This is a genomic window from Leucobacter manosquensis (assembly GCF_018304845.1).
GTDB classification, from domain to species: Bacteria; Actinomycetota; Actinomycetes; order Actinomycetales; family Microbacteriaceae; genus Leucobacter; species Leucobacter alluvii.
Genome location: NZ_JAFEVO010000001.1, coordinates 2,444,232 through 2,535,970, shown reverse-complemented (window position 1 = coordinate 2,535,970; position 91,739 = coordinate 2,444,232). Strand labels below are relative to the sequence as shown.

At 67.2% G+C, this 91,739-nt stretch carries 81 protein-coding genes, 1 tRNA gene and 2 pseudogenes (1 of these 84 only partly in view); 30 read left to right on the top strand and 54 right to left on the bottom strand.

Features of this window, described 5'->3' with window-relative positions; all coding sequences use genetic code 11:
* The 15 genes from JSQ98_RS11810 to JSQ98_RS11740 all read right to left on the bottom strand — a co-directional run.
* Positions 1 to 5,082 (bottom strand): invasin domain 3-containing protein (locus JSQ98_RS11810; RefSeq protein WP_211649851.1); only part of this gene is annotated, 5,082 nt, incomplete at its 3' end.
* Positions 5,083 to 5,239: 157 nt separating this feature from the next.
* On the bottom strand, positions 5,240 to 5,770 hold the full coding sequence (locus JSQ98_RS11805) for a hypothetical protein (RefSeq protein ID WP_211649850.1): 531 nt from the start codon (positions 5,768 to 5,770) through the stop codon (positions 5,240 to 5,242).
* Positions 5,771 to 6,338: 568 nt separating this feature from the next.
* On the bottom strand, positions 6,339 to 7,133 hold the full coding sequence (locus JSQ98_RS11800; protein WP_346728785.1) for an alpha/beta fold hydrolase: 795 nt from the start codon (positions 7,131 to 7,133) through the stop codon (positions 6,339 to 6,341).
* A 150-nt stretch (positions 7,134 to 7,283) separates the two neighbouring features.
* The gene (gene bsh, locus JSQ98_RS11795; RefSeq protein ID WP_211649848.1) at positions 7,284 to 8,258 is read right to left on the bottom strand and encodes a choloylglycine hydrolase; all 975 of its coding nucleotides are present in this window, start codon (positions 8,256 to 8,258) and stop codon (positions 7,284 to 7,286) included.
* 94 nt (positions 8,259 to 8,352) lie between these two features.
* Positions 8,353 to 9,237 carry an AraC family transcriptional regulator gene (locus JSQ98_RS11790; protein ID WP_211649846.1) on the bottom strand — a complete coding sequence of 295 codons (885 nt, stop codon included), beginning with the start codon at positions 9,235 to 9,237 and terminating at the stop codon, positions 8,353 to 8,355.
* 275 nt (positions 9,238 to 9,512) lie between these two features.
* Positions 9,513 to 10,481, bottom strand: coding sequence for a class 1b ribonucleoside-diphosphate reductase subunit beta (nrdF, locus tag JSQ98_RS11785; protein WP_010155851.1), 969 nt, complete (start codon positions 10,479 to 10,481; stop codon positions 9,513 to 9,515).
* A gap of 53 nt (positions 10,482 to 10,534) precedes the next feature.
* On the bottom strand, positions 10,535 to 12,676 hold the full coding sequence (gene nrdE / locus JSQ98_RS11780) for a class 1b ribonucleoside-diphosphate reductase subunit alpha (RefSeq protein ID WP_211650525.1): 2,142 nt from the start codon (positions 12,674 to 12,676) through the stop codon (positions 10,535 to 10,537).
* 26 nt (positions 12,677 to 12,702) lie between these two features.
* A complete protein-coding gene (gene nrdI, locus JSQ98_RS11775; protein WP_090146214.1) occupies positions 12,703 to 13,104 on the bottom strand; it encodes a class Ib ribonucleoside-diphosphate reductase assembly flavoprotein NrdI in 402 nt (133 codons plus the stop codon).
* Positions 13,105 to 13,181: 77 nt separating this feature from the next.
* On the bottom strand, positions 13,182 to 13,415 hold the full coding sequence (nrdH, locus tag JSQ98_RS11770) for a glutaredoxin-like protein NrdH (protein WP_090146211.1): 234 nt from the start codon (positions 13,413 to 13,415) through the stop codon (positions 13,182 to 13,184).
* Positions 13,416 to 13,677: 262 nt separating this feature from the next.
* Positions 13,678 to 14,082, bottom strand: a complete 405-nt coding sequence (locus tag JSQ98_RS11765; protein ID WP_211649844.1) for a hypothetical protein — start codon at positions 14,080 to 14,082, stop codon at positions 13,678 to 13,680.
* Between the two features lie 140 nt (positions 14,083 to 14,222).
* Positions 14,223 to 15,125: a PfkB family carbohydrate kinase gene (locus JSQ98_RS11760; protein ID WP_211649842.1), complete on the bottom strand. Its 903-nt coding sequence runs from the start codon at positions 15,123 to 15,125 to the stop codon at positions 14,223 to 14,225.
* A 47-nt stretch (positions 15,126 to 15,172) separates the two neighbouring features.
* The gene (locus tag JSQ98_RS11755) at positions 15,173 to 15,631 is read right to left on the bottom strand and encodes a 23S rRNA (pseudouridine(1915)-N(3))-methyltransferase RlmH (RefSeq protein WP_200330460.1); all 459 of its coding nucleotides are present in this window, start codon (positions 15,629 to 15,631) and stop codon (positions 15,173 to 15,175) included.
* A complete protein-coding gene (locus JSQ98_RS11750; RefSeq protein WP_176698257.1) occupies positions 15,628 to 16,851 on the bottom strand; it encodes an aminotransferase class I/II-fold pyridoxal phosphate-dependent enzyme in 1,224 nt (407 codons plus the stop codon). Before JSQ98_RS11750 ends, JSQ98_RS11755 begins: the two co-directional genes overlap by 4 nt.
* A 174-nt stretch (positions 16,852 to 17,025) precedes the next feature.
* Positions 17,026 to 18,372 (bottom strand): APC family permease, encoded by a 1,347-nt coding sequence (locus JSQ98_RS11745; RefSeq protein ID WP_211649841.1) that lies wholly within the window; start codon positions 18,370 to 18,372, stop codon positions 17,026 to 17,028.
* Positions 18,369 to 19,226 carry a carbon-nitrogen hydrolase family protein gene (locus JSQ98_RS11740; RefSeq protein WP_211649840.1) on the bottom strand — a complete coding sequence of 286 codons (858 nt, stop codon included), beginning with the start codon at positions 19,224 to 19,226 and terminating at the stop codon, positions 18,369 to 18,371. Before JSQ98_RS11740 ends, JSQ98_RS11745 begins: the two co-directional genes overlap by 4 nt.
* An 88-nt stretch (positions 19,227 to 19,314) precedes the next feature.
* On the opposite strand from JSQ98_RS11740, the gene JSQ98_RS11735 reads away from it, so the two are divergent.
* Positions 19,315 to 19,929, top strand: a complete 615-nt coding sequence (locus tag JSQ98_RS11735) for a TetR/AcrR family transcriptional regulator (protein ID WP_211649839.1) — start codon at positions 19,315 to 19,317, stop codon at positions 19,927 to 19,929.
* Between the two features lie 186 nt (positions 19,930 to 20,115).
* Here the strand turns inward: JSQ98_RS11735 and JSQ98_RS11730 are convergent, their stop codons facing one another.
* Positions 20,116 to 21,984 (bottom strand): ABC transporter ATP-binding protein, encoded by a 1,869-nt coding sequence (locus tag JSQ98_RS11730; RefSeq protein ID WP_211650523.1) that lies wholly within the window; start codon positions 21,982 to 21,984, stop codon positions 20,116 to 20,118.
* A gap of 318 nt (positions 21,985 to 22,302) precedes the next feature.
* On the opposite strand from JSQ98_RS11730, the gene mvk reads away from it, so the two are divergent.
* Genes mvk through JSQ98_RS11700 form a run of 6 tightly spaced genes read left to right on the top strand, consistent with a single transcriptional unit; the run spans position 22,303 to position 28,883 of the window.
* On the top strand, positions 22,303 to 23,367 hold the full coding sequence (mvk, locus tag JSQ98_RS11725) for a mevalonate kinase (RefSeq protein WP_211649838.1): 1,065 nt from the start codon (positions 22,303 to 22,305) through the stop codon (positions 23,365 to 23,367).
* Positions 23,364 to 24,380, top strand: a complete 1,017-nt coding sequence (gene mvaD, locus JSQ98_RS11720; protein ID WP_211649837.1) for a diphosphomevalonate decarboxylase — start codon at positions 23,364 to 23,366, stop codon at positions 24,378 to 24,380. The genes mvk and mvaD overlap by 4 nt, the downstream gene beginning before the upstream one ends.
* Positions 24,377 to 25,471, top strand: a complete 1,095-nt coding sequence (locus JSQ98_RS11715) for a phosphomevalonate kinase (protein WP_211649836.1) — start codon at positions 24,377 to 24,379, stop codon at positions 25,469 to 25,471. The genes mvaD and JSQ98_RS11715 overlap by 4 nt, the downstream gene beginning before the upstream one ends.
* Positions 25,461 to 26,633 (top strand): type 2 isopentenyl-diphosphate Delta-isomerase, encoded by a 1,173-nt coding sequence (gene fni / locus JSQ98_RS11710; RefSeq protein WP_200330476.1) that lies wholly within the window; start codon positions 25,461 to 25,463, stop codon positions 26,631 to 26,633. Before JSQ98_RS11715 ends, fni begins: the two co-directional genes overlap by 11 nt.
* A 40-nt stretch (positions 26,634 to 26,673) precedes the next feature.
* On the top strand, positions 26,674 to 27,741 hold the full coding sequence (locus tag JSQ98_RS11705) for a hydroxymethylglutaryl-CoA reductase (RefSeq protein WP_090146187.1): 1,068 nt from the start codon (positions 26,674 to 26,676) through the stop codon (positions 27,739 to 27,741).
* The gene (locus JSQ98_RS11700) at positions 27,738 to 28,883 is read left to right on the top strand and encodes a hydroxymethylglutaryl-CoA synthase (protein WP_211649835.1); all 1,146 of its coding nucleotides are present in this window, start codon (positions 27,738 to 27,740) and stop codon (positions 28,881 to 28,883) included. Before JSQ98_RS11705 ends, JSQ98_RS11700 begins: the two co-directional genes overlap by 4 nt.
* Positions 28,884 to 28,987: 104 nt before the next feature.
* On the opposite strand, the gene JSQ98_RS11695 is transcribed toward JSQ98_RS11700, so the two are convergent.
* The 5 genes from JSQ98_RS11695 to JSQ98_RS11675 form a co-directional block, all read right to left on the bottom strand.
* On the bottom strand, positions 28,988 to 29,407 hold the full coding sequence (locus tag JSQ98_RS11695) for an organic hydroperoxide resistance protein (protein ID WP_090146175.1): 420 nt from the start codon (positions 29,405 to 29,407) through the stop codon (positions 28,988 to 28,990).
* A gap of 89 nt (positions 29,408 to 29,496) precedes the next feature.
* The gene (locus tag JSQ98_RS11690; protein ID WP_200330480.1) at positions 29,497 to 30,960 is read right to left on the bottom strand and encodes a sodium:solute symporter family protein; all 1,464 of its coding nucleotides are present in this window, start codon (positions 30,958 to 30,960) and stop codon (positions 29,497 to 29,499) included.
* Positions 30,957 to 31,226 (bottom strand): hypothetical protein, encoded by a 270-nt coding sequence (locus JSQ98_RS11685; protein ID WP_141653189.1) that lies wholly within the window; start codon positions 31,224 to 31,226, stop codon positions 30,957 to 30,959. Before JSQ98_RS11685 ends, JSQ98_RS11690 begins: the two co-directional genes overlap by 4 nt.
* Positions 31,227 to 31,261: 35 nt before the next feature.
* On the bottom strand, positions 31,262 to 32,689 hold the full coding sequence (locus JSQ98_RS11680) for an amidase family protein (protein ID WP_211649833.1): 1,428 nt from the start codon (positions 32,687 to 32,689) through the stop codon (positions 31,262 to 31,264).
* Positions 32,690 to 32,790: 101 nt separating this feature from the next.
* Positions 32,791 to 33,738 carry an AsnC family transcriptional regulator gene (locus JSQ98_RS11675; RefSeq protein ID WP_090146167.1) on the bottom strand — a complete coding sequence of 316 codons (948 nt, stop codon included), beginning with the start codon at positions 33,736 to 33,738 and terminating at the stop codon, positions 32,791 to 32,793.
* Positions 33,739 to 33,884: 146 nt separating this feature from the next.
* On the opposite strand from JSQ98_RS11675, the gene JSQ98_RS11670 reads away from it, so the two are divergent.
* Entirely contained in the window at positions 33,885 to 34,103 is a 219-nt protein-coding gene (locus tag JSQ98_RS11670; protein ID WP_090146165.1) for a hypothetical protein, read from the top strand.
* Between the two features lie 86 nt (positions 34,104 to 34,189).
* A tRNA-Met gene (locus JSQ98_RS11665) sits at positions 34,190 to 34,263 on the top strand.
* A gap of 98 nt (positions 34,264 to 34,361) precedes the next feature.
* Here JSQ98_RS11665 and JSQ98_RS11660 read toward each other — a convergent pair.
* The 7 genes from JSQ98_RS11660 to JSQ98_RS11630 form a co-directional block, all read right to left on the bottom strand.
* On the bottom strand, positions 34,362 to 34,937 hold the full coding sequence (locus tag JSQ98_RS11660) for a dihydrofolate reductase family protein (protein ID WP_211649831.1): 576 nt from the start codon (positions 34,935 to 34,937) through the stop codon (positions 34,362 to 34,364).
* Between the two features lie 112 nt (positions 34,938 to 35,049).
* Positions 35,050 to 35,487, bottom strand: a complete 438-nt coding sequence (gene pcaC, locus JSQ98_RS11655; protein WP_211649829.1) for a 4-carboxymuconolactone decarboxylase — start codon at positions 35,485 to 35,487, stop codon at positions 35,050 to 35,052.
* Positions 35,484 to 36,284: an alpha/beta fold hydrolase gene (locus JSQ98_RS11650; RefSeq protein WP_211649827.1), complete on the bottom strand. Its 801-nt coding sequence runs from the start codon at positions 36,282 to 36,284 to the stop codon at positions 35,484 to 35,486. Before JSQ98_RS11650 ends, pcaC begins: the two co-directional genes overlap by 4 nt.
* Positions 36,281 to 37,759, bottom strand: coding sequence for a lyase family protein (locus JSQ98_RS11645; protein ID WP_249290820.1), 1,479 nt, complete (start codon positions 37,757 to 37,759; stop codon positions 36,281 to 36,283). Before JSQ98_RS11645 ends, JSQ98_RS11650 begins: the two co-directional genes overlap by 4 nt.
* Positions 37,749 to 38,339 carry a protocatechuate 3,4-dioxygenase subunit alpha gene (gene pcaG, locus JSQ98_RS11640; RefSeq protein ID WP_211649826.1) on the bottom strand — a complete coding sequence of 197 codons (591 nt, stop codon included), beginning with the start codon at positions 38,337 to 38,339 and terminating at the stop codon, positions 37,749 to 37,751. Before pcaG ends, JSQ98_RS11645 begins: the two co-directional genes overlap by 11 nt.
* Positions 38,339 to 39,157 carry a protocatechuate 3,4-dioxygenase subunit beta gene (gene pcaH, locus JSQ98_RS11635; protein WP_211649825.1) on the bottom strand — a complete coding sequence of 273 codons (819 nt, stop codon included), beginning with the start codon at positions 39,155 to 39,157 and terminating at the stop codon, positions 38,339 to 38,341. The genes pcaG and pcaH overlap by 1 nt, the downstream gene beginning before the upstream one ends.
* Positions 39,158 to 39,244: 87 nt before the next feature.
* Entirely contained in the window at positions 39,245 to 40,009 is a 765-nt protein-coding gene (locus tag JSQ98_RS11630) for an IclR family transcriptional regulator (protein WP_211649824.1), read from the bottom strand.
* A gap of 209 nt (positions 40,010 to 40,218) precedes the next feature.
* Between JSQ98_RS11630 and JSQ98_RS11625 the strand changes: the two genes are divergently transcribed.
* The 4 genes from JSQ98_RS11625 (at position 40,219) to JSQ98_RS11610 (ending at position 46,293) form a co-directional block, all read left to right on the top strand.
* Positions 40,219 to 41,397 carry a 4-hydroxybenzoate 3-monooxygenase gene (locus tag JSQ98_RS11625; protein ID WP_211649823.1) on the top strand — a complete coding sequence of 393 codons (1,179 nt, stop codon included), beginning with the start codon at positions 40,219 to 40,221 and terminating at the stop codon, positions 41,395 to 41,397.
* Positions 41,398 to 41,499: 102 nt separating this feature from the next.
* Positions 41,500 to 42,567, top strand: a complete 1,068-nt coding sequence (locus tag JSQ98_RS11620) for a 3-oxoacyl-ACP synthase III (RefSeq protein ID WP_090146151.1) — start codon at positions 41,500 to 41,502, stop codon at positions 42,565 to 42,567.
* Positions 42,564 to 45,293, top strand: coding sequence for an alpha/beta fold hydrolase (locus JSQ98_RS11615; RefSeq protein ID WP_211649822.1), 2,730 nt, complete (start codon positions 42,564 to 42,566; stop codon positions 45,291 to 45,293). Before JSQ98_RS11620 ends, JSQ98_RS11615 begins: the two co-directional genes overlap by 4 nt.
* Before the next feature lie 31 nt (positions 45,294 to 45,324).
* Positions 45,325 to 46,293, top strand: coding sequence for an NAD-dependent epimerase/dehydratase family protein (locus JSQ98_RS11610; RefSeq protein ID WP_211649821.1), 969 nt, complete (start codon positions 45,325 to 45,327; stop codon positions 46,291 to 46,293).
* Positions 46,294 to 46,382: 89 nt separating this feature from the next.
* On the opposite strand, the pseudogene JSQ98_RS11605 reads toward JSQ98_RS11610, so the two are convergent.
* From JSQ98_RS11605 to JSQ98_RS11570, 8 genes and pseudogenes are all read right to left on the bottom strand, one after another.
* Positions 46,383 to 46,616, bottom strand: a pseudogene (locus JSQ98_RS11605) (thiamine-binding protein); the annotation flags it as partial.
* A gap of 153 nt (positions 46,617 to 46,769) precedes the next feature.
* A complete protein-coding gene (locus JSQ98_RS11600; RefSeq protein ID WP_211649819.1) occupies positions 46,770 to 47,285 on the bottom strand; it encodes a hypothetical protein in 516 nt (171 codons plus the stop codon).
* A gap of 246 nt (positions 47,286 to 47,531) precedes the next feature.
* Positions 47,532 to 48,830: a DUF1254 domain-containing protein gene (locus JSQ98_RS11595; RefSeq protein ID WP_211649817.1), complete on the bottom strand. Its 1,299-nt coding sequence runs from the start codon at positions 48,828 to 48,830 to the stop codon at positions 47,532 to 47,534.
* 44 nt (positions 48,831 to 48,874) lie between these two features.
* A complete protein-coding gene (locus tag JSQ98_RS11590; RefSeq protein ID WP_211649816.1) occupies positions 48,875 to 49,546 on the bottom strand; it encodes a GAP family protein in 672 nt (223 codons plus the stop codon).
* 36 nt (positions 49,547 to 49,582) lie between these two features.
* Positions 49,583 to 49,810, bottom strand: coding sequence for an SHOCT domain-containing protein (locus JSQ98_RS11585; protein WP_346728784.1), 228 nt, complete (start codon positions 49,808 to 49,810; stop codon positions 49,583 to 49,585).
* Between the two features lie 83 nt (positions 49,811 to 49,893).
* Positions 49,894 to 50,388 carry a DUF6325 family protein gene (locus tag JSQ98_RS11580; RefSeq protein ID WP_211649815.1) on the bottom strand — a complete coding sequence of 165 codons (495 nt, stop codon included), beginning with the start codon at positions 50,386 to 50,388 and terminating at the stop codon, positions 49,894 to 49,896.
* A complete protein-coding gene (locus JSQ98_RS11575) occupies positions 50,385 to 51,332 on the bottom strand; it encodes a DUF1214 domain-containing protein (RefSeq protein ID WP_249290819.1) in 948 nt (315 codons plus the stop codon). The genes JSQ98_RS11580 and JSQ98_RS11575 overlap by 4 nt, the downstream gene beginning before the upstream one ends.
* A gap of 83 nt (positions 51,333 to 51,415) precedes the next feature.
* On the bottom strand, positions 51,416 to 54,019 hold the full coding sequence (locus JSQ98_RS11570) for a helix-turn-helix transcriptional regulator (RefSeq protein ID WP_211649814.1): 2,604 nt from the start codon (positions 54,017 to 54,019) through the stop codon (positions 51,416 to 51,418).
* A 299-nt stretch (positions 54,020 to 54,318) separates the two neighbouring features.
* On the opposite strand from JSQ98_RS11570, the pseudogene JSQ98_RS15530 reads away from it, so the two are divergent.
* The 4 genes and pseudogenes from JSQ98_RS15530 to JSQ98_RS11555 all read left to right on the top strand — a co-directional run.
* A pseudogene (locus tag JSQ98_RS15530) lies at positions 54,319 to 54,621 on the top strand (SulP family inorganic anion transporter); the annotation flags it as partial.
* A 104-nt stretch (positions 54,622 to 54,725) separates the two neighbouring features.
* Entirely contained in the window at positions 54,726 to 54,998 is a 273-nt protein-coding gene (locus JSQ98_RS15120; RefSeq protein WP_249290817.1) for a hypothetical protein, read from the top strand.
* Positions 54,999 to 55,120: 122 nt separating this feature from the next.
* A complete protein-coding gene (locus JSQ98_RS15115; RefSeq protein ID WP_249290816.1) occupies positions 55,121 to 55,552 on the top strand; it encodes a hypothetical protein in 432 nt (143 codons plus the stop codon).
* A 93-nt stretch (positions 55,553 to 55,645) separates the two neighbouring features.
* Positions 55,646 to 56,038, top strand: coding sequence for an SHOCT domain-containing protein (locus tag JSQ98_RS11555; RefSeq protein WP_346728783.1), 393 nt, complete (start codon positions 55,646 to 55,648; stop codon positions 56,036 to 56,038).
* A gap of 321 nt (positions 56,039 to 56,359) precedes the next feature.
* Here the strand turns inward: JSQ98_RS11555 and JSQ98_RS11550 are convergent, their stop codons facing one another.
* The 5 genes from JSQ98_RS11550 to JSQ98_RS11530 form a co-directional block, all read right to left on the bottom strand.
* Complete coding sequence (locus JSQ98_RS11550) at positions 56,360 to 56,656, bottom strand: MTH1187 family thiamine-binding protein (protein WP_211649811.1); 297 nt, start codon at positions 56,654 to 56,656, stop codon at positions 56,360 to 56,362.
* Between the two features lie 44 nt (positions 56,657 to 56,700).
* The gene (locus JSQ98_RS11545) at positions 56,701 to 58,233 is read right to left on the bottom strand and encodes a DHA2 family efflux MFS transporter permease subunit (protein ID WP_346728782.1); all 1,533 of its coding nucleotides are present in this window, start codon (positions 58,231 to 58,233) and stop codon (positions 56,701 to 56,703) included.
* A 31-nt stretch (positions 58,234 to 58,264) separates the two neighbouring features.
* Positions 58,265 to 58,666, bottom strand: a complete 402-nt coding sequence (locus tag JSQ98_RS11540) for a cytidine deaminase (RefSeq protein WP_200330511.1) — start codon at positions 58,664 to 58,666, stop codon at positions 58,265 to 58,267.
* Between the two features lie 118 nt (positions 58,667 to 58,784).
* A complete protein-coding gene (locus tag JSQ98_RS11535) occupies positions 58,785 to 59,924 on the bottom strand; it encodes an ABC transporter permease (RefSeq protein WP_200330513.1) in 1,140 nt (379 codons plus the stop codon).
* A complete protein-coding gene (locus JSQ98_RS11530) occupies positions 59,921 to 60,826 on the bottom strand; it encodes an ABC transporter ATP-binding protein (protein ID WP_090146091.1) in 906 nt (301 codons plus the stop codon). The genes JSQ98_RS11535 and JSQ98_RS11530 overlap by 4 nt, the downstream gene beginning before the upstream one ends.
* A 148-nt stretch (positions 60,827 to 60,974) precedes the next feature.
* Here JSQ98_RS11530 and JSQ98_RS11525 point away from each other — a divergent pair, with 148 nt between their 5' ends.
* Both JSQ98_RS11525 and JSQ98_RS11520 read left to right on the top strand, forming a co-directional pair.
* On the top strand, positions 60,975 to 62,273 hold the full coding sequence (locus JSQ98_RS11525; protein WP_211649810.1) for a sensor histidine kinase: 1,299 nt from the start codon (positions 60,975 to 60,977) through the stop codon (positions 62,271 to 62,273).
* 27 nt (positions 62,274 to 62,300) lie between these two features.
* A complete protein-coding gene (locus JSQ98_RS11520; protein WP_211649809.1) occupies positions 62,301 to 63,029 on the top strand; it encodes a response regulator in 729 nt (242 codons plus the stop codon).
* Between the two features lie 206 nt (positions 63,030 to 63,235).
* Here JSQ98_RS11520 and JSQ98_RS11515 read toward each other — a convergent pair whose 3' ends face one another.
* Positions 63,236 to 64,249 carry a LacI family DNA-binding transcriptional regulator gene (locus tag JSQ98_RS11515; RefSeq protein ID WP_211649807.1) on the bottom strand — a complete coding sequence of 338 codons (1,014 nt, stop codon included), beginning with the start codon at positions 64,247 to 64,249 and terminating at the stop codon, positions 63,236 to 63,238.
* A 231-nt stretch (positions 64,250 to 64,480) separates the two neighbouring features.
* Here JSQ98_RS11515 and JSQ98_RS11510 point away from each other — a divergent pair, with 231 nt between their 5' ends.
* The 7 genes from JSQ98_RS11510 (at position 64,481) to JSQ98_RS11480 (ending at position 72,185) form a co-directional block, all read left to right on the top strand.
* Positions 64,481 to 66,010 carry a sugar ABC transporter ATP-binding protein gene (locus JSQ98_RS11510; protein ID WP_211649806.1) on the top strand — a complete coding sequence of 510 codons (1,530 nt, stop codon included), beginning with the start codon at positions 64,481 to 64,483 and terminating at the stop codon, positions 66,008 to 66,010.
* Positions 66,007 to 67,038, top strand: coding sequence for an ABC transporter permease (locus JSQ98_RS11505; protein WP_090146081.1), 1,032 nt, complete (start codon positions 66,007 to 66,009; stop codon positions 67,036 to 67,038). The genes JSQ98_RS11510 and JSQ98_RS11505 overlap by 4 nt, the downstream gene beginning before the upstream one ends.
* Positions 67,035 to 68,105, top strand: a complete 1,071-nt coding sequence (locus JSQ98_RS11500; protein ID WP_090146079.1) for an ABC transporter permease — start codon at positions 67,035 to 67,037, stop codon at positions 68,103 to 68,105. The genes JSQ98_RS11505 and JSQ98_RS11500 overlap by 4 nt, the downstream gene beginning before the upstream one ends.
* An 87-nt stretch (positions 68,106 to 68,192) precedes the next feature.
* Positions 68,193 to 69,236 carry a rhamnose ABC transporter substrate-binding protein gene (gene rhaS, locus JSQ98_RS11495; RefSeq protein WP_200330525.1) on the top strand — a complete coding sequence of 348 codons (1,044 nt, stop codon included), beginning with the start codon at positions 68,193 to 68,195 and terminating at the stop codon, positions 69,234 to 69,236.
* Between the two features lie 122 nt (positions 69,237 to 69,358).
* Positions 69,359 to 69,712, top strand: coding sequence for an L-rhamnose mutarotase (locus JSQ98_RS11490; RefSeq protein ID WP_090146074.1), 354 nt, complete (start codon positions 69,359 to 69,361; stop codon positions 69,710 to 69,712).
* 28 nt (positions 69,713 to 69,740) lie between these two features.
* A complete protein-coding gene (gene rhaI / locus JSQ98_RS11485) occupies positions 69,741 to 70,910 on the top strand; it encodes an L-rhamnose isomerase (protein WP_090146072.1) in 1,170 nt (389 codons plus the stop codon).
* A 273-nt stretch (positions 70,911 to 71,183) separates the two neighbouring features.
* Positions 71,184 to 72,185 carry a LacI family DNA-binding transcriptional regulator gene (locus JSQ98_RS11480; RefSeq protein WP_090146070.1) on the top strand — a complete coding sequence of 334 codons (1,002 nt, stop codon included), beginning with the start codon at positions 71,184 to 71,186 and terminating at the stop codon, positions 72,183 to 72,185.
* 77 nt (positions 72,186 to 72,262) lie between these two features.
* On the opposite strand, the gene JSQ98_RS11475 is transcribed toward JSQ98_RS11480, so the two are convergent.
* The 12 genes from JSQ98_RS11475 to JSQ98_RS11420 form a co-directional block, all read right to left on the bottom strand.
* Positions 72,263 to 73,249: a sugar ABC transporter substrate-binding protein gene (locus JSQ98_RS11475; RefSeq protein ID WP_090146067.1), complete on the bottom strand. Its 987-nt coding sequence runs from the start codon at positions 73,247 to 73,249 to the stop codon at positions 72,263 to 72,265.
* Positions 73,246 to 74,301, bottom strand: a complete 1,056-nt coding sequence (locus JSQ98_RS11470; RefSeq protein WP_211649805.1) for an ABC transporter permease — start codon at positions 74,299 to 74,301, stop codon at positions 73,246 to 73,248. Before JSQ98_RS11470 ends, JSQ98_RS11475 begins: the two co-directional genes overlap by 4 nt.
* A complete protein-coding gene (locus JSQ98_RS11465) occupies positions 74,298 to 75,305 on the bottom strand; it encodes an ABC transporter permease (protein ID WP_090146063.1) in 1,008 nt (335 codons plus the stop codon). Before JSQ98_RS11465 ends, JSQ98_RS11470 begins: the two co-directional genes overlap by 4 nt.
* Positions 75,302 to 76,795 carry a sugar ABC transporter ATP-binding protein gene (locus JSQ98_RS11460; RefSeq protein WP_200330531.1) on the bottom strand — a complete coding sequence of 498 codons (1,494 nt, stop codon included), beginning with the start codon at positions 76,793 to 76,795 and terminating at the stop codon, positions 75,302 to 75,304. The genes JSQ98_RS11465 and JSQ98_RS11460 overlap by 4 nt, the downstream gene beginning before the upstream one ends.
* Positions 76,792 to 77,802 carry an aldose 1-epimerase family protein gene (locus JSQ98_RS11455; RefSeq protein WP_346728781.1) on the bottom strand — a complete coding sequence of 337 codons (1,011 nt, stop codon included), beginning with the start codon at positions 77,800 to 77,802 and terminating at the stop codon, positions 76,792 to 76,794. The genes JSQ98_RS11460 and JSQ98_RS11455 overlap by 4 nt, the downstream gene beginning before the upstream one ends.
* Positions 77,803 to 77,846: 44 nt before the next feature.
* On the bottom strand, positions 77,847 to 79,100 hold the full coding sequence (locus JSQ98_RS11450) for a cupin domain-containing protein (protein ID WP_211649803.1): 1,254 nt from the start codon (positions 79,098 to 79,100) through the stop codon (positions 77,847 to 77,849).
* Between the two features lie 514 nt (positions 79,101 to 79,614).
* Entirely contained in the window at positions 79,615 to 81,042 is a 1,428-nt protein-coding gene (locus tag JSQ98_RS11445; RefSeq protein ID WP_211649802.1) for a xylulokinase, read from the bottom strand.
* Between the two features lie 68 nt (positions 81,043 to 81,110).
* Positions 81,111 to 82,217, bottom strand: coding sequence for an NAD(P)-dependent oxidoreductase (locus JSQ98_RS11440; RefSeq protein ID WP_211649801.1), 1,107 nt, complete (start codon positions 82,215 to 82,217; stop codon positions 81,111 to 81,113).
* A 98-nt stretch (positions 82,218 to 82,315) separates the two neighbouring features.
* Positions 82,316 to 83,290: a sugar ABC transporter substrate-binding protein gene (locus JSQ98_RS11435; RefSeq protein ID WP_211649800.1), complete on the bottom strand. Its 975-nt coding sequence runs from the start codon at positions 83,288 to 83,290 to the stop codon at positions 82,316 to 82,318.
* 37 nt (positions 83,291 to 83,327) lie between these two features.
* Positions 83,328 to 84,350 carry an ABC transporter permease gene (locus tag JSQ98_RS11430; protein WP_200330541.1) on the bottom strand — a complete coding sequence of 341 codons (1,023 nt, stop codon included), beginning with the start codon at positions 84,348 to 84,350 and terminating at the stop codon, positions 83,328 to 83,330.
* Positions 84,347 to 85,873, bottom strand: a complete 1,527-nt coding sequence (locus JSQ98_RS11425; protein ID WP_211649798.1) for a sugar ABC transporter ATP-binding protein — start codon at positions 85,871 to 85,873, stop codon at positions 84,347 to 84,349. The genes JSQ98_RS11430 and JSQ98_RS11425 overlap by 4 nt, the downstream gene beginning before the upstream one ends.
* A gap of 144 nt (positions 85,874 to 86,017) precedes the next feature.
* Positions 86,018 to 86,767 (bottom strand): DeoR/GlpR family DNA-binding transcription regulator, encoded by a 750-nt coding sequence (locus JSQ98_RS11420; RefSeq protein ID WP_211649797.1) that lies wholly within the window; start codon positions 86,765 to 86,767, stop codon positions 86,018 to 86,020.
* Positions 86,768 to 86,810: 43 nt separating this feature from the next.
* Here JSQ98_RS11420 and JSQ98_RS11415 point away from each other — a divergent pair, with 43 nt between their 5' ends.
* The 4 genes from JSQ98_RS11415 to JSQ98_RS11400 all read left to right on the top strand — a co-directional run.
* A complete protein-coding gene (locus JSQ98_RS11415; RefSeq protein ID WP_211649796.1) occupies positions 86,811 to 87,572 on the top strand; it encodes a DeoR/GlpR family DNA-binding transcription regulator in 762 nt (253 codons plus the stop codon).
* A gap of 76 nt (positions 87,573 to 87,648) precedes the next feature.
* On the top strand, positions 87,649 to 89,685 hold the full coding sequence (locus JSQ98_RS11410; RefSeq protein WP_211649795.1) for a bifunctional aldolase/short-chain dehydrogenase: 2,037 nt from the start codon (positions 87,649 to 87,651) through the stop codon (positions 89,683 to 89,685).
* On the top strand, positions 89,682 to 91,175 hold the full coding sequence (locus JSQ98_RS11405) for a rhamnulokinase (protein ID WP_211649794.1): 1,494 nt from the start codon (positions 89,682 to 89,684) through the stop codon (positions 91,173 to 91,175). The genes JSQ98_RS11410 and JSQ98_RS11405 overlap by 4 nt, the downstream gene beginning before the upstream one ends.
* Positions 91,176 to 91,184: 9 nt before the next feature.
* Positions 91,185 to 91,739: the 5' end (the start) of an alpha-hydroxy acid oxidase gene (locus JSQ98_RS11400; RefSeq protein ID WP_211649793.1), read on the top strand. Its footprint extends 711 nt past the window's final position; 555 of the gene's 1,266 nt are visible here — the first part of the coding sequence; its start codon is at positions 91,185 to 91,187; its stop codon lies beyond the right edge, outside the window.

The window sequence follows — 91,739 nt, the reverse complement described above, 5'->3', positions numbered from 1 at the left end:
CTCGTCAGCCACGGTCTCGCACACCGTTTCACCGGTCTCCGGATCACGGATCTCGACACCAGCACCCGGCTCGGTTTCACCCGTGACCGTGTCCTTATCGACAACCACACTCGGAGCATCCGGAGCGGTCGTGTCGACCGTCACCGGGGTCTCAGCGGACTCGTTCCCGGACTGATCAACAGCAACCACCACGTAATCGCCATCCGTCACCGGACCGCACGGGTAGTTACCGTTCTCGTCAGCCACGGTCTCGCACACCGTTTCACCGGTCTCGGGATCACGGATCTCGACACCAGCACCCGGCTCAGCAGAACCAGTCACCTTGTCACCCTCAGCAACCGCAGTCGGCGCCTCAGGAGCCGTGACGTCGATGATCTCAACGACCGTACTCTTGGTACCCTTCTCGCCGTTGACCACGAAGGTCAGCGTTGCGATACCGATATCAGCCGAAGTGCCAGTCAATGAAGCAACATACTGACCGTTTCCAGCAGCAGTCACCTCTGTCAGGATGCCGAGGTTGGTTGCGATCTCAACATCATCGCTTCCCGAATCAAGCATGTTGCCGTACTGGTCCATCAGCTGAACAGTGATCAATGACGCATCCCCGGAGTCACCATTGATCGGCGACTTCGAAGCGACGATGGTCGACTGCGATGCGTCAGCAGTTCCAGCGGTGAAGACGATCTGTTTCGACTCACCGATCTGAGCGCCGACGACCGAGGCCGAAATATCGTAGAATCCGGCGATCGTAGACGTCAGCTCCAACGTCGCCACACCATTCGCATTGGAAACGGACGACAGCATCGTGGGCACCGAGGATCCGTTAATCCCAGCGGGAACCGTGAACGTCACGGTCTCGCCAGCAACAGGGTTCCCATTTGCATCAGCGATAGCAGCCTCGGCGGTAAAGATCGAGCCGGCGACCTGGCTAGCCTCCGGGGTGATCTTCCACGATGACTGATCTGCAACGGCATCGCTATTTCCGAATGTAACGCTCGCGGGCGAGCCCGTGATTTCCGAGTTACTTCCGATGTATGCCGAGACCTGATACACCGCGGCCCGTGTCGCGGTCATCTTCAGCACGGCGATGCCGTGCTCGTTGGTCTCCACCGAGACCTCGTCAGCGGACGTTTGACCATTGATACCGGCAGGCAACGCGAAGACCACGTCAACGCCTGCACCGACTGCGTTGCCGAAGGTATCGCGTACTTGTGCAGAAGCGACGTGAGTCGACGTGCTGTCAGCTGGCACGATTCCTTCCGTGACGGTCAGTTCCGAAGAGGAAGCGTCCGCATCAGCAGCGACGAAACCAATGTCTTTGGCGCCTGTTTCGCGTGAGCCACCGACTGGATTGCCCGCAACAGTCGCGTGCACCGTGTAGGTGCCTGCCAGCGTTGCAGTCAGAGTGAAGGATGCCGATCCATCAGCACTCGACGTTGCCGACAGCCCCTCGTTCCCATCGTTGACAGCAGCCGGGTACGACAGCGCAATGTCCGCGCCCTCCACCGCGTTGCCGAACGCGTCTCGAGCAATCACGGTGGCTGTGAAGCTCTTGCCTGCAGCCAGTGGCGACTCGGGAGCGATCGACCACTCCGACGCTGAAGCGTCAACTGTGCCTGCGACGAACGACACGCTTGCGGGAGAACCCGGAAGCTCGCCCGCCCGCACTTCTGCAGCGATCTCGTATGAGCCCGCCGTAGTCGAGACAACCTTCAGAGCTGCCTTTCCTGAAGCATCAGCGGCGATCACGATCTCTCCGGTCTCGCCGGACACCCACGCGCCTGATTCCACCCCCGCGTATGCGACACCAGCAGGAAGCACGAACGTGACTTCCTCACCGGCCACGGGATTCTGGAACTCATCCCGCAGCAGCGCCGAAGCAACGTGCGCATCCTTCTCATCAGCGACCCGGTTGCCCGACGACACCGTGAACGATGAGTCACCCTCAGCGATCGAAGCGCCTCCTGCGGTGAAGACGATGTTTTTCGTCGCACCGATCTGAGAACCTCCGACGGAAGCTGCAATTTCGTACGAATCCGCAATCGTCGAGGTCAGTTGGACGGAAGCAACCCCGTCGGCGTCCGACACAGCGGACACCGTTGTTGCTTCAGAGGCTCCGTTCACCCCGGCAGGGATCGCGAACGACACCGCCACTCCTTCACCCACGCTATTGCCATGGGCATCCGTAAGCGTCGCGGTTGCTGTGAAGGTTGCGCCGACCGCCTGAGAGGTCTCCGGCGAGATGGCCCACGTGGACCTCGACGCGTCTGCGACACCGGCGGTGAACTTCGCATCAAGCGGCCCTCCGACCTGCACAGCGCGACCGCCATCCTGTACGAATGCTTCAAGGGTGTATGTCCCCTTGACCTCCCTCGTGATTCGGGCGGTGTAGGTGCCATCACCGTTGTCGGTGACAACAGAAACATCAACCGGTGCATTCGCATCCTGAGGAGCAATCGTCACCGTTTTGCCCGACAAGGGCAGGCCTGAACCAGCGCCGATGATCGAAACGTTCGCGGTGACTTCCGACCCTCCATCTGCTGCCGCAGTATCGGGGTCGAGTTCAAAGGACGACGCTTCGATATTCACGGCTTCCGAGTACTCGAGTACCAGACGCACGTCGGCACCCAGCGGAACCGAGGATCCGGGGATCGTGATCTTCCCGTCCGCGAACTCCGCGTCCGTGATCTGGTCTCCCGTTACCGAATCAACCACTCGGGCTCCGGAGAGCAGCGCTCCAGCGGGAGAGTCACCGGCAGTCACCACAACATCATTGGACACCGTCGACACCGCGTGCACACCCGACTCAGCGGCGAACCCGCCTTCTGCAGGAACGTTGACCGCAACAGCAGTCGTAGACGGTGCAACCGTCGTCACGTTTGACATCGTGTACGAATAGTCACCAGGGACAGAGCTTTCCACGCCAACACGAGCAATCGCGTTGACGGTCTGCACGTCATGATCCTCAACCTCTCCCGACGTCACCCAAGGCGTCGAAGACGCATTGCCGAGAATACCCGCGTACTCACCGTCGCTGTTATCCGGCTTCAGGATTTCCGCAAGGGAACTGTCGACGCGAACGGTGGAGAACCCGTTCGCACGACCTGCCGTGTACTGGAGCTCGGCCGCGGAGCCGCTCGCTGACATCCGCTCTCCGAAGGCTGAGCGCGGCGAGGCAGTGGCACTCGCCTGCGGCGTGGTCGACCAAGCGCTCACCTTCGCGTTCTCCGCCTGAGCACCCTGGCTGTTCACACGCAGCGAGTAGTCCTTGCCCTGCGCGAGCAACTGCCCGTTCAAGAGACGTGCTTCAGCGTTCAGCTTCAAGAACACACCATCGTCGCTCGAGTGCGAATTGTCGGTCGCGCCGACCAGGTAGGAACCGTTGACCTCACCGATTCGGAGGTCGTTCGCAGCATCGCCCTCAATGGTGACGTGCTGGGGACCGTTTCCATTATTCGCGTTCGAATTCAGCAGACTGTTTCGAGAAAGGTCAGCGGTGGAGCCACCGAACTCGACAACGAAATCCGCGTGATAGGCCACTGCGGCATTGTTGCCGGAGATCTTCACCAGGTCAGCCGTAGATGCGAGATCAATGGTCGTCTCACCAATCGTGCCTAGCGGCTCGTTCACGCCGAAGTTGGAGTCGGTATTCAGAACTGAGATCTCGTTCGTTCCGTCGTTGAACTCCGTAGAAGCATCGATCGATACGACTTCTCCGTTTTTGACCTGATCTCCGGTCGTCATCTGGGGTTGCACGACTCGCGCATAACCGACGCCGTTCGACCAGTTCAACAAGCCCTTATACGAGCCATCCGCTTCGGTCGTCTGATAGCCGACAAGTTTAGCCGTGCCATCTTCCTGGTCGCGGTAGATCGCGACCGTTTGACCGGGTAGTCCGTTGCCAGCAGTGTCAGTTACGACGCCCTCGAACGCAATCGCGCCCTCGGTACCCGCTCCGTCGTAGTCGACTCGCAGTTGCGTTTTCGTAGGGCCGCTGTTCTGAATACCGTACGGGAAGCCCTCGACACGCTGTACCGAATGCGCGAGCGGATCGATCGACGGAAGGTACTGACCGAGATTCGCAAACTGCTCGGATGTGACGATAGCCCGCCCGTCCTCAAACGCGAGCCCCGACTGGTAAGCGCCGATGTCGGTATCCGCAACGGGGGCGCCGGCCCTGTACGTGAGTGGCTTCTCGGCTGTTCCCGTGGAGACCAGAGAGATCCTCCCGGTGTTCTGGTCGACGCGGTACAGGTGCAACGCCCCGATTCTGCCCGACACGCCACTCACGACGTACACGTTGCCCGCCGCGTCCAAGATCATGTCGGTAACCGCGATGCCGGTGTAGCTCATGTTGCCTGCGGCCGTGAAGGTTCGGAAAGCGTTGTCTTCGAGTGTCAGGGGATCCCCGTCAGGGCCCGGCGAGTAGACCAGGTACGAAGTCGTCGGAGTTGGAGCACAGGTGTTCATGATGACGAGCTCGTTCGTGACCGGGTTCACCTCGATGCCGCAGGAAACGGAGTTGACACCGAAAACCTCTGTCGGCCAAGGAATCTCTACCCAGTAGGATTTCCCCTTCTCGCCCGTTCCGAGGTCGTTCGCCGGAGCCCATTTCACGGCAGCAGAGTTCATGTTGCCGAAGTTGCTGATGAAGTCGGGGTTCGTTGAGGCACTCGGACGCGATACTGCGTTGACGAAGTTTCCGCCTCCGTCCGTCTGCAACCAAAGCCCGTCGAGCCCCTTGTTGTTCGCATTCGCAGAAACACCGAGAAGCGAGGCACGGTCGTAGGAGCCGTCGAGCTTCGTAAGTGTGATCGGTTCGGAGGGAGTCGCCTTCGTGCCGATGATGGCGGCGCCGAGACCGCTCAGAGTGGAGGGTCCCCAGGCCGGGTTCTTCCCCTCGGAGTTGTTGACCTGAGCCGTCGAATACACGCCTCCGGCTTGGAGGTCCGCGTCAGCCGGCCAATACAGCGCGCCTGCTTCTGTGCCGTGCTGTTGGGCAGCACCCGCTGCTTGTGCGGGGGTTCCCGGAAGGAACGTCGTAGTCGTGAAAACAGACACTGTCGCGACCAAGGTAGCCATCACGAAAGCTATCGCACGGGATTTCCGGTGCGATTTCTTCTTTCGAGATACTTCACCCCCTGGGCGAGGAAAAGTGCCTAAATATCGATCTTTCATTTTGTTCCTTCCATCTGGGTAATGACAACGGCCTACTACCCCAGCCGCCGCTCGAAACGAGCTAGCGTTGGGCGATCTGGTACTTGACGCGGTAACCGGCATCTTCGGAGTGGCTGAATGACATGCGCACGGCGAGCTCTTCGTTACTGAGCGATACGACGGATCCGATCGCTCCCGATCCAGTGCGGCCCTCGATGCGGAAGCCCGCCTCCTGCAGGTCGGTGACCGCCTGCTGCTGCGCCTCCGCGCTCGCGACCTGCACGGTAACGGACATGAGGTTGCCGTCGGGATCATTGGCGGCAACTCGTTCGCCGTCGGCGATGGGTAGCTGCTGACTGGTTGGAAAACCTTCGGGAAGCGCGACATCACTCGCCTTATTGATGCTGATCAACAGCAGGCCGGCAATGACTGCGATGACGATCGCTGCTGCAGCAGACCACAGGCCGAGTAAGAGCTTGCGCTTCTTGTGCACGACTGCTTCATCAGTCGCCCCATGATCTGGCGCAATTACGATATGTTCTGCCGCGCCAGTAACTCTCGGCCCCTGATCTCTCAGGACTTGCTCCGGTAATTCTTCGATTTTTTCGTTCACCCTGACCCCCTCGTGTGTTGCGCGCGCTCGGCAGGCCAGAGCGCACAGCTGTTTTCAGAATCAGCAACTACTCAATACGTGCACGCGAGGGGGATCGAGTGTATGCGGAACTTGCATAAGGAAGATCCGCAACTTTGAGTACCGGAGGATCAGTCCGGCAGTGCTCTTTCACGAAATTGCAACACGGGCACGAGTGCACTCCGCGCGAACGATTCCCGAGAATTTCGCAGATTTAACGGTCTTCGATCACAGTTGTTGGTCGGTTTCCAGAGCGGAGCTCTTCGAGGCCCGACTCCTCGTCGCCGCGTGTCAATCCTGGAGGTGCGATCGTGCGTACTTGGCGCTCTCGTACACCACGCGTTCTTCGAACCACATCGGCGCGTTCGCGTACCCGCTGCCGAGTTTGATGCGCGAGAAACGGACCTGGTTCCATTCGACCCGTCTAGCGCACGGTGTGCGTCCGGGCGCTGACGACGTGAGGAGCATACGAAACACCGCACCGCGTCGAGCTCTGCGGATTTGCGGGCGGCTGGCGACGTCAGGTTACCGGTCGGCCTTGCCGCTGGGGTTACACCGTGCTGCGGAGGAAGTCGATGCCGATCCGTTTGAAATCTCGCGCGCCTGGCGCGTTGAAATGGTGGCGCCCCTGGATCTCCACGAACGAGCCGTTCGGCAGCTGCGCGGCGAGCTGCTTCGAGTCGTCGAAGATGCGATCCTCGGTGCCGGTCGCGACGAGCACGGGCTGCTGCGGCGGACGCCCCATGTCGGGATTCTCGTCGCCGAACCGCATACCGCCTGCGAGGGCGATGAGCGCTCCGAGATCGTTCTCGGGCACGCGCTCGGCGAGCCTGACGTAGTTCTGCGTGGCCTGGTCCGTGACGGGCGTGCCGTGCTCGAGGTAGGCGTTCGCCTGCGCGAGGTCCAAGCGGCCGAGCGGGCGCCCGTCGGGAATGCCGCCCAGCACGGCTCGCTCGATCCGGTCCCCGAGGTCGACCGCCACGTGCCAGCCGACGCGCGCGCCCAGCGAGTACCCGAGGTAGAGCACCGGGTCGATCATGTACGTGTCGAGGATCGCCTCGACGTCAGAGACCAGGAGCGGCATCTGGTAGTTGCGCGGCTCGACCGGCTTCTCGCTCATGCCATGCCCGCGCTGATCGATGCCGAGCACGCGGAATCCCTCGCGCAGCAGCCCGCCGACCCAGCCCGTGCTCACCCAGTTGTCGCGGCAGCTCGACGCGAAGCCGTGCACAGCCAGCACTACGGGAGCGTCGTCGTCGCCCCAGGTATAGGTGGCGAGGCGGAACCCCTCTTCCGACATCACATACACGGGCTCTGGCATCTCGGGAATCAGCGGGATCGACACCCCTCTATTGTGGCGGGTGCGCCCATCAGGGCTCTTCAGGGCGGGCTCGACGCCTCCGAGCCGCCGCCGTATGCCGTCGATCCGCGATCTACAAGCCCCGCGCCTGGCCCTGCGTGTTGCAGACCGCGGATCCCATGCAGAACGCGACTGTCAGTTCTGCCGAAGAATTTGCTGCTCGTGGATCAATGGGTAATCGATGAGCGCTCGCCCGTCGAGGTCTTCTCGATGCATGTCCACCGCTGTGATCCGACTGTTCTCGTATGTCGTGTAGTAATAGACGCCGGTGTCGGTGTTGCAGCAGGAGGAGTAGATGGTGATCTCGAACTCGTCTGGAGAAACTTCAACGCACCCGCGCTGCTGGGCGACGGATCCGAGGATCTGGAAGAACTGACTGATCGATTCCGACTCCGTTTCCCCGGACACCGAGTTCAGCTTCGTGAACGCGGCTTTGACGAATCGCGACGCGGACGACAGATCGCCGGGCAGGCCGATCGCGCCCATTCCCCGACTGTAGACATCGAACTCCAGCTCATCTGAGAAGTGCGTCTCCGGCGGGTGCTTGGAGAGGTGCATGAAGTTGTTCAAGTTGAACATCTGCATGTCGAACGGAGGATTGTTGGTGAGCACCCCGACCGGGTTGTCGTACACCCTCAGCCCTTCCGCGACGCTCTCCACAGTGATCGATTCGGTCCGATCAGAGATGATCCAGTGCAGCGGCGACAACGGGAAGGTCTCGTTGAACGAGATGTCGACGAGGTTCATCGTTTCGAGCGCCGACTTCACCTCACCCACGGTTTCGAACTGCCCCAGAATCCACGGGATGAACTCGAACGGAGTGATGTTGGTCCGACCCGGCGCCTCGGGGTGGTAGACCGCGTTCCCCGGGAAGTTGAGACCTGCCATGCTGAGGCCCTGTTCGTTCGTCGCGTCGTAGTACAGGGGGTACCCGTCGGCGATCGTCGCCATCCCGATCATGGCGTGATGGGTCACCAACGACTCTGATCTGCGGAATGCGAACGGGAAATTGCGCGGCGTCACGGTGACCGTCTCGTTGTACGAGAACTCCAGGTCGAGGTTGCGACCGAAGTAGTGGTCCCGCGTGGTGTAATTCGCCCCTGTGCACATGCCGTCCTCCAATGTGAGCCCGCCCGTTCCGCGTGGTGCGGACAGCCTACGTCCGCGAACTCCGTTGCGCCACGGGGTCGATGCTCGCGAGGTTTCACTCGACGTAGTCGGATGCCGCACGCTCGATCGGCATCCACAGTTCCGTGGTCGCGGTGCTGAAGTCCTCTGCGCGATCGACGACCGCGACGATCGAGGGCCCCTCTCGCAGCCGCCACGGGTTCGATGGGAACCAGTCCGTCGCCGACGCCGCGTAGCTCTCCTGCAGCGCGGCTGGGTACGGGCCTGTCGCTCGGAAGACGACCCAAGTCCCGGCGGGAGCCTCGATCACATCAAGGTCGTCGGGCGCATCGGTCGCATTCTCGACTGCGACGCCGTGCATGTACGTGAGCTCACTGCCCTCCTCGAAGTCGGGGCTGACGTCCGCACTGATCTGCAGCAATCCCCCGGGCTCGCAGTTGCTGAGCGCTTTGAGGCGTTCATGCTCCCCATCGGGCATGGATGCAATGTGCTGCTGAATGTGGGGGTTCGCGCCGTCGTGGATGAGCGGGACGCGTGCGGTGTGGCCGACGAGTCGAAACGCAGGTCGTTCAGCGAGGCGAGTGTGCATAGTGGTGTTCCCTTCGACGGTCAGGCGCAGCCGCAGCTGAGGTTGCGCGCGAAGGGGACCGCCATGCTGCCGCACGTGAGCGGCGCTCACGCCGTGCACCGCGCGGAACGCCCGGTTGAACGCTTCAGTGGAGCTGTAGCCGTATCGCACCGCCACGTCCAACATGCCCGTCTGCTCGATCACTTCCGTCGCGGCCACCGTCATGCGACGCCGACGCACATACTCGGAGAGCGGCAGCCCGGCGAGCGACGAGAACATGCGCCGCAAGTGATACTCGGTCGTTCCCAGCGCGCTTGCGAGCTCCGCCACGTCGAGGTCGTCCGTGAGGTGCGACTCGACGTGATCGATCAGCGCATTGAGTTCGGTGATCATGGCGACCCCCTTCCAGAACGAGTCTGCCGAACCGCGGCAGGACGCATCCGATAATCCCGGTCCGATGCGATCCTACGACGCGCGATTTCTCACCGCAGGACGCTCATGCGCCGTGCTCCGTGCGCCGTGCGCCGTGCAGGTCCGCGAGGAGCGAATGAACCACTCCGCTCTACTGCGGACGCACGGAATAACCCCGCTGAAGCGCGAGAAAAGGCCCCTGACCCGCGAAGAATCGCCGGTCAGGGGCCTTTCCGCGGCGCTCGGCCGGAACCGCCTTAGAAGTCCCAGTCCTCGTCTTCGGTGGCGACGGCCTTGCCGATGACGTACGACGAGCCCGAGCCGCTGAAGAAGTCATGGTTCTCGTCGGCGTTGGGCGAGAGCGACGAGAGGATGGCCGGGTTGACGTCGGTCATCTCCTTCGGGAACATCGGCTCGTATCCGAGGTTCATCAGCGCCTTGTTGGCGTTGTAGTGGAGGAACTTCTTGACGTCCTCGGTCAGGCCGACGGGGTCGTAGAGGTCGGCCGTGTATTTGACCTCGTTCTCGTAGAGCTCGTACATGAGCGAGAACGTGTAGTCCTTGAGCTCCTGGCGGCGCTCCTCGGTCTCGTTCTCGAGGCCCTTCTGGAACTTGTAGCCGATGTAGTACCCGTGCACGGCCTCGTCGCGGATGATGAGGCGGATCAGGTCTGCCGTGTTGGTGAGCTTGGCGTGGCTCGACCAGTACATCGGCAGGTAGAAGCCGGAGTAGAAGAGGAAGGACTCGAGCAGCGTCGAGGCGACCTTGCGCTTCAGCGGATCGTCACCCTCGTAATAGTCGGTGATGATCTGCGCCTTCTTCTGCAGATTCGGGTTCTCCATCGACCAGCGGAACGCGTCGTCGATCTCCTGCGTGGAGCAGAGCGTCGAGAAGATCGACGAGTAGCTCTTCGCATGCACCGACTCCATGAACGCGATGTTCGTGTAGACGGCCTCCTCGTGAGGGGTGATCGCGTCGGGGATCAGCGACACGGCGCCGACCGTGCCCTGGATGGTGTCGAGCAGCGTGAGGCCCGTGAACACCCGCATGGTGAGCAGCTGCTCCTGCGGGGTCAGGGTCGCCCACGACTGCACGTCGTTCGACAGCGGCACCTTCTCGGGCAACCAGAAGTTGTTGACCAGACGGTTCCAGACCTCGAGGTCTTTGTCGTCTTGGATCCGGTTCCAGTTGATCGCCTGCACGGCGTGGCCCAGCTTGAAGTTCATCGGGTTCTCTCTACTCCGGTGGATTCTCGATACCTATGCGCGGGTCGGGCGCATCACAGCATGCAGCTGACGCACTCCGACATGTCCGTGCCCTCGAGCGCGAGCTGCCGCAGACGGATGTAGTAGATCGTCTTGATGCCCTTGCGCCATGCGTAGATCTGCGCCTTGTTGATGTCGCGCGTCGACGCCGTGTCCTTGAAGAACAGCGTGAGCGACAGGCCCTGATCGACGTGCTGCGTGGCCGCGGCGTAGGTGTCGATGATCTTCTCCGGGCCGATCTCGTACGCGTCGGTGTAGTACTCGAGGTTCTCGTTCGTCATGAACGGAGCCGGGTAGTACACGCGCCCGAGCTTGCCTTCCTTGCGGATCTCGATCTTCGACGCGATCGGGTGGATCGAGCTCGTCGAGTTGTTGATGTACGAGATCGAGCCGGTCGGCGGCACGGCCTGCAGGTTCTGGTTGTAGATGCCGTGCTGCATCACGCTGGCCTTGAGCTCGAGCCAGTCCGCCTGGTTCGGGATCACGATGCCCGCCTGCTCGAACAGCTCGGCGACGCGCGCCGTCGCCGGCGCCCACTCCTGCTCGGTGTACTTGTCGAAGAACTCGCCCGACGCGTACTGCGAGTCCTCGAAACCACCGAAGACGCTCTTACGTTCGATCGCGATGCGGTTCGAGGCCTGCAGCGCGTGGAACAGCACGGTGTAGAAGTAGATGTTCGTGAAGTCGATGCCCTCTTCTGAGCCGTAGTGCACGTGCTCACGAGCGAGGTAGCCGTGCAGGTTCATCTGGCCGAGGCCGATGGCGTGCGACTGATCGTTGCCGTCCTCGATCGAGCGCACGGAGGAGATGTGGCTCTGATCGCTGACCGAGGTGAGGGCGCGGATCGCGAGTTCGACGGTGCCGCCGAGGTTGCCGCCGTCCATCGCCGCGGCGATGTTCATCGAGCCGAGGTTGCAGGAGATGTCCTTGCCGATGTCGCCGTAGCTCAGGTCCTCGTTGTACGTGGTCGGCGTGTTGACCTGGAGGATCTCGGAGCACAGGTTCGACATGTTGATGCGGCCCTTGATGGGGTTCGCACGGTTCACGGTGTCTTCGAACACGATGTAGGGGTAGCCCGACTCGAACTGCAGCTCGGCGATCGTCTGGAAGAAGTGGCGCGCGTTGATCTTCGTCTTCTTGATGCGCGCGTCGTCGACCATCTCGGAGTACTTCTCGGAGATCGAGATGTCGCCGAAGGGCACGCCGTAGACGCGCTCGACGTCGTACGGCGAGAACAGGTACATGTCCTCGCCCTTCTTGGCGAGTTCGAACGTGATGTCGGGGATCACGACGCCGAGCGACAGCGTCTTGATGCGGATCTTCTCGTCGGCGTTCTCGCGCTTCGTGTCGAGGAAGCGCATGATGTCGGGGTGGTGCGCCGACAGGTAGACGGCGCCGGCGCCCTGACGCGCGCCGAGCTGGTTGGCGTAGCTGAAGCTGTCTTCGAGCAGCTTCATCACGGGGATGATGCCGGAGGACTGGTTCTCGATCTTCTTGATCGGCGCCCCGGTCTCGCGAATGTTCGAGAGCAGGAGCGCGACGCCGCCGCCGCGCTTCGAGAGCTGCAGCGACGAGTTGATGCCGCGCGAGATCGACTCCATGTTGTCTTCGATGCGGAGCAGGAAGCAGGAGACGAGCTCGCCGCGCTGCGCCTTGCCGAGGTTCAGGAAGGTGGGCGTCGCCGGCTGGAATCGGCCCGACACGATCTCCCGCACGAGTCCCCGGGCGAGTTCGCGGTCGCCCTCGGCGAGGCCGAGCGCCGACATGACGACGCGGTCCTCGAAGCGCTCGAGGTAGCGCTTGCCGTCGAACGTCTTCAGCGCATAGGAGGTGAAGAACTTGAAGGCGCCGAGGAACGTCGGGAAGCGGAACTTCATCGCGTACGCTTCGTTCGTCAGCTCTTCGATGAACGGCACGCCGTACTGCTCGATCAGTGCCGACTCGTAGTAGTCGTTGTCGATCAGGTAGCGCATGCGCTCTTCGAAGTTGTGGAAGAACACCATGTTCTGGTTGACGTGCTGCAAGAAGTACTGACGCGCAGCCTCTCGGTCGCGGTCGAACTGAATGTTCCCGTCGGCGTCGTAGAGGTTGAGCATCGCGTTCAGCGCGTGATAATCCATGTCGCTGATCTTCGACGATTCGAGTCCGGGCTCCATCACCGCAGGTGCCGTGTCAGCCGTTGTTACTGTCGAGACCAAAACTGTTCCAATCCTTCTTGGACGGCGATGACGTCGTCCGGCGTTCCAAAGAGTTCAAATCGGTAGAGGAAGGGCACTTGGCACTTCCTGGCGACGATGTCGCCGGCGATTCCGTAGGCCTCACCGAAGTTGGTGTTGCCCGCGGCGATCACCCCGCGCAGGTGCTTGCGGTTCTCCTCGACGTTGAGGAACTTGATGACCTGCTTCGGCACGGCCCGTGTTTCCGGGCCGCCTCCGTATGTGGGGAGCAGCAGTACGTAGGGCTCGGTCGCCCGGAGCGGCTCGTCGCCCGCGCGTACCGGGATCCGCTCGGCCGGACGGCCGAGCTTCTCAACGAACCGGTGCGTGTTGCCGGAGACGCTGGAGAAGTAGACGAGATCCGCCATGCGCTCCTCCTTCTTCCAGCGCCGAAAATACTGAATGGGGCGAGAACCATGCGTGTTCCCGCCCCGTCCCATCAGCCTTACGCGAGGCGACCCGCGAGCTCCGAGATCTTGTCGGGGCGGAAGCCCGACCAGTGCTCGTCGTCGGTCACCACGACGGGAGCCTGCAGGTAGCCGAGCTCCTTCACCGCTTCGAGCGCCGTTTCGTCTTGTGAGAGATCGAGAATGTCGTACTCGATGCCCTTGCTGTCGAGCGCCCGGTAGGTCGCCGTGCACTGTACGCACGACGGCTTGGTGTATACGGTGATCGCCATGTCACGCCCTTCGGTAAAAATCTCTTCCGCCCCGTCCGAGGCACTACATCTAGTGAACCACACCGGGGCCGACCACAACATGATGTAGTTACACCAATGTAGTTTTGCACCGACTTTTCCCGGATCCGGGAGCCGGATTGGGGAGAACTTTCGGCGCGTTTTCGCACTTCTCCCTCACTTATCCACAACGTCGCCGGCCCCAAAAAATTCCACTTTCCACACACGTCCCGGCGTGTCGGGCGAGGCGTCGAATGAGCACCCCTCAACTCACCGAAACAGGCCACAGCAGCTCCCTTCCATCGGCCTGAAACCAGCGCAGCACGAGCAGCGCATCGGGAGCGCCGGAGGCGACCTCGGCCCGTGAGCCGCGCAGCACTACGCGCAGCCGCTCACCGGGCAGCACGGTGCGCGGCAGCGACAGGCCCAGCAACCCGTCGCCCGCGAGGGAGAAGCGGACCGCATCCAGAGCCATCGCGCTCGTGTTCTCCACTTCGATCACCCCGCTCGCCGACCGCTGAGCCACCCGCCAGGGAACGACGACCGCACCCTGCGAGGCCTCCTGCGCCGACACCGCAGCGCCGACCGCCGCGCGCGGGACCACGGCCGCGACGGCAGGGGCCGCGGCCGAACGCGGTTGCAGCCGGGCTGAGAGGCGGAAGGGGATCATGTGTCGATGATCGCGGAACCCACCGACATTCATGGGGAGCGCCAACAGTCATGTGGAGCGCCTCTGCTCGCGCGGTGACGGCCCGTCACTGACATCAGCACGAAGGCGACTCACCCCGGGCCACCCCGTCTGACCCTGGCTCACTCCGCCAGATACTCCTCCAACGCCAGAAGCGCCGGCTGCGAGCGCTCATCGGCGACCGCAGCGGCCCCGACCGCGCAAGCTGCGGCGAGCGCCGCGTCCTCCGGCACACCACTGATGAGCGCCGCTACGAGCGCGGCGCAGAACGCGTCACCCGCGCCCACGGTGCTGCGCACCGCCACTGCCCGCGACGAGGCACGCGCCACGACGACGCCGTCGCGCAGTAGCTTCGCGCCATCGGCCCCAAGACTGACGGCCACGAGCGGGCCGGCGGCGCGAGCGTCGCCGCCCGCGGCCTCACGACCGGCACCCGAAGCACCGCCCGCCCGGTCCCCGTGCAGGGCCGGGATCGCCGCGAACTCGGTCTCGTTCACGATCACGAGATCCGCGCGCTGCAGCACCTCTGCCGGCAGCTCAGCCGCAGGGGCCGCGTTGACCGCGAAGAAGCCCGTGCAGGCGCGAGCCGCATCGACGACGACGGACATCGGCACCTCGAGCTGCACGAGCACCGCCTCACCGGGGGCGAACGCGTCGGCCGGCACCGACACCGCCGCGTTCGCCCCGGGGCACACGCTGATCTGATTCTCCCCGGCGGCGTCGATGCCGATCAGCGCCACGCCGGTCGGCTCGCTCGCCGTGCGCACCCCCGACGCTTCCACCCCGGCATCGACGAGCGCGGCGCGCACCAGCGCCCCATCCGGGTCGTCGCCCACCGCGCCGATCATCCGAGTCGTGATGCCGAGCGCTGCGGCGGCGATCGCCTGATTCGCGCCCTTGCCGCCCGGCAATCGCGAGAAGGTTCCCCCGCCCACCGTCTCCCCGGGGCGCGGCAGCGTCTCCGTGCGAGCGATGAGATCGATGTTGATGCTGCCGACGACGGCGAGGCGGGGCGAACGCGGCATTGCGGACCTTCCTGGAGAGCGGAGAACTGCGGGCGATCCGGATCGCATCACACGTGATGGTACGAGCGGTTCGCCGATATCTCCTGCGAACGATACAACTGCTCGACGAGCATGAGGCGCACGAGCTGGTGCGGGAAGACGAGCTGAGACAGGCTCCACACGAAGTCGGCGCGCGACCGCACCCGGTCATCCACGCCGTACGCGCCGCCGATGATCACCGTGACCGTTTTGCCCGAATCGAACGCCCCCTGCAAGGTGCGCGCGAGCGACGGAGAGTCGACGTTGCGGCCGCGTTCGTCGAGCAGCACGACGAACGCGTCGCGATCCAGCTTGCCGAGCAGCCGGTCGGACTCCTCGGCCCGGGCCGCATCACCCTCCCGCGACGAATGCGGCAGCAGCTGCCACGCCGCGTCGAACGGCTTGCGCAGCCGCTTCTCGTACCGGCCGATGCCGTCGGACACCCAGCTCTCGTGCTTCTTGCCGACGGCGAGGATTCTGACGCTCACGCCCGCCGCGTCTCGAGATACTCGCCGATGCGCCCGATCGCCTCGGTGAGCACCGGAATCGCCGGCAGGGTCACGAAGCGCAGGTGATCCGGCGTGGGCAGATTGAACCCTCGGCCGTTCGTCACCAGCACATGGGTCGCCCGCAGCACGTCGATGACGAACCGCTGATCGTCGACGATCGGATACACCTCGGGGTCGAGCCGCGGGAAGAGATACATCGCCCCTCCGGGCAGCTCGCAGCTGACACCGGGAATCTCGGTGAGCAGTCGGTGCGCGGTGTCGCGCTGATCGCGGAGGCGCCCTCCCGGAGCGCAGAGCTCGGCGATGCCCGACCAGTTCGAGGCGGGCGAGAGCGCCACGGGGATCGCATGCTGCGCGGGGACGTTCGCGCACATGCGCATGTTCGCGAGCAGCTGCAGGCCTTCGAGGAAGTCTCGGGCGCGATCGCGGTCGCCGGAGATCGCGAGCCATCCCGCCCGGTAGCCCGCGACGCGCTGCGCCTTCGAGAGGCCGCTGAAGGTGAGGCAGAGCGTGTCGCGCACGTGCAGCGCGGCGTGCTCGTGCTCCACCCCGTCGTACAGGATGCGCTCGTAGATCTCGTCGGCCATCAGCACGATGCCGTGCCGCTCGGCGAGCGCTGCGAACCCGCGCACCAGCTCGGCCGAGTACACCGCGCCCGTCGGATTGTTCGGGTTGATGAGCACGATGCCCTTCGTCGCGGGCGTGACGAGGCGCTCGATCGCTGCGAGATCGGGCATCCACCCGTTCGACTCGTCGCAGGGGTAGTGCACCGCGAGGCCGCCCGACAGGGTGACCTGCGCCGTCCACAACGGATAGTCGGGCGACGGGACCAGGATCTCGTCGCCCTCATCGACGAGCGCCTGCACGACCAGCGAGATCATCTCGCTCACCCCGTTGCCGATGAACACGTCGTCGGGGGTGATGCCCGGGACGCCCTCCTCCGAGTAGTACCGCGCGACGGCCTCGCGCGCCGGCAGGATGCCCCGCGAATCGCTGTATCCCTGCGCCTCCGAGAGGGCCTCCTGCAGACGTTCGACGATCTCGGGCGGCGCCTCGAACCCGAACGGCGCCGGGTTGCCGATGTTGAGCTTCAGGATCCGATGCCCCTCCCGTTCGAGGCGCTCGGCCTCCTGGAGGATCGGTCCGCGCACGTCGTAGCGCACCCCTGCGAGCTTCCGTGACTGGGTGATGTTCCGCACGGTCACGATCCTACGGTGCCGGCCGCAGGGTGCGCCTGCGCCCGACCAAAACTGCGAGCGGGGAAGGGAAGGAGACTGCGAGCGGGGTCACTCTTCGTGGGTGTTGCGGGTTCGACACGCACGAAGAGTGACCCCGCTCGCAGGGGGGGAGGCGGCGAACGGCTGGCGGGCCGCTCAGCGCTCCGAGAGCACCGGGACGGGGCGCCGGAAGCCGCGCGTCGCGACGGCGAGCATGACGACGCCGAGCAGCAGCCATGCGCCGCCGATCGCGTACGCCTCCGGGTGCAGCTTCGAGAACAGATACAGGTCGACCGCGAAGCCGGCGACGGGGATCACGCTCAGCAGCACGGTGACCGCGATCGGCCGGGCGGGCGCGGCATTCCGCCAGATCCAGACGAGGAACGCGATGTTCACGAGCGCGAATGCCAGGAACGCCCCGAAGTTGATGTACGCCGTCGCCTTGCCGATGTCGAGGAGCATGCCCAGCATGCCGATCGCCCCGATGAGGAGGATGTTGATCCACGGTACGCGGAACGCGGAGCTGAGCCGCCCGAACACCGCGCGGGGAAGCACGCCGTCGCGTCCCATCACGAAGAGCAGGCGACTCGATGTGGCCTGGATGGCGAGGCCCGATCCGAATCCTGCGATCACACTCACGAGATTGTTGACGTTCGTGAACGCGGCGCCGCCGGCGAAGATCGACAGGGTGTATCCCGCGGTATCGGCGTTCTCGAACACACCGCCGGGATGCACGAGCTGCATGAGGAACGACACCCCGACGAAGATGCACCCGCCGATGAGCACGGCCAGCACGATACCCCGAGGGATGTCTCGCCGCGGGTGCTTCGTCTCCTCGCTCAGGGTGCTGATCGCATCGAAGCCGAGGAACGAGTACGCGGCGACGGCGGCCGCCGAGCTGACTGCGACGATATTCGTCTGCTCATTCCACATCGCGGTCGACGGAGCCCCGCCGGCCTCTCGGCCGAGGAAGAGGAGCAGCACGATGACGAGGGCGGCGACGGACGCCATCGCGGTGATCGTGAGGACGATGTTCACGCGATCGGCGAGCGCGATGCCCAGCAGGTTGATCACCGTCGTCGCGCCCACGTTGACGAGCAACCACACCCAAAGCGGAATCCCCGGGAACTGCGCGTGCAGATAGGTCGACTGGATCAGCCAGGCCACCATCGGCAGGAACAGGTAATCGAGCAGGATCACCCACCCCGCGAAGAACCCCACGACGCGGCCGAGCGTCTTGCCGACGTAGGTGTAGGCGGATCCGGCAGTGGGGTAGGCCCGCGCGAGCACCGCGTAGGCGATCGCGGTGAGGAGCATCGCCGCAGTGGCCACGAGGTACGCCGTGGGTGCGGCGCCCCGACTCGACTCGGAGACGACGCCGAAGGTCGAGGTGACGATGCTCGGGGACATGTAGGCGAGCCCGAAGAACACGATGCCGAGCAGGCCGAGCCGCGGGAGAAGCTTCGCGGGTTGCGCCGTCTGCAGCGCGGTGTCGGCGCTCATGCGTTCGTTTCCGCTCGGCGGGGCGTCCAATTCGTCGGCGTGATGCGCCCCCCGTACAGCGGGAGGTCGATCGGAGCATCGCTCGCCCGGAACTGCGACCAGGGCCGGGAGACTCCTGCGGTGCCGAATGCTCGCACCGCGTCCACCTGCCCGAAATCGATCACGGCGGTGAGGATCTCCTGCTCGGCGGTCGCGGAGCTCATGCGGGTCGCGCCGTCGGGATCCACCACGAGCGACCGGCCCCGCCCCGTCGGTGCGGCCGCGTTCACGGAGGCGATCCACACCTGGTTCATGATCGCGTTCCCGCGGACGATCGCGAGCTCTTGATCGCGGTCGCTCGTGTTGGTCTGGACCAGATTCAGGATGAGTTCAGCCCCGTCCCACGCCAGGTGGCGTGCGTGCTCCGGGAACCAGATGTCGTAGCAGATGGAGAGACCGATGCGGCCGTAGCCCGGCATGTCGAAGACGGTGAACTCCCCGCCGGGAGCGCAGGCCTCTGCCGGGCGCCACGGGAAGATCTTCCGGTACGTCGCGTGCACGTCGCCGTCGGCACCGAACACCACTGCCGTGTTGTGCACGCGGCCGTCTTCGGCGCGCTCGTAGAAGGAACCGGGAACGAGCCAGATCCCGAGTTCGGCGGCGAGGGCGGCGAGCCGAACGAACCGCTCATCGCTGAGTGGCCGGGCGAGGCGCTCGATGTCGGGTGAACCGACCGGGGTATCGAGGTGCAATTCGGGGTAGACCCAGAGTGTCATCTCGGGGTGGGCGGCGGTGCTCCTTCTGAGATGCTCCTCGAAATCGGACAGAGTGGTGGCGTGGTGCTGCACCAGCGCAACACCGAGTGATCGGCTCATAGCCTTCCTTCCATTAATTACTGAAACTTTAAATAACTAATGCGCGCGTGTCAATGCTCTCGGAGTGCACGTCTGGAAGAATGAACCCATGGCCCGCCCCCGCAATCAAGAAGCACGCAAGCGGGAGCTCGTATCGGTCACATCCCGTCTCCTCATCGAACGGGGCCAGGCAGGCGCTCGCCTCGTCGACATCGCCGAGGCGGCATCGCTCACCCCCGCTGCCGTCAGCTACTACTACCCGGATCTCGCCGACCTCTACTCCGACACCTACGAGACGGCGACCGAGCAGTACCTCACGCGGCGCCGCCAGCAGGTCTCCGAGATCGCACCAGCGGTAGAGCGCCTCGTCGAGTGCATCGCGTTGGGCGTTCCGCACGCGGGCACGAGCTCACGCGCGGCCACCGTGCTGCTGATGGAGCTCTCCGCGCTCGCCATCAGGCGGGAGCGGATCGTCGCCTCCGGGCTGGAGTTCGAGGCCGAGCAGCTGCGACTCTTCGGCGAGATCCTCGACCAGGGCGTCGCGGAGGGGACGATGCGATTGCCCTACGGAGCCCTGGAGACGGCCCGGGCGATTCTCGCGGTCGAAGACGGGATCGCGATCCCCGTCGTAGCCGGCCGCCTTCCCTCGGATGAGGCCCTGCGGGTCACCCTGTCGGTGGCGACCTCGCTGACGGGGGCGGATCTGCTCGCCGCCCGCGGCTAGTCACGGCCGTCCGCAGCGCCGCCCCACCGCGCCGCGCCGCCCCACCGCCGCGCTGCCTCTGCGAGCGACCCAGATGCGAGCGACCCAGATGCGAGCGGGGTCACTCTTCGTGGGTGTTGCGGTGCCGACACGCACGAAGAGTGACCCCGCTCGCAGATTGGGGGAGCGCAACCGCCGAGCGCGGCGCTACTGCTGCTGGTCGTAGAGCTCGGCGTAGGCACCGCCGAGGGCGAGCAGCTGCTGATGCGTGCCGTGCTCCAGGATGCGCCCGCCGCCGACGACGTAGATGCGGTCGGCGTCGACGATCGTCGAGAGGCGATGCGCGATCGCGATGGTCGTTCGGCCGCTTCGCGCATCCTCGAGGGCGTGCTGCACGATGCGCTCGTTCACGGTGTCGAGCGCGCTCGTCGCTTCGTCGAGCACCAGCACGCGCGGGTTCTTGAGCAGCACGCGGGCGATCGCGATGCGCTGCTTCTCGCCGCCCGAGAGTCGGTAGCCGCGCTCGCCCACGATGGTGTCGTATCCGTCTGCGAAGCTCTCGATCGTGTCGTGGATGTTCGCGAGGCGGGCGGCGGCCTGCACCTCGTGCAGTGACGCGTCGGGCTTCGCGTACTGCAGGTTGGCCAGCACCGACGCATGGAAGAGGTAGGGCTCCTGCGTCACCACGCCGATGCGATCCATCAACCCCTCCTGGCGCAGTTCGCGCACATCGTCGTCGCCGTAGCGCACGCTGCCCGCTGTCGCGTCGTACAGGCGGGGCACGAGCGACCCGATCGTCGTCTTGCCCGATCCGGATGCGCCGACGAAGGCCACGAACTCCCCCGGTTCCACGTGAAACGACACGGAGTCGAGCGTTGGCCGATCGTCGGGCCCCGCGTCGGGGTAGCGGAAGGAGACGGAGTCGAACTCGATGCGGCCCGCGCGGCCGGGCTCATCCGACGGCTCGCGGGCATCGGCGGCGTCGACGATGGCCGGCTTCAGGTCGAGGTACTCGAAGATGCGGGCGAACAGCGCCTGCGAGGTCTGCAGGTCGAGCGTGATGCGCATGAGCGCGATGAGCGGGAAGAGCAGCCGCGACTGCACCGTGGTGAACGCGACGATGGTGCCAGCGGTGATGCCCGGGTCGAACCCCTCCCCCTGGCCGCGTGCGATGAGCCACCCCGAGACCAGGTACACGATCGCCGGCACCGCGGAGAGAAAGACCTGCACGAGCGCGAAGAACAGCTGCCCGCTCATCGTCTGCCGCACCTGCAGGTCGATCTGGTTGCGGTTCTCGGCGGCGTACCGCTCGGTCTCGGCGCTCTGCCGCGAGTAGGTCTTCGCGAGCAGCACCCCGGAGATCGAGAGCGCCTCCTGCGTGATCGCGCTCATCTCCGACAGCGATTCCTGCGTGTGACCCGCAATCTTGGCGCGGATCTGACCGACGCGGCGCTGCGCGATCACGAGGATCGGCATGACGACGACTGCGATCAGCGTCAGCTGCCAGCTCAGCAGCAGCATGGCCACCGCTGCGGCGACGACCGTGACGGTGTTGCCGATGATGTTCGACACGGTGTTCGTGAGCACGTTGGCGACGCCGCCCACGTCGTTCTGCAGGCGCGACTGGATCACACCGGTCTTCGTGCGGGTGAAGAACCCGAGCTCCATCGATTGCAGGTGGGAGAAGAGTTTCACCCTGAGGTCGCCCATCACCCGGTTGCCGACGCGCGCCGTGAAGAGCGTCTGCACGATCCCGAGCCCGGAGGAGATGATGAAGACGGCGATCATCGCCCCGACGAGCCAGGCGAGCACTGCGAGATGCGGGCCGCCCCCGTCGAGCGGGAAGAGGCCGTCGTCGAACACCCGCTGAGTGAGCAGGGGCGGGAGGATGGCGAGCGCCGCAGACACCAGCACCAGCGCGATGATGACGACGAGCTGCATGCGGTACGGCCGGAACAGCGCGGCGATGCGCCGCCCGAGCCCCTCGACGGCGGGAGCGTCGCGGTTCAGCTTGCGCTGCAGCTCGGCGTCTCCCGCCGAGATGCGGGATCCCCTCCCGACCGGCCCGCCACCCATGCTCATGCTTCGGAGAATAGCGCGCCGCGATGCACTCCGGAGGCCGTGTTCGCCGGAGGCTGGTGCGCGACACACACCGAATCGGCGCGCTGCGCAACCCCGCCGCGTCCGCCGACAGCGGATTTTCGGCGCGAACTCGGGCCTCATCTGGTGTTCCCGTACGTCAGCGCACGCTCGGGCGAGTGCCCCCGGGTCGCATCTTCAGGCGGTTGCGAATACCCTAAGAGATCTGACGTGCAGGGGGACGGAGGTGTCCGGCCCTCTTCACGCGTGCCCGAGCGCGGATTTCGCCCCGGGAGTCGACCGAAACGGATCCGAATGTCCCAGACCCCCCGCGTGGAACCGCACGCTGCTCAGGCATCCCCGGTTCCGGCAGCGGGCGAGCGCCGCGGGGTCGGCGCCGCGCATGCGAAAGCGATTCTCTTCGGCGAGCACGCCGTCGTCTACGGCGCCCCGGCCATCGCCATCCCGGTCGACAGCCTCACGGCGGAGGCGACGATCGACGTGGGCGGCCCTGCGGGGCTCCGGATCGCCAGCTCCCTCTACACGGGACCGGTCGCAGGTGCGCCCGCGCGACTCACCCCGGTCGTCACGGTGATCCGCGCCGCCCTCGAGCGGGCCGGACTCCCGGAACTCGCGCGGTGCGAAGCGAGCAGCAGCACCGCCGCGAACAGCAGCGCACCCGGCGCGGTCGCGGAGGGGCCCGGCGCGACCGTGACCATCGCGAGCTCCATTCCGCACGAGCGAGGCCTCGGCTCGAGCGCCGCGGTCGCGGCCGCCATCGCGCGCGCCGCGTTCGACCTCGCGGGCGCCGAGCTCGACAGCGAGACGCTCTTCGACCTCATTCAGACGGCGGAGCGCGTCGCCCACGGCACGCCGAGCGGCATCGACGCCCGCACCGTGGCGGCGACCGGAGCCATCCGGTTCAACCGCGGCTCGGTGGCTCCGATCCGGATCGGCGAGCCGCTGATCCTCGCGTTCGCAGACACCGGCCACCCCGGCTCCACCGCTCAGGCGGTGGCATCCGTGCAGGCGCTGCGCGCACGCGAGCCGGCATCGACCGACGCCCTGCTCTCGCGACTGGCCGAGATCGCGGAGCACTCGATCGACGATCTCGCTATGGGTGATCGCGGTGCGGTCGGCGCCGCGATGAGCGAAGCCCACGCGATCCTGCATCGCGTCGGCGTCAGCTCGGATCGCCTCGACGCGATCGTCGCCGCCGCGTGCGACGCCGGCGCGACCGGGGCGAAACTCACCGGAGGCGGGCTCGGCGGCTGCATCATCGCGGTCGCCGACTCCGAAGCACACGCCGAGCAGATCGGCGTCGCCATGCGCGGCGCCGGCGCCGAACGCACCTGGACCGTGGAGGTTCCCGCCGCATGACGACCGCAACCGCCCGCGCGTATCCCAACATCGCCCTCGTGAAGTACTGGGGCAAGCAGGACGAGGATCTGATTCTGCCCGTCGCCGGCAGCCTGTCGCTGACGCTCGACGCCTTCCCCACGACGACGACCGTCGCGCTCGACGCAGCGACCGGCACCGGCACCAACACCGGCATCGACACGTTCAGCCTGAATGGCGCGGTCGCGAGCACCGACGCGACAGGGCGGGTCACCCGGTTCCTCGACCGGGTGCGCGAGCTCGCCGGATCTGAGACCCGTGCGACGGTCACGTCCACGAACGAGGCGCCGACGGGGGCGGGGCTCGCGTCTTCGGCCTCGGGGTTCGCCGCCCTCGCAACCGCCGCAGCCGCCGCGTACGGCCTCGATCTCGATCGCCGCGACCTCAGCCGCCTCGCACGCCGCGGATCCGGGTCCGCATCGCGCAGTCTCGTCGACGGCCTCGCCGTCTGGCACGCCGGCGACGACGCGCATTCGTACGCCGAAGCCGTTGCAGGACCGGATATGCGGATGGTGATCGTCACGGTCGATACCGCTCAGAAGGCCGTCTCGAGCCGAGCGGCGATGCGGAGGACCGCGCTCACGTCCCCGTTCTTCCCCGCGTGGATCTCATCGACCGAGGAGTCGCTCGCGGCGATGCTCGAGGCCTGCGCCGCCGACGATTTCACCCGGGTGGGACGCATCACCGAGTCGCACGCTCTGCGCATGCACGCGGTGATCCAGTCGTGCGACCCGCCGATCCGCTACCTCGCTCCCACGAGCGTCGCCGTCTTCGACGCGGTCGCGGCACTGCGCGAGCAGGGTCTCGAGGCGTACTCGACTGCGGACGCCGGCCCGAACGTCGCCGTCATCGTACGGCCGGAGCAGGCGGAGGACCTGCGCGACGCCCTTGCGGGCTTCGGGTCGGTGCGGCTCGTCGGCGCGGGCGACGGCGCGCGCCTGATCGATGCGGGAGCGAGTCCGGCGGCGGAAGCCAGACCCGGAGCCGGCGCATGATCGAGCAGCGTGCGCCCGGCAAGCTCTACATCGCAGGCGAGTACGCCGTCGTCGACCCGGGGCAGCCCGCCGTGATCGTCGCGGTCGACCGCTACATCACGGTGCAGCTCACCGAGGGATCGCAGGTGGGCCGCGTGCGTTCGAGCGCCTACGGCCGCTCCCCGCTCGTATGGGTGCGCGACGACGCGAACGACCGCATCGTGCTCGAGCACCAGCCCTACGACTACGTCTTCGCAGCGATCACCGCCGTCGAACAGCTGCGCTCGGAGCTCAGCCTCCCGCCCCGCTATTACGATCTCGACATCAGCAGCGAGCTCGACGATGTCAGCGGCCGCAAGTTCGGGCTCGGCTCGTCGGCCGCGGTGACCGTCGCCGTCGTCGCCGCGCTCGACGAGTTCTACAGTCTGGGCCTCAGCCGGGTCGACCGCTTCAAGCTCGCCCTGCTGGCGACCATCGAGGTCGCGCCAACGGCTTCGGGCGGAGACCTCGCGGCGAGCACCTTCGGCGGCTGGATCCGCTACGCCTCCCCCGACCGGGGCGCACTGCGCACGTACCGCGCCGCGCACGGCGTCTCCGCCGCGCTGACGGCATCGCAGCAGTGGGCCGGAAGCGGCGTGACGCGGCTCGACCACCCCGACGCGGTGCAGTTGCTCGTGGGCTGGACCGGATCTCCGGCCTCGACTGAACGGCTCGTCGAGCAGGTGCGCACCTCGGACAGCCGCACACCGGTCCAACCGTACGCGACGTTCATCGAAGACAGCAGCGCTCTCGTCGACGCCCTCGTCGACGCATTCGGACGGGGCGGGGCGGGAGCCCCCGAGGTCATCGGACGGGCTCGCCGAGTGCTGCAGCGGTTGAGCGCGTCATCGGGCATCACCATCGAGACGCCGCAGCTGCAAGCGCTCTGCGACATCGCCGAGCGCCACGGGGCTGCGGGCAAGCCGTCGGGAGCCGGCGGTGGCGACTGCGGTATCGTGCTTGCGGACGCGGATCTCGCGACCGACCCCATCTTGCGCGAGTGGGAGGCCAACGACATCCGTCGCCTCAGCCTCGCTCCGCACCCCGCGTCAGGAGGCGTCGATGCATTCTGATCTCGAGTCGGACCAGGTGTCCGCAGCTCTTCCGCCCGCTCTCGAGACCGACGGCTCCCGCGCGGCCCGCAAAGACGAGCACGTCGACCTCGCGCTCGGCCAGCAGGGCGACGGCGCCGCGCACAACGAATTCGACGACCTCGACTTCGTGCATCAGGCGCTCGACGGCGTCGACGCCGAGCGCGTCGATCTCGGCGTCGGCATCGCCTTCGGCGCCGGCCCTCAGCACGCCGCCGGCGAATGGCACTGGGAGACGCCGTTCTACGTCAACGGGATGACGGGCGGAACCGATCGCACCACGCGCATCAACCGCGAGCTCGCGATCGCAGCGCGTGAGACGGGTCTGCCGATGGCCAGCGGTTCCGTATCGGTCGCGCTCGACGATCCAGACGCTGCACGGGGCTTCGCCGTGATCCGCGCCGAGAACCCCGACGGCTTCGTCATGGCGAATCTCGGCGTCGGCCGGCCCGCCTCCGACGCTCCGCGTGCCGTCGAGCTGCTCGGCGCGAACGCGCTGCAGATCCACGTCAACGCGGTGCAGGAGACGGCGATGCCGGAGGGCTCCCGCGACTTCTCGTCGTGGATCTCGTCGGTCGAGCAGCTCGCAGCCGCCTCGCCGGTGCCCGTCGTCGTGAAAGAGGTCGGCTTCGGGCTCAGCCGCAGCGCGCTGCGGCACCTCTCCGATATCGGCGTCGGCATCGCCGATGTCGGCGGCCGGGGCGGCACCGACTTCCTGCGGATCGAGAACGCGCGTCGTTCGGCCGGCGAGTACGCGATGCTCGCCGGCTTCGGTCAGTCGGCGCTCGCGAGCCTGCTCGACGCCCCGCGGAACGCGCCGACGCTGCTCGCATCGGGAGGCGTTCGCACGCCGTTCGACGTGGTGAAGGCGCTCGCCGCCGGCGCCCAGGCCGTCGGCGTCGCCGGCGCCTTCCTCGCCGCCATCGGCAGCGACGGCGCGTCTGGCGGCGCCGAGCGCCTCATCGCGCTCGTCGACGACTGGAAGCTGCGCACCCGGGCCGTGTACGCGCTGCTCGGCGCGGTCACACGCGACGATCTGCTCGCCACCGATGTCATCCTGCGCGGCAGGCTCAGGGAATTCTGCGCCGACCGCGGCGTTAACCTCAGTGCGCTCGCGCTCCGCTCGGAGGCGCGACGCCCGTGAACTTCACCCAGCACCCACGCACTCACTTACGAAGGAAGCCATGAGCGTTCCCGAACAGGCCCACCGCGAGACCGTCACGGAGATCCCGACCAGCTGGGTCGGCCCGATCAGGATCACCGGATCCTCGGTCTCCGGCGAGATCTCGGTGCCCCTCGCCACCTACGAGACACCGCTCTGGCCGTCCGTCGGACGCGGTGCTCGCGTCTCCCGCGCCGTCGAAGGCGGCATCCGCACCGTCGTCACCGGTGAGCGGATGACGCGGTCCGTGCTCTTCACGGCGCGTGGCGCTGTCGGTGCGCAGATCGCCGCGCAGACCATCGAGGCCCGCCTCGGCGAGTTGCAGGAGGTCGTCACCGCTGGCAGCCGTCACGCGAAGCTGCTCGAGGCGCACCCCGAGATCGTCGGCAACCTGCTGTTCGTCCGCTTCGCGTTCACCACGGGTGACGCGTCGGGTCACAACATGGTGACGAACGCGGCCGATGCGCTCATGGAGCGGATCCTGTCGTGGGGGCTCGAGATCGAATACGGTTCCATCTCGGGCAACTACTGCTCCGACAAGAAGGCGACGGCGGTGAACGGGATTCTGGGCCGCGGGCGCAGCGTGGTCGCCGAGATCCTGATCCCGCACGAGCTCGTCGCGAGCGGACTGCGCACCGACGCCCAGCGCGTCACCGACATGGTCGTGCGCAAGAACCTGGTGGGCAGCACCATCGCCGGCGCGATCCGCTCGGCGAACGCCCACTACGCCAACATGCTGCTCGGCTTCTACCTGGCGACGGGGCAGGACGCGGCGAACATCGTCGAGGGATCACAGGGGATCACCTACGCGGAGAACCGGGAAGAGGGGCTGTACTTCTCGTGCACCGTGCCCCACCTCATCGTGGGAACGGTCGGCAACGGCAAGCACCTGCCCCACATCGAGGAGGCGCTGACCCGCATCGGCTGCCGGGAGGATCGGGAGCCGGGCGAGAACGCTCGCCGTCTCGCCGAGCTCATGGCCGCCACCGTGCTCTGCGGCGAGCTCTCGCTCATCGCAGCGCAGACGAACCCGGGCGAACTCATGGCTGCGCACCTGCGCATCGAGCGGAAGGAGACGCCGAACGCATGACCTCCATCGGCATTCACGACATCGAACTGGCGACCACGCACCACCTGCTCGACCTGGGCACGCTTGCCGAGACGACCGGCGTCGACCCTGCCAAGTACCGGCTCGGCCTCGGGCAAGACGAGTTCAGCGTTCCCGCGGCTGACGAGGACATCGTCACCATGGGCGCCAGCGCCGCGCTCGCGCTGCTCGACCGGAACGGACTCGACGGAGTGCGCACCCTGCTGTTCGCGACCGAGTCCGGTCTCGACCATTCGAAGGCTGCCGGCGTCTTCGTGCACAAGCTGCTCGGACTGCCGCCCCAGGTGCGCGTCGCCGAGATCAAGCAGGCCTGCTACGGCGGCACCGCCGCGATCCAGGCCGCCGTCGGTATCGTGCAGCGCAACCCGAACGAGCGCGTGCTCGTGATCGCGAGCGACATCGCGCGCTACGCGCTGGACTCCCCCGGTGAGCCAACGCAGGGCGCGGGCGCCGCAGCGATCCTCATCGGCGTCGATCCGGCCCTCGTCGAGATCGAGCCCGCCTCAGGGCTCTTCTCCGCCGACGTCGACGACTTCTGGCGGCCGAACGACTCGTCGACGGCGATCGTCGACGGCGCTCTGTCGATCTCGGCGTACCTCGACGCCATGACGGGCGCCTGGGACGATCTCGCCGCGCACGGCGGTCCCGCCATCACCGCCATCGACCGCCTCGTCTACCACCAGCCGTACACGAAGATGGCGCGCAAGGCACAGGCTCGCCTGGGCGAGCACACGGGCGTTGACCTCGGCGATGACGGCCTCGTGCCGGGCGCGATCTACAACCGCCGCCTCGGCAACGCGTACACCGCCTCACTGTACGCCGGCGTCGCCTCGGTGCTCGACCACGAGCGAGACCTCGTCGGCAAGCGCCTCGGCATGTTCAGCTACGGCTCCGGCAGCGTGAGCGAATTCTTGACGGGTGTGGTGCAGCCGGCGGCAGCATCGCGCAGCGACCACTTCACCTCCGTGCTCGACGCGCGCGTTCCGCTCAGCGTGCCCGAATACCGCGAGCTGCACGCGCGCGAGCTGCCGAGCAACGTCGACGTCGAGACCCCGCGCGTCACCGAGGCTCCGTTCCGCTTCGCCGGTCTGCGCGGCAGCGCCCGCCGTTACGAGCGCCGCTAGGCGCCCCCTCGCCGAGCCCCTGCCTGCGCGCAGAACCCCTGCCGAGATCACGTATTCTCGGCAGGGGTTCGGCGTTTCGGCGGGTGTTCGGCGCCCGCCGAGGCTCAGTCGTCGGAGGCGGTGACCTTCACTTCGATGTTGCCGCGCGTCGCCTTCGAGTACGGGCACACCTGGTGCGCGGCGTCGGCGAGTTCTTGAGCCTGCGCGTGCTCGAGATGCGGGAGCACGACCTCGAGCTCGACTGAGAGCTCGAAGCCCCCGTCGACGTTGCTCAGGTGCACGCGGGAACCGACACTGGAATCCGCGATGTCGACCTTCTTCTCGCGCGCAACCGCCTGGAGGGCGCCGTGGAAGCATGCGGCGTAGCCTGCGGCGAACAGCACCTCGGGGTTCGGGGCGCCGCCGGGGCCGCCCATCTCCTTCGGAGCGCGCAGATCAGTGTCGACGAGCCCGTCGACGGTCTTGACGTGGCCGTTGCGCCCGTCTCCGGTCGCGAGTGCCTCAGCGGTGTACATGATGCTCATCGGTTCCCCTTTCACGTGCCGGGCTCTCGTACCGGCCTCGCTCGCAGGCTACGCCCTGGGGCTGGCACTGCGCCGATACTCGCCAGAAGTCAGCTCAGAGCGGACACGGATCTGCCCCCGATCACGCTCTCGGGCTCCGGTACCGCGACCTGCTCCACGTCGCGTCCGCCCCGTGCCCGGCGAATGGCCTCGGCCACGATGAGGACGACGAGATTGGGGACGAGGGCGATGAGGCCGGAATCCCAGCTGCCGATCGGGATCTCCGCGAACGTGATGACCGCCACGGTGAGCGCGCCGGTGGCGATGCTGAGCCCCACCGGCCAGGCGCCGACCCGCACGCGGTCGGCCAGAGCGATCGCGATCGCCGGGGCGAACTGCGTGGTGCACCCGTAGGTGAGCAGCAGCAGGGCCCCGATGTCCGAGCGCACGAGACCGAAGGCGAGCGCGAGGCCGATCGCGACCACGATGACGAGGTAGTTCACCGTCATGTGGTGCTTCGCGCGCAGCTCGCCGATCACGTTGCGGGTGACGAGAGTGGAGATTCCCATGACGATCGCGGACGCCGGTACCATCGCCGCCGAGGCGCCGGCGATCGCGACGATTCCCACGAGCCAATCCGGGAGGATCTCTCCGGACATGGTGAGCAGCACCGTGTTGCCCGTCGTATCGCCCGGCAGCACGAGCACCGCTGCGAGGCCCACCGTGATGGGCAGGAAGAGCACGAGCTGGTAGATCGGCAGCCACTTCGCGTTGCTCCGCAGCACCTCACCGCTCTTCGCAGCGAGCACCGGCGGCCAGAGGTGCGGCAGCGTGTTGAAGCTCGACCCGATGACCGTGACCAGCGTCGCCGTGATGAAGAAGACGGGATCGTAGCCGTCGACGTGCATGGTGAGCAGCACGGGAGCCTCGCGCGCGATCTGGCCGAAGATCTCGGGAATCCCGCCGAATGAGATGATGAGCCCGGCAGCGATGACGACCATGGCGACGACCATCATGATGTCTTTCAGGATCGCCACGCGGGCGATGCCCTTCAGTCCCGACCATGCGACGAAGACGGCGACCAGAATGCTCGCCACGACCATGCTGAGCCCGCGGGCGCGCTCGCTCCCAGTGGCGAGTTCGACGATCAGGCCGAGACCGGTGATCTGCAGTTGCAGGTACGGGATGAGGGCCAGAGCACCGATCACCGACACGATGCGACCGAGCCAGCGGCTGCGGAAGCGGTCCTCGAAGAAGTCTCCCAGGGTCAGGTATCCGCGACGCTGCCCGAACTCGCGGATGCGGGGCGCCACGAAGTACAGGCCGAGCCACGAGATCGTCAGGTAGGCGACGGCGAACGTCGCGCTGACGCCCCCGCCGAACGCGATGCCGGCGAGCCCGAGGAAGCTGAACGTGGTCAGCGACTCTCCCGCTTGGAGGAACCACGAGGTCCATTTCGGATTGCTGCGCTCGCCGACGGTCCAGTTGCTCATACTCTTCTGGCGGCGTCGGCTCGCGACGCCCAGTGCGCCGATCAGCACAATGCCGACGACGATCATGATGGAGAGTGTCATCGCACGCCCTCGCTGTCCTCTGCGGCGATACGAGCCGCGCGGATCTGCTCGATCTGCTGGGTGGCGAAGCGCTCGGCCTCCTGCAGATCGGCCTCACGTCCGCCGGCGCGCAGGTAGAGCATTTCGACGACCTGCAGAGCGGCGACTGAGAGCAGCACCATCAGCGCGCTCCACACCAGCACTGCGGGAAGGCCGAGCCAGAGCACGGGCTGCTGGGCGAAGGGCAAGAACGGAATCGCGAAGAATCCGAGGGCCGGAACGCTCACGATCGCGAGCCTTCCGAGAGTGAACAGTCGAGGTTTCATCGTGCTTCATTGCTCCAATGGTGAGAGGCGGTCGGAAGTTCTGGGGAGTGACGGGCGAAGCCCGTGAGGGCCTCGTAGGCTCTGGCGATCCCGAGCAGCCGGTGATCGCTGCCGAACGGCCCGACCATCTGCAGGCCGACGGGCAGCGACTCGCGTGTGAAACCGGCGGGTACGGAGAGCGCCGGCACGCCGAGCATGGTGATCGTCGTCGCCGCGCGCATCCAGTCGAGGTAGTGCGCTTGCGCCTCACCGGCGATGGTGCGCGGGTAATCCCAGTCGACGGGAAACGGCGCGACCGTCACTGCCGGCGCGAGGAGCACGTCGAAGTTCTCGAAGAAGCGCGCAGCCCCGCGCATGAGTGCGGTCTGGCGCTCTTGCGCGCTCATGATGTCGCGTCCGGTCAGCGAGCGCCCCTGCGTGATATTCCAGGTGAGGCGCTCGTTGAAGTCTTCTGGGTCGGCGTCGAGCGCATCGCCCCACGTCATCTCGAATTCGGCTGCGCGCAGGGTGAGGAAGGCGTCTGCTGCGCCGCTGAGATCGGGGCAGGCCGTTTCGACGCTCGCCCCCGCTTCCGCCAGCAGCGCGACGGCGCGTTCGAGCACCTCGGCGACGTCGGCCGAGAGCGGCGCGTTGCCGCCGAGCGTCGGCGCCCAGGCCACCCGCAACCCGCGGAGGTCTCGGGGCTCGCCCGCGGCACCCAGGGACGGCGCGGCGATCGGGGTGCGCGCATCTGGAATTCCGATCACCGAGAGCAGCAGTGCGACGTCGTCGACGGTACGCCCCATCGGCCCGGCGGTGGTGAGCGGCGTGAGCAGATTGGTCGATTCGGCTTCGGGAACCACTCCCGGCGAGGGCCGCAGTCCGACGACATTGCAGAACGAGGCGGGGTTGCGAAGCGAGCCGCCCATGTCGCTCCCGTCGGCGAGGGCGACCTGGCGAGCGGCGAGCGCCGCAGCCGCCCCGCCGCTGCTTCCCCCCGCCGAACGGTCGAGCGCGTACGGATTGCGCGTCGCACCGAAGACTCGGTTGACGGAGTGAGAACCGGCGGCGTACTCGGGGACGTTCGTCTTCCCGATGACAATGGCTCCGGCTTCCCGCATGCGCCGCACGTGCAGTGCATCGTGCTGCGGCACGTGTTCGGCGTGGCGGATCGAGCCGTATGTCGTACGCATGCCTGCCGTGTCGTGGGTGTCTTTGATGCCGACCGGGAGCCCGAAGAGCGGGAGGCTCGGGTCGGGCCCCTCGGCGTCGAGCTGCGCTGCCCGTCGCAACGCCGCGGCGGCATCCACCGTGACCATCGCGTTCACTGCCGCGCCGCGCTCGATGCGCGCCAGATACGCGGTCACCGCCTCGACGGCGCTGATGTCACGGGCACCCAGTGCCGCTCGGAGTTCCGTGGCGGAGAGTTCGGCCGGATCGGCCATAGCGCTTTCCCATCGTCATTGACTTACTACTACGGTCAGTAAGTTAACCACGACTTTGGATTTACGCCAACATCGACGCAAAAGTTTTCGTTTCGCGCTTCTCAGGCGGCGATGATGCGTCCACTTCGCTTGACCACTCGAGTGACCAGCGCCGGATGCAGGCGACCGACCCTCGTGGTCCACTCCTCGTGCAGCAGTCGACGCACGTGCGGCAGGTCGTCGGCCGCGAAGTGCGCGATGAGCGAATGCTCGCCGAGCAACTCCGCGACGTACCGACTCTCGGGCAGATCGGCGATCGCCTCGCCCACCGCCCGCACCTCGCCGGGGACGCAGTCGATGCGCACGCACGTCTCGATGCCGAACCCGAGCAGGTGCGGATCGATCAGCACGCGCGTAGCGACGGCTCCGCGCGCATCGAGGTCTGCGAGCCGTTTCCTCGCAGTCGGCTCGGTGACCCCCGCGAGCTCGGCCAATTCGGCGATTCCCGCTCGCCCATCCCGTTCGAGCGCTTGAACGATCGCACTGTCGGCGGCGTCGAGGCGCTCTGGCGGCGCCGTCGACTCCTCGACGCGGGCCCGCGATCCGAGCATCGACGTCTCGGCCGCCGTCAGCAACCCCGGCTGCCAGTCGGCGTTCGTCTTGAAATAGTGGAGCACCGGCGTAGCCGACACCTCGAGCACACCGGCGTACGCGGGAATGACCGAGAGCGTCATCGTGCCGAGATCGAACATCTGCTCGTGCACCTCGACCAGCACGCTCGACGGGTTCGCGAGAACGAAGACGTAGACGACTCCCGGGTGCTGTGCGAGCTCCTCCGCCAGTGATTCCAGACGAGACGGCTTGCAGGTGATCTCGATCACGCAGGTGGGGCCGAGATTGCGCAGCCCGACCACCGAGAGCATCCCCGACTCCAGCAGCACCCTGCCGCGGCGAGCGACCGTGCGCAGTGGCTCGTCGAGCGCGCGGGCGACACTGCTCCAAGGCGCTCTGCCGTCGACCTGCAGTGCGCCGACGATGCGGCGATCCAGCTCGGAAAGCACGTCATCCACGTGTGGGCCTCCTCAGTGCGCGTGTTCTCTCGATCGTAGTCACCGCACGACGGTCGCTGCTCCGGCGGAGCGGTTCGGCCCAACACATCACCCGCGCGAGTGCAATCCCCTGGCCCCTCCGGCGACTTCGACGGAGGGTGGAGTGCATGACGAACGCAGACGAGATCAAGCAGCCCCTCGACCACCTCCCGCCGCAGGACGAGCGCGACGCCGCACATGACGCGCCGACCGAAGCGGACAAGCCGAGCTACCCGACCTCCGGCGAGACCCCCTCCGGTGCGACGCAGGCATCGCCCGACACAGCGGCGGAACCGAGTGAGCCCAACCGTCACGGGATCGACAAGCTTCCGCCCTCCGGTCGGTGACACCGCCCCCGGCTCCTCGCGGCGACGCGCCGGATGCGCTCCCCGATTCGAACTTCCCCGGCTGCCGCGATACGGTTGTCACGTGCCGCGGGGTGGAGCAGTTCGGTAGCTCGCCGGGCTCATAACCCGGAGGTCGTGGGTTCAAATCCCGCCCCCGCAACGAAGACAATGCCCCTGGTCCGGAGTCCGCTCCGCACCAGGGGCATTGTGCTGTGTGCGAGCACTGATGCGGTCGACGCCGCACGTTTCGCCGCTGGATCAGCGAACGACGTCGTAGATCAGCTTCACGACCCCGTTCCCGTAGGCCTCCGACTCCCGGAGCACGAGTTTCTGCTCGCCGGGCTCATCGCTCGGGAAGACCCGCTTCCCCGTGCCGAGCAGCACCGGGAACACCAGCAGGTGGTACCGGTCGATCAGTCCGGCGCGCGACAGCCGGCGGGCGAGCTCTCCGCTGCCGTGGATGAAGATCGCACCCCCGTCGGATTCCTTGAGCGCCGCGACATCCGCCTCGGAGCGCAGCACGGTGCTCGGCCCCCACCCCGCTACGAGCTCTTCGGGGTCGAGGCTCGACGACACGATGTACTTCGGGAGATCCCGGTACGCGGCATGATCCTCGGAATCCCGCCAGATCGGGGCGAAGGCCTCGTAGCTGCGTCTCCCGAACATCAGCGCCGTCGTCTCCTCGAGCTCCTCGCCCTTCAGCGAGAACGCCGCCTCGTCGAACGGCGTGCGCATGACCCACCCGCCGCTCGGGTGCCCCTCGCTCGGGCCGCCGGGCGAGTCCATCACCCCGTCGAGCGTGATGAATCCGGTCCATACGAGTTCTCGCGCCATCACCCGTCCCCTGCTCGTACCGCACTGTCGCGCCCGGAGCTCGTGATGCCGCCGGCGATGACTCCCATGATAAGCACCGTCGTCGACGTGCGCTGAGCAGGTCACCCCGGAGCTACAGGTCCCCGAGCTCCTCGAGCACCCGCTGCGCGACGCCGAACGCGGAGTTCGCCGCCGGCACCCCGCAGTAGAGCCCGGCCTGCAGAATCACTTCTTTGATCTCGTCGACGGTGAGCCCGTTGGCGCGCGCCGCGCGCACGTGCATCGCGAGTTCAGCGTCGTGACCGAGCGCGATCAGGGCGGTGAGCACCGCGACGGAGCGCGACCGCCGGTCGAGCCCTGGCCGCGACCAGATGTCGCCCCACGCGGTGCGCGTGATGAAGTCCTGGAAGTCGGCGGTGAACGGGGTCATCTGCGCATTCGCGCGATCGACGTGCGCGTCTGAGAGCACGGCGCGGCGCACGGCCATGCCCTGCTCGAAGCGCCCCGCGTCCGACAGCCCGCCTGCTCCTGCGCCCGCTGATCCCGTCGCGTCACTCGGCTCGGCGTTCATGCCCGGCCCCCTCCGCTCGCGTCCGCGCCGAAGAACGCGAGGAGCGCCTCCGCGACGGCGGAACCGTTCTCTGCCGGAGGCTGATGCGCCACGTCCTCGATCATCAGTCTCCGCGCATTCGGGATGCCCGCGACGAGCTCGTCCTGCCGTTCCTCGGGAGCGACCTGGTCCTGGCGGCCCCCGAGCGCGAGTACCGGGATGCGAATCTCACCGAGCCGGTCTCGCAGGTCGTACGTCGCGAGCGCCTCCGCGCAGCGCGCGTACCCCTCGTCGGAGGTGTCTTGCAGCGCGTGCAGAATGCGCCCGGTCAGCTCGGGCTCGCGGCTGATCGATTCGGGCGCGAACCACGCCTGCGCGGATGCCGCGATGAGCGCCGAGGTCGATTGCGTGCGCACTGTGGCCGCACGCGTCTTCCAGTGCTCCGACGAGCCGAGCGATGCGGCCGAGGCGAGACTGGCCGCACGCGTGACGACATCGGGGTGCCGCAGTGCGAGCGTGAGGGCGAGCGCACCGCCGATCGAGACCCCCGCGAAGTACGCGGTGCCGACCGTGCCCGCCAATTCGCGCACGCGATCTGCCACGACATCGGCGAGCTCGTCGAGCGTAAACGCGTCCGTGGGTACCGGCGCGACTCCATGGCCGGGCAGGGTGAGCAGCGACACGCGGTATTCCTTCGCGAGCAGCGGCACGACGGGCTCCCAGATGAGCGGGCCGGTGCCCAGGGAGTGGGCGAGCACGATCAGCGGCGCACCGTCGGCGCCGATCGGTTCGGTGAGTGCGATTTCTGGGGCGGTCATCCTGGCTCCTCTGTCGGGGCGGGCGCGTCGGCTGCGGGGCGTGCGCCGCCCTCCTGGGCAGCGCCGGGTGCGAGCGCGTGATCGACGAACCTGTGGGCCAAGCCGACGTACTGCGCAGGATCAGCCAGCTGTGCGATCGTCGGCCCTCCTCGGGCGGCGAGAGCATCGGCGAGGCCGGGCTCGGCGTGCAGCGCGTCGGCGAGCCCCGCCCCGTCCCGCACCCGCGACACGATGTCGCTCACCCGCTCGGCGCCGATGATCGCGCCGAGCACGATCGAGAGCCGCTCGGCGACGATCAGGCCGTTCGTCATCCCCAGATTGCGTGCGATCGCGTCAGTGTCGACGGCGAGACCCGCGGTGAGCTCGGCGGCATGGGCACTCGCGCCGAGCGTGACGCGGAGCAGCTCGCGCAGCGTCTGCCACTCGGCGTGCCACGCCCCATCGGGTCGCTCGTCGACGGCGAGCGCCGCAGCGGCGTGCAGCGTCGCGGCGAGATGAGGTGCGCGGATCGCCGCGGAGCGGATCAGCACGGAATGCGCCGGATTCCGCTTCTGCGGCATCGCTGATGATCCACCGCCGCGCGACTCTGCGACCTCGCCGATCTCTGTGCGGCTGAGGGTCGCCACATCGGCCGCCAGCACGCCGAGTGCATCGACGCACTGCACGAGTGCGTCGCCCAGCTCGGTGATCGGCCAGCGCACCGTGTGCCAAGACCCGTCCGGGGTCGCGAGCCCGAGCTCTGCGGCGAACGCTGCGGGGAGCTCCCCCGCAGCGCGCACGGCGCACTCGTCCGAACCGAGCTCTGCGCGAGCGACGGCGACGTATCCCGCCATCGTCCCGCCCGCCCCGGCGATCTGCACCGGGAGCTCCGAGAGCGCGCCTGACAGACGGTCGGCGGCGCGCCGCACCCCGCGCAGCCACCCGGCGACGCGCAGGCCGAACGTGGTCGGCACCGCGTGCTGAGTCAGGGTACGGGCGACGGCGACGCGATCCCGCTCGGTGCTCGCGAGCTGCGCGAGCGCCGTTTCCGTTTGCCGCAACCGCTGCAGCGTCTCACGGCCTGCCCGGTGCGCGATCAGCATGAGCGCGGAGTCGAGCACGTCTTGACTGGTCGCACCGCGGTGCACCCAGTGCCGCAGTTCGGGGGCGGTGCGGTCACGGAGTTTCGGCACCAATGGAATCACGGGGTTGCCGCCGCCCGGGGCCTCCGCCGCGAGCTGCGGCAGCCAGGCGTCGAAGCCCGCGCAGACTTCGCCCGTTCCGCTCCAGCCGAGGGCGGATGACAGTTCGGCAGCCTGTGCGCGGGGTGCGACACCGATCTCGGCCCACGCCCGCACCAGTGCTACCTCGGTCGCGACGAGCGCGCCGAGCACCTCCGCATCGGCCAGTACGGCGTCGCTTCCCGCGCTCACCGGCGAGAGGAGCCCTGCGTCGAACTCGCGGCGGGGTGCGTGTGCATCCGGATCAGTAGGCAAGGAACACGGTCTCCTTCGCACCCTGCAGGTGAATGTCATGAGCGAGATGGCCCTCTGGCGTGCGTGCTGCCACGAGCGTACTCCGCTGTTCGGCCGAAAGCATGGAGAGCAGCGGGTCGGCGTCGAGGCGCGCTGCATCGTCGGGGAGGTAGATCCGCGTGTGCAGCTTGTCGGGCAGACCGCGAGCGAAGACGATCGCCGCGAAGAACGGCGCCTCGCCCGACGACGACCCGGGGTCGCGGGTCCAGAACTCGAAGCGCCCCTCGTCGTCGGTGAAGGCTCGCCCGAAACCGGTGAACGCATGATCGTTGCGGCGCAGCGTGCCTCGAGCTCGCGGCACACTGCCATCCGTATCGGCGGAGAAGATCTCGATCATCGCATCGGGGATCGGGGCGCCGGCCCCGTCGAAGACGGTTCCTGCCAGCACGATGGCGCCCGGCGAGTGCGGGAAGGCGATCTCGTGCTGCTTCGGGAACGTGGTGCCGTACGCGAAGAACGGGCCGACCGTCTGGCCCGGGGTCGGGGCGAGCGTCTTCGCGGGCGCGGGCGAGTGCTGCTGGGGCGCGGGTTGCCGGGGCATCAGTGCTCCCCTTCCTCGGGTTCGAACCAGGTGGCCTGCGGGCCGTCCAAGACGATGTCGAATCGGTAGCCCATCGAGAACTCCGGCACCGTCAGGTCGTGGTCGTAGACGCCGATGAGCCGATCACGGTCCTTCTGCTCGCGGATCGAGTTGTAGATCGGGTCGAGCGCGAACAGCGGGTCGCCCGGAAAGTACATCTGGGTGACGAGGCGCTGCGTGAAGGATCGGCCGAACACCGAGAAGTGGATGTGCGCCGGCCGCCAGGCGTTCACGTGGTTCTTCCACGGATACGGCCCCGGTTTGATCGTCGTGAACGTGTACTCGCCGGCTTCGTTCGTGATCGCGCGACCCGCACCCGTGAAGTTCGGATCGAGCGGTGCCGGATGCTGGTCGCGCTGGTGGATGTACCGGCCCGCCGCGTTCGCCTGCCAGATCTCGATCAGCTGATTCGGCACGGGGCGGCCCCACGCGTCGAGCAACCGCCCGGTGACCGTGATGCGCTCGCCGAGGGGCTCACCCGTGTGGTGCAGCGTCAGGTCCGATTCGATCGCCGCGACATCGCGCTGCCCATAGGCGGGAGACCACAGTTCGATCGTCTCCGGATCGACGAGCTGCGGGTCCTTCGTCGGATGCCGCAGCAGGCTCGAACGGTACGGCGGGAAGTCGTACATGGTGCGCGGCAGGCGTTCGCCATCGGTAGCGCGGCGGAAGAAGTCGGCGTGGAGTGACGCGATCTCCTCCGAGATCTGCTGCTGAGAAGCCTGATCGGGTGCTGCGAGCAGGGCTTCCGGTGCCGGGGCGATGGGGTGCTCGGGCATGAGGTGCTCTCCTTCGAGGTCGTGACCTGCGCCTCAGCGTGGCAGCCGACGACGCCGATCGCTCCCGGAGTTCTCACTGAGCGGGAATCAGCTGCTCCGTATCTCGGAGTGGATCTCCTTCGCCGCCTGCTGCACGAGCCGTGACAGGAGCCGCTCGTCGGCCCGCTCGAGGTGCACCACGACGCCGAGCGCGATCGGGGGCAATCCGTCAACACTCGGCAGTGCGACGGCGATCGACACATTGCCGAGAGTCATCTCCTCGCGGGTGCTCCAGTAGCCGCGCGCGCGGCCGGCGGCGAGGTCGGTGCGGAGCGCGTGCTCGTCGACGATCGAGTGCGTCGTCTCCCGGAGCAGCGGACTCGCGCCGAAGTAGCGCTGCAACCAGGCGTCGTCGCACCCCGAGAGCAGCGCCTTGCCGACGCCCGTCGTGTGCAGCGGACCCCGCCCGCCCGCACGGCTCACCGTGGGGATCGAACGGCGGCCGGTGACGCGCCCCACGTAGAGCACGCTCGCGCGCTCCGCCGGCCCATCGAGCACGCCGAGGTGCACGTTCTCGCCCGTCACCTCGTAGAGCCGCATGAGGTGCGGGATCGCGCGTTCGCGCAGGCGCAGCGCGAGCGGGGAGAGCTCGCCGAGCTCCCACAGCCGCGCACCAACCGCCAACCGCCGATTCGGCAGGCGCGTGAGCAGACCGCGGTCGACGAGCACGGCGACGAGGCGGTGGAGCGTCGACGAGGCGAGGCCAGTGCGCTCGACGAGCTGGCCGGCGGAGAGCTCGGGTTCGTCCTCGCTGAAGCACGACAACACCGCGAGCGCGCGGTCGAGCACGCCAGGCGTCGCCTGCTCCGCCATCTCGCCTCCTCGAGTTCCCCTCCTGCCGAGCGTAGCGGGCGGGCGGGGTGGGGTAGGTCCGGCCGGTTTCCCAGTGAGTGAGAAAAGTGCGGCCGGGCGGGGTCGATCCCAGCACACTGGTCGCGGATCGCCATGGCTGCACTCGGCACGCGCCGTTCGCACGCCGCGCGCGATACCGGCGCCCCATTCGACCCCGCCAAAGGAGACCCATGACCGTCGAGCGCACCCGAGTCGCCATCGTCGGAGCGGGGCCCGCCGGCCTCCTGCTGTCGCACCTGCTGGCAGCGGCAGGCGTCGAATCCATCGTGGTCGATGCGCGCAGTCGTCAGGAGATCGAGACGACCATCCGCGCAGGCATTCTCGAGCAGGGGACGGTCGAGGTGCTCGACGGCATCGAAGGCAGCCGTGCCCGCACCGTCGGGCACCGCCACGACGGCATCGAACTCCGCTTCGCCGGCGAGGGCCACCGCATCGATTTCCCGTCACTCGTCGGACGGTCTGTGTGGCTCTATCCGCAGCACGAGGTACTGAAAGACCTCATCGCTGCGCGCCTCGCCGCCGGGCAAGATCTGCGGTTCAGCACGAGCGTCACCGCCGTGCACGACGTCGATTCGGAGCCGCGCGTCGCCGGCACGGACGCTGACGGAGCCCCGTTCGAGATCCGTTGCGACTTCGTCGTCGGCGCTGATGGATCGCGGAGCGTCGTGCGCCCCGCGATCGCCGGTGACCGCGGGAACGGCGCATTCCGCGAGTATCCCTTCGCATGGTTCGGTGTGCTGTGCGAGGCGGCGCCGAGCTCAGACGAGTTGATCTACAGCAACGCGCCCGACGGCTTCGCGCTGATCAGTCAGCGGTCGGAGACGGTGCAGCGCATGTACTTCCAGTGCGACCCGAGCACCGACCCTGACGCGTTCAGCGAGGCCGAGATCTGGGACGCGTTGCAGCGTCGGGTTCCCGGCACGCGCCTCACCGAGGGTCCGATCTTCCAACGCGACGTGCTGCGCTTCCGCAGCTTCGTCGCCGGCGGGCTGCGGCGCGGTCGCGCTGCGCTCGTGGGCGACGCCGCGCACACAGTGCCCCCGACTGGGGCCAAGGGCATGAATCTCGCGATCGCGGACGTGCTGCTGCTCGGCGATGCACTGCGGCGTCTCCTCGTCGAGCACGATGAGCGGGGCATCGACGCGTACGCCGAAACGGCGCTCCGCCGCATCTGGAAGGCCCAGCATTTCTCCTGGTGGATGACGAGCATGCTGCACGCGGTGCCTGGCTCCGACGCGTTCGACCGCCAGCGGCAGCTCGGAGAACTCAGAAGCGTCATCGAGTCCGAGGCCGGCCAGCGCTTCCTGGCCGAGGCGTACACCGGGTGGCCGCTCCCCTCCTCGTTCTGACCGACGAATGTGACGGGCACCGTGTCGAAAAACGCGTACCGGGCAGTCGCTGCGCGCGACATATGAAGGTTGAGTTATGTCATACGACTACAGTTGACCCCAATGAAACCCGAACCTCCGTCGCCGGCCACCGGGTCCGATGCAGACGCCGCGAACAGCAACTCACGACATTCGAACGTCGCACTTCTCGGGCTCGCCGAAGCTGTCGCACCGGTCGAGGTGACCTCCCAATCGTTCGACGAACGACTCAGCGACACGCTCAAGAGTCTGAACCTTCCGCGAGGCCTGCTCCAGCGGGTCGCAGGCGTCTCCGCGAAACGCAATTGGGAACGTCCAACGGATTACATCGAAGGAGCGGCCTCCGCCGGACGTCAGGCGCTGGCCGAGTCAGGAATCCCAGCAGAGAAGATCGGGCTTCTGATCAACGCCTCGGTTTCTCGCGAGGCGCTCGAGCCATCCGTCGCGGTCGCCGTCCACGACAGCATCGGCCTCGGCCCGGCAGCGATGAACTTCGACATCACCAATGCATGCCTGGGATTCGTCAACGGGATCACCGTCGCTGCGAGCATGATCGATGCCGGCCAGATCGACTACGCACTCATCGTCGCGGGCGAGGACATGTCGCGGGTGCAAGAGGCCACCGTCGCCCGCTTGAATCGCGACGGCATCACTCGCGAAGAGTACCTGAACGAATTCGCGACGCTGACCCTCGGCTCCGGAGCCGCCGCTGCCGTGCTCGGACGAGCGGATCTGCACCCCGAAGGGCACCGTATCCATGGTGGAGTCTCGCGCGCAGCGACGTGGAATCACGCGCTCTGCGTTGGCGACTACGAGGGCATGTTCACCGATACGCAAGGGCTGCTCAGCAACGGCATGAGACTCATCTCCGACGCCTGGCACGAGGCTCACGAGAACGACTGGGACTGGAAGGACATGGATCATTACATTCCGCACCAGGTCTCGAACGTCCACGTCGATGCCCTGACGAACGCCATCGACATCGACGAGTCCAGGATCGCCAAGACCTATCCTGAGCTGGGCAATGTGGGCCCGGCCTCCTTGCCGATCACCCTCGCCCGCACAGCTCCGAAGATGAAGCCAGGCGACCGCGTTCTCTGCTTGGGCGTCGGATCAGGTCTGAACACTGCAATGGTGGAGATCACCTGGTGAGGTTCACGGCGCGTCCGGCGGTTCTCCCAGGCCTCCTCCCCGAGTGGGACCAGCAGTGGTCGCGTCTCGTGACGGTGGATACAGGAGACGGCGAACGCACGTTCCATGTACTCGACACCCTTCCAGCGCTGCAGGCGCGAGGTCTCGAGCCGAGTGGCACCATTCTGGCGCTGCACGGAAACCCCACGTGGTCGTACTTGTGGCGCGGCGTCGCCGCCGCAGCACTGAGCGACGCCACAGGAAGGATCTGGCGCGTCATCGCCCCGGATCAGCTCGACATGGGCTACTCCGAGCGCCTCACGCATGATGCGCTGCCCACGACGCACGGGTCCGGATACCGCCGTCTTGCCGAACGCGTGCGTGATTTCGACGCGGTCGTGCGGTCGCTGCTCGCCGACACTGCCGGGGCCGAGGGATCGCCCTCGCATCCGATCGTCACCCTCGGCCATGACTGGGGCGGCATCGTATCGCTCACCTGGGCGGCACGAAACCTCGACATCGTGGACGGGGTGATCAGCCTCAACACGGGCGTGCACCTCCCCGCGGAGATGTCGCTTCCGGCCCCCCTCCGGTTGGCGCTGAGCGGGCCGATCCTGCCCATCTCCACCGTGTTCACGGACGGGTTTCTGCGCACCACCCTGCATCTCGGTCAGGGGCCCATCCCATCCGAGATTCGTGACGCGTACCGCGCTCCGTATCGCGCCGCCGGTCTGCGAGGCGGTATCGGCGCATTCGTCGCCGATGTTCCCGTCGATCCCTCCCATCCGTCGTATGCCGAGCTCCAGCAGTCGGCTGCCGACATCAGCGGCATCGACACTCCGGCGCTGCTCGTCTGGGGACCGAAGGACCCGGTGTTCGGTGAGCAGTTCCTGCGCGACCTCCGTCAGCGACTGCCGCAGGCGGACGTGCATCGCGTGGAGCAGGCCTCGCACCTCGTCAGTGAGGACTCCGACGTCGCATCCCTGATCCTCGCCTGGCTTCGGCAGCGCTTCCCCGGCGAGACCCCGTCCCCAGAAGGGGCATCGCGCCAGAGCACGGAAGGCGCCGTCACCGCCGCGCGCGATCCTCGCGCTCCGATGATCTTCGAAGCTCTCGACGCCCGTCGCAATGATTCCTCAGTGGCGAGCGTCGACATGACGCGCACCCCGCCGCACGAGGTGTCCTGGCGGCAGCTCACGAGCGTGAGCGATGGAATCGCGCAGGGGTTGCAGCAGCTGGGCCTGAAACGGGGAGACCGGGTCTCGTTGCTGGTGACTCCGGGCAACGATCTCACCGCGGTGCTCTACGGCGTGCTCAAGGCGGGTGGAGTGGCGGTCGTCGCCGATTCCGGGCTCGGCGCGGCCGGCATGACCCGTGCCGTCAAAGCATCCGATCCGCAGTGGATCATCGGCCAGAAGCCCGGCCTGCTCCTGGCCCGAGCCGCCGGATGGCCCGGCCGGCGCATCTCCGTTCGACGGCTGAACGCACTCGAACGCGCCGCACTGGGCGTCGAGACGAGTGTGACCGAGCTGTCGCGCGCGCCGGGCCACGAGCCGATCCGCTCCCCCGGCCCCGATGATGACGCCGTGATCCTGTTCACTTCTGGGTCGACGGGGCCGGCGAAGGGCGTGCGGTACACGCACGCCCGGTTGGGCGCGCTGGCCCGCACGCTCCGCGAGCAGTTCACCGTGCACGGCGAAACGAGCTGGGCGGCCGGATTCGCCCCCTTCGCTCTGCTCGGGCCGGGCCTCGGCATCCGCAGCGTGACTCCCGACATGTCGGTCACGAAGCCGCGCACCCTGACGGCCTCCGCGCTCGCCGATGCGATTCTCGCCGGCGCATGCACGATGGTCTTCGCATCTCCTGCCGCGTACCGCAACGTACAGGCGACCGCCGCTGACCTGACCTCCGAGCAACGCGCAGCCCTCGCGGGCGTCGAGCTCGTCCTGTCGGCCGGAGCTCCCGTGCCGTTGCGACTGCTCGACAACCTCGCGGAGCTCTTTCCGAACGCGCAGATCCGCTCGCCCTACGGCATGACCGAGGGCCTGATGCTCACCGATATCGATCGCGAGGGCGTCGCGGCCGCCGTCGCGCAATCCCGGGATCACGGCGTCTGCGTCGGGAGGCCGGTTCCGCGCGTGCGAATCGCTGTCGCGCCGCTCGACGAGACCGGGCGGCCCGCCGATGCTCTCCTCACGGACACCGCAGCCGTCGACGTTCTCGGTGAATTCGTCGTCTCGGCCCCGCACCTCAAAGCGGGCTACGACGGGTTGTGGCACACCGACGCGGCGTCGAAGCGCGACACACTCGACGGCCTGGTCTGGCACCGCACGAGCGATATCGGCCACATCGACCCCGATGGTCGGATCTGGATCGAGGGGCGTCTGCAGCACGTGCTCACCACCTCGTCCGGACCGCTCGGCCCCGGTGGATTGGAAGCCGTCGTCGACCAGGTGCCCCAGGTGTACCGCTCGGCCGTCGTCGGGGCCGGCCCGCGAGGAGCGCAGGCCGTCGTCGTCGTCGTCGAACCAGCGCCTGGGACCCGCATGCGGTCGGATCTTGCTCCTCTGGAGCTCACGGACGCGGTGCGGACGGCGCTCGCAGAGCACTTCCCGCACGACGTCGCCGCGGTGCTGGTGTCGACCTCGTTCCCGACCGACATCCGTCACAACTCGAAGATCGATCGCACACGACTGTCGGTGTGGGCTGACGCCGTGCTGCGCGGTGAGCGCATCGGCGCGCCGTGACACCGATCGACTCGGCGCGAAAGGAACTCCCATGAAGGTACTCGTCACCGGCGCCTCGGGCGTGCTCGGCTCCTCGGTCGTGCGGGCGTTGATCGACGGCGGAGACGAAGTGACCACGCTGCAGCGCCGGCCCTCAGGCGTCGAGAGCGCGCGCGATGTGCTGGGGAGCGTGACCGAGGACGACGCGGTTGCGAGAGCAATGGCCGGCCAGGCCGCCGTGATCCACCTCGCCGCCAAGGTATCGATGGCCGGTGACGCGAGGGACTTCGAGAGAGTCAACATCGACGGCACGCGGAGCGTACTCGATGCTGCGCGGAGCGCTGGGGTGACCCGGTTCGTCCACATCTCCTCACCCTCCGTCGCGCATTCGGGGACGTCTCTCGTCGGAGCGCCGGCCGAGGCGGCCGACCCGACTTCCGCCCGTGGAGAGTACGCGCGCACGAAAGGCGAGGGCGAACTCCTCGCCCTCGCGGCGAGTTCAGATGAGTTCCCCGTGCTCGTGCTGCGCCCGCACCTCGTCTGGGGCCCGGGCGACACCCAGCTGACCGAGCGGATCATCGTGCGGTCCAGACAGGGGCGCATGCCGATCCTCGGCTCTGGCGCGGCCCTCGTCGACACCCTCTACCTCTCCAACGCCGTCGACGCGATGATCGCGGCACTCGACGCGGTCACCCGCGTGCACGGGGAAGCGCTCGTCGTCACCAACGGAGAGCCGCGGCCGATCGCAGAGTTCATCGAACGCCTCGCGCTGGCCGGGGGTGCGCGGAAACCTCGGCTTCGACTCCCAGTCGGGCTCGCCCTCGCGGCCGGCACCACCGTGGATACCGTTTGGAACCTGCAGGAGCATGACGACGAGCCGCCCCTCACCCGCTTCCTCGCCGAGCAGATGTCGACCGCGCACTGGTTCGATCAGCGCCGCACACGCGAAGTGCTCAAGTGGGAACCCGCGGTGAGTTTCGCCGAAGGCATGGCGGCTGTAGCTCGGCACTACGGACGGTGAGCTGCTGGTCTGCGGACCCGACGTCGTGAGCGGCGAGCGTGCGCGCGCATGCAATGAGGCGCGCTTGGCGGCAGGCGCTGCCGAGCCCGTTACTCGCCCGCATCCCCGATCGCCGCTTCGAGCCGCTCCAGCTTCCCGTCGAGCTCGCCCTCGAACCCGGGACGGATGTCGGCTTTCATCACGAGCGACACCCGTGACCCGAAGGGCAGCACCGCCTCGGTCGCGCGCTTCACGACGTCGAAGACCTCGTCCCACTCGCCCTCGATCTCGGTGAACATGGATCGATTGGGACTTGAGGTACCCTCATGAGCGACGCGTGTGGCAACCATTTGCGGGCCAGGTCGGAAGCTCATCTCAACGTCCATCTGACCTAGCATTCTTCACAGAGGCAGCCAGGGAATCACTGAGATTCTTCTCGATCAAGGAATTGCATTGCACTGCACCCAGCGCGGTTTAGCCAAGCTGCTGCGCCCGACCTAATGGGTCACGATAGCTTTGGCCGCGATGATGATCAGGCCAAACGAAGCAGTGGCGAGTGCGCCGATGATTCTTGTGCCCAGACGCGCCCCCACAGCCTGATAGGACCGGTATCCCAGAGCAGCGAGAGCGCCTACGCACACCCACAACGCGAGCCAATTAGCGGTGCGATCCTGTACGACGCCCAACACGCCGAGCAGCAAGGTTGCTGCCGGGAACACCGTCGCGAAGAGCATCCCGCGAGTTTCTCGCACAGACTCACGCACACTCTGCCTCAGCAGTTTGGGGCGACCGTCTTGATCGGCACGACCGTGACCCGCGACCACATTCGAGTAAACGTGCGCAAGCCAGAATACGGCAACCGTTATAGCCACGAAGGTCAACACTCGAAACGATGAAGCACCAGCGCTGCTCGCGGTAGCCACGAGCCCCGAAACCAGGATCAGTCCGTAGACCCCCTCGCCAGTGGCTAATTGTGTAGTGAAGCTGCGCGAACGATGGCTGTTTTCAGACATGATGCTAATAGTAGGCAACCTGAGACAACCTATGGCCCGTCCTGTCCGCTGGGATCTGGGATCTAAGATCGGGCACACTGAGTATGTAAGCGGCGAGTCGGTCTGCAGCTTCTAACTTTCGAGGTCCTCATCTGGCACCGGGGCACTCCCCCGAAAGGGACCACGCTCACTGTCTTCGATCCGGCGGACGTCGCAAGCAAGGCGAGACCAACCAACTCACACGAGGGTCGGCAGCGTGGGCGTGGATCAGCTCTGGCGGGTGATCGCCGAGACCGTGTAGCGCTGGTCAAGCACTTCGGGGCCCGGCTCGTACATGCGTAACACGGGCCTGAACGCACCGGCGGGGGCAGGAAGCCAGTTCGCACGAGCCCGGGCACCCGTGGGCTCCGCGTGGCTGATCGTGATGACCAGCGAGCCGTCGGCCTCGTACTCGAGCCCTGGCGAGCGGTCCCCGATCGAGAAGCGCGCTTCGGTGTTATCGACGAGGTAGTAGCTGGGCACGTCGTACATCGTCAGCGACCAGAACGCGTCGACAGGCGGCGTGGGTGCCAGGTGCAGCGTGTAACTGTTGCGGCCGTCGAGCGGATCGCCCCGCTCATCGACGTAGGTCGCGATGTAGGCGGCCTCGAACGCCTGGTTGCCCCACAGGCCGCCGAGCGCTGCCCCAGCGCGCTGCACGATGCGGCGCTGCGGGTCAGTGATCTTAAATGCGGGGTCGTCAAGCGACCCGACCTCGAAGTAGTCGAGGTTGTAATCGAAGGAATGGTAGGTAAGGTTCCAACCATTGACGAGCGCGTTGCCGGCGCCCCACTTCAAGACTTCCTCGAGCGCCGCCTGCCCCGCGGCGTAGCCGGTCTCGAGCGCCTCCTCTTCGCTCCCGCCGAGGGTCGCGAGCGTCCCCTGTAACAGCGCTTCGTCGCGCAACGCAGGCGGGAATTCCTGGCTCCAGAGCCGGTACTTTTCCCAGAACTCGCCCGCTTCCGTCTGAGCGCTCTCTGCCTCCGGAAGCCCAATAGTCGCGGCCTCCGGATTCTGCTGAACCAGCGTGGTCGCGTCCTGCAGTGCGTGCACTGCCGAGAGGTCAGCCTCTCCGTCAACGGCCCAGCGTCCCACGATCGACGCCACGCGGGTCGGCACGCGGACCACGATGGTCCCTTCCGGCTCAGTTCCGTCCCAGTCGCTCGGCACGAGCAGGTAGTTGCCGGCCTCACTGCCAGTGGCGCGGTGTCCGATGTAGGCGAAGTTATCGGTCCAGGCGCTCACGAACTGGAGCACGAAGTAACGGTCTTGCGTCGCGGGCACGCTGAGCACGATGGGGCCCACGCTCATATCGAGCTGCGCCATCGAATACAGCGTGTCGTTGTTGATGGTCACGAACTTGTCATCCGGGCCGGCGAGGGTGCGCGCATGGCTGAACGAGTTCCAGGGCGCTGCCGGGTTCTTCCCCACTCCGGTCGAGACGTAGCGTGCGACCTGGTCGAGATTGAAGACGAGCGGGAACCCGTACAGGTAGGCGGTGGTGAGATCCAGCGGTGCGGCAGACATATGACTCCCTGTGGTTTGCGGTTGCGAGCGCAGAAGACGAGCGACTAGAACGAGCCCAGGCCCTTGCCGATGACGTTTGCCCCGAGAATAACGAGAAGCACGGTCATGATGGCGGAGTTGTTGACGGTGAGCCAGGCGCGGATCCCGGAGAGTCCCCTTGCCGACGTCTGCGGCGCAAAGACCGCGAAGAGAACGGGGACGAGGACGCTCAGCGCGGCGATAAGACTGAACACGACGATCGTAGTGATCAGCTCACCAGCATGGAGGTTTCTGCGCCCGATCTCGCTGCCGGCAGCGGCAGCTACGAGGAGGTTCTTGGGGTTGACCGCTGCGAGCGCGAAGGCGAGCCCCGCCGCCGGCAGGGCGCGCATCTGATCGATCTTCGACATCCAAGCGGGCAACTCGGGAGTGGTGCCAGACTCAGGACGCGAGTGCCACTGTCGCCCCCCGAGGAATAGCAGGCCAAGGCCAAGCAGGAGCTGCACGCCGCCCAGGATCGGCCGCGAGCCGCCCGGAGCGTCGGCGGGGATCGCGCCGGCAAGTAGCGTGAACAGCGTCGTCGCGATCACGATCCCCACGAACCAGCCGATGAGGAAGGCGAGGCCCCTGCGCGTTGAACGCGGAGACATCAGCATGAGGATCACGGCGATGATCGGGATCGGACTCACCGCGATGGCTGCCGCGTTGGTGAGCGTGGCACCGATGACTTCGAGCAAGAGAATCGATCCTTTCTGGTCGGGGTGCGGCGTCGTTTAGGGCCCGAGCAGTTGCTGCTTGGCGCGATCGAACTCCTCCGGAGAGAGGACGCCCTGCTGCTGCAGCGACGCAAGCTGCTGCAGTTGCGCGACAAGGTCGGCGCCGACCAAGGATGCAGCGGCTGTCGGAGCCGAAGCGGGAGCCGGGACTGACGAAACGGTGACCGGGTTGGCCTGCGCCGCAACCGCGCGCTCGTTCTGCCGACGCGCAATGGCGCCACTCACCGCGGTCGCGGTTCCCGCGACAACTGCGCTACGGGCTGCAAGCCCAAGTAAGCCGGGGCGACCGGCGCGACCGATAAACGCCACTATGCATGCTCCTTCGCGTTCGGCTCCGTAGACGACGTGGGGGACGGTCCGGTGCGCGCCGCCGCAACAAGTTCATTGATCGCGGGAGCCGAGATCAATGCGACGTGCGCCAGGCGTCCGTTCGCCTGCGCGAGCGCAGAGGAGAGTGTCCTGGCCCAGCGCATTTCGAGCACGGCGAGGGCCGCCCCCGTTCCTGGAGAGAGTCCCGCCGCAGCATCCTCGATATCGTCCTCACCAATGAGGCCCTTCGCGACCAGCTCGACAGATGCTCCCGTATGGTCGTCAAACGCGGCGAGCTCGGACAACTCAGTCACATGGATCCCACCATCGACGAGGCGCACGACGACGACCAAGTCTGCAAGCCGCACCTGCCCACCTTCGTCGAGCGCGGTGAGCGCGGCGAGCACCCTCGGATCCACCTCACTACCGTCGAACTCGACGACGAAGACTTCAACGGGGCCGAGCTCGAACGGCGCGGCGGCCGAGATGCTCATGCGGGGTCGATCGTCGGGAATGTCCAGGACCCGTCAAGAACGCCTGAGCGCGGTCGGTAGAGGCGCACGAGGTAGTTCCAACCCTCCGCGAGAGGCAGGTAGTTGGGCGCCGACGCATCTCCGCCGAAGCGCACGGTGATCGTGCCGTCCGCGTCACGGACGCCCGTAACGCTATTCACGCTGTACGCGCCGAGCTCGTTCGGCTCGAAGAAGCCGTCGACGTTGTAGAGCGAGATCGACCAGAACCCTTCCACCGGGACATCACCGACCGTGAGGGTGTATTCGCCGACTGGCAGACGCGGCTCGACGTTAATGTACGAGGCCTCAGACTCGGGCAATCCGCCCCAACCGATCGCCGCGCCAAGCAGGTGACGCACGGGGTCGACTTCCTCGCGGCGGCCGAAGCAGCGTTCCATTCCACGCAGCCCACGCGCGAGCACGAGCACCGCGTCGCGAGTCTCCATGAACGACGTCTGATCGTAGAGGGCGGGGGTGAACTGGCCGCCGGCCACTGAGGTGAGACTGAGCTCATCTTGCAGGCGGTTGACTTCAGCGACGTCGACCGCGTCTTCAGAGTTCACCAGGATGCGCGCCGCGGCGCACACGAAGTCGCTGCCGAGCTCCTCGGCCGTGAGCTCGTAAGTGCCAGCCTCGTGGAGCACCCGATTGATGTAGTGGTCCTGGTTCACCAGCATGATCGAGGTGTACCGGCCACCGGACTCCGGAATCGTGATCGTGGCACCCTGACTCACGTCGACGATTGCCGCACTGTAAAGAGTGTCCCGGTTCATGCGGATCACGGTCTGCTGGTCGATGGGGGTTGGAACGCGGTAGTGGTTCCACAGGTTTGACGATCCCGCAGCAGCTGCGATCCCGGCGAACATGCGTTCGCTCTCGATCCTTGCAAAGTTTTCGAACGTCACCGTGACGGGAGAAGTATCCATACCGATAGCATGCCGAGCGACGGCCCCGGGCGCATCATCCATCTTTAATGATCTGGTGGCCCGGATGCGACGTTCCACTTCTCCTACCGAAGCTTCACTGCGTCTCGCCGATTGGTGACCCCGAGTTTGCGGTAGATCGCCCGCTGATGGCTGCGCACCGTGTTCACTGAAACGAAGAGAGCGGTCGCGATTTCACCGGCGGTCATCGGCGTGCGCAGGTACGCGAGCACCTCCCGCTCGCGCTCGGACAACGCAGCACCAAACGCATCGCCTGATCCGGATTCAAGGTCCGCGAGCCGCGCGGCGATGAACTCGGCGTGCTGCGATCCGGACACTGCGTGAGCAGCAAGCAGCTCGCGCAGCATTGGGTCCGCGGAGAAGAACGGCTGCAGCACCTCCTCCTCCGCGGCAGGTCCGAGCGCCCGCTCGATGCGCTCGTGCGCGCGCGCTGCGTCACCTGTTTGATGGGCGACCAGTGCCGCGGTGATCTGGGCAGCGACGTCGATGTATGAGACGGAACGCTCGGCCGGGGTGAGGCCGGCGAGGAAGTCCATCGCGAGAGCCGCGTCACCCAAGGTCCGCGCAAGCTCCGCGGCGATGATCCGCACGATCGGAACGTTCGGCTCCCTAAGCAGCGGCACAAGGGTGTCAATCGCACGCGCCGACTCGTCTTGAACGGCGAGCAAGGACGCTCGTGCAATCGCCCCGTACACAGGCCACGGCATGCCGTGCGTCTCCGAGCGTCCGATGCCGCCGAGCTGCGCCTGGGCGGCGAGGATGTCGCGCGGGCTCTTGCGTGCGGCCGCGATGACCGCAAGGAACACCCGTCCCAGTGCGGCATACGACACGTCGTGCCCACCGTGGGCGATCAGATCACGAAACGCGTCCACGGCCTCGTCGTAGCGCCCGCGCCAGTAGGCGCAGAAGCCGACCGCGAACAGACCGATCCCTCCGTCGTAGTGGGCCCAGTCGTCATCCGGGTCGTCATGCGCGAGGGTCCCCGCGAGGAGTCGATCCGCGTCAGTCAGGCGTCCCGCGAGGCTCAGGGCGAAGAAGAGGTTGGAGGCCGCACGCTTTTCGAGGATCGGTCGTCGCAGGAGCCGGGACTCGTTCGTCGCTGTGCGAAGCAGCCGCGTCGCCCGCGCCGGATCGTGGCGCAGGCGCAGCAGTGTCCAGCCCACCAGGAATACCCGGTAGGCGTGCATCGTCGCTTCAGACTCCCCCTCTGAGAGCAGTCGCTCCGCGTCCACCGTGGCCTGCACGAGGCTCGCATGGTCGTCGAGCAGAAAGAGTCGCGCGAATGCGTAGGTCGCGGCGAAGTCGTAGTCCCCCTCCCCCAGCGACACAGCACGGGCTGCGAGCATCCGAGCGCCAGATCGGTCGCCGCCCAAGTTGATGCAGCAGGCACGGATCGCGAGTACCTCCGGGTTCTCCCTGTACTTGGCCGGGAGGGAGAGGCAGCTCTGCTCCAGAGCCCGCGCGCCAGATTCAAGCATCAAGCGGATCCAGGAGCTCCGGATGATCGCGAGCGTCAGCTCTGCGTCGTCGACCTCCGCCGCGTGCAGCAGCGCCTCGGCTGGGAATCGGGCCGAGAGCTCGCGCGCGGCGGTCGCGTTGAGGATTTCGGCGCGATCGGGGCTCGTACGTGCCACGATCCGGCGGCACGCGTCACCGAACGCGTCGTGCCAGCGGTACACGGTGCGCTCCGTACCGTGTACCGCCCCATCGGTGATGCGCTCGAGAAAGAGCCCTGATGAGACGCACTCCTCGAGCAGCGCGGCGGCGCCGTCCATCCCGCTGAGCGCGCCTGCGAGGCCACGGTCGAGGCGATTACAGGTGGTCGCGGTGAGCACGAACTCACGGATGCGCGGCTGCAGGGCTGGCAGTACCTTCGTGTCGACGAAGTCAACGAACAGGTCGTCACGCCAGTCTGCTTCCGGGGCGCCGCGAAGCGCGCTGAATTGGCGCATCTGGAACGCGATCGGCCAGCCGTCGGTCGCGCTGCGCCGAGCCTCGGCGGTTGCCGAGTCGAGCACTTCGCCGCACCGCGCTGCCTCCTCGATCATGTCGGCGGCGGACAGTGAGAGTTCGGACGATGTGATGAGCGATCCGGGCTGTGCCATAACCCGCTTCGCGAACCACGGCAGCAGCTCCGGCTTGCCCGCGAGCACAAACCGGGCGCCGCTCTCGATGAGCCCGAGCAGGAGTTCAACAACGTCGCCCAGGATTGGGCCGGCGTGGTGCGCGTCGTCGATCACGATGACTGGAGGTTCGGGCAACGCCGCGAGCGACCCGGCGATGCTGCCGTAGAGATCCCGGGTCGCCACAGTCTGATGGATCGGCGCCGACGCACGCAGCGCAACCTGGGTCGCCGTTGAGGTGCGCGTCGGGCTCAGCCGCTCAAGTGCGGAGACCAAGCCGAGCAGAATCAGCCGCTCGTCGTCACGCTCGTGTCGGGTGAGTGTGAGCCAAGCGATCGGTGACACGCTCTCGTGCGCGAACGCGCTGAGCATCACAGTCTTGCCATAGCCCGAAGGCGCTGCGATCAGAGCGAACTCCGAGGAGTCGAGACACTGTGACAGCCATGAGATGAGGCGTGGCCGCGCGGCAATCCCAGGAACCGGCTGCGGCGGCGTCGTGAGGAACCAGGATGAACGCAGCCACGACTCGGGGGGCCTGGGATCCATTGCCACAGAGTATCAGCGGGCGCGGCGCCGTCATCACCTCTGGATGACTTCGTGACGAAGTACTTCCGCGGTGCGCCGGTCTCAGGCAATCTGGTGGCCGCGCCGTGTGAGCATTGCCCGCTGTCGCAGTGACTTCGCACCTCACGACCGATCGAGGAAGGAACATGAAATGAGGGTGCTTCCCACATCGCTTCGCAATTACCTCGCCCAATTCGGTTCGCGGCGCACCGTGCTCCCCGACCTGTGAGCGGGGCCTCGTTCTTGGCGTCGAGAGCGTGCCAGACGGGCTCACCGCGGGCATGCTCCCCTGCCTCAATCCCTTGCACGGGCTCTATGCCTACCTCGTGGGGACGATCGGCGGCTCACTCGCCACCGACGCAGTGTTCATGTCAGTACACGCGACAGGTGCGATGGCCGTGCTGGTCGGCTTTGTCAACGCGGTCGCCATAAACATCGTGCTCGGTCAGCTCGACGACGCAACCGGGAGCCATGCAGATGCCGCGAACCGGATGATGCACGCTATCGGCTCCTTCCTCAACATCGCGCACTGGAGCCTTCCCACCCTGCTCTTTTCCGCCGTGACGCTCGCGCTGATCTTGCTCCTCGAACGAACCCGGATCGGCGCGCTCGCCATGGCCGTCGCCGTGGCCGGAGGATCGGGGCTCGCCGTTGCGCTCCGACTATTCCCCGACCGACGCCGCGCGAGATGCCCGCCCCGAAAACCCTGCCCGTGGGCGAGACCATCGTATTCGTCCCATACGGAGCCCTGTTCTTCGCGGCCGCCCCATCATCGAATGTCAGCTGCCGACCATCCCCACCGACGCGCACGGAACCGGCCGTCACCTTCCGGCTCCGCGGCAAGGATCGGATCGGCAGCACGTTTCTACGCGAATTCGAGGGCTACTCGAGCATGCTGCGTGCGGCGGGGGCCACGCTCATCCTCGCGGCGGAGCGGTCGGAACCGCCAGGCGCCGCATAATCCAATTCGGATGATATTCGCCCGATTACCGCGTACGCGAGGCGCATTCCAGGCAGGGTACTCACGTGAACGAATGGATCGCAGGAGCGGCTGGGCCCGTCCGGCGATGACGAAAGGGAAACATGAACACGACTCACCGTGGCCTTGCAGCCGCAGCGCTCGTCAGCACGCTCTGTCTGGCGGGCCTCACTGGGTGCGCCCCGTCTGGTCCGTCAGAGGAGGAAAACACCGCCGCCGCGTGCGCCGCACTCGGTCACTACGACGCGACACTGACGAATGCCGCAGAGGACCTCGCAGAGGCGTCCACCGTGGGCGAGCTGCGTGAAATCCGTGACCGTGTCGCCGAGTCCCACGACACGGCCGTAGAGGCGATCAGCGCGGTAGCCGATGACCGGTCCAAAGCACTGGAGAGCGCTTGGACGACGTTCTCTGAGCAGCTACAGGAAATCGACGACGACGCTTCGCTCACGGCCGCGCGCGACTCGCTCATCGAGGATGCACGCGCGCTTACCGGTGCCCGCGAGACAGCCGAGTCAGGCCTCGACTGCGCCTAGCCCCTCGGCGGCGACTGATGGTTGCCTCGCCGGGACGACAACACAAATGCGCGGGGCCTTGTTCCCTGCTCACTGCACAAGATAGGAACAACTGTGACCCTGTTCGAATCAATCTGGGACGTCCTCGCCTGTATGTTCTGGGCGTTCGTGTTCATTTCGGCGCTGATCGCGGCCCTGATGGTAATCATTGACCTGTTCCGAGATCGGACGTTGAACGGCTGGGCCAAGGCTGCGTGGGCCCTGTTCCTCGTGCTGGTGCCGCTACTGACATCACTGGTCTATCTCGTGGTTCGCGGCCAGGGCATGTCCGGGCGCCTGGACGATGATGCCCAAGCGAGCAAGGAAGCAACCGACGCATACATCCGCGAGGTCGCCGGCGCGAGCCAGGCGGATGAGATCGCGAAGGCGAAGTTGCTGCTCGATTCCGGCACGATTACATCCGAGGAGTTCACGGCGATGAAGGGTCGCGTTCTCAACGTCGTGTAGGCGCGGAAGCGCCGACGGCGATCCGGCTTCTGGTGGCTCTGAGTTTCGCCCGTTGAACCGGGCAATCAAGCACGAGCCGGATCGCTCTGTTTCGTTTCCTCCAGAGTTTTCCTTGGCAGGTGATGATGGCCATCTTCCTTCCATGGTGCTCAAGGAGGCGCCATGCAGCCAAGCATGCTGCACTTTCCCGACCGTGAAGCAGGCTCAACAGGACCCATGCCTCCTGTAAGTACCCTCAAGCACTCGTACCCAAGCTGCCGGCCTCCAGCAGTTGAGCCGACGAGCGGTCCAATACTGCGCCAGAGGCTCGGGAAGCTTCCTCTACTCTTCCAGCGCCGCTTCGAGCCGCTCCAGCTTTCCGTCGAGCTCACCCTCGAACCCGGGACGGATGTCGGCTTTCATCACGAGCGACACCCGCGATCCGAAGGGCAGCACCGCCTCGGTCGCGCGCTTCACGACGTCGAAGACCTCATCCCATGAGCCTTCGATCTCGGTGAACATCGAGGAGGTGCGGTGCGGCAAGCCCGATGCGCGCACCACCTTCACCGCCTCGGCGACGGCATCGGAGACGGAGGCGTTGCCGGTGCCCGACGGGGCGACGGAGAATGCGAGGATCATGGTGTTCGCGTTCCTTTCTCGGGTGCAATGAGGTGAGGTGAGCGCTACGCCTCCGCCGGCACCTCGATGGGGTTGGTGTTGGTCTTCTGCGGGCGGCGGGCGAACCAGAGCGACACGATCGCCCCGATGAGGATCGCGGCCACCGGCAGCAGCATGGATTGCGCCATCGCAGCGGCGAACCCTTCGCGCGCCGCCTCGGGCAGCTGGCCGCCGCCCATCCCGGCCTCGCCACCGGCAGCACCAGCAGCGCCGGCACCACCACCGCTCGCGCCGCCCAGCTCCGCGGCGATGCGCGACTGCATCAGCGCGGCGATCGCGGCCGACCCGAGCACGGCGCCCACCTGGCGCGACGTGTTGTAGACGCCGGAGCCGGCGCCCGCGAGCTGCGGAGCGAGGCTGAACGTGGTGATCGATGCGAGCGGCCCCCACATGCAGGCATTCGCGACGCCGAGCACGGCGCTCGGCACGAGCAGCAGCCAGAGCGGCGTCTCGGGGCGCAGCAGGAAGAAGTACAGCAGCATGCCGGCGGCGACGAGCGCGAGCCCGAAGGTCGCGATGCGGCGCGGATCGGTGCGATCGATGAGCAGACCGACGGGGCGTGCGAGCCCAGCCGAGAGCAGCGCCATCGGCACGAGCATGAGCGCCGACTGGGTCGGCGTGAGGCCGCGCACGAGCTGGTAGTAGAACATGAGCGGCAGCCCCATGCTGGTGACGGCGAGTCCGACCGTGACGATCGTGCCGGTGCCGACGGAGAAGTTTCGGTCCTTGAAGATCTCGAGCGGCAGCAGCGGCTCGCCGCGCTGCACGCGCTGCCAGATGACGAAGAGCACCAGTACGAGCGCGCCGACGATGATCAGGCTCCACACCGAGATCGGCCCCCAGATCACACCCCACTCGTAGCTCTCGCCCTCCTGGATGCCGAAGACGAGCATGAACATGCCGGCGGCGCTCAGGAGCACGCCGATCCAGTCGAAGTGGTGGGCGTGCGTCTCGAGTTTCGGCACGAATCGCATCGCGAGCACGAAGCCGATGATGCCGACGGGCACATTGATGAAGAAGATCCACTCCCATCCGAACCCGTCGAGCAGCACGCCGCCGAGAATCGGACCGACGAGCGTGGCGACGCCCGCGGTGATCCCCCAGACGGCCATCGCCGAACCGCGATTGCGGGGCGAGAAGATGCGGGTGATCACCGCCATCGTCTGCGGGGTCATGAGCGCGGCGCCGAGGCCCTGGAAGACGCGCGCGATGATGAGCGCCTCGATCGTCCCGGCCATGCCGCACGCGAGCGACGACAGCGTGAAGACGGTGAGCCCGAAGAGGTAGATGCGACGCGGCCCGAAGCGGTCTCCGAGCCTGCCGGTGATGAGCAGCGGCACCGCGTACGCGAGCAGGTACGCGCTGGTCGCCCAGAGCGTCGCCACCATCGTGGTGCCGAGCCCGTCCATGATCGAGGGGTTCGCGACGGAGACGATCGTGGTGTCGACGAGGATCATGAAGAAGCCGAGCACCAGCGACCACAGGGCGGGCCAGGGGCGGATCTCGGGCTTCGGGGAAGCGGGGGTTTCGGTGCTCACCCGAGAAGACTACTCCTGGCCGCGGACAGTGTTAGGGAGTCGTGCCGGCCATCTCCGACGGGCCGAAGCTCTCGGGCAGCATCTGCTCGATCGTGCGGATTCCCGCGGGTGTCTGCAGCAGCATCCCGGGTGCGGCGGCCTCGGCGAGGAGCTGCCGGCAGCGCCCGCACGGCGTGATCGGCTGACCGTTGCCGACGCAGGCGAACGCGAGGAGGCGCCCGCCCCCTCCGAGGTGCAGCTGCCCGATCATGGTGCACTCGGCGCACAGGGTCACGCCGTAACTCGCGTTCTCGACGTTGCAGCCCGTGATCAGACGGCCGTCTTCGACGAGCGCGGCGCACCCCACGGCGTAGCCCGAGTAGGGGGCGTACGCGTGCTCGGCTGCGGCGAGCGCGGCGTCCGTGAGCTCGGTCCAGTCGATGTCGTGTGCCATGCATCCAGCGTATCCGGGCCGCGGGCCCAGCCGAGAGGCGCAGACGCCGCGCCTGCGAGAACCCGGAACGCCCGGGGTGGGAGCCCCGGGTGTTCCGATCCTGCACTGATGTCGGCGACTAGTCCTTCAGCGCATCGCGCAGCTTGACGCGCACGCCGGTGCGCAGAATCGAGTTGCTGTAGATGCGCGACCCGATCCAGATGACGACCGCGATGGTGACGACCAGGATGCCGAGCGACACGATCGGCTCCCACCACTCGGCGATGCCGAGGTAGAGGCGCATCGGCATCGCGTTGGGGGCGGAGAACGGGATGTAGCTCATGATCGCGAGCGCCTGGGGGTTGTCGTTGAAGAGGATGATGAGGAAGAACGGGATCATCACGAGCATCATGACCGGGCTCGTCACCGATCCGATGTCCTCCTGCCGCGACACGAGCGCTGCCGCGGCCGCGTACATCGCAGCGAGCAGCACGAAGCCGAACGCGAACAGGATGCCGAACCAGATGAGCGAGGCGCCGAGCTCGCCGAGCAGCAGATCCTGCCCCGTCGCGAGCATGCCGACCGAGGCGAGGGCGAGGATCGCGACCACCGTGCCGAGCGCGAGGATGCTGTTGCCCAGGATCTTGCCCGCGAGCATCGTGCGCGCGGAGACGGTGGCGAGCAGGATCTCGATGATGCGCGTCTGCTTCTCTTCGACCACGCTCTGCGCGATCGTCGTGCCGAAGGTGAGCGCGGTGGTGTAGAAGATCATGCCGAAGGCGAGGGCGATGATGTACGCGAGGAACGGGTTCGTGCCGAGGGGTTCGAGCAGTTCGACCGACGGCACCACCGAGAGCGCCTGCACGAGATCGGTCGGAGCGCTGTCGAGCGCGACCACGGTGAGATCGAGCGGGGTGTCTCCGCCGGGAACGATCGCGGCCTCGACGTCGCCGTCGCGCACGAGCTGCTCGGCTTCAGCCCGGTCACCGACCTCGGTCACCTCGAAACCGGCGGAGGTGAGCGCGTCCCCCTGCTCCCCGCTCGCACCGGCCACCGTCGCCACCTGCGTGGGGCTTCCGATTCCGCCGTTCTGGGAGAGCAGCCCGCTGATGACGACGCCCCCGAGCACGACGAGCAGGAGGATGCCGGTCGAGATGAGGAATGCCTTGCTGCGCAGGCGCGTCGTGATCTCGCGCTCGGCGACGAGCCAGGCTCCCTGAGCCCCGCTGATCGGGCGCGACGAGGATCGCCGAGACTGGGAAGTGAGTGGGGCGGTCATCGCACGACCTCCTTGAAGATCTGAGCCAGTGATGGGGTGATGGGGGCGAAGCGCCGCACCGACGTGCCGGGTGCGGAGTGCTGCACGGCGCGAGCGAGCACCGCCTGGGCGGCGGACTCGTCCGGAGCATCGAAGCGGGCGAACCCGCCGTCGAGATGCGTGACCTCGACCCCTGGCAGCTCGCGCACCCAGCCGGCGTCGGCCGCCGGCCCAGCGAGCTCGAGCTCGAAGCTGCTCCCGGAGTGCTGCGCCCGAAGGCCCTCGCGCGAGCCGGAGGCGAGGATCCTGCCCCCGCCGATCACCACGACGTCATCGCAGAGCCGCTCCACGATGTCGAGCTGGTGCGAGGAGAAGAGCACCGGGGCGCCCTGCGCGGCATAGTCGCGCAGCACCGCGAGCACGACCTCGACAGCCATGGGGTCGAGGCCGGAGAACGGCTCGTCGAGCACGAGGGCGGACGGCTCGTGCACCAGTGCCGCGGCGATCTGCGCGCGCTGCTGGTTGCCGAGCGAGAGGCTCTCGAGGGTGTCGGTGCCGCGCTCCCCGAGGCCCAGCCGCTCGATGAGGTCGGCCGCGGATTTCTTCGCCGCTCCCGCGCTCATGCCGTGGAGTCGCCCGAGGTAGACGAGCTGCTCGAGCACCTGCATCTTCGGGTAGAGGCCGCGCTCCTCCGGCATGTAGCCGAAGCGCGCACGGTCGGCCGGGGTGAGGGGCGCTCCGTCGAGGCTGACCGAGCCTGCGTCGGCGGAGAGCACCCCGAGGATGATGCGCATGGTCGTGGTCTTGCCCGCGCCGTTGCCTCCGACGAAACCGGTCATTCGACCGCCCTCGACCGTGAAGCTCACGTCGTCGAGCACGCGCCGCTCGCCGAAGCTGCGGGTGACGCCTGCGATGTCGATCATCTCGATCCCTTCTATCGTGTGATTCCAGCATGGCGGGGCACCGGCGCGACGCGCTTCCCCCTCACGGCTGATTGCTGCGGCGAGGGGCGGATCGCCCTCCCCCGCGCGACGGAAGCGCCGTGTCGGCGGCACACCCTACGCTGGTGCCATGGAGGATCACGCGGAGTGGAGTCGGCCGAGCCCAGGTCGGAGCGGCCTGCGCGCCGACATCGCGCTCGCGCTGGTGCTCGCGCTCGCGTCGGTGACCACCGCGCTGCTCTACCAGCGCACCGGGATGTACCCGGGAGCGGCGGACCCCTGGGTCTGGGCTGTCGGGCTGGGCTTGACGACGCTGCCGCTGGCACTGCGCCGCCTCTACCCGGTGCCGGTCGCGATCGTCGTGTCGATCGGATTCTTCGTCTGCGGCCAGTTCGGCGTGCCAGAGGTGCTGATCATCAACATCGCGCTGTTCTGCGCGCTCTACACCGTCGGCGCCTGGGAGCGCCGACGCGCGCTCGCGCTCTGGGTGCGCCTCGGCATCGGGGTCGCCATGATGGTGTGGATCACCGTCGTCCTCATCGTCTCGTCTTCGAGCGATGACGCCTTCGAGGGCATTTCGCGATCGGGCATCTTCTCGGCATACGCCACCTTCGCGGTCATCCAGATCATCACGAACCTGCTGTACTTCAGCGGCGCCTACTTCTTCGGCGAACGCTCCTGGCGCTCGGCGCGTCAGCAGGCGCTGCTCGAAGCGCAGGGGCGCGAGCTCGATCTCGAACGGCAGACGAGCGCGGCGCAGGCCATTGCGCTCGACCGGCTGGCGATCGCGCGCGAGCTGCACGACGTCGTGGCGCACCACGTGTCGGTCATGGGCATTCAGGCGGCCGCCGCGCGGCGCAGCATCGAGCGCGATCCCGCCCGTGCGGTTGCAGCCCTCGGCGTCGTCGAGGAGAGCGCGGGCACCGCCGTCGACGAGCTGCGGCGGCTCGTCGGCACGCTGCGCGACCCGGCGAAAGAAGGGTCGGCGCCGACCACGATCGGCGTCGCGCACCTCTCCGAGCTCGTGGCAGAGGCGCAGAGCTCTGGCACGCCGACGACACTCATCGTCGCCGGTGAGCCGCGGCCCATCCCCATGCTCGTCGACGTCGCGCTCTACCGCGTCGTGCAAGAGGCGCTGACGAATGTGCGCAAGCACGCCGGCCGCGGTGCGACCGCCGAGGTGCGCCTGCGATTCGGCACGGACGCCGTCGAGGTGGAGGTCGCGGACGACGGGGTGCGGCAGGAGCTGACGCAGCGCTCCCGCGGGTCCGGCCTCGGCCTGCAGGGCATGCGCGAGCGCATCGGCGCCGTCGGCGGTACCGTGCACGCCGGGCGGCGGGAGCGCGGAGGGTTCATCGTCCGCGCGTGCGTGCAGAATGAACTCGCCTCCGCCCATCCCCGCGCTGCCGCTGCCGCTGCCGCGAGCTGACATGCACCACTTCCCCGAAAGGCTCACATGATCCGCGTGCTGCTCGTCGACGACCAGGCGCTCGTGCGCTCGGGCTTCCGCATCATCCTGGAGTCGGAGCCCGACATCGAGGTGGTCGGTGAGGCCGAGAACGGCGCCGTCGCCGTCGCGCTCGCTACCGAGCTCCATCCCGACGTCATCTGCATGGACGTCGAAATGCCCGTGCTCAACGGGATCGATGCATCGCGGCGCATCCTGACGTCGGCTTCGTCGGCTTCGTCGGTCGCATCGGCTTCGGGCCGCGCGGCTCCGGCGATCCTGGTGCTCACGACGTTCGGGCACGAGCAGTACCTCTTCGACGCACTCGCCGCCGGAGTCAGCGGTTTCCTCCTGAAGACCGCACGCGCCGAGCAGCTCATCGACGCCGTGCACTCGCTCGCGGCGGGCAACGCGCTGCTCGGCCCCGACGTCACACGCGCCGTGATCGAGCGGGTCTCGGCGAGTACCGCCGTCGACGCGAAGGCCGCTGGGGCGGGCGACGATCCCGAATCGAGCCAGGTACCCGATGCGGCGGCCACGGCGATGACGGAGGCGGGCCTCACCGACCGCGAGCGGGAAGTGCTCGCCCTCGTAGCGCAGGGCAAGTCGAACGGCGAGATCGCTGCGGCGCTCTTCCTCGGCGAGGCGACCATCAAGACGCACGTGTCGAACCTGCTGCAGAAACTCGGCGTGCGCGACCGCATTCAAGCGGTCGTGTGGGTGCACACGCGGCCGTAGCCCGCCGCTCGCGGCCCGGCGCTGGCGCAGCTGGCGCCTCGAGATGGCAGCGGGGTCACTTTCGGAGCGTGTTGGGCGCTTTCGCAGATGCGACACCCTCCCAAAGTGACCCGCCTCGCAGGGAGGGGAGGGGGAGGGGGGGAGGGGGGATGGGAGCACGGCGCTCTCCGGCGCGCCGGGCGGCGCCGCAGCGGCGCGCCGCAGCGTCAGGCGCCGCCCAACGTCGAGGCGCGCACCACCAGCTCGGGGGTGAACTCGATCTGCTCGCGCGTCGCATCAGCACCGGCCTCCGCCTCTGACAGCAACAACCCCACCGCGGTAGCGCCGATCTCGACCGCGGGCTGACGCACCGACGTGATCGGCACCACCGCGGCGCTCGCGAAGTCGATGTCGTCGTATCCGATGAGGGCGATGTCTTCTGGCACCCGCAGCGATCCGGTCATCACGAAGGCCTGCAGCACTCCCATGGCGAGCAGATCATTCGCGGCGAAGACGGCGTCCGGCCTGCGGTCGGCTGGCAGCGCGATGATCTCCTCGGCGATCCTGCGCCCCTCGAGCACGCTCAATGCGCGCGTCTCGCGCACCTCGAGCGTCGCTCCCGACGTCTCGGCGACCACCGACGTCGCGCCGTTGACGCGATCGGAGACCTGCTTGATGCCCAGCGGTCCGCCCACGAACGCGATGCGACGGCGCCCGAGCTCCAAGAGATGGCGGGCGGCGATGCGCCCGCCTTCCACGTCATCGACCGAGACGGAGGAGAAGGAGCGGTCGCTCGAACCGCGGTCGACGAGCACGACGGGGATCCCGGCTTGGCGCAGCCTCCAGAGCTGCGTGAGGTCGGTATCGACGGGAGAGATGAGCACGCCTGCGACACGATGCTCCTCGAACATTTCGAGGATGCTGTGCTCGCGCTGCGGAGAGTCATCGCTGCCCCCCATCAGCACGGTGTACCCGTCATCGATCGCGCGGCGCTGCGCTCCGTGTGCCAGGTCCATGAAGAAGGGGTTGCGGGTGTCGAGCACGACGAGTCCGAAGCTGGTGCTGCGCCCGGCGCGCAGCTGTCGCGCGGCGTCGTTGCGCACGAAGCCCAACTGCTCGATCGCTTGGGTGACGCGCGCCACCGTGCCTGCGGCGACGATCTCCGGCCGGTTGAGCACGTTGGAGACGGTCCCGACCGACACCCCCGCCTCGCGCGCGACGTCGCGGATACTCGCTGCCATGGCGTGATCTCCCACTTCGTTGTCGTAAAGCCCTGTGCTGGGCAGCAGTCTACCGATCGCATCACTCTTTTGAAACGCTTCAATAACGACTGTGAAACCGTCTCGACATCGACTTGACTCATTGGAGACTCGCGCCATAAACTCACCTCAATCGCGATTGAAACGATTCACAAGTTCAAGCGCGCACCACCCCTGATATGCCCTTCCAATGGCAGGAAGTCCGTGAGTTCAATGAAGAAACCACCCGCCGGCGAGCCGCTGCTCGAACTGCGCGGCGTCGCCAAGGCCTTCGGCCAGGTGATTGCACTGCGCGACAGCACCCTCGCACTCTACCCGGGATCCATCCACGCCCTCGTCGGCGAGAACGGCGCGGGCAAGTCGACGCTGGTCAAGATCATCGCGGGTCTCTACCGCCGCGACAGCGGCGACTTCCGCTACGACGGCGAGACGGTCGACTTCTCCACCACTGCCGAGTCGAAGGCCGCGGGCATCGCGGTCATCTACCAGGAGCCGACGCTCTTCCCCGATCTCTCGGTCACCGAGAACATCTTCATGGGCCGGCAACCCCGCGGTCGGTTCGGCCGCATCGATCGCGGTGCGATGCGCGCCGAGGTCGAATCGCTCTTCACGCGCCTCGGCGTCGCGATGGATCCGGATCGCACCGCCGACGGCCTCTCCATCGCCGACCAGCAGATGATCGAGATCGCGAAGGCGATCTCGCTCGACGCACGCGTGCTCGTCATGGACGAGCCCACCGCAGCGCTCTCCGGTGTGGAGGTCGAGCGCCTCTTCCAGGTCGCACGCGCGCTCCGCGATGAGAACCGCGCGCTCGTCTTCATCTCGCATCGCTTCGACGAGGTCTTCGCGCTCTGCGACACGATCACCGTCATGCGCGACGGCAGTTACGTCTCGACGCGCGCCATCAGCGAGACGGATCCCGACAGCGTCGTCGCCGAAATGGTCGGTCGCGAGATCACGGACCTCTTCCCGAAGATCGAGACCGAAGCCGGCGAGCCGCTGCTCGTCGTCGAGGGGCTCACGAGCCCCGGCATCTTCAATGACATCAGCTTCACCGTGCGCGCCGGGGAGATCGTCGGGCTCGCCGGACTGGTCGGCGCCGGCCGCAGCGAGGTCGCCCGCGCCGTGTTCGGCGTCGACTCCTACCGCACCGGCACCGTCACCGTCGCTGGCACGAAAGTGGCGAAGAACAAGCCGACGGCCGCCATGCGCGCCGGACTCGCGCTCGTGCCGGAGGATCGCCGCAAGCAGGGTCTCGTGCTCGATTCGAGCGTGGGCCGCAACACCACGTCCGTGATCCTCGACTCCCTCGCGAAACTCGGCATCGTCACGACCGGCGCGGAGAACCGCGCCGCGCGCCCGTGGGCGGAGAAGCTCGAGGTCAAGGCGAACGCGCTGACCACCATCGCCGGCACCCTGTCGGGCGGCAACCAGCAGAAGGTCGTGCTCGGCAAGTGGCTCGCGACCGATCCGCGCGTGCTCATCATCGATGAACCGACGCGCGGCATCGACGTCGGCACCAAGTCGGAGGTGCACCGTCTGCTCTCCACCCTCGCGAGCCAGGGAATGGGCGTGCTCATGATCTCGAGCGAGCTCCCCGAGGTGCTCGGCATGGCCGACCGCGTCGTCGTCATGCACGAGGGCCGCATCACCGCCACCATCGATCGCGAAGACGCGACGCAGGAGAACGTCATGCGCGCCGCGACCCACAGCTCGAGTACGGAATCGGAGCACGCCGCATGAGCGCCACGACATTGAAGGCCCCGAGCGTCGGGTTCGGTGCGATCGTCGGCCGCCTGACACGGGCGCGCGAGGCGAGCATTCTGCTCGCCGTGCTGCTCGTCGTCGCAGCCGCAACGATCAAGAACCCCAACTTCCTGTTCTCGACCGACGGGTACCGCGACCTCTGGCTGACGCCGTCGCTGCTCCTGCTCGTCGCAGTGGGTCAGGCCGTCGTGCTGATCACCCGCAACGTCGACCTGTCGGTCGGCTCGATCCTCGGCCTCAGCGCGTACCTCACCGGCCGCCTGTTCATCGACATGCCGGGGCTGCCCGCCATCGTCGTCGTCGTGATCGCGATCGTCTTCGGCGGCCTGCTCGGTTTGATCAACGGCGCGCTCGTCGCGTTCGCGAAAGTGCCGGCCCTCGTCATCACGCTCGGCACGATGTACGCCTTCCGCGGCATCAACGTGCTCTGGACGGGATCGGATCGGATCAACGCCTCCGACATGCCCCGCAGCTTCCTCGCCCTCGGCACGGCGCAGGTGCTGACGATCCCAGTGCTCACCATCATCGCCGTCGTCGTGCTGATCGCCGTCGCCTGGTGGATGAAGAACACCCGAGGCGGGCGCGAATGCTACGCGATCGGCTCCGATCCCGACGCGGCCCAGCTCTACGGGCTGCCCGTCACGCGCCGCGTGCTCACCGCCTTCGTGCTGTCGGGAGCACTCTCCGGCTTCGCCGGCGTGCTCTACGCCGCCCGCTACGGCACCATCAACTCGCAGGCGGGCGCCGGCTGGGAATTCGACGCGATCGGTGCGGCCGTCATCGGCGGCGTCGCCATCTTCGGCGGAGTCGGATCGGTGTGGGGCGCCGCCATCGGCGCGGCGCTGCTCATGACCATCAACCGTGCGCTTCCGGTGCTCGGCGTGCCCGACTTCTGGCAGCGCGCCGTCGTCGGCGTCCTGATCATCGGAGCGATCGTGCTCGACCGGGTCCTGTCGCTCCGACAACATCGGAAGCTCATCGAAGAACGGGAGACGCAGCGATGACCGCTCAGACCACCGTCACCACCTCCACGACCAGCCTGCGGCACATCGCAGACTACGATCGTCCGCTCTGGCAGCGCCTCCTCCTCACCCGCGAGAGCGCGATCATCGCCCTCGTCATCGTCGTCGTGCTCTTCGCGAGCATCGTGGTGCCGAACTTCGGCAGCAAGATCACGATGACCTACCTGCTCCTCGACATCTTCCCGATCCTGATCATCGCGCTGCCGATGACGGCGATCATCGTGACGGGCGAGATCGACCTGTCGGTCGCGAGCATCGTCGGGCTCTCGAGCGTGCTCACCGGCGTGCTCACCCAGGCGGGGGTGCCGTTCGGGCTCACCATCGTGCTGGCGCTGGCGGCCGGCCTGCTCGCGGGCACCATCAACGGGTTCCTCATCACCGCGGTGGGGCTTCCCTCGCTCGCCGTGACCATCGGCACCCTGGCGCTCTTCCGCGGCATCGCCGTCGGCATGCTCGGCACCACCGCGGTGACCGAGTTCCCCGCCTTCTGGACGGACCTCGCGAAGGAGAAGATCGGCTCGACCGGCATTCCGGTCGTCATGATCCTCTTCGTGGTACTCGCCATCGCGTTCGCGATCCTGCTGCACTTCACGAAGCTGGGCCGAGGCGTCTTCGCGATCGGCCTGTCGCCGGAAGCAGCGCGATTCTCCGGCGTCGACGTCGCCCGCACGAAGATGCTGCTGTACATGCTCAGCGGCGCCGTCTCAGCTCTCGCCGGCATCTACTTCACCCTCCGCTACGGCAGCGCCCGCGGCGACAACGCGACGGGCATGGAGCTGCAGGTCATCGCCGCAGTGCTGCTCGGCGGCGTGTCGATCTTCGGCGGCCGCGGCGCCCTGCACGGCGTGATCGCCGGCGTCGTGCTGATCGGCGTGCTCGGCAGCGCGCTGCGCCTCGCGAACGTCACCTCCGACGTGATCAACATCATCACCGGAGCCCTGCTCATCGGCGCCGTCATCTCGACCAGCGTGATCGCTGCGGTGAAGAACCGGCGGAGAACGGGAAAGAAGCTGCAGATCGCCGGAGCTCGGGCCGCGACGACGTCCTGACGCACATCGGCACCCTTTCCCAGCACACTTCCACGACCACCCACACCAGTCCCCGCACCGCGGGGTGATGAAAGGAAACAACGAACGATGTGGTTCCAGAACAATAAGAAGAAGGCAGGCGCCGTTCTCGCGCTCGCCGCCAGCGCAGCCCTGCTGCTCTCGAGCTGCTCAGGCGGCGACGCCGGCAACGGCGGATCCGAAGGCGGATCCGAAGGATCGGGCGCGAGCATCACCTTCCTGCCGAAGAACCTCGGCAACCCGTACTTCGACACCTCCAGCAAGGGCGGCAAGGCCGCGGTCGAGGCGCTCGGCGGCACCTTCAACGAGGTCGGCCCCACCGAGGCCACGCCCGACGCGCAGGTCAGCTTCATCAATACCGCGACCCAGCAGGGCGTCGGCGCGCTCGCCATCTCGGCGAACGATCCGAAGGCGATCTGCGACGCGGTCAACGAGGCACGCGACAACGACGTGAAGGTCGTCACCTTCGACTCCGACACCAGCGCCGACTGCCGCGACCTGTTCGTGAACCAGGCCGACGCCGCCGGCATCGCCCAGGTGCAGGTCGACATGATCACCGAGCAGATCGGCGACAAGGGTGAGATCGCCGTGCTCTCGGCCGCCGCGAACGCGACGAACCAGAACGCCTGGATCGACCTCATGAAGGAAGAGCTCGAAGCGAACCACCCCGACGTCGAGCTCGTCGAGGTCGTGTACGGCGACGACGACGATCAGACCTCGTTCGACAAGACCGCTGCCCTCCTCCAGACCTACCCCGAGCTCAAGGGCATCGTCTCGCCGACCACGGTCGGCATCGCAGCCGCAGCTCGCTACCTCTCGACCTCGGACGCGAAGGGCGAGGTCGCACTGACCGGGCTCGGCACCCCGAACCAGATGCGCGAGTACGTGGAAGACGGCACCGTCACCGAGTTCGCGCTCTGGAACCCCGAGGACCTCGGTTACCTGACCGCGTACGCGGCGAACGCGCTCGCCACCGGTGAGATCGAGGGCAAGGAAGGCGACACCTTCGAGGCCGGCGACCTCGGCGAGTACTCGGTCGGCGCCGACGGCGTCGTGCTCCTCGGCGATCCGTTCCGCTTCAACGCGGACAACATCAGCGACTTCGACTTCTAAGCCGCCCCGGGCGCGGGGATCCTGATCCGAGATCGTCAGGATCAGGATCCCTCCGCACGCTCTCCGCTTCACTCCCCGACACCCCACTCCCCCATTCGCCCGCGAGCCTCTCGGAGAATCACATGCGAGTCTGCTTCCAGATGCAGGTCAAGCCCGACCGCCTCTCCGAGTACGCCGAGCACCACGCCGCGGTCTGGCCCGACATGCTCGCGGCGATCGCAGACGCCGGGCGCCGCAACTATTCGCTCTTCCTCCGCCCCGACGGACTGCTCATCGGGTACTACGAGACCGATGACGACGACGCCGCCCAGCGCGCGCTCGAAGCCGACCCGCGCACCGCCGCGTGGGAGGAGAAGATGGCCGACTACTTCGTCGCCCTGGCCGGCCGCCCCGACCAGGCGGCCCCCCGACTTTCCGAGGTGTTCCACCTCGAAGACCAACTCGCGCGCCACCACGCGGGCACGAATCGCGCATAGCGCAGCATCAGACAGAAAGCCGCAGAACATGAGCACCCAGCTGACTCCCGAAATCCTCAGCACCCTCGAGAAGCAGTCCATCGAGGTCCCGTCGTGGGCCTACGGCAACTCGGGCACGCGCTTCAAGGTGTTCGGCACGCCGGGCACGCCGCGCGATCCGTTCGAGAAGATCGCCGATGCGGCCGAGGTCAACCGGCTCACCGGCCTCGCTCCGGCTGTCGCGCTGCACATCCCGTGGGATCTCGTCGACGACTTCTCGAAGCTCCGCGCACACGCCGAAGATCTCGGCGTGCAACTCGGCACCGTGAACTCCAACACCTTCCAGGATGACGACTACAAGTTCGGCGCCCTCACGCACGAGGACGCCGCGATCCGTCGCAAAGCCATCGACCACCACCTGCAGTGCGTCGACGTCATGGACGAGACCGGCTCGCGTGACCTCAAGATCTGGCTCGCCGAGGGATCGAACTACCCGGGTCAGGCCGACATGCGCGGCCGTCAGGATCGCCTGCAGGAGTCCCTCCAGGAGATCTACGCCCGCCTCTCCGATGACCAGCGCCTCGTGCTCGAGTACAAGTTCTTCGAGCCGGCGTTCTACCACACCGATGTTCCCGACTGGGGCACGTCGTACGCCCAGGTCGCGTCGCTCGGAGAGAAGGCCATGGTCTGCCTCGACACCGGGCACCACGCCCCTGGCACCAACATCGAGTTCATCGTGATGCAGCTGCTGCGGCTCGGCAAGCTCGGCTCGTTCGACTTCAACAGCCGCTTCTACGCCGATGACGACCTGATCGTGGGCGCCGCCGATCCGTTCCAGCTCTTCCGCATTCTCGTCGAGGTCGTGCGCGGCGACGGGCTGAACAACCCCGACGTCAGCTTCATGCTCGACCAGTGCCACAACGTCGAGGAGAAGATCCCCGGCCAGATCCGCTCGGTGCTCAACGTGCAGGAGATGACGGCCCGAGCCCTGCTGCTCGACCGTGACGCACTCGGTGCGGCGCAGCGCTCCGGCGATGTGCTCGGAGCCAACGCGATCATGATGGACGCCTTCTACACGGATGTGCGGCCGGCGCTCGCCGAGTGGCGCGAGTCGCGGGGCCTGCCCGCCGACCCGATGGCCGCGTACGCCGCCTCGGGCTACCAGGCGAAGATCAACGCCGACCGCGTCGGCGGCGCTCAGGCGAGCTGGGGCGCGTAACCGCCTCCCGCCCGTCCCCACCCTCCGTCCCCACTCCTCCGTCCCCACTCCTCCCTCCCCATCTGCGAGCGGGGTCACTTTGGGAGCGTGTTGCTGTGTTTTCGACCGCGACACACTCCCAAAGTGACCCCGCTGCGGGTGTTGGGGTGGGTGAGTGGCTGACGCGGGTACCGAGGGTTGTGGCGGCGATGGCGAACTCTGGGCGAACAGCTGCGCGTCTCGCGATAGGATCGTTCAATGAACCATCCTCTTCACTGCACCGGGCGGTAGCCCGTGGCGACTATTCGAGACGTCGCCCGCCTCGCAGGAGTGTCCTCGGGAACCGTGAGCAACGTGCTCAACCGCCCCTCGTATGTGCGCGCCGACACTCGCGAACGGGTGCAGCGCGCCATCTCCGAGCTCGACTTCATCCCCGATCAGCGATCGCGTCAGTTCCGCCCTGGCCGTACGCGAACCATCGGCATCACCGTCGCCGAACTCGGAAACCCGTTCTTCGTGGATGTCGCACTCGGCGCCGAAGCGGTGTGCCGGGAGCGCGACCTCGGAGTGGTGCTCTGCAACAGCTCGTACGATCCGCAGTTGGAGTCCCAGAATCTCGACCTGCTCGTGCAGCAGCGCGTGCAGGGCATCATCATCTCTCCAGTGGACGAGCGCAGCTCCCGCCTCGACATGCTGAAGGATCGCGGCGTGCCGATGGTCTTCGTGGACCGCGTGGGCGACGACCGCGACGTCTGGTCGGTGGTGATCGATGACCGCGAAGGCGGACGGCTGGGCGCTCGGCACCTGGTCTCGCGTGGGCACCGGCGCATCGCGTTCCTCGGGCATCCGCACCGCTCCCCCAAGGTGAGGTCGCGGTACGAGGGCGCTCGCGAGGTCGTGCATCAATCAGACGGAGACATCACCCTCGAAGTCGTGACCACGGCATCGTGGACCGTGGACGAGGGCCGGCGCCTCGGCGCGGCCCTCGCAGCGCGCCCGCACGACAAACGACCGAGCGCGGTGCTCTGCGCGAACGACATGCTCGCGCTCGGCCTCATCCAGGAGCTCGTGCGCTGCGGCTTGCGCGTTCCCGACGACATCGCCGTGGTCGGTTACGACGACATCGAGTGGGCATCGATCGGAGCGGTACCGCTCACGACCGTCGCACAGCCCAGAGAGCGGTTGGGCCGCACGGCGGTCGAGATGATGATCCAACTCATCGACCGGCCGGGCCCGCTTCCGCAGGCCAACCACATCGTGCTCGCTCCCGAACTGGTCGTGCGCTCCTCCACCTGATCGGGGCGGTCTCGCAGCACAGGAACGGGCCCCGCTGCACAACGCGGGGCCCGTTCCGTGCCTCTCGGCGGGTGGACCTAGAACGCGGGTTCGACGTCTTCGACGTTCTCCGCAGTGACGACCGTCAGCGGAATGGGGATGCGATTCTCAACGGTCTCGCCCGCCGCGGCCTGGACGATCGTCTCGAGCGCGAGCTTGCCGTCCTCGACCGGCGACTGCACGATGGTCGCGTAGAACTGACCGTCGCGAATCGACTCGAACGCGTCCTGCTGGCCGTTGATACCGACGATCGGCGGAATCTCCGCAGGATCCTTGCCCGCTTCAGCCCACGCGTCGATGAAGCCGCGCGCCATCGTGTCGTCGTTCGCGTAGACGCCGTCGATATCGTCCCCGAAGCGGGTGATCAGATCTCGGCTCGCGACGAGCGCCTTCTGCTGATCGAAGTCGGCGTTGACGGTCTGCAGCACCTCGATGTCCGAGCCGATCTTCTCGAGCTGCTCCGTGAATCCGTCGGTGCGTCCGATACTCGTGCCGTTGCCGGCCTGGCCGGCGATGATGACGACCCCGCCCTCGCCGCCGAGCGCCTCATCCATGGCGTCCGCCGAGAGCACTCCCTCCTCGTAGACGTCGGGGCCGGTGAAACTCTCCACCAGCTCGAGCGCCTCGTCGTCCATCGGCGAGTTGATCAGCACGACCGGAATGCCCGCCGTCTGCGCCTGGATGAGCCCCGGGATGTACGCCTGCGGATCGAGCGGCCACAGCACGATCCCATCGGGGCTGCGTCCGATGCACGTCGTCAGCTGCTCAGTGCCGGTCTGGACATCGAAATCCTGGCTCAGCATGGTGACTTTCGCCCCCGCCTCGTCCGCTGCAGCTTGAAACGCCTCGTTCGCGGGAGTGGCGTACGCGTGCGACTCGGCGGCGGTGATGTAGCAGATCTCCGCCCCTGCACCGGCTTCGGCGTCGGGTGACTCGGCGGCGGAATCGGCTCCTGAAGTCGAGCAGGAGGCGAGGAGGAGTGCCGCGGCGAACGCGGTCCCTCCGAGGAATACCTTCTTGATCATGCGGGTGTCCTTTCGGTTTCGTGTTGACGGGCGACATCCCTCTTCGGTGAGAGGCGCCGCAGCAGTGCGGTAGGTGATACATCAGTGCCACGCTTCGCGTGGGTCAGACGGTCGAGCAGGATGAGGAGGAGCAGGATGGCACCGGTCACGATGTCCTGCACATACGCGGGGATGCTCTGGTACTCCATGGCGGTCGTCAGAGCGGCGAGGGTGAGCAACCCGCCGAGTGTGCCGAGGGCCGAACCGACGCCTCCCTCGAGCCGGGTTCCTCCGATGACCACCGCGGCGATGGCGGTGAGCACGATCGTGTCGCCGAAGACCGGGGACCCCGTATTGGAGGCGATGCCGAACGTCACCCCTGCGAGACCGGCCATCAGACCGCTGAAGGCGAATGCTCCGAAGAGGTACCAGCGCGACCGGATGCCGCTCGCCGCCGCACTCGTCGCGTTGCTGCCGACCGCGAACAGGTTTCGCCCTGAGACCATCCGCGTCAGCCAGACATGCAGCAGGAGAATGAGCACGACGAAGATGAAGACGCGCGTGGAGAGCGTGCCGAGGACCGGCTGCGTCAGAGGAATCCCGAAGAACGGATCGATGCCGCTGACGGGCCGCGAATCGGTGATGAGGTGGCACACCGCGCGGAATAGCAGCATCGAGGCGAGTGTCGCGACGAGGGAGTTGATCCGGAGCAGCACCACCAGCACCCCGTTGCAGCAGCCGGCGAGCAGTCCGATGCCGAGGCCGGCGATGGCCGCGGGAACCTGACCCATGGATTCTTGGAGACCGACTGCCGCGATACCGGACAGCGCAAGGATCGCGCCCCCGGAGAGGTCCAGTTGGCCGGCGATCAGCACGACCGTCAGTCCGATCGCGATGAGTCCCATGGTCGCCACGCGATCGATGCCGAGGCTGAGCGTTCGAGCTTCGAAGAACCCGGGGACGAATGTGGCGGCGATGACGAGTGTCGCGATCAGGATCACGATGACGCGGTAGCGCACCAATCCGAGCAACGCGAGACTCCATCCGCCACGCAACGGTGATACCGCGCTCATGAGCGGCCTCCCTTCCGACGGAGGTAGATGTCGAGCGATACAGCGCCGACGATGAGCAAGCCCTTCGCGATCCCCTGGACCGCCGTGGGTACGCCCTGCAGCACCAGGATGTTGTTGAGCAGGGCGACGAACAGGAGTCCGCCGATCGCTCGAGGAATGCTGCCCGACCCGCCGAGCAGACTGATACCGCCGACGACAACGGCCGTGATCGCGTCGAACTCGTAGCCGACCCCGATCGCGGGCCTCGCCGTCTGCAGGGTGATCCCGAGCAGCGCGCCCGCAAGCCCGCTCAACCCGGCGGTCATGACGAACGCGGACGCTCGGGTTCGTGCAAGCGGCACCGCACTCGCCCGCGTGGCGTCAGGATTGCTTCCCGCCGCATAGACCCAGCGACCGAGCGTCGTTCGCGAGAGCACCAGATGGCCGATGACTGCGACGATCACGAAGATGATGACGATCACCGGGATCCCGAACACCCGACTGTTCACGAAAGCCTGGGCGTCGGCGTCGGAGCCGTACACGATGACCCCGCCGACGCTCCACTGCGCGATGCCGAGCACGATGGTGCTGACGCCGAGTGTCGTGATCACGGGGTTGATGCGCGCATACCCGATCAGGATGCCGCTCACGACCCCGGCGCCGCACGCCGCCAGAATCCCGACGAGCGCTGCCGCGAAGGTGCCGATGGCCGGTTGGAGGCCGAGGGTGAGAATCGCACCGACGGCCACGGTGGCCGGGACCGAGAGATCGGCCAAGCCGCGCGTGATGAAGACGAACGTCATACCCACCACGATCACGCCGAGTATCGAGATGTTGATCAGCACGTTGACCAGATTGCCGACCGAGAAGAACCGGTCGGAGAGCAGCGTGCCGATCACGAGGAGCAGCACGATGCCGACGGGCATTCCGATCACCGGACCGAGGCGCGCCCCTAGATTGGCGCGGGTGACCCGGCTCGTGCCCGGCACCCCCGTGATCGTCGTATCGAGTTTCGTATCGGTCATGCGTGCGCCGCCTCTCCCGTTGCCGCGAGCATCACGGTGGCCTCGTCGGCTTCGGTTCGATCCAGTTCAGCCGTCACGCGCCCCTCACTGAGCACGTATATCCGGTCGCTCACCGCGAGCACCTCTGGCAGCTCAGACGAGATGAGCAGAATCGCGGTGCCAGCGGCGGCGAGCTCGCCGATGATCGCGTGGATGTCTGCCTTCGCGCCGACGTCCACCCCGCGCGTCGGCTCATCGAGGATGAGCACTCGGGGTCGAGCGGCGAGCCATTTCGCGATCACCACCTTCTGCTGGTTGCCGCCGCTCAGGGTGTCGACGGCGCGTTCGATGACCGGCGGTGAGACCCCGAGCGTCTCGACCTGCTCGCGCACCAGGTCCCGTTCGCGCGAGCGGGAGATCCATCCCGCGGTCGAGAGGCTCCGCAGCACGGGGAGCGAAACATTGTCTTTGATGGATGCGGAGGGCACGATGCCGTCGCGCTTCCGATCCTCTGGCACGTACGCGATGCCCGCAGCGACTCCCTGCGCCGGTGTGCGCGCGACCAGCTCGGCTCCATCGACGCGCACGGCGCCCGCCTGCGCACGATCCAAGCCGAACACGGCCCGCGCGACTTCCGTGCGCCCCGCCCCGACGAGGCCCGCCAGACCCACGATCTCTCCTGCGCGAACGTTCAGCGTCACGTCGGAGAATGCTCCGGCTCGCGTGAGCCCGTCGACCTCGAGCACGACGTCCCCGATCGGGACGACGCGTTTCGGGAAGATATCGGTGAGATCCCGACCCACCATCAGGCGGATCATCTCCCCCGCCGTCAACCCGTCCGAAGCCCGGGTGTCGATCTGCTGACCGTCGCGCAGCACCGTGACCTGGTCGGCGAGATCCAACACCTCGCGAAGCCGGTGACTGATGTAGATGATCGCGATTCCATCGGCGCGCATGCGGCGCACGATGTGGAAGAGCGCCTGTGCTTCGTGCTCGCTCAGTGACGATGTGGGTTCGTCGAGCACGATGATGCTCGGGTGCTGCGCGTACGCCTTCGCGATCTCGACGATCTGCTGCTGGCTCACGGTGAGCGACCCGAGAAGCGCCGAGGGATCGATCCGAGCGTTGAAGGCGTCGAGCACGGCAGACGCGGCATCGGAGAGGGCCCGACGACGCACGAAGCCGAACCGGGCAGGGGTCGCGCCGAGCATGATGTTCTCCGCGACCGTCAGATCCGGCACGAGATTCAGCTCCTGGTAGACCATCCCGATACCGCGCTTTCGCGCGTCGATGGGTCCGGCGATCCGGGTTTCTGAGCCTCCGAGGACGATGGAGCCAGCATCCGGCTGATACACACCGGCGAGGATCTTCATCAGCGTCGATTTCCCTGCGCCGTTCTCGCCGACGATCGCGTGCACCTCACCGGCTCTGGCGACCAGATCGACATCCGCGAGTGCCCGGATGCCGGGGAACGATTTCGAGATGCCGCGCATCTCCAGTGCGACGGTCATGCGGATCCTCCTGACTCGGGTGAGCTGCCGACCCGGCTCGCTCCGCAGTGGAATTCGAGACGATAGTCCGCGCTCTCCCCGGCGGCGAGCATCGGCAGGACGCCGGCCTCGCTCGCGGCGGCACGGCCGCGGCTCCAGTCGACGTTCGTCGGTTCGAGCCCGAGTACGTAATGCCCTTCTCCCAGCATCTTCCACTGGTGCAGCGCCGGCAGCGAGGCGGTGTCGAACCGCACGGCGACGCGGACATCGCGCGTCGGGTTGTCGAGCGACACCTCCGCGATCCCCTGCCCGGTGAAATCGTGCTTGAACACCTGTTCGGCGTACCCCGGAACCGGCCCGGTGATCTCGAACCACTGCGAGAGTCCGTGTTCCGCGTCAGCGTCACGAGGGGACACCGAGACCGACGGCACCTCGAGCACCGAGCCGTCGTCGAGCAGAGGCCACCCGAGATTCGCGTGGTAGAGCACCATGTGCCCGGCCGCCGCCGAACCTTCGTTGGTCACGCGATCCTCCACCACGATCGACGCCCCGCCGAGCGGTAGGGTGATGCGGCGGGTGAGCAGCAGGTTGTCTCCGAAGACGCTGGCCTGACGCACCTCCGCTTCCACCACGAGTTCGGCGTCGGTCACCTGCGCCCGAGTGACGACCGACGGCGTCGAACCGATTCGGCCGTGCATCGGGTACTCGACTCCCGCCACCGTGCTCGCTGGGCCGTAAGTGTCGAGCCCGCAGGTCGCGAGCAGACCGCCTCCGAACGTGCGGAGCCACTCGGTCCCCGAATCCACGGTGAGGCCGGGATCGGCGAATCCGGTGGGAGAGTGCCAGGCGATCGGGACGCCCCGGTACGCCACCGCGCCGATGTCGAGTGCGCGATCGGGGTGCAGCTCGACCGTCAGCCCGCCACCCGAGGTGAGCACGATGCGACGAGCGCCCCGAGCCGCGCCCTGCGTCTCGTCGAATTGATCGATGCGGGCGAGCTGATGGAGCGAGCCGGTGCGACGCCTCACCTCCGCGAGTGTCCGGCCGTACAGCTTCGGTTGAGCGGACATCGTTAGAGTCCCAGCTCGACGCGTTCGCTCGCGAGCTGCTGATTGCCGGGCCCGAAGTGCTTCAGAATGACCAGATCGTCGGTCGTCGACGTGTTGACCACCTGCACCCCGCCCGATGCGGCGCCCGCCGTGATGAAGAACTCATCGCTCGAGAACTGCCCATATCGGATGCTCGAGATCGCCGCGATGTGCTGCCCGCCGATGCTGCCGTGCCCGGCGACCGCGATGAGTCCGTGCGCGTCCCGGTCGCCCACGGTGACGGACCCGCCCGGAGCGACGGTGAGTTCCTTGGCGCTGAACGCAGTCGCGCGGTAGGTGATCCAGCGCTCCGTGTACTCAGGCGACCCGGCGCGGCTTTCGACTGTCTCGACCGGCGGAGTGAAGCGGTGACTCCAGAAGTCGGCGTCGATGTTCAGGTCCCAGTCCGCGAGATCGACGATGAAGTCCAGGTCGCCGACATTGCTCGCGGGCACGTCCTTCCACATCAGTTCGTCCGGAACCTCGCGATTGTTCGACCACGACTCGGTCATCGCGAACACATCGCACGCCGCCTGAGGCTCGTAGGTGCACATGCTGGCCGGTGCGTGCAGGACACCTGCGGGCACGTCCCATCCGGTGCCAGGGGTGATGCGATACGCCTTGGACAGGTCGGTGATGCGGTTGTCGCCGCCGCGGAGGAAGGCCGCGAGTTTGTCGCGGAGCTGCTCTTTCGTGACCTCCGGGTGAAGCCCGAAGAACGTGTACGGGAACTGTCCGCCATGGTTGTTCATCTGCGGCGGGAAGTAATAGGCCTCTGGCTTGCCGGGCTTGCCGACGAGGGCGGCGTGTTCATCGCGGTGATGGATGTGGAACGGCAGCGGGAACTCGTTGTCGAAGAACTTCGAGTACATCGGCCAGAGGCCGTGCGACTCCCACAGCGCACCGATGGCATCGCCCTTCGCGTGCGCGATGAGTTCATCGAGCGGGATCACCCCGCCGTCGGGATCGCGCACGAGGCTCAGACCTTCGAACGGGTCGGTGCGCGGCCCGTTCTCGGCCCGGATCGCACTCGCCAACCAACGCTCATCGATGCCGCCGCGCTCCTTGCCCAGCGGGAAGTAGTCGTCTGGGTGCAGCCGGATACGCCGACCCGGGGTGCAGAACGCGCGCGGCACCCAAGCGGGAGCGAGACGCAGCACGCCGTTCGCATCGTTCATCGCGCGTTCGATCGCGGCTTCAGAACTCGTGACTCCCGCGTATGGACCGGCCTGTGCCATTACTCACTCCTTTGTGGTGATGCTGCGTACGCTTCTCTGGTTCATTGAACCAAGCAGGTTTCATTGAAACTACCAAATTGTTTCGCGCGGCACAATAGGCGGTGGGGCCGATACGGAATCGTTACCCCGAAACTCCCTGCAGCGCTGCGCGATCGCTCGACACGGGCGCTCGCGCTCCCGCCACATTCCCGGACCGTGGACGCCGAAATGGATCAATGAAGCGGTGGACCGGCGCGCACGACGCACCGCTGGCCCGCTCCCACCGACCGCGCGGCGCCGCCGCCGCCAAGCGAACCGGGCCGCCAAGCGAGCCGGGCCGCCAAGCGAACCGGGCCGCCAAGCGAACCGGGCCGCCAAGCGAGCCGGGCCGCCAAGCGAGCCGGGTCACTTTGGGAGGGTGTCATGCTGGTATTCGACCGCGACACCCTCCCAAAGTGACCCCGCTGGAAGTTGGCCGTGGTCGGTGGTGGCAGGGTCGCCGCGACGGGGCAGAGGGCGCGTCGATTCGCGCGGCTCAGCGGCGGCGGTCGTTCAGGGCGCTGAGCGTCGCGAAGTGAGCAGTCCGTTCCGCGTAGGCCGCTGTCAACAGGGCGTCCGGCGTGAAGCTCGCCTCGAGTTCACGACCGTGCGAGCGGATCGCGTCGAGCGAGTCGATCGCGCCCGTCGCGATTCCAGCAAGCATGGCCGCCCCCTGCGCCGCACCGTGCCCGCTCGCGGGATGATCGACGCGCACCCCCAGCACATCGGCCTTGATCTGCGACCAGGCGCGCGATGCCGACCCGCCGCCCGTCGATACGACGCGATCGATCGGGAACCCCGCCTCGCGAACCGTCGCGATGTCGCGAGCCAGGGCGAGGGCGTTGCCCTCCATCGCGGCGAGCATCAGATCAGAGGCGGTCGTCGCGAGCGATATGCCGTCGATCACTCCGCGGGAGTGCGGATTCCACCCCGGCGTGCGCTCGCCGGCGAGGCTCGTCACCATGGTGAGCTCGCCGGGTCTCGGCAGCTGCAGGAGCACGGCGTCTTCGCGCAGGTCCGTTGCGCCTTCGAGGCCGTTCACCCAGTCGATGGTGGCGCCCGCGGTCACCTGCGCCGTGATGAGCAGATCGACGTCCGCCACGCAGTGCCGCGTGTGGATGAAACCGGGAACGCGTGTGCCGCGCGGTACCGCGAGAATCGTGACGCTCGAGAACCCGGTCATATCGACGAGCGGATCGCCGACCTCGACCACGCCGGCTTCGAGCGCTGAACCGATCGAGTCGATGCCTCCGGCGACGACGCTCGCCCCCGCGGTGATGCCGGTCGCCTGGGCTGCCTCGAGTGTGACGGTGCCGACGATCGTTCGCGCGGCCACGATGGGCGGCAGATATGCGAGCGAGTCTTCGGCATCGAGCAGCGCCGCGTCGAAGGCACCGGTTTCGTCGTCGAAGCCCTGCATGAGTGCGGCCGTCGTGTCGTCGAGCGCGGCGACGCCGCTGAGACGGCGCACGATGAAGCCGTTCGCAGACAGCACATGCTCCGCGGCGGCGAGCGCCTCGGGCCGGTGCGCGGCGAGCCACGGCAGCTTCGCGGTGCCGAAGAAGGGATCCGCGCCGTTGCGCGAATGGGGAACGATCTCCGCGATCCGCTCAGCTTCGGCCGTCGCCCGCCGGTCGAGCCACGTGAGCGCCGCACACGTCGGCGATCCGCTCCGATCCACGGGCACCAGTGTCGGAGCCTGCGCGGTGACGGCGACCGCCAGTACCGTTCTTCCGGCGACGACCTGCCGCGTCAACGCGCAGACCGCCTCCCACCACGCCGTCGCATCCTGCTCGGCGGCCGCGCCAGCGGTCGCGGTCGGGTATCGCTGCGACGCATCGGCGACGAGCGTGCCAGCCCGATCCGTCGCGACCACTTTCACCGAACTCGTACCGACGTCGATGCCGAGCAGCAGTTGGGTCATGGGGTGAGTTCCTCTTCGTCGAAGGGTCCGGTGACGGTCGCGCCCTGCCCAGCACGGGCCAGAGCAGGCTACCGCCCCAGCGCGGTCGGGCTCGGCGCGGGGCGGGTGATCGTGGGGGACGGCGCCTCGACGAGCGGGTGCAGCAGCGGTTCGCCCGAGAAATACCGGCGTATCTCCTCCGCCACGCCGTCTGCCGCGCGATCCGCGGTCTCACGGCTCGCTCCGGCGATGTGCGGGGTGAAGACGATGTCGTGCCCGGTCGCCGCCAAGCCGAAGATGCGGTGCGTGAAGTCGACCGGTTCTTCGGGGAAGACGTCGAACGCGGCGCCCGCAAGGTGCCCGCGCTCCACGGCATCGGCAACGGCGTCGTAATCGACGAGGCCGCCCCTCGCGGCGTTCACGAGACGCGAACCCGGGCGCATGAGTGCGAGCCGTTCGGCATTGACCATATGGGTCGTCTCGGGAGAGAGTCGCGCGTGCACGGATACGAGATCGGATTGCGCGAAGACGTCCTCGATGCTGGGCGCCGACCGCACGCCGGAGCCCAGTGATCCCGATTGCACGTACGGATCGTAGACGAGCACGTCGGCTCCCATGGCTGCGAAGACACCTGCGACGTGCCCGCCCACGGCGCCTGCGCCGAGGAGCCCGATGGTCGACCCCTTGACCTCGCCGCCGACCTCCTCATGCCGATAGAACTCTCCCCGCCACTCGTGAGACAGCAGCGTGTTGTGCGAGAGCGGGATGCGGCGGAGGAGCGCGAGCGCGAGCCCGATCGTCATCTCGGCGGTGGAGATGCCGTTGCGGCCCGGGACATTCGCGACGGCGACTCCGCGGGCCCGCGCGGCGTCGAGGTTCACGTTCGTCGGGCCGCCGCGCGAGACCGCGATCAGACGCAGGTCTGGGCAGGCCGCGAGTACGCGTTCCGTGAGCGGCGCGAGCTGCGTGGCGATGGCGGTGACCCCGTCGAGCGCTTCGATGAGTTCCTCCTCCGTCCCGGAGGCCTCGTCGACCTCTCCCACTCGCCCGAACGGCGCGTCGGGCCACGGGAACTCGATCTCCCTCACCTCGATCTCGGATCCCGGGCCCCCAGCCCCGCTCAGGGCGAGTTCGATCGCGCTGCGAAGACGGGTCGACCGGATGAACAAGTCTCCGGCCGCAAGAATGCGTGTCATGTGTCTGTCTCCTCGACGTTCGCCTGCCGTCGCGCGACGGTGCTGGCAGTGACAGGGCGGCGCGACCCGATCCGGTTCGCGCCGCCCCCGATATCTGATTAGCCGCCGAACATCTCGTCGAAGTAGTCCTGCGCGTTGCTCTCGTCGATCACGGTGATCGGCATGAACTGGTCCTTCTCGACCTCTTCGCCGTTCAGCAGGTCGGAGGTGATGTCGATCAGCGTCCGCCCGTGCGCTTTGCCGCCGCCGAGGCTGATGGAGCTCTTCTGCGGGTCGCCCTTGATGATGTTCTCGATCTCGATCTGGGTGGCGTCGATCCCGAACAGTCCGAAGGAGTCGAAGTCGGTGATCCCGCTCGCCTTGACTCCCTCGTTGCCGCCCTGCGCGCCGCCGCCGCCGATCGTGGCGATCATCTTCAGATCGGGGTTGGCCTGCAGGAAGTTCTCGGCGTTCGTCACGCCCTCCTCGGCGGTCAGCGCGGAGTTCGTCGCGACGAGTTCGGCGTTCGGCGCGATCTCCTCCACCGCGTCCTTGATGCCGTTCGCGCGATCGATGATCTCGGGGAACGTCGGCAGGTCCATCAGCGCCCACTCGACGACGTCCTCATCGCCGTGGTTCTCGTTGATCCACTCCGCAGCGGCTTCGCCGTTCGCGTACCCGGTCTCGTATGCATCGACCAGGTACTGGGCGTCGTAGTTGTCGAGCACCTGGGTGTACCCGACGATCTTGATACCCGCGTCCTGCGCCTTCTGCGTCGCCGCCTTGAGCGATTCCGAATCGACGGCGCAGATGATGATCGCGTCCACATCCTGCTGGATGAAGTTCTCGATCTGCGTCACCTGCGTGGCTGCATCGCTCTTGGCGTCGACGTAGTTGACCTCGACGCCTTCCTCGGCGCCGTAGGACTGCGCCTCCTGCACGAGCTCAGCCCAGACGGGATTGGAGAGATCGGAGAATGTGACGCCGACCGAGAATTCGGTGTCGGACGGAGCGGCGCTGCTCCCGCCGGAGCTGCACGCTGCGAGACCGAGCAGCAGTGCTCCTGTCGCCGCAATCGCAGTGATCTTCTTCATGGGGTTCCTTTCGTTGGTTTCCGCGAGAACGGAGGGTTCAGGAGAGGGGGACGGTCGCGGTCTTCGGTTCAGCCGTCGGCCCTCGTGAGATGGACACGCCACCGATCTGCTTGCGCCGCCCGCCGGAGCGCTTCGAGGTGGCGTCGTAGATCACCGCGACCAGCAGGATGAGGCCCTTGATCACGAGCTGCACGTACTCGCTGACGTTGAGCAGCACGAGACCGTTGTCGAGCACGCCGACGATGAGCACGCCGATGAACGCACCGAACAGGCTCCCGCGCCCGCCCATGACGCTCACGCCGCCGAGCACGCATGCGGTCAGCACGCTGAATTCGAACCCGGCTCCGGTGGCCGACTGCGCCGAGTTCAGTCGAGACAGCAGCAGGATCGCGCCGACGGCGGTGAAGAGGCCGCTCACTGCGTAGACGAGCAGCAGGGTGCGTCGCGTATTCACACCGGACAGGCGCGCCGCCTCGACGTTGTTGCCGATCGCGTAGAAGTACCGACCGATGTAGGTCTGATTCGCGATGAAGTACCCGATCGCCCAGACGAGGGCGAGCACGATGACGGAGATCGGGATGCCGATGACGGCGCCCTGCCCGAGCACGGAGAAGCCGCTCGGGAAGCCGGAGATCGGCAGGCCCTTGGAGAGCAGGTAGCTGACGCCGTTGAGGATCGTCATCATGGAGAGGGTGACGATCAGCGGGGCCACACCCGTCAGGGTGATGATCAGCCCGTTGATCAGCCCGATCACGACGCCGAGCACGAGCACGAGTACGATCGCGAGCGGCCAGGGAACGTCGAATTGCGCCATCATGATGCCGCACACGACGACGTACAACGAGATCTGGTAGCCGACGGAGAGGTCGATGCCGCCGGTCAGCAGCACGAACGCGAATCCCACGGCCACGATCCCGAGCGTCGTGACCTGGCGAAGAATGTTGAACAGGTTGTTCGCGTCCAAGAAGTTCGGGGAGAGCGCGCTGAAACCGATGATGAGCAGCACCAGCACCAGCACGATCCCGAGCTCGTGCAGTCGCGGTCGGAACTTCGAGATCATGCGAGGTCTCCTTCCGAAGCCAGCGTGAGGATGGCTTCCTGAGTGATGTCTTCCGATTCGAGCAGCCCGCGTTGCAGGCCCTCCTGCAGCACGACGACCCGGTCGGACATGCCGATGAGCTCTTCCATATCGGAGGAGATCATCAGGATCGTCTTCCCCTCCTCCGCGAGCCGGTTCATGATCAGGTAGATCTCATGCCGCGCCCCGATGTCGATGCCCCGGGTGGGTTCATCGAAGATGAGCACTTCCGGGCTCGTGGCCAGCCACTTCGCGAGTACGACCTTCTGCTGATTGCCGCCGCTCAGATTGCCGACGATCTCGGCGCCGCTCGGCGCCTTGATGCGCAGCTCGCGCATGTAGCGGTCGGAGAGTTCGCGCTCGGCCGCGGTCGAGATGACGCCGGCGCGCGACATCGCCGGGAGCCGTGGCAGGGAGATGTTCTGCTCGATCGAGAACTCGAGGATCAGGCCGTGCCGTTTGCGGTCTTCAGGGACCAGGGCGATGCCGTTCCTGATCGCCGCGATCGGGTTGAGCGAGAGCACCGAGTTGCCGTGCAGGGCGACCGTGCCGGATTCCGGCCGTTTCGCCCCGAAGACGAGCTCCATGAGCTCGGTGCGACCGGCGCCGATCAAACCCGCGAACCCGAGGATCTCTCCCTTTCGCGCGACGAAGCTGATGTCGCGCACGCCGTTGCCGGTCAAGCCGGTCACCGTCAGCGACGGTTCGGTCAGCACGTTCGTGCGCGTCGGGTAGTCTTCCCCGAGCTCACGGCCGACCATCATCGAGATGAGTTCGCGCTTCGTGGTGGCGGGGGTGTCGACCGTGCCGACGTACTGACCGTCGCGCAGCACGGTGACCCGATCGGAGAGCCGGAAGACCTCTTCCATGCGGTGCGAGATGTAGACGATGGTCATGCCCTCGCGCTTGAGCACGTCGACGATCGCGAACATGGCGTCGACCTCGGAGGCGGTGAGCGGCGCTGACGGCTCGTCCATGATGAGCAGCTTCGCCTCCTTCGACAGCGCTTTCGCGATCTCGACGATCTGCTGGTAGCCGGTGGTGAGCGTCTCGACGAGGGCGTTCGGCGCGATCGATACTCCGAGTCGCTCGAAGAGCGAACGCGATCTCGCCGCCATGGTCTTGCGGTCGAGCACCGGCCCCTTCATGATGAACTCTCCGAGAAAGACGTTCTCGGATGCGCTGAGGTTCGGGAAGAGCGTGAACTCTTGGTAGATCACCGCGATCCCGAGCTCCCTGGCCAGCTGAGGCGTGAGCCGTTCATGGACCACCCCATCGACGGCGATCGTGCCGCTGGTCGGGGCGATGGCGCCCGAGAGGGTCTTGATGAGCGTCGACTTGCCCGCACCGTTCTCGCCGATGATCGCGTGCACCTCACCGGGCCGCAGGTCGAGACTGACACCGTCGAGTGCGCGAACCCCGGGGTATTCCTTCACCAGCCGGTCGACCTGCAATGACAGACCTGCCCCGCGGCCGGTGGCCGTCGATACGTCCTGTAGGGACATTGCTGCACGCTCCTCACGTCATCGTGGCGTCACCTTCAAGACATGAGTGTGTTACAAGATGTGAGGTTTTGTCAACTTTTGTGAAGTAACGATGACGCAACGGCGCACCCAGGCCCCACGGACCCGGACCACCGCCTCGGCGCGTCAGCGCAAGTCGGAGACGAGGCGGCGGAACGCCGCGAGATCACGAGCATTGGGGGCGAGCTCGGTCGCGAGGGTGTCGATCTCATCGATATCAACGGCGTGCGCGACGGAGACACTGCCGAGCTTCTCGCTGTGCACGCCGATCAGCACGCGCTCCGAAGCACGCGCGATCGCCCGCTTCACCTCGGCCTCCTCGAGCGTGCTCTCATGGCAGCCCCGCTCGTCCAGGGAAGCGGCAGACGCGAAGAACGCCGAGAAGTGGACGCGGGAGACGAAGCCCGTGGTGACGGGCCCCACCAGCGAGTCGCTTCGCCGATCGGCCGCTCCTCCGGTGAGCACGGCGGTCAAGCCGGGCCGCTCCTGGAGCGCCTGGAAGGTGAGCATCCCGTTCGTGACGACGGTGAGGTCTCCCGACCCGGAGATGCGCTGAGCGAGCTGATGCATCGTGGTCGACGAGTCGAGCGCGATCATTCCGCTGGTCGGCACGAGCGGAAGCAGCTTCTCGGCGATGGTCGCCTTCTCGGCGGCCTGAGACTGCTCGCGGCCGTGAAAGCTCACGGGACCGGTGTACATGGCGCCGCCGCGCACCCGGCGAATGGTGCCGCCCAGCTCCAGGCCGTCGAGGTCCCGTCGAACGGTCATCTCGCTGACGCCCAGCTCCGATGCGGCCTCGGCCAGCGAGACGCGCTGGAGCGCACTGAGCCGCTGCAGCAGCCAGGCGCGTCGTTCTTCGGCGGCGAGGGAGACCATGGTGGTCCTAGCGTAGTAGCGCCGGGTCACTAAGCTCAGAGACATGGCCGTGAACGGAAGCATCGAGGGAGAGCGGCGGCGCAGAGAACTCGTCGAACTCGCGCGCACCGCGGGTGAGATCTCCATCGAGCAGGCCGCGACGCAGTTCGACGTCTCGACGATGACCATTCGGCGCGACCTGGAGATGCTCGAGGTCGAGGGATCGGTGCGACGGGTGCGCGGGGGCGCCGTGCCCGCCACCGGCCCGCGCAGCTACGACGAACGGCTTGCGACCCGTGGGAGCGCGAAGCGCGCGATCGCGCGCAAGGCACTCGATCTCGTGCCCCGTCGAGGTGCGATCGCCCTCGACGCATCGACGACGGTCAACGCCCTCGCTGAGATGCTCGGCGATCACGGCGCGCTCACCGCGTGCACCAACTCCGTCCAGACCTTCGAATTGCTCGCGCGTCTCGGCGGCGTGGAAGCCCAGTTGACGGGCGGTGCGCACGAGGCGATCACCGGCAGCCTGGTCGGCCCGATTGCGAACGCCGGAGCGCGCCTCCTGCACACGCGCGTGTTCTTCACCTCCTCCGACGGGATCAGCCCGGAGGGAGGCACCTCAGAAGCGTCGCTCGCGGAAGCCGAGGTGAAGCGCCACCTCGCGCAGTCCGCCGACGCGACCGTGCTCTGCGCCGACTCGTCGAAGCTCGGAAAGCGCTCGACCGGCATGGCGCTCGAGCTCTCCGCCGTTTCGACGCTCATCACGGAACTCGACCCCGCAGATCCCAGGCTCGATCCGTATCGGGACCTCGTCGAGATCCGATGATGCACGATCGCTTGTCGAGCATGTTATTTCGTGTTAAATTCACACGAAGCAACAAACGGCAGCTCCGGAGGCACCCATGACCGACCCCACCGCCCAGGCACTCATCGCCCGCTCGAACCGACTCGGCGCAGATAAGAAGAACACGAACTTCGCGGGCGGCAACACGTCGGCGAAGGGGTTCACCACCGATCCCGTGACCGGCGAAGACGTCGAACTCATGTGGGTCAAGGGCTCCGGCGGCGACCTCGGCACGCTCACCGCCGCCGGGCTCTCGGCGCTGCGCATCGACCGCCTCCGCGCACTCGTGAACGTCTACCCCGGCCTCGAGCGCGAAGACGAAATGGTCGCAGCCCTCGACTACTGCCTCCACGGCAAGGGCGGCGCGGCGCCGTCGATCGACACCGCAATGCACGGCCTCGTCGACGCGGCCCACGTCGACCACCTGCACCCCGACTCCGGCATCGCGATCGCGACCGCAGCCGACGGCGAAGCGCTCACCGCGAAGATCTTCGGCGACAAGGTCGTGTGGGTGCCCTGGCGCCGCCCCGGCTTCCAGCTCGGCCTCGACATCGCCGCCATCAAGGCGGAGCATCCCGAGGCGATCGGCTGCATCCTCGGCGGCCACGGCATCACGGCCTGGGGCGACACGAGCGAGGAGAGCGAGCGGAATTCGCTCTGGATCATCGACACCGCTGCCGCCTACATCGCCGAGCACGGCGCACCCGAACCCTTCGGCGGCGTCGTCGCCGGATTCGAGCCGCTGCCCGAGACCGAGCGCCGCGCCCGCGCAGCCCAGCTCGCGCCGGTGGTGCGGGGAATCGCGAGCACCGACAAGCCGATGGTCGGGCACTTCACTGACTCCGACGCCGTGCTCGACTTCCTGTCCCGCGAGAAGCTCGCCCCGCTCGCGGCGCTCGGCACAAGTTGCCCCGACCACTTCCTGCGCACAAAGGTGAAGCCGCTCGTACTCGATCTGCCGGCCACCGCCACGGCCGAGGATCAGATCAATCGCCTGCACGAACTGCACGCGGCGTACCGCGAGGACTACCGCGCCTACTACGAGGCGCACGCCGACGAGACGAGCCCCGCCATGCGCGGCGCCGATCCGCTCATCGTGCTCATCCCGGGCGTCGGCATGTTCAGCTACGGCGCGAACAAGCAGACCGCACGCGTCGCCGGCGAGTTCTACGTCAACGCCATCAACGTCATGCGCGGTGCCGAGTCGCTCTCCACCTACGCCCCCATCAGCGACGCAGAGAAGTTCCGCATCGAGTACTGGGCTCTCGAGGAGGCCAAACTCCAGCGCATGCCGAAACCGAAGTCGCACCAGGGCCGCATCGCCTTCGTCACCGGCGCCGCCTCCGGCATCGGGAAGGCGATCGCAACGCGCCTCGCCGCCGAGGGCGCGTGCGTCGTCGTGGCCGATCTCGACCTCGAGAAGGCGCAGGCCGCAGCAGCCGAGCTCGGGAATGCAGACGTCGCCATCGGCGTGGCAGCGAACGTCGCCGACGCGGCAGCCGTACAGGGCGCGATCGACGCCGCGGTGCTCGCATTCGGCGGCATCGACCTCGTCGTCAACAACGCCGGGCTCTCGCTCTCGAAGTCCCTGCTCGACACCACCGAAGCCGACTGGAACCTGCAGCACGACGTCATGGCGAAAGGCTCCTTCCTCGTCGCCCAGGCCGCCGCACGCGCCATGATCGCGCAGAAGCTCGGGGGCGACGTCATCTACATCTCCTCCAAGAACAGCGTCTTCGCCGGCCCGAACAACATCGCGTACTCCGCCACCAAGGCCGACCAGGCCCACCAGGTGCGGCTCCTCGCCGTCGAACTCGGCGAGCACGGCATCCGCGTCAACGGCATCAACCCCGACGGCGTCGTGCGCGGATCCGGGATCTTCGCAGCGGGGTGGGGCGCCAACCGCGCCGCGACCTACGGCGTCAAGGAAGAAGATCTCGGCCAATTCTACGCGAACCGCACCATCCTGAAGCGCGAGGTCGTGCCCGAGAACGTCGCCGACGCGGTCTACGTGCTCACCGGCCCCGAGCTGACGCGCACCACCGGTCTCCACATCCCCGTCGATTCCGGCGTCGCCGCGGCGTTCCTGCGATGAGCGACGCGGCTGCAGGATCGGCGGTCGGCGGCGCCGACGTCGGCGCTCCGGCCGCCGGTCGCGCCGTCGCAGCAGTCGACCTCGGGGCGACGAGCGGGCGCGTCATCGTCGGCCGCATCGAGCACGGCCCAGACGGTGCCGAACTGCGCACCCAGCACGTGGCGCGCTTCGCGAACGACCCCGTGCGCACGAGCGACGGCCTGCACTGGAACTTCCTCGAGCTCTACCACCAGGCGCTGCAGGGGCTCGCCGCCGCCGAGCGCAGCGCCCCTGGAAAGATCGCGTCGATCGGCATCGACTCGTGGGCGGTCGACTACGGCCTGCTGCGTCACGGCCGCCTGCTCGGCATCCCCTACCACTACCGCGATGCGCGCTGCGAAGCCGGCGTCGCAGCTGTGCACGCGCGCGTACCGGCCGAGCGCCTCTACGCCCGCAACGGCCTGCAGCATCTCACCTTCAACACGATCTTCCAGCTCGCCGCAGAAGACGGCCTGCTCGACGTGGCCGACCGCGCACTGCTCGTGCCGGACCTGTTGAACTACTGGCTCACCGGAGTGGAGGCCGCGGAGCGCAGCAACGCGTCGACCACCGGGCTGCTCGATCCGCGATCACGCGAATGGGATCTCGAACTCGCGGAAGAGGCGGGCATTCCCGCGCGCATCCTGCCGCAGCTCATCGAGGCGGGCACCCGCCTCGGGCCCGTCACCGGAGACGCGGCGAAGGTCATCGGCCGGGCGATCGACGTCGTCGCGGTCGCCTCGCACGACACGGCCTCCGCCGTCGCAGCGGTACCGGCCACGCGAGCCGACTTCGCCTACATCTCGTGCGGGACCTGGGGCCTCGTCGGCCTCGAACTCGACGCTCCCGTGCTCACCGACGCCGCCCGCCTCGCGAACTTCACCAACGAGGGCGGCATCGAGGGCACCACGCGCTTCCTGCACAACGTCATGGGCACATGGCTGTTCTCGGAGTCGCTGCGGCACTGGGAGCCCGGTGCGACGAACGCGCAGCGATCCAGCCTGCTCGGCGAACTGCTCGCCGACGCAGCATCGGTCACCGGCCCCATCCCCGTCTTCGACGCGAACGACCCCCAGTTCATGCCGCCCGGCGACCTGCCCGACCGCATCGTGCGCTGGTTCGAAGCACGCGGCGAACGCGCACCCGAGGGGCGGGCCGAGATCGTCCGCTCGATCACGGAGAGCCTCGCCGTGGCATTCGCCGACGCCGTGGAGACGGCGAGCCGACTGGCGGATCGCGAAGTCTCGACCATCCACGTCGTCGGCGGCGGCTCGCAGAACACCCTGCTCTGCCAGCGCCTCGCCGACCGATCCGGCCTCGAAGTGCTCGCCGGCCCCGTCGAAGCGACCGCGATGGGCAACCTGCTCATCCAGGCGCAGACGCTCGGCCTCATCGGCCCGGGCCTCGCCGAGCTGCGCGCCGTCGTGGCCCGATCCACCGCCCCCATCCGTTACACCCCCGCTTCGCGTTAGGTTTCAGTCATGGTTACCCGTCAACTCCCCAACCCCTCCGAACTTCTCGACCTCATGCAGTTCAAGCGCCCCGAGTTCGACGGCAAGAAGCGCCGCCTCGACTCCGCGCTCACCATCAACGACCTGCGCACCATCGCGAAGCGCCGCACTCCGAAAGCGGCGTTCGACTACACCGACGGCGCCGCAGAGGGCGAACTCTCCCTCGCCCGCGCGCGCCAGGCGTTCGAGGACGTCGAGTTCCACCCCGGCATCCTGAAGCCCGCCGCGAACGTCGACACCTCGGTGCAGGTCCTCGGCGGATCCTCCGCCCTGCCCTTCGGCATCGCCCCGACCGGGTTCACCCGCCTCATGCAGACCGAAGGCGAGACCGCAGGAGCCGGCGCCGCCGGAGCCGCGGGCATCCCGTTCACGCTCTCCACCCTCGGCACCACGTCGATCGAAGACGTGAAAGCGGCCAACCCCCACGGCCGCAACTGGTTCCAGCTGTATGTGATGAAGGATCGCGAGATCTCCTACGGCCTCGTGCGCCGTGCCGCGGAAGCCGGATTCGACACCCTGCAGTTC

What these genes read in the sequence shown, in the direction of transcription:
- bsh (WP_211649848.1), bottom strand. Translation starts at nt 8,258, where the DNA reads ATGTGCACAGGGGCGAATTACACCACGCGGGACCACTACTTCGGTCGC.
- JSQ98_RS11790 (WP_211649846.1), bottom strand. Translation starts at nt 9,237, where the DNA reads ATGATCACCGAACTCAATGCGCTGATCGATCACGTCGAGTCGCACCTC.
- nrdF (WP_010155851.1), bottom strand. Translation starts at nt 10,481, where the DNA reads ATGAACTTCAAGCTGGGCCACGCCGTGCAGGCGATCAACTGGAACCGG.
- nrdE (WP_211650525.1), bottom strand. Translation starts at nt 12,676, where the DNA reads ATGGAGCCCGGACTCGAATCGTCGAAGATCAGCGACATGGATTATCAC.
- nrdI (WP_090146214.1), bottom strand. Translation starts at nt 13,104, where the DNA reads ATGGCGGATCTCGTCTACTTCTCCAGCGTCTCCGGCAACACGCACCGG.
- nrdH (WP_090146211.1), bottom strand. Translation starts at nt 13,415, where the DNA reads ATGGCGATCACCGTATACACCAAGCCGTCGTGCGTACAGTGCACGGCG.
- JSQ98_RS11765 (WP_211649844.1), bottom strand. Translation starts at nt 14,082, where the DNA reads ATGATCCCCTTCCGCCTCTCAGCCCGGCTGCAACCGCGTTCGGCCGCG.
- JSQ98_RS11760 (WP_211649842.1), bottom strand. Translation starts at nt 15,125, where the DNA reads ATGCCGCGTTCGCCCCGCCTCGCCGTCGTCGGCAGCATCAACATCGAT.
- JSQ98_RS11745 (WP_211649841.1), bottom strand. Translation starts at nt 18,372, where the DNA reads ATGAGCGCCGACACCGCGCTGCAGACGGCGCAACCCGCGAAGCTTCTC.
- JSQ98_RS11740 (WP_211649840.1), bottom strand. Translation starts at nt 19,226, where the DNA reads ATGAGCCGATCACTCGGTGTTGCGCTGGTGCAGCACCACGCCACCACT.
- JSQ98_RS11735 (WP_211649839.1), top strand. Translation starts at nt 19,315, where the DNA reads ATGGCCCGCCCCCGCAATCAAGAAGCACGCAAGCGGGAGCTCGTATCG.
- JSQ98_RS11730 (WP_211650523.1), bottom strand. Translation starts at nt 21,984, where the DNA reads ATGGGTGGCGGGCCGGTCGGGAGGGGATCCCGCATCTCGGCGGGAGAC.
- mvk (WP_211649838.1), top strand. Translation starts at nt 22,303, where the DNA reads ATGTCCCAGACCCCCCGCGTGGAACCGCACGCTGCTCAGGCATCCCCG.
- mvaD (WP_211649837.1), top strand. Translation starts at nt 23,364, where the DNA reads ATGACGACCGCAACCGCCCGCGCGTATCCCAACATCGCCCTCGTGAAG.
- JSQ98_RS11715 (WP_211649836.1), top strand. Translation starts at nt 24,377, where the DNA reads ATGATCGAGCAGCGTGCGCCCGGCAAGCTCTACATCGCAGGCGAGTAC.
- fni (WP_200330476.1), top strand. Translation starts at nt 25,461, where the DNA reads ATGCATTCTGATCTCGAGTCGGACCAGGTGTCCGCAGCTCTTCCGCCC.
- JSQ98_RS11705 (WP_090146187.1), top strand. Translation starts at nt 26,674, where the DNA reads ATGAGCGTTCCCGAACAGGCCCACCGCGAGACCGTCACGGAGATCCCG.
- JSQ98_RS11700 (WP_211649835.1), top strand. Translation starts at nt 27,738, where the DNA reads ATGACCTCCATCGGCATTCACGACATCGAACTGGCGACCACGCACCAC.
- JSQ98_RS11695 (WP_090146175.1), bottom strand. Translation starts at nt 29,407, where the DNA reads ATGAGCATCATGTACACCGCTGAGGCACTCGCGACCGGAGACGGGCGC.
- JSQ98_RS11690 (WP_200330480.1), bottom strand. Translation starts at nt 30,960, where the DNA reads ATGACACTCTCCATCATGATCGTCGTCGGCATTGTGCTGATCGGCGCA.
- JSQ98_RS11680 (WP_211649833.1), bottom strand. Translation starts at nt 32,689, where the DNA reads ATGGCCGATCCGGCCGAACTCTCCGCCACGGAACTCCGAGCGGCACTG.
- JSQ98_RS11670 (WP_090146165.1), top strand. Translation starts at nt 33,885, where the DNA reads ATGACGAACGCAGACGAGATCAAGCAGCCCCTCGACCACCTCCCGCCG.
- JSQ98_RS11660 (WP_211649831.1), bottom strand. Translation starts at nt 34,937, where the DNA reads ATGGCGCGAGAACTCGTATGGACCGGATTCATCACGCTCGACGGGGTG.
- pcaC (WP_211649829.1), bottom strand. Translation starts at nt 35,487, where the DNA reads ATGAACGCCGAGCCGAGTGACGCGACGGGATCAGCGGGCGCAGGAGCA.
- JSQ98_RS11650 (WP_211649827.1), bottom strand. Translation starts at nt 36,284, where the DNA reads ATGACCGCCCCAGAAATCGCACTCACCGAACCGATCGGCGCCGACGGT.
- pcaG (WP_211649826.1), bottom strand. Translation starts at nt 38,339, where the DNA reads ATGCCCCGGCAACCCGCGCCCCAGCAGCACTCGCCCGCGCCCGCGAAG.
- pcaH (WP_211649825.1), bottom strand. Translation starts at nt 39,157, where the DNA reads ATGCCCGAGCACCCCATCGCCCCGGCACCGGAAGCCCTGCTCGCAGCA.
- JSQ98_RS11630 (WP_211649824.1), bottom strand. Translation starts at nt 40,009, where the DNA reads ATGGCGGAGCAGGCGACGCCTGGCGTGCTCGACCGCGCGCTCGCGGTG.
- JSQ98_RS11625 (WP_211649823.1), top strand. Translation starts at nt 40,219, where the DNA reads ATGACCGTCGAGCGCACCCGAGTCGCCATCGTCGGAGCGGGGCCCGCC.
- JSQ98_RS11620 (WP_090146151.1), top strand. Translation starts at nt 41,500, where the DNA reads ATGAAACCCGAACCTCCGTCGCCGGCCACCGGGTCCGATGCAGACGCC.
- JSQ98_RS11610 (WP_211649821.1), top strand. Translation starts at nt 45,325, where the DNA reads ATGAAGGTACTCGTCACCGGCGCCTCGGGCGTGCTCGGCTCCTCGGTC.
- JSQ98_RS11600 (WP_211649819.1), bottom strand. Translation starts at nt 47,285, where the DNA reads ATGTCTGAAAACAGCCATCGTTCGCGCAGCTTCACTACACAATTAGCC.
- JSQ98_RS11595 (WP_211649817.1), bottom strand. Translation starts at nt 48,830, where the DNA reads ATGTCTGCCGCACCGCTGGATCTCACCACCGCCTACCTGTACGGGTTC.
- JSQ98_RS11580 (WP_211649815.1), bottom strand. Translation starts at nt 50,388, where the DNA reads ATGAGCATCTCGGCCGCCGCGCCGTTCGAGCTCGGCCCCGTTGAAGTC.
- JSQ98_RS11575 (WP_249290819.1), bottom strand. Translation starts at nt 51,332, where the DNA reads ATGGATACTTCTCCCGTCACGGTGACGTTCGAAAACTTTGCAAGGATC.
- JSQ98_RS11570 (WP_211649814.1), bottom strand. Translation starts at nt 54,019, where the DNA reads ATGGATCCCAGGCCCCCCGAGTCGTGGCTGCGTTCATCCTGGTTCCTC.
- JSQ98_RS15120 (WP_249290817.1), top strand. Translation starts at nt 54,726, where the DNA reads ATGCCCGCCCCGAAAACCCTGCCCGTGGGCGAGACCATCGTATTCGTC.
- JSQ98_RS15115 (WP_249290816.1), top strand. Translation starts at nt 55,121, where the DNA reads ATGAACACGACTCACCGTGGCCTTGCAGCCGCAGCGCTCGTCAGCACG.
- JSQ98_RS11550 (WP_211649811.1), bottom strand. Translation starts at nt 56,656, where the DNA reads ATGATCCTCGCATTCTCCGTCGCCCCGTCGGGCACCGGCAACGCCTCC.
- JSQ98_RS11540 (WP_200330511.1), bottom strand. Translation starts at nt 58,666, where the DNA reads ATGGCACACGACATCGACTGGACCGAGCTCACGGACGCCGCGCTCGCC.
- JSQ98_RS11535 (WP_200330513.1), bottom strand. Translation starts at nt 59,924, where the DNA reads ATGACCGCCCCACTCACTTCCCAGTCTCGGCGATCCTCGTCGCGCCCG.
- JSQ98_RS11530 (WP_090146091.1), bottom strand. Translation starts at nt 60,826, where the DNA reads ATGATCGACATCGCAGGCGTCACCCGCAGCTTCGGCGAGCGGCGCGTG.
- JSQ98_RS11525 (WP_211649810.1), top strand. Translation starts at nt 60,975, where the DNA reads ATGGAGGATCACGCGGAGTGGAGTCGGCCGAGCCCAGGTCGGAGCGGC.
- JSQ98_RS11520 (WP_211649809.1), top strand. Translation starts at nt 62,301, where the DNA reads ATGATCCGCGTGCTGCTCGTCGACGACCAGGCGCTCGTGCGCTCGGGC.
- JSQ98_RS11515 (WP_211649807.1), bottom strand. Translation starts at nt 64,249, where the DNA reads ATGGCAGCGAGTATCCGCGACGTCGCGCGCGAGGCGGGGGTGTCGGTC.
- JSQ98_RS11510 (WP_211649806.1), top strand. Translation starts at nt 64,481, where the DNA reads ATGAAGAAACCACCCGCCGGCGAGCCGCTGCTCGAACTGCGCGGCGTC.
- JSQ98_RS11505 (WP_090146081.1), top strand. Translation starts at nt 66,007, where the DNA reads ATGAGCGCCACGACATTGAAGGCCCCGAGCGTCGGGTTCGGTGCGATC.
- JSQ98_RS11500 (WP_090146079.1), top strand. Translation starts at nt 67,035, where the DNA reads ATGACCGCTCAGACCACCGTCACCACCTCCACGACCAGCCTGCGGCAC.
- rhaS (WP_200330525.1), top strand. Translation starts at nt 68,193, where the DNA reads ATGTGGTTCCAGAACAATAAGAAGAAGGCAGGCGCCGTTCTCGCGCTC.
- JSQ98_RS11490 (WP_090146074.1), top strand. Translation starts at nt 69,359, where the DNA reads ATGCGAGTCTGCTTCCAGATGCAGGTCAAGCCCGACCGCCTCTCCGAG.
- rhaI (WP_090146072.1), top strand. Translation starts at nt 69,741, where the DNA reads ATGAGCACCCAGCTGACTCCCGAAATCCTCAGCACCCTCGAGAAGCAG.
- JSQ98_RS11475 (WP_090146067.1), bottom strand. Translation starts at nt 73,249, where the DNA reads ATGATCAAGAAGGTATTCCTCGGAGGGACCGCGTTCGCCGCGGCACTC.
- JSQ98_RS11470 (WP_211649805.1), bottom strand. Translation starts at nt 74,301, where the DNA reads ATGAGCGCGGTATCACCGTTGCGTGGCGGATGGAGTCTCGCGTTGCTC.
- JSQ98_RS11465 (WP_090146063.1), bottom strand. Translation starts at nt 75,305, where the DNA reads ATGACCGATACGAAACTCGATACGACGATCACGGGGGTGCCGGGCACG.
- JSQ98_RS11460 (WP_200330531.1), bottom strand. Translation starts at nt 76,795, where the DNA reads ATGACCGTCGCACTGGAGATGCGCGGCATCTCGAAATCGTTCCCCGGC.
- JSQ98_RS11450 (WP_211649803.1), bottom strand. Translation starts at nt 79,100, where the DNA reads ATGGCACAGGCCGGTCCATACGCGGGAGTCACGAGTTCTGAAGCCGCG.
- JSQ98_RS11445 (WP_211649802.1), bottom strand. Translation starts at nt 81,042, where the DNA reads ATGACCCAACTGCTGCTCGGCATCGACGTCGGTACGAGTTCGGTGAAA.
- JSQ98_RS11440 (WP_211649801.1), bottom strand. Translation starts at nt 82,217, where the DNA reads ATGACACGCATTCTTGCGGCCGGAGACTTGTTCATCCGGTCGACCCGT.
- JSQ98_RS11435 (WP_211649800.1), bottom strand. Translation starts at nt 83,290, where the DNA reads ATGAAGAAGATCACTGCGATTGCGGCGACAGGAGCACTGCTGCTCGGT.
- JSQ98_RS11430 (WP_200330541.1), bottom strand. Translation starts at nt 84,350, where the DNA reads ATGATCTCGAAGTTCCGACCGCGACTGCACGAGCTCGGGATCGTGCTG.
- JSQ98_RS11425 (WP_211649798.1), bottom strand. Translation starts at nt 85,873, where the DNA reads ATGTCCCTACAGGACGTATCGACGGCCACCGGCCGCGGGGCAGGTCTG.
- JSQ98_RS11420 (WP_211649797.1), bottom strand. Translation starts at nt 86,767, where the DNA reads ATGGTCTCCCTCGCCGCCGAAGAACGACGCGCCTGGCTGCTGCAGCGG.
- JSQ98_RS11415 (WP_211649796.1), top strand. Translation starts at nt 86,811, where the DNA reads ATGGCCGTGAACGGAAGCATCGAGGGAGAGCGGCGGCGCAGAGAACTC.
- JSQ98_RS11410 (WP_211649795.1), top strand. Translation starts at nt 87,649, where the DNA reads ATGACCGACCCCACCGCCCAGGCACTCATCGCCCGCTCGAACCGACTC.
- JSQ98_RS11405 (WP_211649794.1), top strand. Translation starts at nt 89,682, where the DNA reads ATGAGCGACGCGGCTGCAGGATCGGCGGTCGGCGGCGCCGACGTCGGC.